Source organism: Streptomyces sp. RKAG290 (assembly GCF_023701695.1).
In the GTDB taxonomy this organism is placed as follows: domain Bacteria; phylum Actinomycetota; class Actinomycetes; order Streptomycetales; family Streptomycetaceae; genus Streptomyces.
On record NZ_JAJOZC010000001.1, the window covers coordinates 917,041 to 1,032,383 of the forward strand.

The following is a 115,343-nucleotide window of genomic DNA, read 5'->3' on the forward strand; positions in this document are numbered from 1 at the left end:
TCGACGGCCTGCGGGGCCGCCGCCACCACCTGGTTGACACCGCCGTCGAGGCTGAAGTTCGGAGCCGTGGCGGTGGTAACGGCGAAGGCGGGAGCAGCCGTTCCGAGAGCAACCACGGAGCCGGCAACGAACGCAGCAGTCTTCGCGTACTTCACTTTCAGGTTCCCTTCTGCGGCGGCAGCCGTCTCGGTCGCGTCCCCGCGCCGCACCAGCCTTCTTTAGCTGTGACTTCTGCCGCTTTCCCTCTGGCTAACGACCCGAATGCGGCCGGGCAACTGGAGCTTCCGGCTTTTCTCGTCACCGCTCGCCCGAACCACGCGATCTATTGCATGACTATTCACTGAATCGGGTACGAGTGCGAGACAGCGGGGCCTTGTCGGTGGTGCACTGTCGTTACTCCGTCCCGCGCGCCCGCCCGGATGTCCGCCCCCAGCCGCCGGCGCTCCGCGCCCCGGGCCGGCGAACAGGCCCCAGGTCTTTTCGCCGCATCCTGGCAGTACCGCGAACTCCCGGGACGGAGAACGCAGGAAAGAGGAAAGCCCCGGATCGCAACAGATGCGATCCGGGGCAGACCCGGTGCCGAGATCCTCGGCGGTACAGCGATCAGACGTTGGCGCAGGTGTTGCCGAAGGCCGGGTTCAGCAGGCCGATCACGTTGATGGTGTTGCCGCACACGTTGACCGGGATGTGGACCGGGACCTGGACGAGGTTGCCCGACAGGACACCCGGGGAGCCCACGGCCGCACCCTCGGCGCCGGAGTCGGCGAACGCCGGGGCGGCTGCACCCATCGCCATGAGGGCTCCGGCGGCAACGGCGGCAATCTTGGTGTACTTCACGTTCAACCCTTTCTTTGACGGAGTCCGGAGCGGACACGAGTTTCGTGCCGCACGAGCGCGGGTTCTCAACACTCGTAACTCCGCCGCTGTGATTCGTAACGATTTAAGTCGGTAAGCGAAACTCTTCGAGATGAAGATTCCCTGAAGTCCGCCCGAATGACGCAGTACCGGTCACGCGACGTCACCGTCGCGCCGCACCGCTCACGGGCCTGGACTCGGAGGGCAGCAGCAGGCCCGGGCCGCGCGCAGGAGGAACGCCGGCGGCCCGGGCCTGTGCACAGGTGGATCAGCTGTTGCCGGCGCCGTTGCCGGAGAGGACCGGGATGTCGTCCAGGATGTGCGACAGCGCCTCGTCGCCCTTGGCCTGGGTGGAGTTCTCGGTGCACTGCTGGTTCTGCGGCGAGGACAGGACGTTGACGTCCTGGACCGCGATCGGGATGAGACCGATCAGCGAACCGACGTTGGCCTTGAGCGGCAGACCGACGCAGGGCTTGTTCAGCGAGCCCTGGACCAGGCCGAACTGCGGGCTTCCGTCGCCGTGGGTCTCGGCGTTGCCGAACGACTGCGAAGCTCCGTTGCCGTTGACCGACGTGGTGCCGCCGTCGTCGCCGATGGCCATCGCCTGCGTGGCGCCGAGACCGAGGATGGAGGCGGCAACGGCACCCGTAGCCAGGACCTTCTTGATCACGATGAACCCTTCTCGTACTGGATGCCCCGTACCGGAGCACACTGCCCAACTCGCTGCGGGACGTTTGGTTATCTCCATTCACCCGAATGCCAGGAGTTCACGGATGCCCGTGCGAAGAAGGACCGGAATCCACAGCACTTTCGAGAAGCGCCCGGTGATTGAGTCCTCAACATTCCTTCACCCGGTTGACGGCGATCGCTGCCGAATGCACCGAATCCCCGAAGCGAACGTCCATTCGTAGTCCGTCCGGGTGGTCGCGCGATTTTCACAAGTTCCACGTTTCTCAGCCACCCGGGCGTCGTTATGGGTGTCGTCAAGCTCGCCCGACGGGACGCTCCCCAGCAGAACTGGCAGGCCCGACGGTTGCTGCGCCGGCTGACGAATGAACTGCGGGCAGTACGCCCGCGCGAAATGTCCTAAGGAAGGGCAATCAATGCGAAAAGCCTTGAGTAAAAGCGTGCTCGTCATGGCGGCCGCGTCAGGAATCCTGACCGCCTCCGGCGGGTACGCCTTCGCGGATGCCTCGGCCGACGGTGCCGCCATCGGCTCGCCCGGGGTTGGTTCGGGCAACGCCGTGCAGGTGCCGGTGCACGTCCCCGTCAACCTCTGCGGCAACACGGTCAACGTGATCGGCGCGCTGAACCCCGCCTTCGGCAACGAGTGCGAGAACGAGGACGGTGACGACGGCGACTGGAACGGCAACGGCGCCGGCGCGGACGCCCAGGGCGTCGCCGCCAACTCCCCCGGCGTGCTGTCGGGCAACCTGATCCAGGCTCCGATCGACATCCCGGTCAACGCCTGTGGCAACACGGTCAACGTGGTCGGCGCGCTCAACCCGGCCTTCGGCAACGAGTGCGAGAACGGCGAGGGCGGCAACGAGACCCCCAAGCCGCCGCACCACCACAAGCCGCCGACGCACCACAAGCCCCCGACCCACCACAAGCCCCCGAAGCCGCCGAAGCCGCCGACGGGTCATCACCACCACCACCACAACGGCGACTGCCCTCCCGGCCACCACCACAACCCGCCGACGCACCCGCCGCACCACAACCCGCCGACCCACCCCCGCACCACAACCCGCCCACCCACAACCCGCCCACCCACACGTGGCACCCGCACACCCCCCCGACCCACACCTGGCACCACACGAAGCACCACAAGCCGCCGCAGATGGCACACACCGGCACCAACGACAACCTGGGCATCGCCGGTGGCGCCAGCGCCGCGATGGTGCTCGGTGGCACTCTGCTGATGCGCCGCAGCCGCGGCTCGCAGAGCTGACGTACCCCACGCGCTGAAGACCCGGTCGGACATCCCAAGCTGTCCGACCGGGTCTTTTCGTCTGCCCGTCCGGGCCGGCCGTGACCGTTGAAGATGAATGGGTGCGACGCGCGGGGCCAAGCATCCGGGAGAAGGCGGTGGCGGACGTGGCAGGAGCGGTCTTACGCATCGGGGTGGTCGGCGGGAGTGTCGCCGGCTGCGCCATGGCCATCGCCGGGGCCAGGGCCGGGGCCGAGGTGACGGTCTACGAGCGCAGCGACGGGGCGCTGGAGGACCGGGGGTTCGGCATCGTCATCCCGCCGGCGCTGCACCAGGAGCTCGTCGCGGCCGGCTATCTGGAGCCCGGCATGCCGACGGCCCCGGTGCCTTCCCGCGTCTGGCTCACCCGGGAGCACGGGCGGCCGGCGGCCCGTGAACTGGCTCGCCAGGAGAGCGCGGTGACGCCCTGTCACTGGGGCCTGCTGTGGCGCACGCTGCGCGCGAACACCGGCGCCGTGCGGTACCACCGGGGGCGGCCCGTCACCGAGGTACTGCGCCGCAGCGCCGGCGGCGCGGTGATCCGTACCGCGGATGCGGAGGATGTGTACGACATCGTCGTCGGGGCGGACGGGCCGCGGTCCGTCACCCGGGAGGCCCTCGCTCCGGGGGTACGGCCCGCCCAGGCGGGATACGCGGTGTGGCGGGGCACCCTTCCGCTCGCCGCGCTCGCCGGTCATCCGCGCCCGCTGGAGCTGCTGCGCGGCGCGTGGATCACACTCGGATTCCGGGGCGGGCACGGGGTGTTCTACCTGATCCCCGGAGCCGCGCCGGGCTCCCGGCTGCTGGCCTACGCCGTCTACGGGCCGCCGCCCCCCGCCTCGTGGGCCGCCGGACGTGAGGCCTACGTACGGCACATCGCCGAGGAGCACTTCCCGGCGGACTGGGCCGACATCGTCGGCCGGGGCGAGCACACGTCCATGGCGTACCACCCGGTCACCGACTTCCACGCGCCACTGGCGGCGGATCCGCCGTTCCTGCTGGCGGGTGACGCGGCGAGCATCACCAGGCCGCACACCGCCAGTGGCGCGACCAAGGCGTTGCAGGACGCGCTCTGTCTGGAGCGAGTCCTGCGCGGGGCGTCCTCGCCCGCCGACGCACTGCGCAGGTACGCGGCCGAGCGGACGCCCGAAGGGGCCCGGCTGGTCGCACTCGGGCGGCGCCTCGGACACGCCATGGTCGAGCGGACGCCGGACTGGGCGGCGATGGGGGCGGCGGAGGTGGAGACGTGGTGCCGCGCCACGCTGGACGGTGCCGACAGCTATCTGTACGGGGCGGCGCAGGGGTTTCGTGCGCGACCCGCGGGCGGGCTCGAAGGGGCCGGGAGGGCCCCGACCGGTAAACCGGTGGACGGCGGCGCCGGGGCGGCCTAACTTCCCCGCCGTGGACCTTCCTCGTACTTTCACCATCCGCGAGAGCACCCATCGCATCCATAACCCGATCACCGAAGAGAACCTGGCCACCCTGGGCCGGGCCCTGCACCTGGCCCCGGGGACGCGGATTCTCGACCTCGCCTGCGGCAGCGGGGAGCTGCTCTGCACCTGGGCGCGCGAGCACGGCGTGACCGGGACCGGGGTCGACATCAGCACCGTCTTCCTCGGCAGGGCCCGGGACCGGGCCATCGAGCTGGCTGTGGCGGACCGGGTCGGCTTCGTGCACGGTGACGCGTCCGGCCATGTCGCGGACGAACCCGTCGACATCGCCGCCTGCGTCGGCGCCACCTGGATCGGCGGCGGTGTGGCCGGCACGGTCGCGCTGTTGCACCGCTCCGTCCGGCCGGGCGGCATGCTGCTGATCGGCGAGCCGTACTGGCGCCTGGAGCCGCCGGACCAGGCGACCGTCGAGGCGTGTCACGCCGACGCCCGCGACGACTTCTTCGCCCTGCCCGAGCTGCTCGAGCACTTCGGTGAACTGGGCTGGGACGTGGTGGAGATGGTGCTGGCCGACCAGCAGGGCTGGGACCGGTACGTCGCGGCGCAGTGGTTCAACATCCGGCGCCACCTCGACGCCTGTCCGGACGACGAACTGGCCGCGCAGCTGCGCGCCGAACTGGCCACCGGCCCCGCGCAGCACGTCCGGTACCAGCGTGAGTACCTCGGGTGGGGCGTCTTCGTCCTCATGCGGCGCTGACCCGTTCCGCGGTGGTCCGTGGGAGGGGTTCATGTGAGGGCGCGAGTGAGAACGGTCCGCGTACGGGTCACGGATAGAAGTGGGTCAGCGACTCGGCCACGCAGGCGGGCTTCCCCGAGCCCTCCAGCTCGAAGGTGAAGGCCCGGGACATCTGCACGCCACCCCTGGCGACCTGGGTGACGCCGGTGACCGCGGCGTGCAGCCGGACCCTGCTGCCGACCGGCACAGGCGCGGGGTAACGGACGCGGTTGACCCCGTAGTTGAGGGCGCGGCCCACTCCCCGTACCTGGAGCAGTTCACCGAACATCGGGATGCCCCAGCTCAGGACCATGTAGCCGTGCGCGATGGTGCGTCCGTACGGGCCGGACGCCGCGCGCTCGACATCGGTGTGGATCCACTGGTGGTCCCCGGAGACGGACGCGTACGCGTCGATGAGCTCCTGGGTGATCTCCTTCCAGTCCGAGTGCCCCAGGTCGTGCCCGCTCAGCGCGAGGATCTCCGGGATGCCGTTCACGGTCAGCGGCACGGGCCGGCCTCCGTTCCTGTCGTGGTGTGGGTGCGGCGGGGTCAGGCGGTGACGGGGACGGTCCTCGGCACGACGGGCCGCTCGCCGGACTGCTCGTCGTGGTTGGGGCGCTTGAGCAGCAGCAGCATGCAGCCCAGCGTCAGCACCACCTGGAAGACGGCATACGCGATGACCGCGGCGACCGAACCCGTCCGGTTCAGCAGGAACTGGCCGATGATCGGGGTCGTACCGCCCAGGAGCGTGCCGCAGAGCTGGTAGCAGAGCGAGATGCCGGTGTAGCGCAGATGGGCGGGGAAGCGGCTGGCGAGCATGCCGGCCAGGGCCGCGTAGTACAGGCAGTGCGGGATGGTGGCGACGGCGACACCGAGCATCGCGAGGCCGTAGTTCTCGGTGCGGATCAGCAGGAACATCACCGGCATCAGGACCAGTTCCGGCAGCAGCATCACGGTCACCGCCCGGGACCAGCTCTTCATCCGGGTGGCCAGGAGTGCGCCGAAGGGCTGCACGACGATCTGGGTGATGTTGGCGACCAGGATGATCGTCAGGAACGAGCTGCGGTCGAAGCTGAGCGAGGACGTGGCCCAGGAGAGCGCGAACGTCGACTTGAAGTACGTGGCCGAGAGGCCGATGGTGCAGGCGCCGATGCCGAGGACGATCAGCATCGGGTGGGTCCGCAGCACCTCGGTGACCGGGAGCTTGGCGACCTTCTTCTTGCTGATCAGGGCGGCCATCGCGGGCGACTCGGCGACCTTCAGCCGGACGAGGAGGCCGACGATGACGAGGGCGGCCGAGAAGAGGAACGGCAGGCGCCACCCCCAGGAGACGAACGCCGCGTCGGGCAGCCGGCTGATCGCGAGGAAGCTCAGGGTGGACAGGGTGTTGCCGACGGGCGAGCCCTGCTGGGCGAACGCCCCGTACAGCACCGACTTGCCCTTGGGGGCGTGCTCCGAGGCGATCAGGACCGAGCCGCCCCACTCACCGCCGAGGCCGATGCCCTGCACCATGCGGATCGCGACCAGCAGGATCGGTGCGGCGACCCCGATCGAGGCGTAGCTCGGCAGCAGGCCGATCGCCGTGGTGGAGAGGCCCATGATCAGAAGGGTGATGACCAGGGTCTTCTTGCGGCCGAGGCGGTCGCCGTAGTGGCCGAAGACGACGCCGCCGATGGGGCGGGCGAGGAAGCCGACCCAGAAGGTCGCGAACGCCACCAGGGTGCCGACGGGCCCTTCGAGTTCCGGGAAGAACACCTTGTCGAAGACGAGCGCGGCCGCTGTGCCGTAGATGTAGAAGTCGAACCACTCGATGGTCGAGCCGATGAAGGCTCCGAACCCGGCGCGGTTGGCGGCCTTGGTGCGCTCTCGTGCGGTGGCGGTGGTCGCACTCATGGGGGCTCCCGTGAACATCGTTGATCAAGAGGATGGCGAGCGACGAGGGTTCCGAGGGGCCTCGCCCGTGACGCCCCGGGCCGCGGGTGAAGAAGGGGGACGGCGGCGGCGGGGAGCCGATGGCGTTACGGTGCCAGCCGAGACCTTGAACGGTCCAATACCGAATTACTGGTGCAGTGAGATGCAGGGCGTCTCAATGATTCGCCGGGCAGCCCGGAGAACGCCCGCGGCGGCGCAGTCGGGTGGGCTGCGCCGCGGGGCGTTCGACTGTGTGGCGGCCGGGCTCAGACCGCGAGGCGCTCGAAGACCGCTGCGAGGCCCTGACCGCCGCCGATGCACATGGTCTCCAGGCCGTACCGCCCCTCGCGGCGGTGCAGTTCCCTGGTCAGCGTCGCGAGGATGCGGGCGCCGGTGGCGCCGACCGGATGGCCGAGGGAGACGCCGGAGCCGTTCACGTTGATCCGCTCCTCGTGGTCCCGCTCGCCGAGCCCCAGCTCCTGGGTGCAGGCGAGTACCTGGGCGGCGAAGGCCTCGTTGAGCTCGATCAGGTCGAGGTCGGCGAGCGTGAGCCCCGCGCGGGCCAGCGCCGTGCGGGTGGCGGGGACGGGGCCGATGCCCATGGTGGCGGCGGACACCCCGGCGCGGGCGAAGGAGACCAGCCGGACCAGCGGGGTGAGGCCGAGGCGTTCGGCGGTGTCCGCGCTGGTCACCAGGCAGGCGGCGGCGGCGTCGTTCTGGCCGCTGGCGTTGCCTGCGGTGACGGTGGCCTCCGGGTCGGACTTGCCCATGACGGGCCGGAGCGCGGCGAGTTGCTCGGCGGTGGTGTCGGGGCGGGGGTGCTCGTCGGCGGTGACCACCGTCTCGCCCTTGCGGGTGCGTACCGTGACGGGAACGGTCTCCGCCTCGTACCGCCCCTCGGCCGCGGCACGGGCTGCCCGCTGCTGCGAGCGCAGGGCCAGGGCGTCCTGGGCGGCGCGGCTGATGCCGTACTCGCGGCGCAGGTTCTCGGCGGTCTCGATCATGCCGCCGGGCACCGGGTGGTTGACGCCGCCCGCGGTGACCCGGCCCCGGGCGAGCGAGTCGTGCAGTTGCAGGCCGGGACCCTTGATGCCCCAGCGGCCGTCGTGCGTGTAGTAGGGGGCCGCGCTCATCACGTCGACGCCGCCGGCGATCACCACGTCGCTGAAGCCGGCCCTGATCTGCATGGCGGCATCGAGGACGGCCTGCAGTCCGGAGCCGCAGCGGCGGTCGATCTGGGCGCCGGTGACGGACACGGGGAGCCCGGCGTCCAGTGCGGCGACGCGGCCGATGGCGGGGGCGTCACAGGACGGGTAGGCGTGCCCCAGGATCACCTCGTCGACCCGGTCGGGGTCGACCCCGGTGCGGGCGACGACCTCGGCGATGACGCGCGCGGCGAGTGCGGCCGGGGTCTGCCCGGCGAAAGCACCGCCGAAGCGGCCGATGGGGGTGCGCAGCGGTTCGCAGATCACGACGTCGTTTCGGTCGGGCACGGCGGGGCCTTCCGGGGCGGGGACAGATGTCGGCAAGGGTGTGGGCCGACCCTCGCACCGTTGACTGAGTCGGTCCAATATCCAGTTCTCCCTGATTCGAGACGCTGGGCGTCTCAATGGGGGCGAGGGGTTACGAGGCAGGCGTCGGCAGGGCGTCCTGTGCCACGGCGAGCACCGCGCCCAGGGCGGCGGACGGATTGTCGGCCCGCCAGGCCAGGGCCGCCTGGCGCCGGATGGGCGGACCGGCGAGCGGGCGGTAGACGAGGCCGTTCTGCTGGATGTGCTGGACGGAGGTGACGGTGAGGGTCACCCCGACGCCCGCGGCGACCAGCGCCAGGATCGTGTACGAGTCCGGGGCCTCCTGCACCACGCGCGGGTTGAACCCGGCGGCCTCGCAGGCCCCGACCATCGCGTCCCGCACGGTGGAGCCGGTGTTGGCGGGGAACGAGACGAACGGTTCCTCGGCCAGGACCTCGATCGGGACGCTGTCGCGGGCGGCGAGCGGATGGTCGAAGGGCAGCGCGCACACCAGCTCCTCCTCGTCGATCACCCGGTACGTCACGCCAGGCTGGGTCACCGGCAGCCGCACGAACCCCAGGTCGAGCGAGCCGTCCGCGACGCGGGCGAGGGCGACGTTGGCGTAGGTCTGGCCGGTCATGACCAGTTCGATGCCGGGGTGGGCGGCGCGCACCGCGCGGGTCAGCAGGGGAAGCGTCTCGTGGCTGGAGGCGCCGGCGAAGCCGATGCTGACCCGCCCGTACTCGCCGCGGCCCGCCGCCTTCGCCGCCCGTACCGCGAGGTCGAGGTCGTCGAGGACGGTCCGCACCGGCTGGAGGAACGACTCCCCGGCGCTGGTGAGCCGCACCGACCGGGTGTTGCGCTCGAAGAGCTGGACGCCCAGCTCCTTCTCCAGCTGCCGGATCTGCTGGCTCAGCGGCGGCTGGGCCATCTGCAGCCGCTTGGCGGCCCGGCCGAAGTGCAGTTCCTCGGCCACGGCGACAAACGCGGACAGATGGCGCAGTTCCATGCCCACCCCTTCCTTCGACAGCAATTGATTAATCCGACGTCTCTATCCGACCTTAATTTGGTATTGGACAGCAATCAATGACCGCTGACACGGTAGGCCGACGCGCACGCACACGCAGAGGAGCACCGTGGCCACGACGGACCGGACAGACGGCACGCAGGCCGGCCGGAAGGACAAGACGATGTCGATGAAGGCGGCGGTCGCCGCCTTCGTCCACGACGGGGACACCGTCTGCCTCGAAGGCTTCACCCATCTCATCCCGACCGCCGCGGGTCACGAGATCATCCGCCAGGGCCGCCGGGACCTCACGGTCGTCCGGATGACCGCGGACATCGTGGTGGACCAGATGATCGCCGCGGGCTGCGTGACGCGCCTGGTCTCCTCGTTCGTCGGCAACTCCTCGGCCGGCTCGCTCGGCGAGCTCCGGCGCCGGGTGGAGAGCGCCGACCCCGAGCCCCTCGCCTTCGAGGAGTACAGCCACTACGGGATGATCTGCCGCTATCTCGCCGGCTCCCAGCGGCTGCCGTTCTATCCGCTGCGCTCCTACGGCGGCAGCGACCTGCCGTCCGTCAACAGCGATCTGCGCAAGGTCACTTCGCCCTACCCGGGCCCGGACGGCGAACCCGAGCAGATCTACGTCGTGCCGCCCGTCAACCCGGACGTGACGATCATCCACGCGCAGCGCGCCGACCGCAGTGGCAACACCCAGATGTGGGGGCTCACCGGCATCCAGGCCGAGGCGGTGTACGCGGCGAGGAAGGCGGTCGTCGTCGTGGAGGAGATCGTCGACGACGAGGTGATCCGCTCGGACCCGAACCGCACCCTGGTCCCCGCCCACGCGGTCGACGCGGTCGTCTGCTGCCCGCGCGGCGCGCATCCGTCCTTCGCGCAGGGGTACTACGACCGGGACAATGCCTTCTACCGGGCCTGGTCGCACATCAGCAAGGACCCGCGGCGGCTGCAGGACTGGCTGGACGAATGGGTGCACGGGACGGCGGACCACGCGGAGTACGTCGACAAGCTCGGCGAGGAGTTCTGGGCGGGGCTGGCGGTGGGCGAGGCGCTCAGCGAACCGGTGAACTACGGGCGCAGGCTGTGAGCGGTTCCGCAGGACTCACCGGCACAGGACCAGGACACACCGGCACAGCGACCGCCCGCACGGGACCGGGCGCCACGGACACGAGAAGGAACGGGTCATGACCACCACCGCACCGGTCGGGATCACCTCGTCCGAACTGCTCTCTGTCGTCGCCTCCCGCGAACTGGCGGCACGCCGCACGGTGTTCGCCGGGATCGGCCTGCCGACGCTCGCCACCGAACTGGCGCATCTGACCGTCGCACCGGACATCGAGGTGGTGTACGAGTCCGGGGTCTGCGGCGCCCACCCCTCGCAACTGCCGGAGACCATCGCCGACGCGGTCCTGATCACGGGGGCGGAGGCGGTGATCTCGATGCCCATGCTGTTCGGCTGTGTGCTGCAGGGCGGCCACATCGACGTGGGCTTCCTGGGCGCCGCGCAGATCGACCGCTGGGGCAGCCTCAACACCTCGGTGATCGGCGACTGGGACAGCCCGTCGGTCCGGCTGCCGGGCTCGGGGGGCGCCGTCGAGGTGATGGCCAACTCCCGGGAGGTGTTCGTCGTGATGCGCCGTCACAATCCGCGCTCCTTCACCGCGGAACTCGACTTCTGCACCACCCCGGGCCCCGACCGCGCGCTGGCCGAGGGCATCCGGCCGCTGGGCGCCGGAGTCACCCGGGTCATCACCGAACTGGGCATCCTGGCCCGCGAGGGCGTCGGCGAGGAGCTTCGGCTGGTCGCCGTCCACCCGGGCGTCACCGTCGAGCAGGTCCGGGCGGCGACCGGCTGGGACCTCCGGGTCGCCGACACGGTCGAGGAGGTCGCGCCCCCGACGGAGGAGGAACTGCGGCTGCTGCGCGAGGATGTCGACCCGGACCGCGTGTATCTCCGCTGAGCCGCAGACCCGCACGTCCGCCACCCCGAGAGGACCCCAACAGCCATGCGTATCAGGATCGTCGGCGCCGGAGCCATGGGCCGCGGCATCGCCCAGTGGGCGGCCGTCGCCGGACACACCGTCGAGCTGTGCGACGTACGGACGGAGGCGGTGACGGAGGCGACCGGTTTCGTGCGGTCCATGCTCGACCGGGCCGTGCAGAAGGGCCGGATGTCCGCGACGGACGCGGCCGCGGCCCTTGACCGGCTGGTCCCGCTGGACGACCCGTGGGCCGAGGGCCCGGACGTCGGGCTGGTGATCGAGGCCGTGCGGGAGGACCTGGCCACCAAGGCGGAGGTCTTCGGCCGGCTGGAGCAGGTGCTGCCCGCCTCGGCGGTGTTCGCGACCAACACCTCCTCGCTGTCGGTGACCCGGATCGCCGCCGCGCTGAAGGACCCGGCCCGGCTGGCCGGGCTGCACTTCTTCAACCCCGTCCCGCTGATGCGGATCGTCGAGGTCGTGCCGGGCGCGGCCACCCGCCCGGACATCCCGCCGCTGCTGACGGACCTCGTGGAGAGCTGCGGACACCGCGCCGTCACGGTCGCCGACACCCCCGGCTTCCTCATCAACCACGCCGGACGCGGACTGGTGACGGAGGCGCTCGCGCTGCTGGAGGAGACGGTCAGCGACCCGGCGGGCATCGACCGGATCGCGCGGGACGTGCTGGGCCTGCGGATGGGCCCCTTCGAGCTGATGGACCTCACCGGACTCGACGTGACCGCCGCGGTGATCGACTCGATCTGGGACGGCTTCCGTCACGAGGACCGGCTGCGCCCCTCCTACCTCACCCCGAACCGGGTGGCGGCCGGGCTGCACGGCCGCAAGACCGGACGCGGCTGGTTCGCGTACGGTCCCGAGGCGCCCGCCCCACAGGCGGAGGCGCCGATCGTGGGTGACGCGAACCGTCCGGTGCACGTGTTCGCCTGCGGCCCGGCCCCGGACGGGGACGCGGCCGCCCTGCGCGAGGCGCTGGCCGCCGCCGGAGCCACGGTCGAGTCCGGTCCGGAGCCGTCCGGCGAGGCCCTGGTGCTGGTCCCGGTCTGGGGCACCACGGTCGCCTCGGCGGTGGCCGCGCACCGGCTGCCCGCCGGGCGCACCTTCGGTGTGGACCCGCTGCCGGCGGCCGGACGCCGCCGGGTGCTGGCCGTGACCCCGGCCGCCGAGCCGGCGGCCGCGCGAGACGCCCGCGCGGTGCTGGCACGCGCGGCGGACGGCGGTGCGCCGTTCGCGGTGTCGGTGGTGAGGGACACGGCGGGCTCGGTCGCCCAGCGGCTGCTCGCCTCGGTCGTGTCGGTCTCGGCCTCGATCGCGGAACGCGCGCTGGCCACCCCCGCCGACATCGATCTGGCCGTCACGACCGGTCTCGGCTACCCGGTCGGCCCACTGGCCTGGGGCGACCGGATCGGCGCGGCCCGGATGCTGGAGCTGCACCGGGCGCTGCACGCGACGACCGGCGACCCGCGTCACCGCCCGACCCGCTGGGTCACCGAACGCGCCTCGCTCGGCCTGGCGCTGACGGACCCGGGCACTTCCCCGGCCGACTGCGTGACGGGTACGACGGCCTGAGGACGCGCGGCGGAGCCGACGGGCGGGGCGGGGACACGACCGATTCGTACAAGACCTCTCGGGGGCGCCCGCCCTACCGTCGGATCATGACTCCACGACTCGACGCGATCGGCATCACCACCGCGGATCTGGCCGCATCGCTCGCCTTCTACCGCCGGCTCGGCCTCGACATCCCCGCCGACGCGGAATCCGCACCCCATGTCGAAGTGACGCTCCCGGGCGGGCAGCGCCTGCTCTGGGACACCGAGGACGTCGTCCGCTCCTTCGACCCCGAGTGGTCGGGGCCGAAGGGCGGTGAGCGCCTCGGGCTCGCCTTCCTCTGCGACAGCCCGGCGGAGGTCGACGCGGTCCACGACGAGCTGACCGGCGCCGGATACCGGAGCCATCTGAAACCGTGGGACGCCGTGTGGGGGCAGCGCTACGCAGTGGTGCTCGACCCGGACGGCTGCGCGGTGTCGCTGTTCGCCGCCGCGGGCTGAGGGGGCTGCGCCCGGATCGGGCCCTGGCCCGACGAGCCCGGCATGATCCGGACGAGAATCCCTAAGGCGCGAAGTACTCGGTCAGGGTGGTGCCGGCCAGTTCACGCATCTCCCGCGCGAGATGCGCCTGGTCGGCACAGCCCGCCGCGAGCGCGGCCTCGGCGTACGGCGTTCCGGCACGTACGAGGGCCAGCGCCCGCTGCAGACGCAGGACCCTGGCGAGCGTCTTGGGCCCGTATCCGAAGGCCGCCAGCGACCGGCGGTGCAGCTGGCGTGCGCCGAGACCCACCGCGTGCGCCGTGTCCGCGACGGACCGGCCGCGGTCCAGCTGTCCGGCGACGAACCGCATCGCCGGGTCCGGCGGCGCGACAGCGGCCGCCCGGGCCAGGGCGATCTCCTCCAGGGCGCCAGCCGGGTCCTCGGCCTCGGCGACCCGCTCGGTGAGCTCCCGGACCTGATCGTCCGGCCACAGCCCGGCCAGCGCGACCCTGCGGTCGCGCATCTCGTGCGCCGGTACGCCGAGGAGGGCGGGCGCCGTGCCGGGGGCGAAGCGGATTCCCGCGCAGCTGCCGCCGTCGCTCGCGGAGGCGGGTTCCGTGCGGGTGTCCGGGCCCGCGACGAGCAGCCGGCCGCCGATCCAGAGCAGGTCCATGCAGCCGTCGGGCAGCACCGGATGGACCGCGCCCCGGGGCACGGTCAGGGTCCAGACCTTCGCGCCGTCCACCCGCGAGGCGCGCTCTTCGTACCTGTCGCCCATGCCACTAGTCTCGTCGACTGACGGAGTACGGGCCGAATCGGCATCCCGGGGGCGGTCATGGCGGCACTGATGGAGTTCACCACCGACAGCGGTGCGACGGTGGTGGTCGAGGTCGACCGGCACGCCCCGGGTGCGCAGCTGGTCGCGCGCGACGGCAATTCCCTGGCCCGGTCGGGGCGCACGTTCGACAGCGCGCTCCAGGGCATCCGGGCCGCGGCGGAATCGGCGCTCGCGGTGTTCCGGGACGGCACGCTGAAGCCGGACGGCGTGGAGATCGAGTTCGGTGTGAAGATCACCACCGAGGCCGGGGCCGTGATCGCGAAAAGCTCGGTGGAGGGCCATCTGACGGTCAAGCTGTCGTGGTCACCCGGTTCGACACCACAGCCGGTTCCGGCAACGTCGGCGCCCCAGGCCGTGCAGACCTCACCGGCCCCGCCGGCCCCGCCGGCACCGCCTGCCCCCGCCGTCGGCTGACCGCCGCGCGGCCGCGCTCACTCGTCGGGCTGGTGCGGTTTTTCCGGCTCCTTCTCGCGGCTCGGCTGCAGCCTGGACTTCACGTCGTCGGGCGGCAGGAACCGCGACCACCGCTCCGGGAACTCGGACGGCATGTAGGGGCTGTCCCCCTCGTCCCCGTAGTCCCCCTCGTCGTCCGCGCCGTCGTCCCAGCCCTCCGCCTGCGTCCGGGCCACGAACTCCGCCGCCTGGACGGCGCGCACCCGCTCGTTGGCCGCACGCGCCGCTGCCGTCGCCACCGAGGGCCACACCCGGTCGATGGCCGCGTTGACCGCGGCTCCCACCAGCACCGCGAACGCGGAGATGCCGATCCACAGCAGAACGGCGATCGGGGCGGCGAGCGAACCGTAGATGGTGGGTCCCTCGACCGTACTGGTGAGGTAGATCCGCAGCACGAAACTGCCGAGCACCCAGATCGCGAGCGCCATCAGGGCGCCCGGGGTGTCCTCGATCCAGGGCGAGCGGACGGGGACGGACACGTGGTAGAGCGTCGTCAGGAAGGAGATGGACAGCAGTATCACGAGCGGCCAGTACAGGACGCTTATGAGCTCGGTGCCCCAGGGGATGAACTCGACGACCCGGTCGGGGCCGACCACCAGCAGCGGCAGCACGACCGCGCCCAGCAGCAGCGCCACCACGTACAGCAGGAAGGCCAGCATCCGGGTCTTGACGATGCCGCGCTGGCCGTCGAGGCCGTACATCACGGTGATGGTGTCGATGAAGACGTTCACCGCGCGGGAACCCGACCAGAGCGCGATCGCGAAACCGATCGAGATGACATCCGGCCTGGCGCCGGTGGTGACGTCCGCCAGGAGGGGCTTGGCGAAGTCGTTGACGCCCCGCTGGGAGAGCACCGTCTGCGCGGCGCTGAGGATGTTGTTCTCGATGGAGGCGACCGTGGTGGTGCTGGTCCACTCGTCGACGTAACCGAGCAGGCCGATCAGGCCGAGCAGCAGCGGCGGCAGGGACAGCAGGGTGAAGAACGCCGCCTCGGCGGCGAGTCCCAGAATGCGGTACTCCATGCACGAGTTGACCGTGTCCTTGAGCAACTGCCAGACCAGCTGCCGCTTGGAGACGTTGCGGTAGAGGACGCGCGCCCGGTGGAGCCGGCCCGGTGGCCGCTCGGGTGTTTCATTTGCTGCCTGCACGTCCTTACCGTATCGGCATGGCAGCCACCACCCACACAGTGTCCAACCAGGCCCTCCCCTCCTCGGCTACGACGTCTTCAGCGCGGACCGGGCGCTCACCGAAGCCGTGGAGCGGCACCTCCCGTCGGAACTGCTCGACGAGGCGCGGGACGGGCTCGTCGAGCTCGGCAGGTCCGCCGGCTCCGCCCAGGCGCAGAAGTGGGGTGCGCAGGCGAACGAGAATCCGCCCAAGCTGCGCACCCACGACCGTTACGGACACCGCGTCGACGAGGTGGAGTTCCATCCGGCCTGGCACCGGCTGCTCGGCCACGCCGTGTCCGCGGGCCTGACCGACGCCTGGGACCGGCCGGGCGGTCATGTGCGGCGGGCGGCCGGCTTCCTGGTCTGGACGCAGGCCGAGGCGGGCCACGGCTGCCCGCTCTCGATGACTCACGCGGCAGTGCCCGCGCTGCGCACCGATCCGGCGGCGGCCGCCGGGTGGGAGCCGCTGCTGGCCTCGCACGTGTACGACGAGGGGCTGCGGCCGGCCACGGAGAAGGCCGGGGTGCTGCTCGGGATGGGCATGACGGAGAAGCAGGGCGGCACGGACGTGCGGTCCAACACGACGCGCGCCGAACCGCTGGCGGGCGAGGGCGAGTATCTGCTCACCGGGCACAAGTGGTTCTGCTCGGCGCCGATGTCCGACGGATTCCTGGTGCTGGCGCAGGCACCCGGCGGACTGACGTGCTTCCTGCTCCCCCGGGTGCTGCCGGACGGCACCCGCAACGCCTTCGCGATCCAGCGCCTCAAGGACAAGCTGGGCAACCGGTCCAACGCCTCGGCCGAGGTCGAGTTCGACGGTACGTGGGCACGCCGGGTCGGCGAGGAGGGGCGCGGGGTGCGCACGATCATCGAGATGGTGGCGGCGACCCGGCTGGACTGCGTGATCGGCTCGGCGGCGCTGATGCGGCAGGCGGTGGCGCAGGCGGTCCACCACGCCACCTACCGCAGCGCGTTCGGCGGGGTGCTGGTCGACAAGCCGCTGATGCGCAACGTGCTGGCCGACCTGGCGCTGGAGTCGGAGGCGGCCACGGTGCTGGCGATGCGGCTGGCGGCCGCGTACGACGCCGGGACCGCGAGTGAGGCGGCGTTCCTGCGGATCGCGGTGCCGGCGGCGAAGTACTGGGTGACCAAGCGGTGCACGCCGTTGGTGGGCGAGGCGCTCGAGTGCCTGGGCGGCAACGGCTACGTGGAGGAGTCGGGGATGCCCAGGCTGTTGCGCGAGGCGCCGCTCAACTCGATCTGGGAGGGATCGGGGAACGTCCAGGCGCTGGACGTGCTGCGGGCGCTGCAGCGGGAGCCGCTGGCGCTCAACGCGTTCCTCTCGGAGGTCGGGAAGGCGCGCGGCGCCGATCACCGGCTGGACCGGGCGATCAAGGACCTGCTGACCGAGCTGGCCGATCTGCAGGGGATCGAGGCGCGGGCCCGCCGGGTCGTGGAGCGGATGGCGCTGGTGCTGCAGGGCTCGCTGCTGGTGCGCTGGGCCACGCCGGAGGTCGCCGACGCCTTCTGCGCCTCACGTCTGGGCGGGGACTGGGGCTCGGCCTTCGGGACGCTGCCGCACAGCCTCGATCTGGCAGCGGTGGTGGAACGGGCGCGTCCGGTGGAGTGCTGACGCCGCCGGGGCCCGCCCACCGCGCGGGGCGCCGGGTAGCAACAGGGGGTGGTGCTGCGCCGACACGGCACCACCCCCCATGCTGTACACACCGGGTCCGCGGGCCGGGGCCCGCCGTCCGGTGTGCGCCACTCTCGTACGGGTCGGGGGGCCGTCGCCAGAGTTGCAGAGGGTTGCAACCATTGTGTGGAGTTGCGATATCAGGGTCCTTGCAACGGCAGGATGGGGGCCCCGTGGCCTTTTGACCGGGGTCCGGCACAGGCAAGAGGGGGAAACCGGCATGGAGACGAGTCCTGTCGACGTGATGCGGCTCGCCGGCCAGGAGGCCCGCCTGGCCGCCCGCCTGGTCCACCGGGCCCGTGAGGCGAGGATGGCGGGCGAGCGGATGCCCGCCGCGCCGCGGGCCGAGATCGGGGCCTCCTGGGACCGGGTGCTGCGCAGCGGGATCGATCCGGAGCAGACCACGCACAGCGTCCTGCTGGAGCTGGACGAGATCGAGCACCGGCGCCGGAGTTCCACGCTGGGTGAGGTGATGCCGCTGCTCGGCGACGGTCTGGCGGACATCGCCGACGCCTCGCAGCAGATCATGGTCGTCACCGACGTGGAGGGCCGGGTGCTGTGGCGCCAGGGCAACGCGGGAGTGCTGCGCCGGGCCGACGACATCTGCCTGGAGGAAGGCGCCGCCTGGTCGGAGGAGATCACGGGCACCAACGCGATCGGGACGGCACTCGCCTCGCGCGCCCCGGTGCAGGTCCATTCCGCGGAGCATTTCGTCCGCACGCTGCACGGCTGGACGTGCGCGGCGGCTCCGGTGCGCGACCCGCGGGACAACCGGCTGATGGGGATCGTCGACATCAGCGGTCCGGCGTCCACCTTCCATCCCATGACGCTGGCCCTGGTCGGTTCGGTGGCCCGGCTGGCCGAGAGCGAGATGAGGACCCGGCACCTGGAGGCGATCGACCGGCTGCGCTCGGTGGCGGCGCCGATGCTGTGCCGGCTGGGCGGGCGGGCGCTCGCCGTGGACAGCCACGGCTGGCTGGCGGCGGTCACCGGGATGCCGCCGGTGGACCGGCTGCCGCTGCCGAAGTCCCTGCAGCCGGGCCGGGTGTGGCTGCCCTCCCTCGGGATGTGCCGGGTGGAGCCGCTGCCGGGCGGCTGGCTGGTGCAGGTGGCGGACGGCGCGATGGACAGCCCGCCGCGCCGGGTCGTGCTCGACCTGAGCCGGCCGCGCAGCCTCGCGGTGAACGTGGTGAGCCCGGTGGGCACCTGGACGCAGCGGCTCTCGCCGCGCCACGCCGAGCTGCTGTACGCGCTCGCGCTGCACCGTGAGGGGCGTTCCGCGTCCGAGCTGGCGCAGGACATCTTCGGCGATCCGACCAGGACCGTGACGGTGCGGGCCGAGATCTCACGGCTGCGCCGCCATCTCGCGGAGGTGCTGGCGCACCGCCCGTACCGCTTCGGCGAGGGGGTCGAGGTGGAGGTGATCCATCCGGAGCACCCGGGCGATCTGCTGCCGCGCTCGAAGGCTCCGGTGGTGGTGGCGGCGCGCAGCACCACCGCCACCTGAGGGGGTTCTCGCAGGTCCGGGGCGTCCGCCCACCGGGACCGGCTTGGGCCGGGGCCGCGGGGCATGGTTCTCTGGCAGTCATGAGCAACCCCGCGCGAGCCGCCGACCCGACCTCCGAGGTGACCGTCTGGTCGCTGGAACAGACCTCACCCGATGATCTGCGGCCCTCGGCCGCACCGGAGGGTGACGTCCGGATCGTCCGGTCCGAGGTGCCGCTGCCCGAGTTCAGCCGCTTCCTCTACACAGCGGTCGGCGGTGACATCCGGTGGACGGACCGGCTCACGATGACGTACGCGCAGTGGCAGGAGGCGCTGGACCGTCCGGGTGCGGAGACCTGGGTGGCCTACGCCAACGGGACACCGGCCGGGTACATCGAGCTGGACCCGCAGGACGACGGCGCGGTCGAGATCATGTACTTCGGCCTCATACCGGCGTTCCGGGGGCGCCGGATCGGCGGCCATCTGCTCTCGTACGGGGCGGCCCGGGCCTGGGACCTGGCGCAGCGGTGGCCGGAGCGGCCCGCGACGAAGCGGGTGTGGCTGCACACGTGCTCCAAGGACGGCCCGCACGCCATGGACAACTACCTGCGCCGCGGCTTCCGGCTCTTCGACACCCGGACCGAGCTGGAGCCCGAGGTCGCCTCGCCGGGCCCCTGGCCCGATTCCGGCCGGACGCTGCTTCCGTAACGAGGCCACTGGTAAGAAATGCACGTGGTTGTCCGGTTTTCCGGACGGCCAGGCGCCCGCCACATCAGTGACGGGCGCCACAGCGTTTCACCTGTCGAGACAGTCTCGTCCACATCGTGGATCGTGGTGGACTGGCCCGAGATTCGCGTGACACGCTTCCGTCATGTCTGGAACTGGAATTGCCTTGGTGAGTCGACGCCACGTCGACCTCGGCCGCATGTCCAGCGCCATCTGTCCGGCAGGCTGAGAGTCACCAGCACCGCCGCGCCCCCTTTCTCTGCAAACCCTGCGCACCGCCGCGCCTCGACGCCAGTGTGCAGTTCAGAGCCGCCCTCCTGCAGTCCCGAAGGACGTACTGTCATGGCCGCTACCCCGGAACAGCCTGCGCCCGCCGCGCCCCGCCGCAAGGCAGGACGCCACCGCGGCGAGGGTCAGTGGGCCCTGGGGCACTACACCCCTCTCAACGGCAATGAGCAGTTCAAGAAGGACGACGACAGTCTCAACGTGCGGACACGCATTGAGACGATCTACTCCAAGCGCGGGTTCGACTCGATCGACCCCAACGACCTTCGCGGACGCATGCGCTGGTGGGGCCTGTACACCCAGCGCAAGCCCGGGATCGACGGCGGCAAGACCGCCGTGCTGGAGCCGGAGGAGCTGGACGACCGGTACTTCATGCTCCGGGTCCGCATCGACGGCGGCCGGCTGACGACGGCGCAGCTGCGGGCGATCGGTGAGGTCTCGCACGAGTACGCGCGGGGCACCGCCGACGTCACCGACCGGCAGAACATCCAGCTGCACTGGATCCGCATCGAGGACGTCCCGGCCATCTGGCAGAAGCTGGAGGCCGTCGGCCTGTCCACCACGGAGGCCTGCGGCGACTGCCCCCGAGTGATCATCGGTTCCCCGGTGGCGGGTATCGCCGCCGACGAGATCATCGACGGGACCCCGGCGGTCGACGAGATCCACGACCGGTACATCGGCAGCAAGGAGTTCTCCAACCTGCCGCGCAAGTTCAAGACCGCGATCTCCGGCTCGCCCGTGCAGGACGTGGTCCACGAGATCAACGACATCGCCTTCGTCGGCGTCGTCCACCCCGAGCACGGCCCCGGCTTCGACCTCTGGGTCGGCGGCGGGCTCTCCACCAACCCCCGGCTGGCCGAACGGCTCGGCGCCTGGGTGCCGTTGGACGAGGTCGCCGACGTCTGGGCCGGAGTCGTCGGGATCTTCCGGGACTACGGCTACCGGCGGCTGCGCACCCGCGCCCGGCTGAAGTTCCTGATGGCCGACTGGGGCCCCGCCAAGTTCCGCCAGGTGCTGGAGGACGAATACCTCAAGCGCCCGCTGCTGGACGGTCCCGCCCCCGCGGAGCCCAGCAGCCGGTGGCGCGACCACATCGGTGTCCACCAGCAGCAGGACGGCCGGTTCTACGTGGGCTTCGCGCCCCGGGTCGGCCGGGTCGACGGCGCCACCCTGGCGAAGATCGCCGATCTCGCCGAGGCACACGGCTCGGGCCGGGTGCGTACCACCGTCGAACAGAAGATGATCATCCTCGACGTGGAGCAGGACCAGGTCGAGTCGCTCTCCGCCGGCCTGGAGGAACTCGGCTTCCAGGTGAAGCCGTCCTCGTTCCGCCGCGGCACGATGGCCTGCACCGGCATCGAGTACTGCAAGCTGGCGATCGTCGAGACGAAGGCGCGCGGCGCCGCGCTCATCGACGAACTGGAGCGCCGCCTGCCGGAGTTCGACGAGCCGCTCACCATCAACATCAACGGCTGCCCCAACGCCTGCGCCCGCATCCAGACCGCGGACATCGGCCTCAAGGGCCAGCTCATGCTGGACGCCGAGGGCAACCAGGTGGAGGGCTACCAGGTGCACCTCGGCGGCGCGCTCGGCCTGGAGGCCGGCTTCGGCCGCAAGGTCCGTGGCCTGAAGGTCACTTCGGCCGAGCTGCCCGACTACGTCGAGCGGGTGCTGGGGAACTTCCAGAAGGAGCGCGAGGACGACGAGCGCTTCGCCACCTGGGCCGCACGGGCCAGTGCGGAGTCGCTGTCATGAGCGAGCGCGCGGCACCGTTCTACTGCCCCTACTGCGGTGACGAGGACCTGCGCCCCCACGAGACCGGGCACGGCGCCTGGGAATGCGCCTCCTGCAACCGGGCGTTCCAGCTGAAGTTCCTGGGTCTGCTGACCCGGGGGCTGCAGCGCAACGACGTGGAAGGGGACGGGATATGACGCACACCCTGCAGACCGAAGAGCTCACCGCGGAAGATCTCAAGGACCTGGCCGAGCGTGCGGGCCGGGAGCTGGAGGACGCCTCCGCCCTGGAGATCCTGCAGTGGGCCACCCGGACCTTCGGCGGGCGCTTCTGTGTCACCTCCTCGATGGAGGACGCGGTCGTCGCCCACCTGGCCTCCCGGGCCCTGCCCGGTGTGGACGCGGTCTTCCTCGACACCGGATACCACTTCCCCGAGACGATCGGCACCCGGGACGCGGTGGAGGCGGTGATGGACGTCAACGTCATCACCCTGACGCCGCGGCAGAGCGTGGCCGAGCAGGACGCCGAGTACGGGCCGAAGCTGCACGACCGCGACCCCGACCTCTGCTGCAAGCTGCGCAAGGTCAATCCGCTGGAGCAGGGCCTGACTTCGTACACGGCCTGGGCGACCGGCCTGCGTCGCGACGAGTCCCCCACCCGGGCGAGCACCCCGGTGGTCGGCTGGGACGAGAAGCGGCAGAAGGTCAAGGTCTCGCCGATCGCCCGCTGGACCCAGGAGGACGTCGACGCGTACGTCGCGGAGCACGGCGTGCTCACCAACCCGCTGCTGATGGACGGTTACGCCTCCGTGGGCTGTGCGCCCTGCACCCGCCGGGTGCTGGAGGGCGAGGACGCCCGGGCCGGCCGCTGGGCCGGGAGCGGCAAGACAGAGTGCGGGCTGCACGGCTGATGACGACTGATCAGGAGACTTCGATGAGCGTGACGGAGACGGGAGCCACGATCTGGCTGACCGGTCTGCCGAGCGCGGGCAAGACCACCATCGCGTACGAACTCGCCGGGCGGCTGCGCGGCGAGGGCCACCGGGTGGAGGTGCTCGACGGCGACGAGATCCGGGAGTTCCTCTCGGCGGGCCTCGGCTTCTCCCGCGAGGACCGGCACACCAACGTCCAGCGGATCGGCTTCGTCGCCGAACTCCTGGCGGCCAACGGCGTGAAGGTGCTCGTCCCGGTCATCGCGCCGTACGCGGACAGCCGGGACGCGGTCCGCAAGCGCCACCAGGCCGAGGGCACCGCGTACCTGGAGGTGCACGTCGCCACTCCGGTCGACGTGTGCTCGGTGCGCGACGTGAAGGGGCTCTACGCCAAGCAGGCGGCGGGCGAGATCAGCGGGCTGACCGGGGTGGACGACCCCTACGAGGCCCCCGAGTCGCCTGATCTGCGGATCGAGTCGCACCGGCAGACCGTGCAGGAGTCCGCGGCGGAGCTGTACGCGCTGCTGAGCGAGAGGGGTGCAGCGTGACCACTGTCGCGACTGTGTCGGAAGGCACCGCCAATCCGTACGCACTCAGCCACCTGGACTCCCTGGAGTCCGAGGCGGTGCACATCTTCCGCGAGGTGGCGGGGGAGTTCGAGCGGCCGGTGATCCTGTTCTCCGGCGGCAAGGACTCGATCCTGATGCTGCACCTGGCGCTCAAGGCGTTCGCGCCCGCGCCGGTGCCGTTCACCCTGCTGCACGTGGACACCGGGCACAACTTCCCCGAGGTCCTGGAGTACCGCGACCGCACGGTCGCCGAGCACGGGCTGCGCCTGCACGTCGCCTCCGTCCAGGAGTACATCGACGCCGGGAAGCTCCGCGAGCGCCCGGACGGCACCCGCAACCCGCTGCAGACCGTGCCGCTGACCGAGGCGATCCAGCAGCACCGCTTCGACGCGGTGTTCGGCGGCGGCCGCCGCGACGAGGAGAAGGCGCGCGCCAAGGAGCGGGTCTTCTCGCTGCGTGACGAGTTCTCCCAGTGGGACCCGCGCCGCCAGCGCCCCGAGCTCTGGCAGCTGTACAACGGCCGGCACGCCGCCGGTGAGCACGTCCGGGTGTTCCCGATCTCCAACTGGACCGAGCTCGATGTCTGGCAGTACATCGAGCGGGAAGGGATCGAGCTCCCGGAGATCTACTTCGCCCACGAGCGCGAGGTCTTCAACCGGGCCGGCATGTGGCTGACCGCGGGCGACTGGGGCGGCCCCAAGGAGCACGAGAAGACCGAGATCCGCCAGGTCCGCTACCGCACGGTCGGCGACATGTCCTGCACCGGCGCCGTCGACTCCGACGCCACCACCCTGGACGCCGTGATCACCGAGATCGCCGCCTCCCGGCTCACCGAGCGGGGTGCGACCCGCGCCGACGACAAGATGTCCGAGGCCGCGATGGAAGACCGCAAGCGCGAGGGGTACTTCTAAGATGACGACACCGACCCAGTTCGCCGAGCAGTTGTCGACCACCACCCTGCTGCGGTTCGCCACCGCGGGGTCCGTCGACGACGGCAAGTCCACCCTCGTGGGACGGCTTCTGCACGACTCCAAGTCGGTCCTCACCGACCAGCTGGAGGCCGTCGAGCACGCGTCCCGCAACCGCGGCCAGGAGGCGCCGGACCTGGCGCTGCTGACCGACGGGCTGCGGGCCGAGCGCGAGCAGGGCATCACCATCGATGTCGCCTACCGCTACTTCGCCACCACCCGGCGCCGGTTCATCCTCGCCGACACCCCGGGCCATGTGCAGTACACCCGCAACATGGTGACGGGCGCCTCCACGGCCGAGCTGGCCGTGGTCCTGGTCGACGCCCGCAACGGTGTCGTCGAGCAGACCCGCCGGCACGCCGCCGTCGCCGCCCTGCTCCGCGTCCCGCACGTGGTGCTGGCCGTCAACAAGATGGACCTGGTCGAGTACGCGGAGCCGGTGTTCGCCGCGATAGCCGAGGAGTTCACCGCCTACGCGGCCTCCCTCGGTGTCCCGGAGATCACCGCGATCCCGATCTCCGCCCTGGCCGGCGACAACGTCGTGGAACCGTCCGCCAACATGGACTGGTACGGCGGCCCGACGGTCCTGGAGCACCTGGAGACGGTCCCGGTCAGCCATGACCTCACCGCCTGCCACGCCCGCTTCCCCGTGCAGTACGTGATCCGCCCGCAGACGGCCGAGCACCCCGACTACCGCGGCTACGCCGGCCAGATCGCCGCCGGTGTGTTCCGGGTCGGCGAGCCCGTCACCGTACTGCCCTCGGGGCGTACGTCGACGATCGCCGGGATCGACCTGCTGGGCGACAGCGTGGACATCGCCTGGGCCCCCCAGTCGGTGACCGTCCGGCTGGCCGACGACATCGACGTCTCGCGCGGCGACCTCATCGCACCCGTGGACGACGCGCCGGCCGTCACCCAGGACGTCGAGGCGACCGTCTGCCACGTCGCGGACCAGCCGCTCACCGTGGGCCAGCGGGTACTGATCAAGCACACCACCCGTACGGTCAAGGCGATCGTCAAGGACATCCCGTCGCGGCTGACCCTGGACGACCTCTCCCAGCACCCGGCACCCGGGCAGCTCGTCGCCAACGACATCGGCCGGGTCGTGGTGCGTACCGCCGAGCCGCTCGCGCTCGACGCGTACTCCGACTCGCGCCGCACCGGTTCCTTCCTCCTGATCGACCCGGCGGACGGCACCACCCTCTCGGCCGGCATGGCGGGCGCCTCGTTCGCCGCCGTGACGCAGGCCGAGGCTCCGGCGGACGACGACGCGGAGTGGGACTTCTGATGAGTATCGACATCTTCTCGACCTTCGCGAAGGAGGGCGGCCGCGTCGGCAGCGGCGCCCTCGGCAGCGGCCAGGGCGGGGTTGCGCGATGTGCGCGATGACGTACGCGCACTGCCTGCGCGCCCGGCAGCACCAACAGCACCGCCTGCACCGCCAGTTCAGACGAAGACCTGCCGACCTCCCGGCCACCTCCCCGGACCACCGAGGGACGTGAGCACCGGGCCTCCGAGAGGAAATCCTCCCGTGCCTGCCCCCAGCACCACGCTTCGCCGCAGCCTCGCCGCTGCCGCCGCTCTGCCGCTGCTCGCCGTGGCGCTCACCGCCTGCGGCTACGGTTCCGACTCGAAGGACGACGACGCCAAGAAGGCGAACGTCTCCTCCGACGGCAAGAAGCTCTCCACGGACACCGTGAAGATCGGCTACTTCCCGAACCTCACGCACGCCACCGCCCTGGTCGGCATCCAGGAAGGCATCATCGCCAAGGAGCTCGGCTCCACCGAGGTCAAGCCCTCGACGTTCAACGCGGGTCCGTCCGAGATCGAGGCGCTCAACGCCGGTTCGATCGACATCGGCTTCATCGGCCCCTCGCCCTCCATCAACGGCTTCACGAAGTCCAAGGGCAAGAGCCTTCGCATCATCGGCGGTTCGGCTTCCGGCGGTGTGAAGCTGGTCGTGAACCCCAAGAAGGTCAAGACCCTGGACGACCTCAAGGGCAAGAAGATCGCGACCCCGCAGCTCGGCAACACCCAGGACGTGGCGTTCCTCAACTGGATCTCCGAAAAGGGCTGGAAGGTCGACGCGCAGAGCGGCAAGGGCGACGTCTCCGTCGTCCGCACGGACAACAAGGTGACCCCGGACGCCTACAAGTCCGGTTCCATCGACGGCGCCTGGGTCCCGGAGCCGACCGCGTCCAAGCTGGTCGCGCAGGGCGCGAAGGTGCTCCTCGACGAGTCGAAGCTCTGGCCGGACAACAAGTTCGTGATCACGAACATCATCGTGTCGCAGAAGTTCCTCACCGAGCACCCCGACGTCGTCGAGGCGGTGCTGCGCGGGTCGGTCAACACCAACACGTGGATCAACGCCAACCCGGACAAGGCGAAGGCGTCCGCCAACACCGCGCTCAAGACGCTGTCCGGCAAGGAACTGCCGGCGGACGTCCTCGACCCGGCGTGGAAGTCGATCCAGTTCACCGATGACCCGCTGGCCGCCACGCTCGACACGGAGGCCAAGCACGCCGTGAAGGCCGGCCTGCTGGACGAGACGGATCTGACGGGCATCTACGACCTGAAGCCGCTGAACAAGATCCTCAAGGCCGCGGGCAAGCCCGAGGTCGCCGACGCCGGTCTCGGCGTCAAGTAACCACCCGACCGTTCCAGGATCTCCCAGGAGGTGACGACCATGGCGACGACCACGCTCACCAAGGCCGCGGACCGTACGGCGGTCGGGCAGGCCGCCCGGATCGACCACGTCTCGAAGTCCTTCGCCGGACCGGAGGGACAGCAGCTCGTCCTGGACGACATCACGCTCGATGTCGCTCCCGGCGAGTTCGTCACCCTCCTGGGAGCTTCCGGGTGCGGTAAATCGACGCTGCTCAATCTGGTGGCCGGGCTCGACCGTCCTTCCGCGGGGTCCATCGAGACCCCCGGCGGGCGGCCGGCCCTGATGTTCCAGGAGCACGCCCTCTTCCCGTGGCTGACCGCGGGCAAGAACATCGAACTGGCGCTGCGGCTGCGCGGCGTACCGAAGTCGGAGCGCCGCACCGAGGCGGAGCGGCTGCTCGAACTCGTCCGGCTGGGCGGGGCGTACGGCAAGCGGGTGCATGAACTCTCGGGCGGTATGCGCCAGCGTGTGGCGATGGCCCGCGCGCTCGCCCAGGACAGCCAACTGCTGCTGATGGACGAGCCGTTCGCCGCGCTCGACGCCATCACCCGGGATGTGCTGCACGACGAGCTGACCCGGATCTGGCGCGAGACGAACGTGTCCGTCCTCTTCGTCACGCACAACGTGCGGGAGGCGGTCCGGCTCGCCGAGCGGGTCGTCCTGCTCTCCTCGCGGCCGGGCCGCATCGCCCGGGAGTGGACGGTCGACATCGAGCAGCCGCGCCGCATCGAGGACACCGCGGTGGCGGAGCTGTCCGTCGAGATCACCGAACAACTGCGTGGGGAGATCCGCCGACATGGCCAGCACTGAGACGACCGTCAAGGACGGCGCGCCGAAGGACGCCGCCCGGGACATGGCCGGCCTCGAAGCGGGGCTCGACGCGCTCGACGCGGTGCGGGTGACCCGGACGCCGGTGCGCCAGGTGCTGGTGCAGAAGGTGCTGCCTCCGGTGGTGGCCGTCGCACTGGTGCTCATCGTCTGGCAGATCCTGATCTGGGCGAAGGTCACCGACGACTACAAACTGCCCTCGCCGTCCCAGGTCTGGGACGAGGTGTCCAACGCCTGGGCGCAGGGCACCCTGCTCGGCTACATCTGGACCAGCGTCTCGCGCGGTCTGCTCGGCTTCCTCCTCGCACTCGTCATCGGCACGCCGCTCGGGCTGCTGGTCTCGCGCGTGAAGGTGATCCGCGCGGCGATCGGCCCGGTGCTCTCCGGTCTCCAGTCGCTGCCGTCGGTGGCGTGGGTGCCGCCCGCGGTCATCTGGCTGGGGCTCGACGACAGGATGATGTACGCGGTGATCCTGCTGGGCGCCGTCCCGTCGATCGCCAACGGCCTGGTCGCCGGCGTCGACCAGATCCCGCCGCTGCACCTGCGGGCCGGCCAGACGCTGGGCGCCACCGGGCTGCGCGGCACCTGGCACATCGTGCTCCCCGCGTCGCTGCCGGGCTATCTGGCGGGGCTGAAGCAGGGCTGGGCGTTCTCCTGGCGCTCGCTGATGGCCGCCGAGATCATCGCCTCGTCGCCCGATCTCGGTGTGGGCCTCGGACAGTTGCTGGAGCAGGGCCGTGAGACCAGCAGCATGTCGATGGTCTTCCTCGCCATCTTCCTGATCCTGATCGTCGGTATCGCCATCGACCTGCTCATCTTCAGTCCGCTGGAGCGGTGGGTGCTGCGCAGCCGCGGTCTCCTCGTCAAGAGCTGAGCCTTGTCATGACTTCTCCGGTGCTCCTCGTCGTCGCCCACGGCAGCCGTGATCCGCGGCACGCCGCGACCGTGCACGCGCTCACCGCGCGGGTGCGGGCGCTGCGGCCCGGGCTGCGGGTGGAAACCGGGTTCCTGGACTTCAACGCACCGTCGGTGCCGCGGGTCCTGGAGCGGCTGGCCGCACAGGGCGCGGGTGACGTGGTGGCTCTTCCGCTGCTGCTCACCCGGGCCTTCCACGCCAAGTCCGACATCCCGGCGGTGCTGCGGGAGGCCCGTACCAGGCTTCCGCGGCTACGCGTGCGGCAGGCGGAGGTGCTCGGCCCCTCGCCGCTGCTGAACTCCGCGCTGGAGCGGCGGCTGCACGAGGCCGGGGTCCGCCCCGGCGACAGAGGCTCGACCGGGCTCGTCCTGGCCTCGGCGGGCTCCACAGACCCGGAGGCGATCGCAGTGATCGCTGAAATCGCGCGGGAGCTGCGGCACACCGGTTGGTGTTCCGTGCGGCCTGCGTTCGCCTCCGCATCCCTTCCCCGTACCGAGGACGCGGTACGGGCCCTGCGGGCCGAGGGCGTGGGCCGCGTGGCGGTCGCCCCCTACGTCATCGCGCCGGGCCGCCTCCCGGACCGCATCGCGGCGGGAGCGGCCGAGTCCGGCGCGGATGTCCTGGCCGGGGTGCTGGGCCCGTCGCCGGAGCTGGCGCGGCTGCTGCTGGACCGGTACGACGGGGCCCGGACGGCGGCCGCCCGGCCGGCGTCGCTCAGCGCGTAGGCCGGCGCCGGGCGCCCAGGCCGTGCTCAGCCCACGTCGAGGCCGCCCGTGCGGGTGCGCTTGAGCTCGAAGAAGTCCTGGTGGCCGGCGAGCACCCGGAAGCTGTCGAACAGCCGCGCCGCCTCCTCGCCGCGCGGCACCGCCCGCAGCACCGGCCCGAACCAGACGGTCCCGTCGACATGGATGGTGGGCGTGCCCACATACCCGTCCGCCTCCGGGTCCTTGCCCGCGTCATGGCTGCGCCGCAGCGCCTCGTCGTACGTCTGCGCGTGCGCGGCGGCGGCCAGCCCGGCCGGCAGACCGAGCTCGTCGAGCGACTGGGCGATCACCTCGTCGAAGTCCTCGTTCTTCTGCCGGTGGATCCGGGTGCCGAAGGCCGTGTAGAGGTCGCGCAGGACGCCGTCGCCGTGCTGTTCGGCCGCGGCGGCAGCGACGCGCACCGGTCCGATCGACTTGTCGACCAGGGTGCGGTACCACTCGGGCAGCTCGTTGCCGATGTTGTGCAGGTGGAGGCTCATCACGTGGAAGCGGAGTTCGATGTCGCGCTGCTGCTCCACCTCCAGCATCCAGCGGGAGGTGATCCAGGCGAACGGGCACGCCGGGTCGAAGAAGAAGTCGACGACGGTCCTGCCGGGTGCCGGGCTGCGGTGAGTGGTCATGACCTGAGCCTAGCCAGCCGGTGGCCCCATTCTGCGGGCCATTGGGCCGCCGCTGGACTGGGCCACTTCATCCGGCGGCCTCCTGCGGATCGCGTCCGCTCAGGGCCTGGGCCCGCGCGAAGCCGGCGGCCGGGCCGTCGGCGGTGACCTCGGCGGGAAAGCTCGGAAGTGCCCGGTCCTCCTGTTTCGCACGCCGGGACCGGCGGCCGCCCCGGTCTTGGGCAACGGAGACGGCGGCCGGAAGGTGTAGGGGGCACCCGGACTACTGTTCCCCTCATGCCTACCGCTCTCCCGTCGCCCGGCCACTCCTTCCTCCTCGGCGGCGAACTCCCCGTGCGCCGCCTCGGCTACGGCACCGCCCAGCTGACCGGCCCGGGGTACTGGGGCCCTCGCGGGGACCGGCAGGATGCGCTGGCCGTGCTCAGGGCAGCGGTCGAGCAGGGCGTCACCCTGATCGACACCGCCGACAACTACGGCCCGGATGTGGCCGAGGAACTGGTCGCCGAGGCGCTGCACCCGTATCGCGAGGATCTGGTGATCGCGACCAAGGGCGGCGTCGTGCGGACAGGTGACAGTGCCTGGCACATCGCGGGGCGGCCCGAGCAGCTGCGGGCGATGTGCGAGGCCAGCCTGCGCCGGCTGCGCACCGACCGGATCGACCTCTACCAGCTGCACCGGCTGGACCCGCAGGTGCCGATGGCCGAACAGCTGGGCACTCTGGATGCGCTGCGGCAGGAGGGTAAGATCCGGCATATCGGCCTGGACACCCTTACCGCCGAGCAGCTGGAGCAGGCGCTCTCCCTGACCGGGATCGCCTCGGTGCAGAATCGTTTCAACCTCCTCGACCGCTCGTCGGACGCGGTACTGAAGGTGTGCGAGACCCACGGCCTGGCCTTCCTGCCCTGGTTCCCGCTGGCCAACGGCGCGCTGACCAGGGAGGGCGCCGCCGCGCTCGCCCTGATCGCGGATCGCCACGGCGCCACCCGCGGGCAGATCGCCCTCGCCTGGCTGCTGCACCACTCCCCCGCACTGTGCCCGACTCCGGGCACCGGTTCGCCCGTCCATCTGACGGAGAACCTCCGGGCCCGGGAAATCCTGCTGTCCACCGAGGACATGAGCCGTCTGGACGCGCTCGCATCCGCATGAAGGAGCACCCGCACGTGACCACCACCGCCGCCCTCGCACCTCCTGTCCCCACCACCTCGGTGCCGGTGATCAGGGCCGACGGCGTCTGTCTCGTACGGGACGGGAAGGTCCTGCTCGACTCCGTCTCGCTGACGGTGCGCGGCGGGGAGCACTGGGCGCTGCTGGGTGCCAACGGGGCTGGCAAGAGCACCCTGCTGGGGCTGCTCGGCGCGAAGACGCATCCGACCCTGGGCTCGGTCGAGGTGCTGGGCCGCACCCTGGGGCGGGTCGATCTGCGGGAGCTGCGGACGCTGCTCGGGCATGTCGATCCGCGCCACCCGCTGCGCTCCCCGCTGACGGTGCACGACGTGGTGCTGACGGGTCTGACCAACTCGGTCGAGCCGGTGCCCCGCTGGTCGGCCCGCCCGGAACAGCGGGAGCGCGCCGAAGGACTGCTGGAGATGCTGGGCATGGGCGGCAAGGCGAAGTCCCGCTGGCCGGCGCTGTCGCAGGGTGAGCGGGGCCGTACGCTCATCGCCCGCGCCCTCATGCCGCAGCCCCGGCTGCTGCTGCTCGACGAGCCGGCCACCGGGCTGGACCTGGCTGCCCGGGAACAACTGCTGGACAGTCTGGACGCGCTGCGGGAGGAGAACCCGGAGCTGGCGACGGTGCTGGTCACGCACCATCTGGAAGAGCTGCCCGCCTCCACCACGCATGCGATGCTGCTGCGCGGCGGACGGTGTGTGGCCTCGGGGGCGGCGGACGAGGTGCTGACCACGAAGCAGGTCAGCGACTGCTTCGGCCATCCGGTGCGGATCGCCCGCACCGACGGCCGGTGGACGGCGCGGGCCCAGCGGGCCGTCCGTCGCTGACGGGGCCGCTCACTCGTCGGCTGCCGGTCCGGTGACGAAGGGCGTGGCCTGGTGGTAGTAGAGCAGCCACCCCGCCGCGGTGAGCCGCCACAGCGAACTGCGGTGGGCGCGCTTCCCCCTGGCCTCGGTGTCGAAGGTGACGTGGACGAGCTCGTCGGCGAGCTGGACCCCGCGCATCAGTGAGGCGGTGAGCGGACCCGGGCGCGGGGCCCTGCCCGAGATCAGCGAGGTGATGACCGTGTCGCGGTCCCAGTGCCGCCCGGCGGTGTCGACCTCATGGAAGTCGGGGTGCAGCACCTGGACGAGGAGTTCGGTGGAGGCCCGGACCAGCGGGTCGAGGAGGCGGAGTTCGCCCTCGACCGCCGCGGCCACGCCCGGCGACGGCTCGCTCACGCGTCGCCTCCGGTCATCTCCGCGAGTCTGGTGACGGTGTTCCAGTTGCGCGAGGTGGCGATGAGGCCCTTGTTGAGGGAGGGCCGGGAGAGCGCCGCGGCCAGCTTGGAGCGGCCCAGTCCGTCGGGTGCGTAGAGATAGAGGGCGCGCTCGCCGACCCGGAACTCCTCGGGGAGGAACGCCGCGGCGTCCAGCGGGGCGAAGCGTGCGGCGTCGACCGGCCGGTCGAAGTAGGTGACGTGCAGTTGCCTGGCTTCGAGCTCGGCGGCGGGGAAGGGGCAGGCGTCGGCCACGGCCGCGAGGTAGCTGCCGTCCCGGACCAGACACGGCACGTCGAAGCCGAACCGCTCCTCGATGGCCCGCTCGAGCTCTGTGGCGAGTGCGTTCTCGTCGTCCGCCGCACTGCTGAAGACCGCGTTGCCGCTCTGCAGGTGGGTGCGGACGTCGCCATGGCCCAGGCCGGTGAGCAGTGCGCGGAGGTCGGCCATCGGGATCTTCTTGTGGCCGCTCACGTTGATCCCGCGCAGCAGCGCCGCGTACATCGTCATGGGCACACCATAGGACGATCGCCCGGAGCCGTGCGGCCGCCGCGCCCCGTGGGGGAGGGCGCGGTGGCCGCCGGTCAGGGGGTGGAGCCGTTACTCGACGATCTTCAGCAGCTTGTTCGCCGTGCCTTCGGTGGCGTTGCTGATGGCGTCCGGGGTGGCTCCGTCGGTCAGCGCCGTGGAGACCTCCGCCGGGGTGGCGTCCGGGTGCCCGGCCAGGTAGACGGCGGCGGCACCGACGACGTGCGGGGTGGCCATGGACGTGCCGGAGATGGTGTTGGAGCCGTCGTCGCTGTCGTTCCAGGACGAGGTGATGTCCGAGCCCGGGGCGTAGATGTCCACGACCGAGCCGTAGTTGGAGAACGAGGACTGCTCGTCGTCCACCGTGGACGAGGCGACCGTGATCGCCTCCGGCACGCGGGACGGGGAGCCCTCGCCCGCGTCGCCCGACTCGTTCCCCGCGGCCACCGCGAAGGTGACACCGGAGGCGATGGCCTTCTTGACCGCGGCGTCGAGCGCTTCGTCCGCGCCGCCGCCGAGGCTCATGTTGGCGACGGAGGGGCCCTGGTGGTTCTCGGTGACCCAGTCGATGCCGGCGACCACCTGCTCGGTGGTGCCCGAGCCGGAGTCGTCCAGGACGCGGACGGCGACGACCTTGGCCTTCTTCGCGACGCCGTACGTCGCACCGGCGATGGTTCCCGCCACATGGGTCCCGTGGCCGTTGCCGTCGTCGGCGCTGTCGTCGTTGTCGATGGCGTCGAAGCCCGAACTGGCCCGGCCCTCGAACTCCTTGTGCGTGGTGCGGACGCCGGTGTCGATGACGTACGCGGTCACGCCCTCACCCGCACTGTCCGGGTAGGTGTACGCGTTGTCGCCCGCGGTCTCCGCCTGGTCGATGCGGTCCAGACCCCAGGAGGGCGGGCTGTCCTGCGTGGCGCTGATGTGGAACTTCTTGTTCTGGACGACCTTGGAGACGGACGGGTCGGCCGCGAGCCGCTTGGCCTCGGTCTGCGAAAGGCCGCTGGCGGAGAAGCCGTTGATGGCGGAGCTGTAGTTGCGCTTGAGCTTGCCGCCGTACTCCTTGGCGAGCTTCGCCTTGTCGGCCTTCTGGTCCAGCATGACTATGTAGCTGCCGGAGACGGCAGTCGCCGCCTCGGCGCCGTAGACCTTCCCCGTCGCGGGGGCGGGCGCCGCGCCGGCGAAGGGGCTGCCCAGCAGGGTGACTCCGGCTGCGGCGGCTACTGCGGTGATCCCGGCAGTGAGCTTGATCCGGCGTGCGCGCTTGTGAATTGCCATGAAGAGGGGTCTCCTCGTCATTCTTTGTGGGGGGATTGGCCCTCGGCCGGAAGATCTCCGGGGGTTGGCTCGAAACCCTCGCCCATTGACGCGCTCAGATCAAGACCTTCATGTGCCTGTGACTTACTCAACAAGGTTTCGTAATAAAAAACCGGCCAGCGGCACCCGAGTCGGGCGCACGGCCCCAACCGCCGTTACGTGTAAGGGGCCTCTGTCATCCGTCCCGGGACCCGACCGGTCCGCAAGGCGGAGACGAGAGCCCGCCCGCTCGGCACGGAGCAGGAGGAGAAGGCTTGATTCCGCCCCTACGTTCGAAGCAGAGACGCCGGCGGTGGGCCGGCGCCGCTCGGAGGGGGCAAGCCCGTCATGGGGAAAGTGGATTCGGTGCGCACGGGGACGCCGCGGGTGAGGGGCATCGCCGCCCGGGCGGGCGGCTGGAGCGCGCGGCACCGCTGGGCGGCGGTGACCGTATGGGTGCTCTTCGTCGTGCTGGCCATGGGGCTCGGCTCCGCGGCGGGGCGGGTCGACGTCAAGGAGAGCGACCAGATGTCCGGCGAGGTGGGCCGGGCCGTGCAGATCACCGAGGACGCGGGGCTGAAGGACCCGGCGGGCGAGAGCGTGCTCATCCGGTCCGACGGGACGGGCGCCACGTCGCTGAAGGCCACCTCACCGCAGTTCCGGTCCGCCGTCGCGGCCGTGATGAAGGCCGTCCAGGCCACCGGCGAAGTGACCGCGGTGACCTCCCCGTACACGACGAAGACCATTTCGGCGGACGGGCACAGCGCGCTGGTCCAGTTCGAGATGCGCGGCGACCCCGAGACGGCGAGCGAGCGCGTCGCACCCGTGCTGAAGGCCGTGGAGCGGGTCGACGGTGAGCAGCAGGGGCTGGCGATCGAGGAGATCGGCGGCGCCAGCATGGGCAAGACCTTCGACGACGCCTTCGGCAACGACTTCCGGCGGGCCGAACTCTCCGCCGTACCGGTCGCGTTCGGCATCCTGCTCATCGCGTTCGGGGCGCTGGTCGCCGCGCTGCTGCCGGTTGCCCTGGCGCTCACCGCCATCGTCGCGACCATGGGCCTGATGGGGGTGGTGAGCCATCTCCAGCCGATGAGCGAGACGGCGAACTCGGTGATGCTGCTGGTCGGTCTGGCCGTCGGAGTCGACTACTGCCTGTTCTACCTGCGCCGCGAGCGCGAGGAGCGGGCCAAGGGGCGCGATGCGCAGACCGCGCTGATGATCGCCGCGGCGACCAGTGGACGCGCGATCATCGTCTCCGGTGTCACGGTCTGTGTCGCGATGGCGGGCATGCTCTTCACCGGACTCGCCGAGTTCGAGGCGATGGGACTGGCCTCGCTCATGGTGGTCGCGGTCGCGATGGTCGGCTCGGTCACGGTGCTGCCCGCCCTGCTCTCACTGCTCGGTGAGCGGGTCGAGAAGGGCCGGGTGCCCTTCCTCCGCCGCCTCAAGCGGTCGCAGGACAACGCCGGCGGGGAGAGCCGGGTGTGGCGGGCCGTCCTCCGTTCGGTGCTGCGGCGCCCGTGGACCGCGCTGGTGCTCGCCGCCGGGGCGCTGGCCGCGATCGCCCTGCCCGCGCTCGGCATGCACACCCAAAACCTCACCCTGGACCAGGAGTTCGGCGACTCGCTGCCGATCGTGCAGACCTACCAGCGGCTCAACGAGGCCTTCCCCGGCGGCGCCGACCCGGCGCGGGTCGTGGTGCGGGCCGAAGACATCAGCGCCGCAGCGGTACGGCAGGCGCTTGCCGAGTTCCGACGGCAGGCCGTCTCCTCGGGCGCCTCGAAGGGCCCGGTCGACATGGTGACGCACGACGCGGAGAACATCGCCGTCATCGACGTCCCGCTGGTCGGCGGATCCGATCAGGACCGGGCCGTGAAGAGCCTGGACCTGCTGCGCGACACGGTGCGTCCGGCGACGCTCGGCAAGGTCGGGGGCATCGAGGCACCGATCACCGGTCAGGTCGCCGGATCGAAGGACTTCAACGACCAGATCGTCGGAGCGGTCGTGCCCGTCTTCGCCTTCGTGGTCGTCTTCGCCTTCCTGCTGATGCTGCTCTGCTTCCGGTCGCTGACGATCGCGATCACCTCCATCGTGCTCAACCTGCTGTCGGTGGGCGCCGCCTACGGCATCCTCACCGCGGTCTTCCAGCACGGTTGGGGGGCTTCACTGGTCGGCGCGGAGGGGGTCGGGGCGATCATCTCCTGGCTGCCGCTGTTCCTCTTCGTGATCCTCTTCGGGCTCTCGATGGACTACCACGTGTTCGTGGTCTCCCGGATCCGCGAGGCGCGGCTGCAGGGCCGGACGACCAGGGACGCCATCGCCCACGGCGTGGTGACGACGGCAGGTGTGGTGACCAGCGCCGCCGTCATCATGGTCGCCGTGTTCGCGATCTTCGGCACGCTGTCGATGCAGTCCATGAAGCAGATGGGTGTGGGCCTGGCGGCCGCCGTGCTGATCGACGCGACGATCATCAGGGGCATCCTGCTGCCGGCCGTCATGGCGCTGCTGGACGAGCGCAACTGGTACTTCCCCAAGTGGCTCCGGTGGCTGCCGGATCTGACCCACGACGAGTCGTTCGCCGACACCCCGCTCACGGCGGCGCCGAAGGACGCCACGGCCGCGGCGCGCGGGGACGAGGAGCCGGAGCGGGCCGGGGTCTGATCCGCAGCACGCCCCGGTCCTCTTCAGCGCTGGTAGCGCGCCAGGACCCGGTTGCCGTCCTCCACCAGGCGCTTGCGCAGTTCGGCCGCGCCGATCGCACCGCTGTAGTACTCCTGCAGCGCCGGGGTGGCGACCTTGTCCTTCCATTCGGGGTAGCCGCGCACGGACTGGGCCGGTGCGGAGCGCAGTGCGCCCGCGAGGGCGGCGCCGGTGGCCCAGCCCTTGTCCGCGGTGTGCAGCGCGGGATCCGCCAGGGCAGCCGTGCCGGTCGGCAGCATCCAGTCCCCCTTGGCCAGCCGCACCATGTTCCCGGGCCGCAGCATGAAGTCGATGAACGCCACGGCCTCCTTCTTGTGCGGGCTGTCCTCGGCGACGGACAGCGTCTGCGGGCTCACCCCTGGGCGAGGCCGGCGCTGCCGGCCGGGGCGGGCAGCACCGTCCACTCGAAACCCTTCGGGGCCTGCTCGACCACCTGCTGACGGTAGGAGAACCCCAGCGGCACCATGGCGTACTTGCCGCCGAAGAGACCGGGGAGCGTGTCGCCGCCGCCCATGCCGAGCGCCGTGCGCGCCGCGCTGTGATCAGTGTTGACCTGGTCGTGGATGGTGCCGGGCACGACCTGGTCGCCCTCGTCCATGGCGACGGTGACCTTTCCGTCGGCGCCGCGGTGGAACAGCTCGCCGCCGGCCGACAGGCCGAGGTTCAGGGTGACGGAGACCGGCTCCTTGAGCGGCCAGGCGACGCCGTAACGGCCCTTGCCCGTCAGCTCCTTGGTGATCTGCCGGAACTCCGCCCAGCTCCAGGGCTTCGCCGGGGTGGGGATGCGGACCCCGGAGGCCTTGAGGATCTTGGTGTTGGCGATCAGGACGCGCGGCTCCTGGAGGAAGGGCACTCCGTAGACGCCCTTGCCGAACGTGGCGCTCTGCCAGCTCCGCCGGGGGATGTCCGAGGTCAGGCGGTCCGGGAGCAGGATGCGCAGATCCGCGAGATAGCCGCCGTACGCGAAGTCCGCGAGGTCGTCGGACGCGTCGTGGATGACGTCCGGTGCCTCGTCCCCTTCGAACGAGGTGAGGAGTTGGTCGTGGACGCTGTCCCAGCTGCCCTGGACGTACTGCACCTGGACGTCGGGATGGCTCGCGTTCCACTCCTTCACCAGTTGCTTGTTGGCGTCGACGGACTCCTTCTGCCAGGCCAGCGACTGGAAGCGGAGCGTGATCCTCCCGTCCGTCCGGCCGTCGCCGCCCCCGCCGCACCCGGTGAGCAGCAGGGCCAGTGCGGTGGCGGCCGCGGCCGCCGTACGTACCACTGCGCGCATCAGCTCTTCACCGCCCCGGCCAGCATGCCGCCCGTGATCCGCCGCTGGATGACCGCGAAGAGGACGAGCGAGGGAAGGGTGGCGAGGAACGCGGCGGCGGCGAGCGGGCCGAGGTCGCTCGCACCCTCCGCGCCGAGGAAGTGGGTCAGTACGACCGGCAAGGTCTGCTTCTCCGGGGTCTTGAGCAGGACGAGCGCGAAGAAGAACTCGTTCCACGCGGTGATGAACGCGAAGAGTGCGGTGGCGACGATCCCGGGGGCCAGCAGCGGGGCGGTGACCGAGACGAGCGTCCGCAGCCGGCTCGCCCCGTCGACGGCGGCGGCCTCCTCCAGTTCGGGCGGGACGGCCCGTACGTATCCGACCAGCATCCACAGCGCGAACGGCAGCGACCAGACGACGTACACCATGATCAGCCCCCACAGGGTGTTGATCAGATGCAGATGCTTGAGGACCAGGAAGAGCGGAATGATCAGCAGGACGAACGGGAAAGCCTGGCTGACCACGACCCAGCCGGTGGCGGCGGCGGAGAGCCACGAGCGGTGGCGCGCCATCACATAGGCCATCGGGGTGGCGATGACGACGGCGATGACCCCGGCCGATACGGCGGCGATCAGCGAGTTGGCGGCGGCCCGGAGCAGCGGCTGTTCGTCGAAGGCCTGCCGGAAGTTGTCCAGCGTCGGATGCTCGGGGATCCAGGTGGGATGCAGGGACCCCAGCTCGGGCGCCGGCTTGAAGGCGGTGGAGATCAGCCACAGGAACGGGAACGCCAGGAAGACCAGATAGCACAGGAGCGCGACGTACTGTCCGGCGCGCGCGGATCTGCGGGTACGCAGACTCATCGGTCCTCCCCTCCCCTGAGCCGCCCGGCGAGGTACACGGCGAGGATCACGGAGATCACCGCGACCATCACACAGCCCATCGCGGCGGCGTAGCCGAACTGTCCGTACCGGAAGGCCTCTTCGTACGCGAAGAGCATCGGCAGCCGGGTGCGGCCGCCGGGACCGCCGTTGGTCAGCACGTAGACCAGGGCGAAGGAGTTGAAGTTCCAGATGAAGTTGAGCGCGGTGATGGAGAGGGCGACCGGCTTGAGCGCGGGCCAGGTGACGGTACGGAAGCGGCGCCAGGCGCCCGCGCCGTCCAGGGCGGCCGCCTCGTGGAGCTCGTGCGGGGTGTTCTGCAGACCGGCCAGCAGGGCGACCGTGGTCTGCGGCATGCCGGCCCAGACCCCGACCAGGATGACCGCGGGCAGCGCGGTGGCGAGGCCGGTCAGCCAGTCCCGGCCGTCACCGAGCCCCAGGTCGCGGATGGTCTCGTTGAGGATGCCGGCGTCCGGGTTGTAGACGAGCCGCCACATGATGCCGACGACCACCTCCGGCATCGCCCACGGGATGATCGCCAGCGCCCGCGCCAGCCAGCGCATCCGCAGGTTCTGGTTGAGCAGCAGGGCGAGGCCGAGGGCCAGCACGAACTGCGGGACGGTGACGCCGACCGCCCACACCAGACCGATCCGGAACGACTCCCAGAACAGGCCGTCGTGGAGCAGGTCCTGGAAGTTCAGCACCCCGACCCACTGGGTGGATCTCGTACGGCCCGACTGCGCGTCGGTGAACGCCAGCGCGATGCCGTAGAGCAGCGGGCCGACGCTCAGGACCAGGATCGGAATGAGGGCGGGCAGCACCAGGAACCACGTACCGGCATTCCTGTCGATCTGCCCGGACCCCTTGCCGCGCGGCCCGCCCGGCGGACCGTGCCGCCCGGACTGCACGGTTGCACTCGCCAATGTCATGAATGCGTCCCCCTTGCGCCATTCGACCGGCTTGATACCGTTCTGGCCGCTCAGGTGGCCTCCGTCATCGTGCTGACGGTCCGCCGGTTCGTCAAGCCAACCTGCACGGATGCGAAAATCGGACCATGAACGAGATGCGAGCGCGCGAGGTACTGACCGCTGCCGGCTTCTCCGGCGGGGCGGAACTCCTCGCGCTGGGCGAGAACGCGGTGTTCGTCGTGGGCGACCTGGTGGTCAAGGTCGGCCGGGACGCCACGCAGAGCCCGGAGCTGCGGGTCCGGGCCGAGCGCGAGGTCGCCGTCGCGCAGTGGCTGGCCGCGTCCGGCGTCCCCGCCGTACGGCCCGCGGAGCCCGAGGCGCGGCTGGTCGAGGGCCACCCGGTGACGCTGTGGCACCGGCTGCCCGACGCGGTGCGGCCCGCCGAGCCGCGGGATCTGGCGCCGCTGCTCACCGCCGTGCACGCACTGCCGGACCCGGAGGGACTCGCGCTCCCCCGCCGCGAGCTGCTGGGCGGGGTCGAGCGCTGGCTGCGCCTGGCGGGCGAGTCGATCGACCCGGCCGACGCCGCGTATCTGCGCGAGCGCCGCGACGGCTTCGCGACGGCGGCCGCCGCGCTGGTCCCGCACCTGACCCCGGGCCCCGTCCACGGCGACGCGCTCGCACGTAACGTCCATGTCGGTCCGGACGGGCCGGTCCTGGTGGACCTGGAGACCTTCTCCTCGGATCTGCGCGAGCACGACCTGGTGGTGCTCGCGCTGTCCAGGGACCGGTACGGGCTGCCTGCCGAGGCCTACTCCGCCTTCACCTCGGCGTACGGGTGGGACGTCCGGGAGTGGGAGGGCTGCGCGGTGTTGCGGGGGGCGCGGGAGACGGCGAGCTGTGCGTGGGTCGCACAGCACGCGCCGGCCAACCCGAAGGCGCTCGCGGAGTTCCGCCGTCGGGTGGCCTCGCTGCGGGACGGCGACGCGGGGGTGCGGTGGTACCCGTTCTGAGGGGCGGCTCACCGGGCGCCGGCTGACGGCGTGTCCTCGATCGCCGCACGGGCCGAAATCGGCTGTCCCCGGTCGCCGGACGTGCCCTAACGTGCGAGCTTCGTCCACCACGGGGAGCAACGTGCCGCAGTTCGTCCACCGGATCACCAAGTACGACCCTGCCGACCGCGACAAGCACGGCCGCTACATCGGCGACGAGGACACGAGCAGCGACCACGGGCCGGTCGAGTCCGCCTATCTGCAGGCGGTCGCCGCCTTCGCCGAGGAGGCCGGCGTCGACCGGCTGACGATACGCGAGCCGGAGATCACCGGGTACGTCAACTTCGGTCTGGAGCCGCCGGTCGAGGGCCCCGGCCTGGCCGGGCTCTTCCCGCCCGGCCTCGCCGGGTACCACGACGGAGCACAGGTGCCCCTCCCCGTCGGCCTGGAGCTCGTCCGGGCCATGCTCCGCGACAACGGTGCCTGGTGCCGGCTGGAAGTGGATGACGTGTTCACCGTGCACGTCGGGTACGACCAGTACGTCTACGTCGGCAGCGACACGCCCTGCGACGGCGCACAGGCCCGCACCCGCGCTCTTGGACTCTTCCCGGAACGGATGGACGCCTCCCCGTGGGCCTTCGACCCCGAAGACGCCGATGAGCCCGGCGAGCAGCGGCCCGCCGACGAGGAGTTCTGGGAACGGCTGCGCTGGTGCGTCATCACCCGGCAGGCGGCGCTGCTGCAGGAGGGTTACGTCGCCAACGCGTCCCGCTGGCACCGCCTCACCGTGGACGGCCTCGACGAGGTACGCGCCCGGCTCACCGCTCGTGCCCGGCTGACCGTCTGGCCGGATCTGTCCACCGACGTCGACGCGGTCCTCGCCGCGCTACCGGACGAGGGCCCGGTCGTGCTCGTCCGGGCGGACGGGCACGGGGTGGTGACGGGCATGATCGCCGACTACACCGACGACCGGGAACGGGCCGCGCTGGTGGCGGATGCCCGCACCGCGTCCGCCCTGTCCCTGCACCTGGACGAGGACCGCCCGCTGTTCGGGGCCGTCCTGCCCGACAGCGACGGAGTGCTGCGGGCCCGGTGGCGGACCGAACCGACCCAGGGCGACCGGGACTGGGCCTTCCTGAAGACTCTCCACCGCGGCCGGATCTGCACCGGCACGGTGACGGCGCTCCCCGATTTCGGCGTCACGTTCGTGGACATAGGCGGCTTCACCGCGATGATCAATATCCCCGAACTGTCGTGGCGCCACGTCGATCACCCCTCCGATGTCGTCGCCGTCGGCCAGCGGATCTCGGCACGGATCCTCGATGTCGACATGTCGCGCGAGCGCGTGTCGATGTCCCTCAAGGCCTTGCAGGAGGACCCGATGCCGGCGTTCGCGCAACAGGTCGGTCGGGTCGTGACGGGCGTCGTGACCAGGCTCGTGCCGTTCGGTGCCCTCGTCCGTGTCGAGGACAGACCGGACGGCCTCGAAGGCCTGGTGCATCTCGCCGGACCGGCTGACGGGGATACCGGCCGGCCCGAGGACGTGGTCCGGGTCGGAGACATCCTCACCGTGAAGGTGGTGGCGGTCGACCTGTCGCCACGTCGGATCTCCCTCTCCCGCGTGCAGGCACCCGCCGGGACGGGGCCGGCCTGAGCGGTCACCTCATCCGGGGGATGAGCGGCCAGGCCGGCTCGACGACCGCCGAGGGATCCGCGGTGCGCCGCAGATACGCCTGCAACGAGACCGACTGCTCGGCGGCCGCGCGCACCTGAAGGTCATGCAGGTCCGCCAGGGGCATCAGCCCGACGGGCTGGTGCTTCTCACCCATGCGCCGCACCACCCGGGCGGCAGCCACGGCGTCCGCCATCGCGTCGTGCGCGTCGTCCAGGGACACCCCGTAATGGGCGCACAGCGCGTGGAGCGCCCGCTTGCCCTTGCGGTACTTGTCGACGTGCTTGTCGAGCACCAGCGGATCGATGACGGGCGAAGGCGCGTCGCCCAGCCGCTCGCTGATCGACGCAACCGCGTGGCGCCGGCACTCACGGTCGAGCAGCGACAGGTCGTAGCGTGCGTTCATCACGACCAGCGGCGTCCCGGAACGCAGCCCGTCGGCGACGGCCCGCGTGATCTCCTCGACGGCGGAAGCAGCCGGCACGCCGTGCGCACGGGCACGCTCCGTCGAGATGCCGTGGATCGCCGACGCCTGTTCAGGTATCGCCACGCCGGGGTCGAGCAGCCAGGTCCGCTCCTGCGAGACCGTCCCGTCGGGGTCCAGCCGCACGACCGCCGCGGTGACGATGCGGTCCGTCTCGACGTCGGTGCCCGTGGTCTCCAGGTCGAAGGCCACCAACGGCCCGCTGATCCAGCCCATCACGCGACCCCCGCTCCGACGTGGCCCGCTGATCGCGGGCCCGTCGCCTCCAGGCCGAAGCCGACCAGCGCGTGCCGGTGCCAGCTCATCCCGTACCTCCTTCGTGGTGCTCCCCCAGGTGACGACCACCCTCGCACGGGCCACTGACAACGAGGCGGGAGCCCGGGCGGAGTCCGTCGGCGCCCCGTGGGGGGACAGCCCCTCAGGAGACCGGCCGGGAGTCCGTCCACACGGACTCGAACTCCTCGCGGTACGTCTCGAACAGCCCGTGCTCACTGTCCTGCCCGGCCCGGACCACCGCACGCCCGCCGCCCCGCAGCACCAGTACCGGCGCCTCCATGCCGCGGGCCCGCCGCAGATAGGTCTGGACGACCCCCACCGCGTCGGCCCCGTCGCCGTCCACCAGGTAGGCGGTGAAGCGCGGTGTCTCGTCGAAGACGTGGATCTCGAAGGCGCCCGGGTCACGGAGCTTGGAGCGGACCCGGCGCATGTGGAGGATGTTCATCTCCACCGACCGGCTCAGCTCACCCTTCTTGAGACCCAGCTCCCGCTCCCGGCGCTTGACCGCGCTGCTGGCCGGGTTGATGAAGAGCAGCCGGATCCGGCAGCCCGACTCCGCGAGCCGGATGAGTCTGCGGCCGGAGAAGTTCTGCACCAGGAGGTTGAGGCCGATGCCGATCGCGTCGAGGCGGCGCGAGCCGCCGAAGAGGTCCTCGGCCGGCAGCTGGCGCTGGAGCCGCACCCGGTCGGAGTGGACGGAGACCACGTCCGCGTACCGGTCGCCGACGAGTTCCTCGACGGCGTCGACCGGGAGCCGGTCGGCGGACGGGACCGCGGCGCCGCTGCCGAGGATCTCCAGCAGCCGCGCGGAGGCCCGCTCGGCCTGGGCCAGCACCGCCTCGTTGAGGGCCCGGTTGCGGGAGACCACGTTACGGGCGACCTCCAGCTCGTCCAGCGCGAGCTCCACGTCCCGGCGGTCGTCGAAGTAGGGCTCGAAGCAGGGCCAGTGCTGGACCATCAGCTCACGCAGCTGGGGCAGCGTGAGGAAGCTCAGGACGTTGTCGTCGGCCGGGTCGAGGAGATAGCCCTTGCGGCGGGAGACCTCGCGCACGGCGACGGCCCGCTGCACCCACTCCTGGCCGGCGGGACCCGCCGCGGCCACCACCCAGTCCTCACCGTGCACCGGTTCGTAGATCGGCCGGAGCACGGCGGCGACCACGGCGCGCAGCCGCTGCTCCACGAGATTCAGCCAGATGTAGGCGCGCCCTGCCCGCTGGGCACGGGTGCGCACCTCGCTCCAGGCATCCGCTCCCCAGTCCAGTTCCGCGCCGATCTCCAGGGGCTGAGCGAGCGTGACAGCCCCGGGCGGCACATCGGTGGAGTCCCCCTCGTGACCAGGGTCACCTGGGGGCAGCTCGAACCCTCCCGAGCTCACCCGCGCACCGCCTTCCACTCCCCCACCAACGATCAAGGAAGGGTACTCCGGGAGCGGGAGCCGGTGCAGCCGGATGCGTAGGCTCCTTTCCCAACTCCCCTATGGGAAAAGCCCGTTCCGTGCGGCGAGATCTGCCGTAGTGAGCGGATTCATAGTGATTAAACACCCCACGGCAAGCCGCATACCGGACAGTCGGCCGGGTAAGCCTGCCGAATTGCGGTTCCGGGCGACACGGAGAGGCCCGATGTTGACCGGACCGCGCGACCTCCTAGGTAAGGACGGCCCTTTCGGGGAAGATCTGCCAGAGGGAGCCCGCATTCCCCAGGCAACCGCATCAGAGTGGAAGAGTCGAATCTATGCAGGTCTGGCCGGGACAGGCGTACCCCCTCGGTGCCACGTACGACGGCGCCGGGACCAACTTCGCGGTCTTCTCCGAAGCCGCCCACCGAATCGAGTTGTGCTTACTGCACGACGACGGCTCCGAGACGGCTGTCGAGCTGAGGGAGACCGACGCGTTCGTCCGTCACGCGTACCTGCCCGGGGTGATGCCCGGACAGCGGTACGGATTCAGGGTGCACGGGCCGTACGAGCCGGAGCGCGGCGCCCGCTGCAACTCCGCCAAACTGCTCCTGGACCCCTACGCACGGGCGGTCGCCGGGCAGATCCAGTGGGGCGAGGCGGTGTACGGCTACCCGTTCGGGCGGCCCGACGCGCGCAACGACCTGGACTCGGCGCCGCACACCATGACGTCGGTCGTGGTCAACCCGTACTTCGACTGGGGCGACGACCGGCGGCCCCGTACGGACTACCACCGCACGGTGATCTACGAGGCCCATGTGAAGGGCCTGACGATGCTCCACCCGGGGCTGCCGAAGGAGCTGCGCGGTACGTACGCGGGGCTGGCCCATCCGGAGGTCATCGCGCATCTGACGGAGCTCGGGGTCACGGCGATCGAGTTGATGCCGGTGCACCAGTTCGTCCAGGACCACCGGCTGGCCGACGCGGGGCTCGCCAACTACTGGGGCTACAACACCATCGGCTTCTTCGCCCCGCACAACGCCTACGCCTCCTGGGGCGACCGGGGCGAGCAGGTGCTCGAGTTCAAGCAGGCCGTACGGGCGCTGCACCAGGCGGGCATCGAGGTGATCCTCGACGTCGTCTACAACCACACGGCGGAGGGCAACCACCTGGGTCCGACGCTCTCCTTCCGGGGCCTGGACAACGCCTCGTACTACCGGCTCGCCGACGACCAGCGCTATTACATGGACACGACGGGGACCGGGAACTCCCTGCTGATGCGCTCGCCGCACGTGCTCCAGCTGATCATGGACTCGCTGCGGTACTGGGTGACCGAGATGCACGTGGACGGCTTCCGCTTCGACCTGGCGGCCACGCTGGCCCGCCAGTTCCACGAGGTGGACCGGCTGTCGTCGTTCTTCGACCTGGTGCAGCAGGACCCGGTGGTCAGCCAGGTGAAGCTGATCGCCGAGCCGTGGGACGTCGGCGAGGGCGGCTACCAGGTGGGGAACTTCCCGCCGCTGTGGACCGAGTGGAACGGGAAGTACCGGGACACGGTGCGGGACCTCTGGCGCGGTGAGCCCCGGACCCTGGCCGAGTTCGCCGGGAGGCTGACCGGGTCATCCGACCTGTACCAGGACGACGGCCGGCGTCCGCTCGCCTCGATCAACTTCACCACCTGCCACGACGGTTTCACCCTGCACGACCTGGTCTCGTACAACGACAAGCACAACGACGCGAACGGCGAGGGCAACCGGGACGGCGAGAGCCACAACCGGTCCTGGAACTGCGGGGTGGAGGGCGAGACCGACCGGCCCGAGGTGCTGGAGCTGCGCGAGCGTCAGATGCGCAACTTCATCGCCACCCTGATGCTGTCGCAGGGTGTGCCGATGCTGAGCCACGGCGACGAGTTCGGCCGTACCCAGCTCGGCAACAACAACGGGTACTGCCAGGACAGCGAACTGTCGTGGGTGCACTGGCCGGATCCGGCCGAGAACGCCGAGGACGACGGCGAGGGGGCGGACCCGCAGGAGGGCGAAGCGCTCGGCAGCAGTCTGCTGGAGTTCACCCGGGCCATGGTCTGGCTGCGCCGCGACCATCCGGTCTTCCGGCGCCGCCGGTTCTTCCACGGGCGGCCGGTGGAGGGCACGCACGACGAGCTGTCGGACATCGCCTGGTTCACTCCCGAGGGCGAGGAGATGACCCAGCGGGACTGGCAGGCGGCGCACGCCAAGGCCCTGACGGTCTTCCTGAACGGGCACGCCATCTCGGAGCCGGGTCCGCGCGGCGAGCGGATCTCCGACGACTCGTTCCTGCTGATGTTCAATGCGAGCGCCGAGACGCTGGAGTTCGCCGTCCCGGTGAACCACGGGCGCCAGTGGCATGTGGTGGTCGACACGGCACGTCCGGCCGGGGTGCTGACCGGTGCGGGGCCGAAGGTGGCGGCGGGCGATCGGGTGACGCTGGTAGGACGGAGCATGGCGGTGCTGCAGCGGCCGGCGTAGGTCTTTCATCCGGATCGGGCCTGGTCGGGCCTGATCCGGCCCGGTCAGGGAGCGGGATCCGGTGCCGCCCGCGCGGAGCGCGTGGGCGACCGCTGAAACGCCGCGCGGTACGGCGCCGGGGCACGCGAGCCAGGCGTGATCCAACCGGGAGGCCGAAGGCGGACGGAAGGGGCGGGCCCGGCCGCCGGTCGGGGTCTTGTCCGTAACCGGGTGACACAGAAGGCCCGAATCTGGGTACGAACGCCTGCATGACGCCTACCGCCACGTACCGGCTTCAGCTCCAGCCGGACTTCCCGTTCTCGGCCGCCGAGGACGCCGTGCCGTACCTCGCCACGCTCGGCGTCTCCCATCTGCATCTGTCCCCGGTCCTCGAAGCCGTACCGGGTTCGGGGCACGGCTACGACGTCGTCGACCACAGCCGGGTGCGGGCCGAGCTGGGCGGCGAGGAGGGGCTGCGGCAGCTGGCGCGCACCGCGCGGGAGCACGGGCTCGGGCTGGTCCTGGACATCGTGCCGAACCACATGGCGGCCGACCCCCGCCACAATCACGCCCTGCGGGAGGTCCTGCGGGAGGGGCCCGGCTCCCCGTACGCCCGCTGGTTCGACATCGACTGGGCGGCGGGCGACGGCAGGATCCTGCTGCCCGTGCTCGGCGGCCGGCTCGGCGACGAGATGGACGGGTTCCGGATCGACGGGGACGTGCTGCGCCACGGCGAGCTGGAGTTCCCGCTCCGCGACGGCACCGCCGGCCTCGACCTGCCGGAGCTGCTGGACGCCCAGCACTACCGGCTCGGCTGGTGGCGGCTGGCCAGGACCGAGCTCAACTACCGCCGGTTCTTCACCATCTCGGAGCTGATCGGGGTGCGGGTGGAGGACCCCGAGGTCTTCGCCGCCACCCACGCCAAGATCCTCGAACTGGTCCGGGACGGAGTCGTCGAGGGCCTGCGGATCGACCACCCGGACGGACTCGCCGACCCGGCCGCCTACCTGGAGCGGCTCTCCGAAGCGAGCGGCGGTGCGTGGACGGTGGTGGAGAAGATCCTGACCGGGTCCGAGCCGCTGCCGGCCGGCTGGGCGGTGGCCGGGACGACCGGGTACGACGCGCTGCACCGGATCGACGGTCTCTTCGTCGACCCGGCGGGCGCCGCCGAACTGCTCGGCCGGTACCGGGAGTACGCCACCCCGGCCGGTGACCGTGGCGGTTACTGGACGTCGACCGTGCGCCGGGCCGCGTACCGCGTCGTCACGCATGAGCTGGCCGCCGAGACCGCCGTGCTGACCCGGCTGGCGTCACGCATCTGCGCCGAGGACCCCGCGCTGCGCGACCACGCCCCGTGGGCGCTGCACACCGCGGTGCGCGAACTGCTGGTCCGGGTGCCGGTCTACCGCCCGTACGTGACGGCCGGCGGCCCCTGGACCGAGGTCGCCGGGGCGGCGCTGGACGCGGTGGCGGTGAGCGATGCCAAGGCGGCTTTCGCGGTGCGGGAGGAGGCGTCGGCCGTGGACGTGGTGCGGGAGCTGGCGCTCGGGCGGCTCGGCGCGGGCGAGGACCGGGCGGCGTTCTGCGCCCGGTTCGCCCAGACGGCGTCCGCGCTGCGGGCCAAGTCCGTCGAGGACACCGCGTACTACCGGTACGTGCCGCTGATCTCGGCCAACGAGGTGGGCGGTGACCCCGGGCAGCCTGCGGTGGCACCTGAGGAGTTCCATGCCTTCTGCACCCGGCTCGCCCGGGACTGGCCCGCCACCGGCACGGCGCTGACCACGCACGACACCAAGCGCAGCGCGGATGTCCGTGCCGCCGTCGCGGTGCTCTCGGAGTGTCCGCAGCAGTGGTCCGCACTGGTCGGGGAGCTGGCCCGGACGGCCCCGGCGGCCGCCCCCGATCCGCAGCTGGCCTGGCAGGCGTGGGAGACCGCGTTCGGCTGCGTGGGGTTCCCCGACGGGGAGCAGGCCGCACGGCTGGAGCCCGCACTGCTCAAGGCGGTGCGCGAGTCCGGGCTGTTCACCAGCTGGACCGAGGCCGATCCGGTGTACGAGCGGGCGATGACGGAATTCGTCACCGCCGGCCCGGCCGCCGAGACCGGTCCGGTGCGGGCGCTGCTGCGGCGGTTCGCCGGGACGCTCGCCCCGCACGTACGGGCCAATGCGCTCGGCGCGGCGCTGGTGCACCTGACCATGCCGGGGGTGCCGGACCTCTACCAGGGCACCGAGCGCGAGTACCTGGCACTGGTCGACCCGGACAACCGGCGGCCCTTCCGCCGGCCTTCCGCCGACGCCTCCGGCACGCCCGCCGGCCCGTCCGCGGGCTCGCCCGCCGACTCGGCCGCCGACGGGAAGGGGGCGCTCACGGTTGCGGCGCTGCGGCTCCGGCGGGAGCGGCCCGGCGTGTTCGGCGAGTCGGGTACGTACACCCCGCTGACCGCCACCGGTCCGGCGGCCGGGCACTGTCTGGCCTTCTGCCGTTCGGGCGAGGTCGTCACCGCGGTGACCCGGCTGTCGCTGCGGCTGGCCGAGGCGGGCGGCTGGCGCGGGACGGAGCTGGCACTGCCGGACGACGGGGTGTGGCGGGATCTGCTGACGCCCGGCCGGGAGTTCACGGGCGGCACGGTGCCGGTGGCCGAGCTGTTCGCCGAGCGCCCGGTGGCGCTGCTCAGCCGGGCCGCACGAGAAGGGAGCGCGGACCGCGGGTGAGCAGGCCGGTGGCGGCCGGCCTGAACCCGTCCGCCCAGCGCAGCCGGGGCATCGCGTCGAGCAGTGCGCGCGTGCCCTGCTCGGCCTCCAGGCGTCCGAGCACCACGGCCGGGCAGCCCGCCGGGCCGGTGGTCGTGCGGTCCTGGTCGCGGCGGAAGGGGTCGAACAGGTCCGGTGCGCAGAACCGTTCCGGATCTCGGCCGGCCGCGCCGATCAGGCAGGCGACGGGCGTCCGTGCCGGCAGGGTGCCGCCGCTGAGGGTGACCTCGGCGACGGTGCGCCGCAGCACGACCTGGACGGGCGGGTCGCGGCGCAGCGACTCCGTCCAGGCCCGGCCGGCGAGTGCGGGTTCGATGCGCAGGGCCGCCATCAGGTCCGGCGCGTCCAGCAGGTTGGCGAGGAACGAGGCGAGCGCCGTCTCACGCAGCCCGGTCTGCCGGGTGCAGGGCCCTTCGCCGGAGAGTGGGTCGCCGCCGGTCCGGGGCGGGGCCCCGAAGGGCCCGGCACCCGCGGGCAGCCAGCGGCAGAACTCCTCGACGAGATCGGCCTGGCGGCGTCCGGCGATCCGCCGGGCCAGCACGTACGCGGTCCGCTCGACACGTTCGGCCTGGTGCCGGGGCACCGAGCCGGTCACCACGGTGTACCGGTCGCGCGGCAGGCAGCGGGGGCTGCCGTGGCAGAGGCCGAGAGGTGCCGGGCCGCCCCGGGGTGCCCCGTCGTGCGGGAAGCCGGTGAACCGGGGGTCGGTGAGGGCGGTGGCCACATCGTCGTACCGGCTGATCAGCCAGGCGCCCAGCGGAGCGTCGTAGCTGAGCGGGTACTCCTCGCGCAGCACCCGGTAGAGCCGGTACGGGTCGCGGGCCGCGCCGGGGGCGAGGAGGCTCGGGCCACCGCCTGGGCGGGCCGTGCGGCGGTACCGCGTGGACCGGACGGCGGTGCGGCCGTCGGGTGAGGGCGTCGGGGCGGGGATGTCCGCGGGTATGTCTCCTGGGGCGTCGGCCTGCATCCGTACCCCCGGGCGGTCGGTGCGCCGGTGCGCGGCGCGCTCCCCTCAGGGGATCACCCGTCCGGTCCCACCGCAGTCGGCGTGCGGCCGTCCGGGTGACGCGGCGCCCGGCGCCCGGGACGCGACGGCGAGGCTGCGCGGGGTGGCCTGGGGGACGATTGCGTGGCCACGCGGGCAGCCCGAGGGACGGCCGCGTTCTCAGCAGGGCGGCCTGAGGGACGGTTGCGTGACTACGCGGGCAGCCCGAGGAACGGCCGGGTACTCAGGCAGGGCGGTCTGAGGGCCGGCGGCGTGGCTACGCGGGCGGCCTGAGGGCCGGTGCGGAGAGCCGGAAGGTCATCCGGCCGAAGCTGACCTGGTCCCCCTCGCGCACGGATACCGTTCCGGTGACGCGCTGTCCGTTGACGCAGGTGCCGTTGGTCGAGCCGAGGTCGCGCAGCAGCCACCGGCCGCTGTGCACGGTGAGTTCGGCGTGCGTCCGGGACACGGTCTCGTGGCTCAGGCGCAGCCCGTTGCCCGGGTCCCGGCCGATGAGCAGCGGGTGCGGGCTCGGCGCCGGCAGCAGCAGCTTGGGCAGCCGCTCGGCCCGCCAGGCCCTGCGCACCCGCTCGGGGAATCCGGAGACCCCGGCCACGACCCGGAACAGCTGCCGCGACAGGCGGCCGCCGCTCTCCAGATCGGCGGTGAGCGCCTCCAGCTCCTCGGAGCGGCTCGCGGTCAGCGCCAGCTCCATGCGCCGCATGAAGGTGTCTTGGGAGAGCCTGCCCTGCGCCGCACCTTCTCTGAGCACGCCGAGAACACGGTCGCGCTGGGCGTCGGACAGCCGCGCGGGATACGTGTGGGGCTCGAAGGAGGACGTCACACCGCCAATTGTCGGGCCGACCGCCCCGGAGTGTCCAGAACAACCCCGCTTTCCGCCCTCCTGACCTGGGTGGGGCGGCAGCCGACTGCCCCGCGCAGGGCCCTCGGTGGGATATTCCAGGGCGCCGGCGAGGAGACGTTGCTAATGTCTGCGGCCCTGCTGCCCCGGAAATCAACGGGGCGAACGCACCTGCCACATGGTGTGGGACTGACGGAGCCGGCCCGGCCTCCGCCCGGGTGCGTACCGGGAGGAGTCGGGGCGGGCAGCGGGGCGTACGGATCAGTGCTCCCTCCCCGAGATCAGCGCTCTCCCACCGGATCGGTACTCTCCCGCCGGGATCAGCGCTCTGCCTCCGGGATCAGCGCTCTCCCGCCGGATCGGCGCTCTGCCGCTTCTGTTCGCCGATCATGTCGCGGTACCAGGCGTACGACTCCTTGGGGGTGCGGCGCAGCGTCTCGTAGTCGATGTGGACCAGGCCGAACCGCTTACTGACGCCCTCCGTCCACTCGATGTTGTCGGTGAGCGACCAGGTGAAGTAGCCGCGTACGTCGATCCCCGCGTCGACGGCCTGGCGCAGGGACTTCAGGTGTGCGTCGAGGAAGGCGATCCGGCGGGTGTCGGCGACGGGTTCGTCCACGGCACAGCCGTTCTCGGTGATGTAGAGCGGCGGGAGCCGGTCACCGTAGCGGTCGTGCAGCTGGACGAGCATCTCGCGCAGCCCGTCGGGGACGACGGGCCAGCCGAAGTCGGTCTTCTCGTATCCCTCGATCTCCCTTATTCCGAAGGGGAGACCGGCGGGCATGCCGAAGCCCGCGAAACTGTCGAGGGCCTCTGCCGTGGGCGCGCCGACGAGCGTGGGGTTGTAGTAGTTGACCCCGTACCAGTCGAGCGGGGCGGCGATGGTCCGCAGGTCGTCCTCGACCGGGCCCGGCATCAGTGCGGCGAAGTTCTCGTCGGGGTAGCGGCCGGTGAGGAGGGGATCGGCGAACAGCCGGTTGGTGAGTGTGTCGTACAGCTCGGCGCCGAAACGGTCCTCATCGGACTCCCCCGCGGTCCAGACCGGGGTGTGCGAGACGGCGATGCCGATGTTGCCGGCCCCCGCGGCGCGGAGCGCGCGTACGGCCAGGCCGTGGGCGAGCAGCTGGTGGTGGGCGGCGGGCAGCGCGTCGAAGAGGAGGGTGCGGCCGGGGGCGTGCTCGCCGAGTGCGTAGCCGAGCATGGTGACTTCGGCGGGTTCGTTGAGGGTGATCCACATGGGTACGCGGTCGGCGAGGCGTTCGGCGACGATGCCCGCGTACTCGGCGAAGCGGTAGGCCGTGTCCCGGTTGAGCCAGCCGCCGGCCTCGTCCAGCGGGAGCGGGGTGTCCCAGTGGTAGAGGGTGGGGGCCGGGGTGATGCCGCGGGCGCAGAGTTCGTCGACCAGACGGTCGTAGAAGTCGAGCCCCTGCGGGTTGACCGGGCCGCTGCCGCCGGGGACGACGCGCGGCCAGCTCACCGAGAACCGGAAGGCGTCGGCGCCCAGGCCGGCCAGCAGGGCGACGTCCTCGCGGTAGTGCCGGTGGAAGCCCGTGCCGCGCGTCGTGTCGGTGCCGTCCTTGATCCGTCCGGGCTGCGCGGCGAAGGCGTCCCAGCCGGAGGGTCCCTTGCCGTCGGCGTCGGCCGCACCCTCGGTCTGGAAGGCGGAGGCGGAGGCTCCCCAGAGGAAACCGGGCGGGAACGGCGGCACGGTCATCTCGGCCTCCACAGCCGTAAGAGGGAGTGCGTATGGCAGAACCTGGCAGGGCAATGATCAGAACCAGACCTTAATCGCCAGTAACGGGCTCGATCCAGTGCCGTAGGTCGGTGACCGCGACTTCCGCCGACCATGGTCCGGGACGAGGAGACGAGGAGCGTTGCATGCTGTTCGACGTATGGGCACCGGATGCGGAATCGGCCGGTCTGCGGCTGGCGGGTGAACTGCGGTCCATGGAGCGTGACCCCGTACGGCCGGGTTGGTGGACGGCCGATGCGCAGGCCGCCGACGGCGACCGCTACGGCTTCGTCCTGGACGGCGGCCCGGTGCTCCCCGACCCCCGCTCGCGGCGCCAGCCGGGCGGGCCGGACGGCGAGAGCGCCGTCGTCGACCACTCCGCGTACGCATGGCGCAACGAGTGGACCGGACGGGGGCTGCCGGGCGCGGTGCTGTACGAGCTGCACATCGGTACGTACACCGCCGAGGGCACCTTCGACGCGGCGGCCGCACGGCTCGGGCATCTCGCCGAACTGGGCATCACCCATGTCTCCCTGATGCCGGTCTGCCCGTTCCCCGGCGTCCACGGCTGGGGGTACGAGGGGGTGTCGCTGTGGGCGGTGCACGAGCCGTACGGCGGCCCGGAGGGGCTGAAGCGCTTTGTCGACACGGCGCACGGCCTCGGTCTCGCCGTCGTCCTGGACGTGGTCCACAACCACCTGGGCCCCTCCGGGAACTACCTCCCCGCCTTCGGCCCGTACTTCACCGAGACGCACCACACGCCATGGGGCGCGGCGGTCAATCTGGACGCCCCCGGCTCCGACGAGGTGCGCGCGTTCCTGCTGGGCAGCGCGCTCGCCTGGCTGCGCGACTACCGCCTGGACGGTCTGCGGCTCGACGCGGTCCACGCCCTGGCCGACACCCGGGCGCTGACCTTCCTGGAGGAACTCTCCGCGGCCACCGACACGCTCTCGGCCGAACTGGGCCGTCCGCTCTCGCTGATCGCGGAGTCCGACCTCTGCGATCCGCGGACCACGACACCCCGCGATTCGGGCGGCACCGGCCTGCACGCACAGTGGAACGACGACTTCCACCACTGCCTGCACACCGCCCTCACCGGCGAGGCCCAGGGCTACTACGCGGACTTCGCCGCCGCCCCGCTGGCCTCGCTCGCCAAGACGGTGACGCGTGCCTTCTTCCATGACGGCACGTACTCCGCCTTCCGCGGCCGCACGCACGGGCGCCCCGTCGACGTCACCCGCAGCGCCGCCCACCGCTTCGTCGGCTATGCGCAGACCCACGACCAGATCGGCAACCGGGCGCTCGGCGACCGGCTCGCCTCATCGCTCTCCCCCGGCCTGCTGGCGTGCGCGGCGGTGCTCGTGCTGACCGGGCCGTTCACGCCGATGCTGTTCATGGGCGAGGAGTGGGGGGCCCGTACGCCCTGGCAGTTCTTCACCGACCACACCGATCCGGAACTCGCCGACGCGGTACGCAGCGGCAGACGGCGGGAGTTCGGCGCGCACGGCTGGGCCGAGGAGGACATCCCCGACCCGCAGGACCCGGCCACCCGCGACCGCTCCTGCCTGGACTGGAGCGAACCGGAGCGTGAGCCGCACGCCCGGCTGCACGCCTGGTACCGGGAGCTGATCGCGCTGCGCCGTGCCATGCCCGACCTCAGCGACCCGGACCTGGCGACGGTGAAGCCCGCGTACGACGACGACGCGCGCTGGCTGGCCTTCCGCAGGGGCGATCTGCGGATCGCGGTCAACCTCGACGAGAAGCCGGCCACGATCCCGCTGGGCGGCGGCCGGCACCGGAGCGGCGGGGGCCGGGTACTGGCCGCCTGGCAGCCGGTCGACGCCCCCGGCGCGGACGGGCAGCTGCATCTTCCCGCGGAGTCGTGCGTCGTGCTGGCCGACGACTGACCCGCCGCCACCGGCGGCGGGTCCGGCCGGCGCTACTCGACGATCGCCAGCTCGCGGGCGGTCGCGTTCAGGCGCCGCCCGCCGTCCTCGGTGACGGTCACGATGTCCTCGATCCGGACACCGAACCGGCCCGGCAGATAGACCCCGGGCTCCACCGAGAAGCACATGCCGGGGACGAGCTGCTGCTCCTCGCCCTCGATCATGTACGGCGGCTCGTGGGTGGTGACGCCGATGCCGTGGCCGGTGCGGTGGATGAACCGTTCGCCGTAGCCGAACTCGGTGATGACGGCGCGGGCGGCCCGGTCGATCTCCTGGCAGGCGACACCGGGCCGGACCGCCTTGCAGCCGGCCTCCTGAGCCTCCCGCACGATGTCGTGGACCCGCTGCTCCTCGGCGGTGGGTTCGCCGACGTGGACCGTGCGGGAGGTGTCGGAGCCGTAGCCGAGCTTGAGGCCGCCGAAGTCGAGCACGACCATGTCGCCATGCTCGATGGTCCGGTCGCCCGCCTCGTGGTGCGGGTTGGCGCCGTTCGGTCCGGAGCCGACCACGGTGAAGTCGACCTGGGAGTGTCCGAACTCCGTGAGCAGCCGGGCCAGGTCGGCGGCCACGTCGGTCTCCTTGCGGCCGGCGAACCGGACCTTGAGGATCTGCTCGTACGTGGCGTCGGCGGCGGCCCCCGCCGCGGCGAGCCGCTCCAGCTCATGGGCGTCCTTCACGGCGCGCAGCATCGGCAGCGCCTCGGTGAGGGAGGCGTACGAGGTCCCGGGCAGCTGCTGCTGCAGGCCGAGCAGATGCATCGCCCAGGTGTTGTCGCTGATCCCGAACCGGCCCTTCGCGTCGAGCAGCGGCGCGGTGACGGCGTACGGGTCCTTGCCGTCCGTCCAGTCGCGCAGGGTCAGCGCGGGGGCGCCGACGGCCTTCTCCGCGTCCGGCGCCTCCAGCGTCGGTACGACCAGGACGGGGTCCTGGCCGGCGACGAGGACGAGGGCGGTGAGGCGCTCCGTGGCCGCTGGGGGCTGATATCCCGTCAGGTAGACCATGTCGGGTCCCGGCGCGACCAGCACGCCCGCGAGTCCGGCCGCGGCGGCGCTCTCGGCGGCGCGCATCATCCGGGCCCGGTAGTCGTCGGCGGTGAAGGGCACGGGCTGGTTCGGGCTGGGCATACGGGACCTCCTGGCGGCACGGAACGGCTCACTGCATCCTGCCCGCACGGGCGACCTTGTGCGAACAATCAAGGCCGCGCGCCGCCCCCGGTCCGTACCACGAGGTCGGCGCGGTCGCGGCCCAGGGCGACGAGGCGTGCGTTGGCCTCGTCGGATCCGGCGACCCAGCGCTCCGCGAAGTCCCGCGGCTTGCCGAACCGCACATGCCGCTCGACGAGCCGGCGGACGCGTACGTCCTGTTCGAGGTCCAGGAACCACGCCTCGTCGAGCAGCCCGCGCACCGACGCCCACGCGCCCTCGTCGTGCAGCAGGTAGTTGCCTTCGGTGACGACCAGCGGAACCTCCGGATACACCGCGACGGATCCGGCGACCGGCTGCTCCAGGGCCCGGTCGAACTCGGGGGCGTACACGATCGTCCCCGCTTCCGGCGCCCTGAGCCGCCGGAGCAGGGCGGCGTACCCGGCGGCGTCGAAGGTGTCGGGCGCGCCCTTGCGCGCGGCGCGGCCCAGCCGTTCCAACTCGCCCTGGGCAAGGTGGAAGCCGTCCATGGGCACCAGGACGGCGAGCGGACCGAGGGCGTCGACGAGCTGTCCGGCCAGGGTGGACTTCCCGGCACCGGGCGGCCCCGCGATTCCGAGGATGCGGCGCCCCCGGGCCAGGGCGAGCCGGCGGGCGCGGGCCGTCAGCCCGGTGAGGTCGCTGGTCTCCATGCCGGTATTGTCCCGCCAGGCGCGGCACTCCCGGGCCGCACCCCCGCCCGCCCCGAGCACCGAGGACCCCATGCCGCACATCGCCCTGGTCACCCTGGTCGTCCGCGACTACGACGAGGCACTTGCCTTCTACACCGACGCCCTCGGCTTCGAGCTGGTGGAGGACACCGACCGGGGCGGCGGGACACGCTGGGTGGTGGTGCGGCCGCGTGGCACGCAGGGAACGGGGATGCTCCTGGCCCGGGCCAAGGACGAGGAGCAGGGGGCGAGTGTCGGGGCGCAGACCGGCGGGCGGGTCGGCTTCTTCCTGCACACCGAGGACTTCGCGGGCGACCACGCGCGGATGGTGGCGGCCGGGGTGCGGTTCCTGGAGGAGCCGCGGCACGAGGTCTACGGCTCGGTCGCGGTCTTCGAGGACCTGTACGGCAACCGCTGGGACCTGCTCCAGCCGGCGTAGGCGCCGGGGCCGCTGCCGGCGCTCGGGGCGTCCCGTTTTTCGACGACAACCCTCGGACGCGAGGCACGAGCGCTGCCAGCTGCCCCGGAGGTGCTTTGCCCCTGGCCGAGGCCGATCCCGTCGTTCGGCTCTCGTGCCGCACGCTCCGGGGGCTCGGTCCGGCCCCACGCGCCCTCTCGTCACCGTCCGAGGCTTCCGTCCACGCCCTGATCAGCGGATGTTTTATGGGGCCCATCCGCGACCCGGCATTGTGGCAGTTCCCCCTACGCGCCACCCCACACGGCTTCAATCTCCTGGCAATGAACGACGATCGACGCGTCCGTCAGTGCAATTTCATGGAGACAGCCATCCTGCCGAGGAAGGATCTCGTCGAGCAGCACCGTATCGACCTGCATCCAGTCGATTGACTGGTCGTAGTCGATCGCGAAGTGCGAGACGCCGGAGTACCGAATCCGAAGACCGGATTCGTGCTTCCACTGGTTGGCAGCGAAGTCGATGGTCAGGAATCCGCGCTTGTCCGTCGGCACGGAGATCTCCGCCAGCTCGAGGTCCTTCACGCAACGGCTGCTGCGCATGCTGTAGTGCTCCGTGTCGGAGGCAAAGGCCCAGGCACCGGCCGGCAACGCGTCCCGCATCTTCGGAAGCTCGGCGAGATAGGCACTCGGGTCCAAGTCGAACCCGTGCATCTCAGGATCCCAGTCCGCTTTGACAAATTTCATTTACAACCTTCCGATGCGAGGCGGGGGCGCTGCCATTTGTCCCCGGAGATATCCTCGGTCCCCCTCGGACCGATTCGTCCGCCCCGCCGCATTATATCGACGGCTCTGCCCTTCAGGGCATTCTCAACGCTTGGCGGCACTTCGACATCTGCGCCTACTGTCTTGTGCTTGTTGAACCAGCCGTCACTGCCGAAAATGCCTACCTCGCGACCAGACTTGTCGTAGACGTGGATCTCGAAGTCCGTGCCCTTCGTCCCTTCCTTCCAGGTATCCAGTCGCCCTCGATAACCCTGGCTGAGGTCCAGCGGGTCCTTCGGCCCTCGTGCCGCAAGCCCCAGCGGGTCGGACCAGCCCAACGCGTTCACAGCGTAGGCGTGGTGGTTGGGCGCCGGTTCCAGTCCCAGCGAGTCCGGGGTGATGTACCGGGCGGTCTCCGGGTCGTAGTAGCGGAAGTAGTTGTAGTTCAGGCCGGTTTCAGGGTCGGCGTACTGGCCGGGAAAGCGGAGTGGGCAGTCCGCGGACGTGGTGTCCGTCGCAGTCGGCTGGCTCGTGCCCCACAGAGTGGTGCGGCGTTGCCAGGCGAGTTCCCCGTCGGGTGTGACCAGTTCGGCCGGTGTGCCGAGGCTGTCCGTGATGACGGCGTGAAAACGGGTGCTGAAGTCGGCGGCTGTGTCCTGGGCCAGTTTGGCCAGCAGTGACGCGCCTTGTTCCCGGGGCAGCGGCCTGTGGTCGGTCTGGGTGAGGGGCGGTGGGTGCCGGGGGCGTAGTCCCAGGTGGTGACCTGGCCGTCGGACGTCGTCTGTTCGGCCAGACGTACGTCGTCCCAGCTGAATTCCGTGCGGTCGGCGGTCGAGCCGTCTTCCGCCAGCCGGTGCTTGGATATTCGGCGGCCCAGCGGGTCGTACGCGTACCCCCAGCGGTCGCCGTCCGGTGTCACCGCCTCGGTCAGGCGGTCTTCCGCGTTCCAGGCGTAAGTCCACAGGAGCTGCTGCCCGTTGAGGAGCTTGCGGGTCTTGCGGATCAGGCGGCCCTGGGCGTCGTGTTCGTACGAGGTGCGGCCGGCGCTGCGGATGAGGGTTCCGGTGAAGTCGCGGTCGCCGGCGGACTCGTGGGCCGGGGCGGTGGCGTGAGTGAGGTTACCCGCCGTGTCGTAGGCGTACGTCTCGGTCCAGCCGTGGGCTCGGATGCCCGTGACGCGCCCGGTGCTGTCGAGGTCGAACCGGCGGGTGCCCGAGCTCAGTTCGCGGATCTCGGTGAGGTAGCCGTCCTCACGGTAGGCGTAGGTGCGGTGCTGAAGAAGACGGTCTGCCTCGTTCACGCCGCCCGAGAGGGTCTGCTCGGTGAGGTGGTGGGCGGCGTCCCAGTTCTGGGTGAGCATGATTCCGTCGCCAAGGCGGCGCTCGGTCTCGCGGCCCGCCGCGTCGTACGTGAACGTCAGCGAGCCGGCGTCGGTGCCCAGTCGAGCGGGGTGGCCTGCCGGATCGTAGGTCCAGTGCGAGTGCAGCCCGGACGGGGTGGTGCGCTCTATGACACGGCCGAGCGCGTCGTATGTGTAGGCGGTCGTGCGGCCGTTGACAATTTCCGCGAGCGTACGGCCCAGCGCATCCCGCTCGATGGCGACCTCTGCGTCCGCGTTGGCCGCGTGGACCAGATCGCCCGATCCACCGTAGGTGTACGTGGTGGCGTCGCCCGCGTCGGTGCGCTGTTCGGTGATGCGGCCGAGCGCGTCCCTGGTGAAGTGCAGCGTTTCGCCGGCGCCGTTCGTGCGGGATGTCAGGCCGCCCGACGCGTTGTGGGTGTAGGTCAGCGCCCGGCCGTTGAAGTCGGTCTCTGTGACCAGCCGCCCTGCCTCGTCGTAGGTGTACGACCAGGTCAGTCCCTGCGGGTTGGTGACTTCGGTAAGCCGGAGTTCGGTGTCGTAGGCGAAGGCGTACGCCGTGCCGTCCGGGGCTGTGCGGGTGGCGGGGACGTCGAAGTGCGTGGCGGTGTGATGGGTGAGGTTGCCCGCGGGGTCGGTGTGGGTGAGCGGATTACCCTCGCCGTCCCAGGTCCAGGATTCGCGTGTGCCGTCCGCGTACGCACGCCACGTCGGCTTGCCTTCGATGCTCCAGCCCATGCAGGTGGTCCGGCCGAGCTGGTCGATGATTTCGACGACGCGCCCGAAGGCGTCGCGACGCGCGACCGTGGTGTGTCCAAGCTCGTCGGTGACCTCGACGGGCAGCCCGGCCGCGTTGGAAGTGACCCTGCGGGTGTGGCCCAGGGCGTCGGTGACGGTGGACAGGTGGCCCGACTCGTCATAGGCGCAGTGCGTTTCGGCGCCGAGAGGGTCGACCGTGGTGATCAGGTTGCCCAGCTCGTCGTAGGTGTGCCGCCAGGTCGAACCGCCGGGTTCGACGACGGCGACCGGCTGGCCGAGCGCGTTGTACGTGGCCCGGGCGGCGGATTCGTCGGGCAGGGTCACCGCCGTGAGGTTGCCGGCCTCGTCGTACGTGTAACGCGTCGTACGGCCCAGCGGGTCGGTGACCGAGAGGCGCTTGTCGCCTCTTTCCGCCCACTGCGTGCGGGTGGTGTGGCCGAGGGGATCGGTCTCCTCGACGACCATGCCCGCGGAGTTGTACCGGTGCGTGGACCGCCGGCCGAGGGAGTCGGTGTACGTGGTGGTGCGCGCCTCGCCGTCGTAGGCGAGGGCCCCGGAGAGGAAACCGTCGCTTCCTTCGGTGCGCTCCACACGGCCGCGGGCGTCGTAGAAGTACGCGAAGGAGGTGCCGTTGCGGTCGGTCCAGGAGGTGACCCGTCCCTCGGCGTCGTACGTGAAAAGCAGTGGTTCCCCGCTGGAGTTGATGACCTCGGTGAGGTTTCCCGCCGCGTCGTATCCGTACCGCATGACGACCGTGCCGCTGCCCGCGGCGTCGGGCCGCACCGGCTCGTACCGCGAAGGCGCCCGGTCCAGCAGGCGCAGGGCGGTGATGCGCGGCCCTTCGGTGTCGACGGCGAGGTAGTAGCCGCCGGAGTGGCGAAGGGCGGTGGGGATGCCCTCGGCCGTGCGCTCGACGTCGATCTGGGCGCCGTTGCGGTCGTGCCAGCTTTCCAGGGGGAGGTGGAAGACACCGTGGGTGCCCGAGGGCAGGGGGGTGCTGAAGGTGCGGACGACTCCGGTGGCCGGGTCGGTGACGGTCATCACGCCGTCGGGCTTGCCGTCCCATTCGAGCGGCCAGCGGGCGCCCTTGACGGGCAGGACGGGCCCGCCCGGCTGCGGAACGGGGTAGACCAGACGCATCCCGTCGGAGGCGGCGAACACCACCCCCTCACCGTCGATCTGCAGGCACTCGTCCAGGGTGGAGACCCAGGTGGGACCGAAGCAGACTCCGCCACGGTACGAAGACAGATGGGTGCGCTCGAAGACCAGCGGGAGACCGGCCGGGAGGGTGAGGTCGGTCTGTGTCATCAGCATGGCGCCCGTCGCCACGTCGATCGGCTCTCCCACGCACGGAGTGCTCTTGCACGGCCGGGCCGCCGGCCCGATTTCCACCAGGTCGGGGCGGAGCGCCGGAGGCCGCAGCATCAGCGGCACGCCGTCCGTCCTGAAGAACAGGTTCCCCTCCACACCGGCTTTCGCCACACCGCCGGCGGCACCGAACACCCCGCCGTAGATCATGCCGTCCTTGGCCGCGGCATTGATCTCATCCAGGCTGAAACCCTTCTGCATGCCGGTGGCGATCTTCAGGGGCTGGGCGACCGCGAGGTCGATGGTCACCGACTCCATGCTCCCGAAGGCCGCCGCGACCAGTGCGCCGGCGGCGATCTCGGCGACGGTGGTGGAGACGGCGACGCCCACGGTGACGCCGAACTCGATCAGCGCCTCGGTCGCCAGAGCGGCGGCACCCGCAGCAATACCGGCAGTGAAGAAGGCCAGCGCGATGCCACCCACGATGACCGCGGCATCTATCCCTATCTGTGTCCACAGTCTGCTGATGGCGTCATCGATGGCCTCGGCGAACTTGTCCAGCGCCTTCGCCATTTCCCGCGACGAAGCCGACAGGTCGCTGAGCCAGCCCGCGTCGCCGCCCTTGGCGTAGCGTCCCCAGAACTTCTCGAACGCCTCGATCGCCTCACCGGTGTTGTTGCTGATCAGCGAGGAGGCCGCGTTGTTGACCGGCGTACGGACATCGTCGACCGAGTCCGCGAAGGCCCGCCACGCGTCGGCGGCGCTGCGCAACGTACCGGAGTTGGCATCCGGCCACCACAGGCCCACCTTGAGCAGAAGATCCTTGGCCTCGTCCTCGATGCTCACTTGGCACCCTCGTCGTGGCCATCGCCACCCGCCGACGGTGCCTTCTTGAACATTCCGCCGATCAGCTCGTCGTTGTCCACGTGCCCGTCCGCCATGTCGGCCATCGCTTCGTGAATGCTGACCAGCCCGAGGACGAGGGTGCCGGCGGCCCTCTCGATGGTCTTCTGCTGGGGACGGTAGGCGTCACCGAACTTCTTGCCCTGCTCGTCATCGCCCCACGGCGCACCCAGCCCGTCCAAGGTGGTGACGAGCGTCGTGAGCGCCGTGCTCAGATTCTTGCCCTGCGTGTGGAAGACCGGCGCCGTCGCCTTGATGTCCGCCGTCTTGATGTCCAGGACCTTGCCGCTGTCCTTGCCGTCACCCATGTGTGATGTCCCCCGATAACAACTGCGGCTCACAACCCTAGCCTTGGTGATCGTTCATGAGTTCTAGCGGGTTCGCTGCCGCGGTCCGCGGTCGTGGTGGAGCGGGGATTTTCCGCGCCGGGCCGGGTCGATGGCCCCGTCTGTCGCCACGCCGTCACGTTTGCTGCGGGTCCGCTCGCAGGAGCCGGCCCGCACCGCCGGTGAACTCGATGCCGTCCCCGCCACCCCCGCGGAGGCCGGAGCATGCCGTACGGCCGGGCGCGCCAGGCAGGCAGGCGGCGAACCGCGCCTCCATCCCTGCCATGCGTCCGCTGCCCGTCAGACGTGCCTTCGCCCCGCCACGCCCCCCGCCGCCCCTGCCAGCGCGTCCAGCACCGGCGCGATCAGCGGATGCGCCTCCGCTCCCCGGCGTACCGCCGCGAACACCCGGCGCGTCGGCGCGCTGCCCTGCACCGGGCGGACCACCACGCCCGTCAGCGCCATCCCGCGCAGAGCCGAGCGCGGCACCAGGGCCACCCCCGCACCCGCGCCCGCCAGGGCGACCACCGCGTGGAAGTCGTCCGACGAGTGTTCGAGACCGGGCTCGAAGCCGGCGTACTCGCAGGCCAGGACCACCACGTCATGGCACGGGTTGCCCGGGTAGGGGCCGATCCACGCGTCCTTCGCCAGGTCGGCGACCGCCACCTGCTCCTGGTCCGCCAGCCGGTGCCCGACCGGGAGCACCGCGTCGAACGGCTCCGAGTACAGCGGCACCCGGGTCAGCCGGCGGTCGTCCTCCCCGGGCGCGCCCCGGTACTCGACGGCGACGGCCACATCGACCTGCCGGTCCAGCACCATCGGGACGCTGGCGTCGCCCTCCGCGTCCTGCACCCGGACCCGGATGCCGGGGGCGCTGGTGCCCAGAGCGGCGATCGCGGGGGCGAGGACCAGGCCGATGCCGGTCGCGAACGCGGCGACCGTGACCGTCCCGGCGTCACCCGCGCCGTAGGCGGCCAGCTCGGCCTCCGCCCGCTCCAGCTGGGCCAGGACCGCGTTGGTGTGGGTCAGCAGGATCTCGCCGGCGGCGGTGAGCCTGGCGCCGCGCGCGTTGCGCTCGACCAGCCGGTGCCCGGTCTCCTGCTCCAGCGCGGCCAGCTGCTGGGAGACCGCGGACGGCGTCAGATACAGCGCGGCGGCCGCAGCGGTCACCGTGCGGTGGTCCGCCACCGCACGCAGAATACGCAGCCGCCGTGCATCGATCATGTGCCCTATTGTCCCAGGTCGCGGCGGGCGTCCGGGACGCCCGCCGCGACGGGGGCTACGCGCCGAGTGCCGCCCGCGCGTCGACGAACGCGTCGACCGCGCGGTTCACGTCCGCCGTGGAGTGCGCGGCGGACAGCTGAACGCGGATACGGGCCGCGCCCTGCGGGACGACCGGGTACGAGAACCCGATCACGTACACACCGCGCTCCAGGAGCAGCTCCGCCATCCGGCCTGCCTTCGCCGCGTCCCCGATCATCACGGGGGCGATGGCGTGGTCGCCGGGCAGGACGTCGAAGCCTTCCTCGGTCATCCGGGTACGGAAGAGCGCGGTGTTGGCATTGAGCTGGTCGCGCAGGTCACCGGCGGACTCCAGCAGGTCGATGACCTTCAGCGAGGCCGCCGCGATGACCGGGGCCAGCGAGTTGGAGAACAGGTACGGGCGCGAGCGCTGGCGCAGCAGCGCGACGATCTCGGCGCGGGCGGCCACGTAACCGCCGGACGCACCGCCGAGCGCCTTGCCGAGCGTGCCGGTGATGATGTCGACGCGGTCCATCACGTCATGGAGCTCGGGCGTTCCGCGCCCGCCAGGGCCGACGAAGCCCACCGCGTGCGAGTCGTCGACCATGACCATGGCGTCGTAGCGCTCGGCCAGGTCGCAGATCTCGCGCAGCGGTGCGACGTAGCCGTCCATGGAGAAGACGCCGTCGGTGACGACGAGGCGGCGGCGGGCGCCGGACGCCTCCTTGAGCTGCTGCTCCAGATCGGCCATGTCGCGGTTGGCGTAGCGGAAGCGCTTGGCCTTGCACAGGCGGATGCCGTCGATGATCGAGGCGTGGTTGAGGGCGTCGGAGATGACCGCGTCCTCCGGGCCGAGGACCGTCTCGAAGACTCCGCCGTTGGCGTCGAAGCAGGAGGAGTAGAGGATCGTGTCCTCCTGGCCCAGGAAGGAGGAGAGCCGCTGCTCCAGCTCCTTGTGGACCTCCTGGGTGCCGCAGATGAAGCGGACGGAGGCCATCCCGTAGCCCCAGCGGTCCAGTGCCTCGTGCGCGGCGGCGATCACGTCGGGGTGGTCGGCGAGGCCCAGGTAGTTGTTGGCGCAGAAGTTGAGCACCTCGCCGGGGCGGCCTCCCGCAGTGACGGCGACGGTCGCGGACTGCGGGGTGCCGATCACCCGCTCGGGCTTGTGCAGCCCGGCGGCCTCGATCTCCTCGAGGGTGGTGCGCATGTCGTCGCGAACGGAGTCGAACATGAAGGGTGTCTCCCAGCTGAGTACGGAAGCGGCCGGACGGAGGCGGTCAGGCGCGGACGGTCAGGCGCGGACGGTCAGGCAGCGGCGGTCGGACGCAGGCCGTCAGACGGTCCAGTCGAGGATGACCTTGCCGCCGAGTCCGCTTGCCGCGTCGTCGAAGGCGGCCTCGAAGTCGCGGTAGTCGTACCGGCCCGTGATCACGGGGGCGAGGTCGAGGCCACCCTCCAGCAGCACGGACATTGCGTACCAGGTCTCGTACATCTCGCGGCCGTAGATGCCCTTGACCGTGATCATGGAGGTGACGATCCGGGACCAGTCGACGGCGAAGTCCTCGGACGGCAGTCCGAGCATCGCGATCCGGCCGCCGTGCGTCATGTTCGCGATCATTTCGCGCATCGCCTCGGGGCGGCCGGACATCTCCAGGCCGATGTCGAAGCCCTCGCGCAGCCCCAGCTCCCGCTGCCCGTCCGCGATGGTCTGCTCGCCGACGTTGAGCGCGAGGCTGACGCCGACCTTGCGGGCCAGCTCCAGGCGGGCCTCACTGACGTCGGTGATGACGACGTTGCGGGCGCCGGCGTGTTTGGCGACGGCCGCGGACATGATGCCGATCGGGCCGGCGCCGGTGATGAGCACGTCCTCGCCGACCAGCGGGAAGGAGAGCGCGGTGTGCACGGCGTTGCCGAACGGGTCGAAGATCGCGGCGATGTCCAGGTCGACGGGGACCCGGTGCACCCACACGTTGGAGGCGGGCAGCGCGACGTACTCGGCGAACGCCCCGTCGCGGCCAACGCCGAGGCCCAGCGTGGAGCGGCAGAGGTGGCGGCGGCCGGCCAGACAGTTGCGGCACTTGCCGCACACCAGGTGGCCCTCGCCGCTGACCAGGTCGCCGACGGCGATGTCCACGACGTCGGCGCCGATCGCGGCGACCTCGCCGACGAACTCGTGGCCGAGGACGAGCGGCGTCTTCACGGCCTGCTGCGCCCAGCCGTCGTAGTTGCGGATGTGCAGGTCGGTACCGCAGATGCCGGTACGGAGCACCTTGATGAGCACGTCCGAGGGGCCGGTCTCCGGCTCAGGAACGTCCATCAGCCAGAGTCCCGGCTCGGCCTTCTGCTTCACGAGTGCCTTCACGGCTGCGGCTCCCTGTACCTGGTACGGCGTTGATCTCCCCGGGCCGGGGGCATGGGTGGGAAAGCCTGCGGCCCGGGGAAGAATGAGGGGACGGCGTGGCAGCGCGTTTCGACCGGCTGCCGCGCACCATCCTCCGCCGTCACGGAGAAATCTGCCGCACCGCGCGCCCCAGGTCCATCGAGGTTTTCTTAAGCACGGCCGCAGCTCCGCTTCACGCCCTCCGCCGCACGGACGGTGCCGGCAGCCCGCCGGCTGCCGGGTTCCGGCTGCCGTCCCGTGGCGCGCGGCCTGCTCCATCCGGCGGAGGCCTCGCCGCTGTGGGGTGACGTCGAGAAGGTGCGGCCGGTGAGCGGGGCCGGTGGGTCAGTGCTAAGACTCCGAATGGGGTCAAAACGTGTCCGCTGCAGGTCAGTCCGGATCACTGACGACTGGAAGGCGAGAATTCATGTGTACGCGAGCACTCTGGGCCGGTGCGGGCGGGTCAGTTCTTGCCGGGCGCAACATGGACTGGATGGAGGAGATGAGGACGAACCTCTGGGCCTTCCCGCGCGGCATGGCCCGCGATGACGGGCTCGGCGGGGCGCTGACCTGGACATCCACCTACGGGAGCCTGGTCGCCGGCGCACATGATCTGATGACCGTCGACGGGATCAACGAAGCCGGTCTTGGGGCACACCAGCTCTTTCTCCCCGAGTCCGACTACGGCGAGCGGGACGAGAGCCGCTCGGCGCTGAGTGTGGCGGTTTGGATGCAGTACGTCCTCGACAACTTCGCCACCGTCGCCGAGGCGGTGGAGTGGACCGAGAGCGCTCAGCTCCAAGTGGTGGCGCAGAGCGACCCGTCGAGCGGCAAGTCGGTCACCCTGCACATGGCGCTGGAGGACCGGTCAGGTGACTCGGCAATCGTGGAGTATCTGGACGGAACACCGCGGGTGCACCATGACCGGACCTACACGGTGGTGACCAACTCGCCTCCGTTCGACGAGCAGCTCGCCCGCCTGCGGACCATCGAGGGCCTGGGTGGCAGCGAGCCGCTGCCGGGCGGGACCGACCCCTCGGACCGTTTCGCACGCGCGGCGTACTACTTGACCAGGCTTCCGCAGCCCGGTGGCACCACCGAGGCGGTCGCCTCACTACTGAGCGTGATGCGCAACGCCGCCCAGCCGTTCCGCGTGGCCGACCCGGACAAGCCCTACGCCTCGCAGACCATCTGGCGCACGCTCGCGGACCTGAGCAACGGCATCTACGTCTATGAGTCGACGTCACGGCCCAACATCGTCTGGGCTCACATGTCCGGACTCGATCTCTCCGAAGGCGCACCTGCGCTGAAACTCGACCTGGCCAACGACACCGGCCTGGAAGGCGGACTTGTCGGAGACGTCACCGACCGCTTCACCGAGGCGCCGCCGATGCGCTTTCTGGCGGCACGGTAGGACCACGCGCAGAGATACCCGCCGCACCGCAGGCGGCCACCGAGCCGGCCCCGCTGCGGGTGCCGGTTCGGGGCAGGTGGCCCGGCCGGGCCGTCGTTCAGTCCCGCGGCCAGGGCCGGCCGTCGAGGCGTTCGATGTCGCGGTTGAGGCGGGCGAGGCCGTCCGCGAGCTGGGCGGCCTCCTCCGGGCTCCAGTCGGCGAGCACGAGCCCCAGGCCGTCGCGGTTCTCGGCGCGGTCCTTGTCCAGGCGGTGTGCACCCTCGTCCGTGATGACGAACTTCCGGGCGATCCCGCCGTCCGGATCGGGGATCCGCTCGACGACACCGGAGCGGAGCATCGCGGCGGTCTGCCGGTTGAGCGTGGAGGTGTCCAGGCCGAACGCGTCGTGCAACTGGCCGATGGACATGGGGCCCTGGGCCCGGATGCGGCTGAGGAGGATGTAGGCGCTCCGGTCGAGCCGGCCGCCTCCGCGCGAGGTGAGCAGGCTCATGTGCCGGCCGAGCAGCATGGTCTCGAACTCGATCCGGTCCACAGGCATGTCCACGCGACGCTTCTTTCCGTGCCGGGCTCGCCTCCTCACGGGACGGCGGCCGTTCTGTTCTGTACAGATATACCACAGATTGTATGCATGATGCATTTCATGTGTATGACACACCCCGCATGTAGAGTACATATCGAATGCATGGTGCATCCCGCCGTGGCCCGGCGGAGCGATCAGGAGTACCCGTGGAAAGAACCCAGCCCGCAGCCCGCCCAGGCGTCGTTGTCGGCATCCTCGCCTTCGCCGGCATCGTGGCCGCGCTCACGCAGACCCTGGTGGTGCCGCTGATCGGGGAACTCCCGAAGATGTTCGGCACCTCCCCGTCGAACGCCTCCTGGGTGATCACCGCCACCCTGCTGGCCGCCGCCGTCGCCACCCCGGTGGCCGGGCGTCTCGGGGACATGTTCGGCAAGCGCCGCATGCTGATGGCCTCGCTGGTCCCGCTCGTCCTGGGCTCGGTGATCTGCGCCCTGTCCTCCTCCGTGGTCCCGATGATCGCCGGACGCGGTCTGCAGGGGCTCGGCATGGGCGTGGTCCCCCTCGGCATCAGCCTGCTGCGGGATGTGATGCCGGCCGAGAAGCTCGGTTCCTCCATCGCGATCATGAGCGCCTCGATGGGCGTCGGAGGCGCCCTCGGGCTCCCGTTCGCCGCCGGCATCGCCGAGAACTCCAGCTGGCGGGTGCTGTTCTGGGTCATCGCCGCGCTCGCGCTGGGCGTCGGCGCGCTGATCTGGCTGCGGGTGCCCGCGGACCACTCCGCCGCCACCGCCTCCCGCAGCTTCGACTTCCTCGGCGCGATCGGCCTGGGCATCGGCCTGGTCTGTCTGCTGCTCGGTGTGTCGAAGGGCGCCGACTGGGGCTGGGGCAGCGGCACCACCCTCGGCCTGCTGATCGCCTCCGCCGTCGTCCTGCTGGTCTGGGGCCGGTGGGAGCTGCGCGTCAGTGACCCGCTGGTCGACCTGCGGGTCACCGCCCGCCCCCAGGTCCTCATGACGAACGCGGCCTCCGTCCTGGTCGGCTTCGCGATGTACGCCCAGTCCCTGGTCGTGCCTCAGCTGCTCCAGCTGCCGGTGGCCACCGGCTACGGCCTGGGCCAGTCGATGCTGGCCATGGGTCTGTGGATGGCGCCCGCCGGTCTGATGATGATGATCATGTCGCCGCTCGGCGCGAAGCTCTCGGCCGCCAAGGGCCCGAAGGTGACGCTGGCCGTCGGTGCGCTGATCATCTCGATCGGCTACGGCCTGGGGGTGCCGTTCGTCGACTCCGGCTCCACCTGGACGCTGCTGGTGGTCACGCTCGTCTGCAACACCGGTGTCGGCTTCGCGTACGGAGCCATGCCCGCGCTCATCATGTCGGCCGTGCCGCAGTCCGAGACCGCCTCCGCGAACAGCTTCAACTCGCTGATGCGGTCGATCGGCACCTCCGTCTCCGCCGCCGTCATCGCCGTCGTCATGGCGCAGATGACCACCGACTTCGGCGGCTACGCGCTGCCGTCGGAGAGCGGCTTCCGTGCTGCCATGCTGATCGGCTGCGGCGTCGGCCTCGCCGCTGCGATCCTCGCCGCCCTCATCCCCGTACGGGCATCGGCGAAGCCGGACCTGCTCGTCGCACGGCCCGCGGCGCCCGAGGTCACCGAGGCCAAGGCCTGACAAGGCCCGACAAGGTTTGAACGGCTCCGGCCACCCGATCAGGTTGTCCTGTCTCCCCCGGGACAGGACAACCTGCCGTTGCGCCGAACCGCCCTTGGCGCCGGCCGTAGACTCGCCGGATGGCGAAGTATTTCGACGTACACCCCGAAAATCCCCAGCGGCGCACCATCACCAACGTGGTCGACAGCATCCGTTCCGGATCGCTCGTCGCCTATCCGACGGACTCCTGTTACGCGCTGGGCTGTCAGCTCGGCAGCCGTGACGGCATCTCCCGCATCCGTACGATCCGCAACCTCGACGACCGCCATCACTTCACGCTCATGTGCCAGAACTTCGCCCAGCTCGGGCAGTTCGTGCAGATCGACAACGACGTGTTCCGCGCGATCAAGGCCGCGACGCCCGGCCAGTACACGTTCATCCTGCCGGCGACGAAGGAGGTGCCGCGTCAGCTGCTGCACCCGAAGAAGAAGACCGTCGGTGTCCGCATCCCCGACCACGCCGTCGTCCAGGCCCTGCTGTCCGAACTCGGCGAGCCGTTGCTCTCCAGCACCCTGCTCCTGCCCGACGAGGAGGAGCCGATGACCCAGGGCTGGGAGATCAAGGAACGCCTCGACCACGAGGTGGACGTCGTCGTCGACTCCGGCGACTGCGGTACGGAGCCGACCACCGTCCTCGACTTCTCCAGCGGCGAGCTGGAGATCGTACGACGGGGCGCCGGCGACACCGCCCGCTTCGAGTAACCGGGCGCGGGGCACGGCCGGGCTCCCCGGCCTACCCCCTCCCGCCCTCTCGTCTCCGTCAACCGTTCAGGGCCGTTCGTCCGCCTGCCACTTGTCGAACCCCCAGGCCGGATGGGCAGCGCTCAGGTAGGGCACATGCCCGTCCCAGTCCGCGGTGGTCAGGGCGGTCGCGGGCCTGACGGTGATGCCGCCTGCTGCATCCATGTCGAATCCCCAGGAGAAGCCGGCCAGCGGCAGTACGCGCCGCTCGGCGCCGTCCAGCGGGGTGTGCGCCAGGAAGCTGTGCGCGAGCCAGGCCATGGACCGGCGTTCGGCCCGCGACGGGGCGTCGAACAGGGTCGGCGCGAGGCCGAAGAAGGCGTACGGGGAAGGCGCGTCCTCGAACAGCACGAACGGGTCCATCTCGAAGTCGGCGCCGCCACTCGCGTTGTCCGTCGACCGGACGAACTGGACCCAGCCGAACATGGCCCGGTACCCCCTGCCGGGATACTCCACCGTGGTCGTGCAGCACGGAAACCCCTGCGTGGCCGGGTGCTTGCCGATCGTCAGCGGATCATCGACCTGTTCGAGTTCCACGGTCACGTGGCCGGTCTCACCGTCGTGGGCGAAGGGCAGGATCATGCCCCCACCCTCCTGGAGCGCGCCCCAGGCCACAAGGTCCGGAATCAGCCGCCGTGGTCCTCGGCCGGGTCCGGGCGCGCCGGACGTCCACGGAGCGCCCCTCGCGAGGGCGGGCAGCGGCTCGAAGTCCTGGGCCGTAGCGCGGTCCAGGACGGACCGCGCCCCTGGGCGCGGGGTCGCGGCGCACCCCACGGCCGCCCCGCGCCCCCGCGCGGGACACCGGCCGGGTCCTACCAGCAGGCCCGGTCCCTGATCCCGCCGAGCACGGTGTCGAGCATCCGGTCGAACTCCGCCAGGGATCCGAAGTCGGCCATGAGCGGGGCGATCGCGGCCATGGCCGGGTACGCGGTGGAGTCGAACGCGGGCACTGCGGCGGGCTCTTCGGGTCCGTCCCCGGTGCGTGCCAGCAGGTGTCCGTTGAGGAAGCTGAACAGCACCATGGGCGCGTCCGCGGCCGTCCGGTCGGGCAGGCCTGCCTCGCGCATCGCGGTGACCAGCCGCTCCAGGGCGGAGACGGCCACCGGCGAGGTCTGCGCGCGCGTCACCAGCAGCGGGAACACCCGCGGGTGCCGGTAGGCCATCTCGCGGTAGCCGTGCGCCGTCCGGCGGGCGATCTCCTCCCAGTCGCTGGACGTGTCCTCGTCCGCGGCGACCGCCATCTCGGTGAGCACCGCCTCGGACAGCGCGTCCAGCAGTGCGGCCTTGCCCTTGATGTGGTGGTAGATCGACATCGGGTCGACGCCGAGCTCCTGCGCGAGTCGCCGCACCCCGAAGCGCTCCAGACCGTCGCGGTCGACCATGGCGACAGCGGCGGCGGCGATGCGCTCGCGGCCGAGCCCAGCCGAGGTGCCCTGGTTGCGTCTGGCCATGTGCGACCCCCTTCCCTTGCCAAACCTACACCGTAGAAATTATCGTGCGGAACGCGAACCTACGACGTAGGTTTCGGACCATCGGGCCACAGGCCGCGCGGGCCTGCCAAGGAGGAGACATGGGCGAAGTCACCGAGGTGACACGGCCGCCGGAGCCGGACTGGGCGGCGGTGACGGCCGGGGAACTGGTCACCTACCGCGAAGCGGAGAACCGCTTCCGGGCATCCAGCGGAGCGCGGGCGATGCTGGGGCACCCGGATCCGGGTGCCGTGATCGAGTGGCAGGAGGTGCCGCTCGCCGGCCGCGGCCTCCCGGTCCGGGTGTACCGGCCGGTGCCCGGGCCCGGCGACACGAGTGCCGCCCGGACCCGGTTACCCCTCGTGCTGCATGTGCACGGCGGCAGCTTCGTGGGCACGGCGGTGCAGTGCGACTGGGGCAACAGCCACGTCGCCGCCCGGCTGCCCGCAGTCGTCGTCTCGGTCGAGCACCGCCTCCTCGACCCGGAAACCCCGCTCTCGGCGGCCCTCGCCGACGCCTGGGAAGTGCTCCAGTACCTGGTGCTGCACGCCTCCGAGTGGGGCATCGACCCGGCGCGGACCGCTGTGTTCGGCGAGAGCTGCGGCGCGCTGATCAGTGCCCTGGCAGCGATCCGGGCCCGGGAGACCGGCCTGCTGCTCAAGGCCCAGGTACTGGTCAACCCAGCAGTCGACATGACCGAGGCGATGTTCGACCACCCTCGTTCGACGAGTTCGGGTACAGCCCGACGCGCGCCGTGCCGCTGCTGCGCTTCTTCCGGCAACTCGCCGTTCCGCCGGGAACCGACGCCCGCGCGCTCTCGCCGCTCCATGCCGACAGCCTGGACGATCTGGCCCCGGCGCTCCTGGTGGTGCCGACCCACGATGCGCTGGCCGATCACGGCCGCCTCTACGCCGAGCGGCTGCGGGCGGCCGGGACCTCCGCGCGGCTCACCGAATACCCGGGAGCGAGGCACGCGTTCCTCACGCTGCCGGGCATCGAGCCGCAGGCCGAGGCCGCCCGGGAGGAAATCGTCGAGTTCCTCCGCGTCGCCCTCGGCGCGTGAGCGAAGGGAAAGCACTCACATGACGAAGACACCTCATGACCGGTGGGCCATCGCGGCGATGTGCGCCGGCCTCGGACTCACCGTCATCGCGATGGTCATCCCGTACGTCGACCGTGCCACCACCCAGCTGCTGGCCGACCACATCCGGGCCGGCTATCCCGCGTACACCCGGACGCGGGTCGACTCGGCCGTCAGCACCTACCTGGTCCTGCTGTCCGTCATCGGGGCGCTCGGCGTCGCCGCCTGGCTCTGGACGGCCTGGGCCGTCCACGCGGGCAAGCGGTGGGCCCGGCCGGCCGCGACCGCCATGTTCGTGCTCGGCGCGGGCGTGGCACTGACCGGGCTGCTCACCAGGGACAGTTCCGGTGACACCGGACTGCCGGCGTCACTGGGCTGGGCCGGGACGGCCCCCTGTCTGGCAGGCGGTCTGGCGGTCACAATGCTGTGGCGAAGGCCGCGACGGGCCTGACCGCCGCTCCGGAAGCGCACTCCGTCGGTTCGGGCCCGACGCCACGGACCTGGACGGTCCCGGCTCATGACAACCACTCACCATGGAGGTGGGCGCTTTGAAGCGCATCGGCATCATCGGCGTCGGCGAGATCGGCCGGGCCCTCGTGACGGGCCTGCGTGCCGGGGGCGGCAGGTCGCCGGAGGTGTTCCTCTCCCCCGGGGAGCCCGCACCGCCGCGGAGCTGGCCGGCCGCTACGAGGGCGTTCGGGTGTGCGCCGGCAATCAGGAGGTGGTGGACCGCTCCGAGTTGGTGATCGTCGCCGTACGCCGCCAGGACCGGCACGAGGCCCTCGCCGGTCTGAGGGTGGACAGCGACAAGGTGGTGGTCAACGTGATGGCCGGCGTCGGCAACGACGACCTGCGACAGACCCTCGCCACCGACGCCCCGCTGGTCCGCGCCATCCCCCTGCCGTCCGTACGCGAACGCCGCTCCGTCACGGTGGTCTGCCCCTCGCACCCGGAGGTGGACTCCCTCTTCGAACAGCTGGGTGGCGCGCTCCCCGTCGCGGACGAGGCGGCCTTCGACGTGTTCTCCGCGGTGACGGGCACGCTGACCGCCCACTACGCGTACCTCGACACGCTCACCTCGTGGGCCGCCGGCCACGGCATCGACCACGACGACGCCGACCGCTACGTCCGCGGCCTCTTCCAGGGCGTCGGCCGCGCCTTGGCTGACGGGAGCCGCTCCCTGCGGCAGCTGGCAGCCGACCACGAGACGCCGGGCGGAAACAACGAACGCATCCGCACCACCTGGTTCGGACCGGCCAACTCCGAAGCCCTGGGGAAGGCCCTCGACGGCCTTCTCGCCGATCTGAAGTAGCCCCCGGCAAAGGCCCGTCGCCACCCTTAGGACGCGTCGTACGCTCCAGCCGGCGCCCCGTGCCGGGGTTCTCTCCGCGAGGGTGCGCGGGTCCTTGATAGCGTCGCCCCAGCGACTGCGGAACACTCCCCGCCGGGGTCGTCGCTCTGCCGGGACGGCGCTGCCAGCACGGGACGGCGGGTGCGGTGGCACGGGGACGGTCATGGCAGGGACGAAGAGAGCCGACGCATGAGCCTCGCGCAGTTGCACTACACCTCCGCAACGGACGCGGACGGGTCCGGAGCCGGCGAGGAAGGTCCGATACCGGGCCGTTTCCACGCTGTTGACGCCGCGATACCCGCGGCCGTACTCGCCGAGGCCGGGCCGCTCCTGCAGTACGAGCCGCCGGCCGGCACCCCGCGGCTGGTCTCGGACGCCGCACTGCGCGCACTGCCCGAAGCACTGAGTTTCAGCGTGCTGTCCGACGGCAGCCATCTGCTGGCCCGGACCGTGGCGGTCCGTCCCGCGCAGCAGTCCGCCGTGGGCTTCCACGCGCACGCGGTCCATCTCCCCGCCGGCGCCCGGCTGCCGGGCGGGATGGCCCCGATCACCGCCTGCCGTGCGGCCCGCTGGGCCACCGCCGCGCCGGACCGTGCGCCGCTCGATCCGGTCAGTGCGCTTGCCCCCGCCACGGGTCACGCCCGCGAACGCGAGGGGCTCAACGACTTCGCCGTCTCCCGCGGCCCCTGGCTCGCGGGCGTGCTGGCAGATCTGCGCCGGCTGAGCGGACCGGCCGATCCCTCGCGGGTCGTGCTCGTCGAACGGCAGAGCGCGGACGTGGCCCGCTGGATCGCGCTGGCCGCGGCCACCCTGCCGCCGGAGAGCGCCGAGCGGCTGACCTTCACCACGTACGCCCGCCACCCGGAGCGCGCCCCGCAGCAGGTCGTCGGCGTGCTGCCGCAGGACGCGCACGAGCTGCCGGGCCCCGGGTTCCGTGTGCACGTCTGCACCGGTCCGCGCCCGGAAGGGACGGTGCAGGACGCCTGGGCCGAGACGGCGGCCCGGATCTGGCGGAGCCGCGCGCCGGAACTGTTCCGGGAGGCGGCCGAACTGCCCGGGGAGCCGTTCGCCGCCGGTCCGGTGGCGGTGACGGCCCTGTGCGCGGGTATCGCGCTGGGCCCGAACGAGCGTGCCGCCGCAGCAGGTTGGGCCGCCGAGCGGCCCTACGCACTGGACGCCAAGCGGACCGGGCAGCTGGTCGACGCCCTGACGGCGCCCGGCGTCGACGACCGCACCGGGCCCGAATTCGACGCCGCGGGGCGGCTGTTCGCCGCCCTCGACGGCCGCTCCCCCGCGACCACCACGGCTCCGCTGGCGGCGATGCTGGTCACGGAGGCAGTGCGCGGCGGCAACGGCTCCCTGGAACTTCCCGGCCGCACGGCCTTCAGCGGCCCGGAGGGCGCGGCGGTCGCCACCGTGCTCGGACCCGAGATCCTGACCGAGCTGAGCGGCTCGGCGGCCGGGCTGGACGTGGCCAGGACGGTGCAGCTGCTTCGCGTCGCCCGGCTGCTCGGTGTGGACTGCGCCGAGCTGCTGCCCGACGTCGTACGGCAGCTGGCGCCCGCCCTGCTCGAAGACGCGGACGAGACACCGGGCTGGGCGCCCGCGCTGCTGGAGCTGATGGACGAGCAGTTCGACGTCCGTACGGCGCTGCTCGGCGCCCTGGACCGGATCGCGCCGGAGAACCCGGCCGGTGCGGAGCGGCTGCTGGGCCGGGTGCCGCTGCCGTTCACCGGCACGCAGCTGCTGCCGCACCTGCGGATGTGCGCGGAGGCACCTGAGGCCAAGGCGGGCTTCGGCGCCGACCGGGTGGGCGCGGTGCACCGGGTGCTGCGGGCCGCCGGGATGTCGCCGTTCGCGGAGCCCCTGGTCCTGCGGACGGCCGTGGGCCTGGTGTGGGAGGAGGGTGCTCCGTCCGCGGGCGAGGCCCGGCTGCTGCTGGACGCCGCGACGTCGGACGCGCACCGGACGGCCGGCACCTGGTCGCATCTGGTCGCCGCGGCGCTGGGCGCCGCCGCCGACGACGAGGCGGCACCCGAGCTCGCCCATGACCTGCTGCGCGGCTTCCCGCAGGAGATCGGGGGCCGGACGCGCGGTGCGCTGCTGCTCCTGGAGTTCGCCCGCGAGGTCCGCTCGGGGTCGGCGGCGCCCGGCTGGGCGGAACGGGCCCGCGCGCTGCGCTCGGACGCCGAGCCGGTGGAGCCGGGGGTGCTCGACCACGCGTTCGGCGCCCTGGCCGGGCGGCTGCTCGCGCCGGACAGCCCGGAGGAGGAGCTGTACGCCCTCGTGCACAGCGGCGACGCGGATCTCATCGCCGCGTACGACCGGGCCGCCCGCGGGGCCGAAGTCCGGACCCGGCTGAAGGCCGAGCCCGAATACGCCGCCGGCTGCTTCACCGTGTGGACCGCCCACCCGCACGCCGGGGCGGAGTGGAGCGGGACCGCGGCCGCCCTGCTGGAGGAGGTGCTGCGCCCTGCGGTGCGGGCGCTCGGGCCCGAGCGGGTCGCGGCCGTGGAGGAGGCCGTGGGGCGTTCGGGCAGCAGCGGCCGGGCGGAGGCCTTCCGCGACTGGAACCGCCGGGGACAGGGCACTCTGGGCCGGCTGGGCAGGCGGCTCGCGGGCCGCGTCCGGCGCGGCTGACCCGGCACCCGGCCGTCCCGGGCCGGTCCCGCTCCGCGCCCGCGCGTGTCGCGGGGGCTGCGCGCCGCCGGGTACCTTGGTGCTTACCGATCTCGTGGGCCTCCTGGCGGGCTGCGTGAAACCCAGGAGGAACAGATGACGACGAACCGTGGGCGCAAGGACGTGATCCGGGACCGGATGGCCGCGACCGGTGAGTCGTACAACGTGGCCGCCCGCAACCTCAAGGCGATGAAGGACATGGGCGCCACGCGGGAGGCCGTCCTCACCCAGCGCTGGCGTCCGGCCGACTCCCTCGACGTGCCGTGCCCGTGCGGCGGTACCTGCGAGCCCGGCGAGACGTGCGAGCGCTGCCATGCCCGGCACCGGCACGTGGCCCGGTACCCGGGCAGCGCCACGGAGGTGGAGACCTGGGTCGACCGGTACGAGTGCACCGGCTGCCCGGCGTCGTACACGCTGATCGTCGAGCTGCCGGGCCGGCCCTGGGGTGTGGCGGAGACGGTGATCCAGGGCGGTTCGGCCGAGGAGGTCGTGCGGGCCCGGGTCTTCCCCGGTGTGGTGCACCCGCTGCTGAAGCCCGAGGCGCCGGAGACGCCGGAGGAGGACTGACGCGGGCGTCAGTCCTCCTCGTACCGGCTCAGGCCTCGGGCGTCAGCCGCAGCGAGATCGAGTTGATGCAGTACCGCTGGTCCGTCGGGGTGGGGTAGCCCTCGCCCTCGAACACGTGGCCCAGGTGCGAGCCGCAGCGGGCGCAGCGCACCTCGGTGCGGACCATGCCGTGGCTGCGGTCCTGGATCAGTTCGACCGCGTCGGAGTCCTTCGGGTCGAAGAAGGACGGCCAGCCGCAGTGCGACTCGAATTTGGTGTCGGAGCGGAACAGCTCCGCGTCACAGGCGCGGCAGGAGTAGACGCCCGTCGTCTTGGTGTCGGTGTATTCGCCGACGAAGGCGGGCTCGGTGCCGGCCTGGCGCAGCACCGCGTACTCGGCGGGGGACAGCTCCGCCCGCCACTCCTCGTCCGGCTTGTCGATGTCGTACGGCACGGTGGCTCCCTCAGCTCGACAGGTGTTCCAGGATCTGCGGGCCGAGGTCCGTGACGTCGCCCGCCCCCATGGTGAGAACGAGATCGCCGGGCTTCGCCATTCCCGCGATCACGCCGGGAACCGTCGTCTTGTCGTGGACGGCGGTGACGTCGGCGCCGGCCGTCTGCGCGGCGTCGATGATCAGGGTGCTGGTGATGCCGGGGATCGGGTCCTCGCGGCCGGGTAGATGTCCAGCACCACGGAGGCGTCGGCCAGCGCGAGGGCCTGGCCCATCTCGGTGCCGAGCTCCTGGGTGCGGGAGAAGAGGTGGGGCTGGAAGACGACCAGGAGGCGGGCGTCGGAGGCGGCGCCGCGCATCGCTTCGAGGTCTGCGGTCATCTCGGTGGGGTGGTGCGCGTAGCTGTCGATGACCTGGACGCCGGCTGCCTCGCCCTTGAGCTGGAGGCGGCGCTTGACTCCGGTGTACTTGCCGAGGGCCGAGGCGAGGTTGTGCGCCGGGATGCCGAGGGCGACGCCCGCGGCAAGGGCGGCGACCGCGTTCAGGGCGTAGTGGCGGCCGGGGACGGAGACGGTGAAGGTGAGGTACTTCCCGTTCAGGACGACCGTGACCTCGCTGGTCAGACCGCGCTGGGTGATCTTGTGGACGCGTACGTCCGCGGTCGCGGCCTCGCCGTAGGTGACGACCTTGAGCGCGGACTGGTCCCGCACCCGGCGGGTCAGCTCGACGGCGCCGGACTGGTCGGCGGAGACGACGAGGGTGCCGTCGGGGACGATCTTGCCGACGAAGGTCTCGAAGGAGTCGTAGATCTCGTCCATCGAGGCGTAGTTCGCATGGTGGTCCAGCTCGACGTTGAGGACGATCGCGACCTCGGGGTCGTACTTCTGGAAGCTCCGGTCGCTCTCGTCCGCCTCGGCGACGAAGATCGCGCCCTCGCCGTGCGTGGCGTTGGTGCCGGGGCCCGCGAGGTCGCCGCCGATCGCGTACGAGGGGTCGAGGCCCAGCTCGGTCAGGGCGACGGCCAGCATCGAGGTGGTGGTCGTCTTGCCGTGGGTGCCCGCGACGGCGATGGCCCGCAGCCCCTCCATCAGCGAGGCGAGTGCGTCGGAGCGGTGCACGACGGGGATCGAGAGCTCGCCGGCGCGCACCAGCTCCGGGTTGTCGCCGCGGATGGCGCTGGAGACGACCACGCACGTGGCGTCTTCCGCCAGGTGTCCGGCGGCGTGCCCGATGTGGACCGTCGCCCCCAGCGCGCGCAGCGCCTCGGCCGTGGCGGACTCCTTGGAGTCGCTGCCGGCGACCTTCGCGCCGCGCCGGGTGAGGATCTTCGCGATGCCCGACATTCCGGCGCCGCCGATGCCGATGAAGTGCGGCCGTTCCATGGCGGCAGGAATACCGGGTGCCATGCGTCTGTCTCCCAGGGTGGGTGCGGGTGGGGCCTCCCAGCCTATTCGCTGTGCGCGAAGAGCTTGAGCACCGGTACGCCGACCTTGTGCCGGGCGCGGGACGCCCAGTCGCGGTGGAAGAACTCCTCCACGTAGTGCGGCGCGGTCAGCACGATGACCTCGTCGGCCCCCGCGTCCTCGACCACGGACGTGAGCTTGTCCAGAGGGTGCGCCTCGATCACCTGTCCGACGGCTTCGGAGCCCGACTGCCGCAGGGCCTCCAGGGACACTTCGAGCGCGAGTTCGGCGGACTGTCTGGCGTTCTTGCCCTCCGGTTCCTCGCTCTCCCGGGCCGCTTCCTTCAGTTCGCCCATCGCCAGGTCGTCGATGGCCCGCAACAGCACATCCGCCTGGTCGCCACGCGGCTGCATGAGCACGACGAAGGAGACCTGCTCCTCCCCGTGCAGGGTGGTGACGAACTCGACGTCCTCGGAAGTGAGGGGCTTCTCGATCATCAAAACGCTGGTGAACACCACAGGCGCCCTTCTGCTTCAGTGACCGTCGCCGGTCGCTGCCGAAACCATCCTTCCCCGCGCTCGCACGGGGTCTGCGAGATCCATTCTGCCCACCGAACGCTAACCGGAACGGGATATTCCGCCGATTGTCAGATCCGACGGTATCGAGAGAAGAGGAACCCGGCCTCTTCCAGCAGCGATGCCAGGGCGAATCGTTCCGGCACGGCCACCGACGGGCCGCCGGCGATCCGCTGCGCGTCCCCGGCGGTCAGCATCGGCGCCACGGTCAGGCACAGCTCGTCCAGCACGCCCTCCGCCACGAACTGGCCGAGCAGCCGGGGCCCGCCCTCCGTGAGCATCCGCCTGAAACCGCGGTCGGCCAGCTCCCGCACCGCCCGGGCGGGATCCACCCGGGACCCCTCCCCCGCGATCACCACCTCGGCGCCCGCCTTCCGGGCCGCCGCGATCCGGTCCGGGGGCGCGCCCGCGCCGGTCAGCAAGAGGGTGGGGACCAGGGGTGACACGAAGAGCGGAAGCGAGAAGTCCAGGTCCAGGCTGCCGCTCACCACGGCGACGGCCGGCGCGGGTCCCTGTCCGGCCGCCGCCCGCCGGGCCGCGAAGGCCTCCCGGGCCCGGGCCGGCCGGTACCCCTCCAGGCGCACGGTCTCCGCGCCCGCCACGACCACATCGGCCAGGGCGCGCAGGGTGCCGAAGATCCGCATGTCGCTCTCGCAGGAGATCGGCTGCGAGCGGCCGTCGTGCTGGGCGGCCCCGTCGAGCGTCGACACCATGTTGGCGCGCAGCCAGGGGCCGTCCGTGTCGGGGTAGGCGTAGGCGTCGGCGAGGGTGTCCAGGCTCCACTCGCCTCCGTCGTCGGCCGCTGTCAGGTCGGTCACAGGGAACAGGCGTCGCATGTTCCGCAGTCTGGCACGGCCTAAGCTGGGGAGTTGTGTCGTCCTCCCACGCCGTGCCGGGGCAGAGCCCCATAGCCGAAACGGCCCCGCTGTCCCTGTGCGCCCTCGAGCCGCGCGTCCCTGCCGACCGGCTGGTCGCCGAGATGGTGCCGCCGCCGCGCTTCGACTCGGTGCGCTTCGATACGTACGTGCCCGACCCCGACCAGCCGAGCCAGACCGAGGCGGTCCAGGTCCTCGGCGACTTCGCGGCCGGGCTCGGCGGGGCGCACGCGACGGGCGCGGGCAAGCGCAAGTGGTTCGGCGGCAGGAAGACCGCGGCGCCCAGCGGCCCGCGCGGGGTGTACCTCGACGGCGGCTACGGCGTCGGCAAGACCCACCTGCTGGCCTCGCTCTGGCACGCCACGCCCGCCGCGCCCTCCCTGAAGGCCTTCGGCACCTTCGTCGAGCTGACCAACCTGGTGGGCGCGCTCGGCTTCCAGCAGACGGTGCAGACGCTGAGCGGGCACCGGCTGCTGTGCATCGACGAGTTCGAGCTCGACGACCCCGGTGACACGGTCCTGGTGTCCTCGCTGCTGAGCCGGCTCGTCGAGGCGGGGGTCGCGCTCGCCGCGACCTCCAACACGCTGCCGGGCAAGCTCGGCGAGGGCCGGTTCGCCGCGGCCGACTTCCTGCGGGAGATCCAGGGGCTGTCCGCGCACTTCCGCCCGCTACGCATCGACGGGGAGGACTACCGTCACCGCGGGCTGCCCGATGCCCCGCCCCCGTACTCCGAGGAGCAGGTCACCAGGGCGGCGTACTCCACCGAGGGCGCCAGCCTGGACGACTTCCCCTCGCTGCTCGACCACCTGGCCCGCGTCCACCCGAGCCGGTACGGCGCGCTGACGGACGACGTCCGGGCGGTGTGCCTGACCGAGGTGCAGCCGGTGGCCGACCAGTCGACCGCGCTGCGGCTCGTGGTGCTCGCGGACCGGCTGTACGACCGGGAGGTGCCGGTGCTCGCCTCCGGGCTGCCGTTCGACCGGCTGTTCAGTGAGGAAATGCTGAACGGCGGGTACCGGAAGAAGTACTTCCGGGCAATCTCCCGGCTGACGGCGCTGGCGCGCGACGCAAAGACACTGGTGGCGCAGTAGGTTCGGGGGCGTACCACCGGCGGGACACGACGAAGTGGCCCGCCGCTCCCGTACAACCGCGCATTCCGTTTGAAGGGATCCAGCATGGCTACCACGCGTCAGGCGCACACGGTCTGGGAAGGCAACCTGATCGAGGGCAAGGGCGTCGTCACCCTCGATTCCTCAGGGATCGGGGAGTACCCGGTCTCCTGGCCGTCCCGCGCGGAGAAGGCGAACGGCAAGACCAGCCCGGAGGAGCTCATCGCCGCGGCCCACTCCAGCTGCTTCTCGATGGCGCTCTCCAACGGTCTGGCCACGGCCGGCACCCCGCCCACCCGGCTGAACACCCAGGCCGAGGTCACCTTCCAGCCGGGCACCGGCATCACCGGGATCCACCTCACCGTCGAGGGCGAGGTGCCCGGTCTCGACGAGGCGGGCTTCGTCAAGGCGGCCGAGGACGCGAAGGCGAACTGCCCGGTCAGCCAGGCGCTGACGGGCACGACGATCACGCTCACCGCGTCGCTCGCCTGAGTTCCCCGGCGGCCGCCGAAGGCGGCCGGGACGCTAGACACGTATGAGGCCGGTGGCCCGCATGGTTCCCGCGCGCGGATACGCGTGGTACACACATGCGGGTCACTGTTCCTGTCCCCAACAGGAAGTTGCCTCATGTCATCCGCAGCAGCACGACAGCCCGCAACACGACGTCAGGTCCTGGCCGGTACCGGTGCGGCCGTGGCCACCGTCGCCTTCGCCGGGGCCTTCACCGAACTCTTCGCGGGTTCCGCGGCCGCCCACGGGCACGGCGGTTACGGCCCCTTGGTGCCCGACCCCGACGGACTGCTCGACCTGCCGAAGGGTTTCCGCTACCGGGTGCTGTCCCGGGAGGGCGACCCGCTCCGCTCAGGCGAGGGCCCCGTCCCCAGCCACTGCGACGGAATGGCCGCGTTCGCGGGCCGGCGCGGTCACGTCCGGCTGGTGCGCAACCACGAGAACCGCGTCGACGCGGCGATCGCCGTCCCGACCGTCGAGGGGATCACCTACGACCCGATGGGCAAGGGCGGTTGCACGGCCCTCGAACTCGACAGCGACAACCACGTCCTGGGCGAACGCGTCGCCATCGCCGGTACGGCGGTGAACTGCGCGGGCGGGCGCACTCCTTGGGACACCTGGCTGACCTGCGAGGAGACCGAGGACAAGGCCGGCACCAACGGCTACACCAAGGACCACGGCTACATCTTCGAGGTGGACGGCGCCGACCCGCGCCGCACCGGCGCCGTGCCGCTGACCGCGATGGGCCGCTTCCAGCACGAGGCCATCGCGATCGATCCGCACAACGGCGTCGTCTACGAGACCGAGGACGCGTTCGAGAAGCCGTTCGGACTCTTCTACCGCTTCCTGCCCGAAAAGCCGCTGGGCGGCACGGGCTCGCTCCGGGCCGGCGGGCAGCTGGAGGCCATGCGGGTGCCGGGCGTCCCCGACCTCTCCGCGGTCCAGGAGACCGGGACGACGTTCGAGGGCATCGAGTGGGTCCCCGTACCGGATCCGCTGGCCGCCGAGACCCCCATCCGCTTCCAGGACTTCGGGCCGAAGGGCATCACCCACGGCCAGAAGCTGGAGGGCTGCTACTGGGGCGGGTCGTCGGTCTACTTCGTCTCCAGCTTCGCCCACAGCGCCGAGGGATCGGCGGCGGACCACTTCGGACAGGTCTGGCGCTACGAGCCGAAGCGGCGCCGTCTCACCCTGGTCATCGTCTTCGGGCCGGGCACGGACATCCAGCTGCCGGGCGAGTCCCCGGACAACATCTGTCTGGCCTCCGACGGCGGCCTGATGGTGTGCGAGGACGGCGGCGGCGCCCAGCACGTGTTCGGTCTGACCAGGCGCGGTGAGGTGTACGCGATGGCGCGCGGCCGGCAGAACATCGGGACGCCCGAGGAGCCGGAGTGGGGCGAGTTCGCCGGGGTCACCTTCGCCCCGGACAACGGGACGATGTTCGTGAACTGCTACACGCCGGGGACGACGTTCGCGGTGACGGGACCCTGGCGCTGACCGGCTGACCGGCTGACCGGCTGAGCACGGAGGCAGGGGGTGGGGGACGGGCTTCGGCCGCCCCGCCCCTGCCTCCGTGGCGCCGGTGCGCGGCGGCCCTTCGGCCTCACGGCGGAGCACCTGCTCGACGACTGAGTGAATCCCGGGGCCGCTTCACGGCACAGGAGCGCCGCAGGCGGGTCCCTGTCGATCGATCAGTTACTTTCCGGAAGTGACCAACTCTGCACTTAAGTGGACGACGATGACCGTTCTGGGGGCGGTGCTCGGAGGCGGCCTCGTCGGCTGCGGAAGCGCCGGAGGCTCCCGCGGCGAGATCTCCGCAGCCGCGGGCCGTACCCCGGCCGCCGCGCACTCCCCGGCCCACGCCCCGTCAGCGGGTGCCCCGGCAGCGAGGAAGCCGCCCACCCTGGCGCCGGGCCCGGCCGGTCTCACCCCGGTCTTCAAGCGCGGTACGAAGAGTGCCGGCAAGGTCGTGGCGCTCACCTTCGACGCCGACATGACGGCCGACGAGGGGCCGCGCGCGGCGGAGGGCGAGCAGTTCGACAACCCGGAGCTGATCTCCCTGCTGCGCCGGCTGAAGGTCCCGGCCACGGTGTTCATGACCGGCCGGTGGGCCGAGCAGTATCCGGAGCAGGCCCGCTCCATCGGCACGGACCCGCTCTTCGAGATCGCCAACCACTCCTACAGCCACTACGCCTTCACGTCGCCCTGCTACGGGCTGCCGACCGTGGAGAAGGACGCGATGCGCGAAGAGGTGGAACGGGCCTTCGGTGCGATCCGCCGGACCGGCGCCCGCAACGTCGTGCCGTACTTCCGCTTCCCCGGCGGCTGCTACGACGACGCCTCGCTGCGCACGCTCGCCGCGGAGAAGGTCACGGCCGTGCAGTGGGACGTCGTCAGCGGTGACGCCTTCGCCACGGACGCGGACGCGGTGGCGGAGCAGGTGCTGGACGGGGTGCGGCCCGGTTCACTGGTCGTCATGCACTGCACCCGCAGCGCCGCACCGGTCACTGACCGGGCGGTCGGCCAGGTGGTCCCGGAACTGCGCAGGCGTGGCTACCGCTTCGTGAAGGTGTCCGAGCTGATGCGCGGCTGACCCGCCTCAGCCCGAGCACGCCGAGCGCTGGGCCTCCTGCCATTCGCAGACCGGGCAGAGCGTGATCCCCTTCACCGACTCGGGATACTCGGTCGGCTTCCGGCAGAGCACGCACTCCGCGTACGGCGGCCCGCCGGCCACCCCCGGGGAAGCGGCCGGCGCCTCGCAGTACGACTCTTCCGCGCGCCCCTGCATGCCCTCATTCATGTGTACGAGCCTACTCATCCGCGTACCGAAGTGAGCCTGCAGGCGAGCGCGCCCGCCGCGGCCGCCACGACGACTGCCAGGAACAGCGGGAGCAGCGGCACCCGGACCGTGCCGGTGAGCGAACCGGTGACCAGACCCGTCACCGCTTCGTTCGCGGGCGAACCGGTGGTGACCAGGGCGAGGAGCACGGCGAGCACGGTCGCCGCCATGGACCAGCCGCGCCGGTGCAGCAGCGGACGGGTGCACAGCGCGCCGGCCGCCGCGCCCAGCAGGACGCAGCAGGCGGTGGCGAGGAGGCCGGCGGCCCCGGCGGACGGGAGCGGGACCTTCACCCGGTGGTCGGTGGAGGCCGGTTCGCTGATCAGCAGCACGGTCGCGGTGGTGGCCGCGCCCAGCAGCCCGGCGCAGCCCAGTGCGGCGAGCAGCGACGCCAGATGGGCCCGCGGCTGTCCGCCGGCCGCCGCGGCGACGACGGTCCGGGCCGCGGGCGGTTCCTGGTTGACGCAGACGTGCACCAGCCAGGCGGTGACGGGCAGCAGGCCGGCAGCGGCGTAGCCGAGCGAGTCCAGCACGGGCTGTCCCGAGCGGACGCCGACGGCCAGGAAGGCCAGGTACAGGAACACCGGCGCGAGCCAGCGCTGGGAGCGGACCAGCAGGGCGGTCTGGTAGCGGAGCAGGGCGGTCATGGTGCCTCGTCGCGGTCGAGGGGGGCCGCTCCGGCCGTGCGGGCCGCGGAGTCGCCGGGCACGGTCGAGAGGTGCCGGATGTGCCAGGGCGGGCGGGCCGCGAGCAGGGCGCTCAGCAGCGCGTCGGAGTACGGGGCCGCGACGGTCAGCCGCAGCGCGCCGTCCTCGCCCGGGGTCTGTGCGGGGTCGCCCGGCAGGCCGGTGGGCGGCGGTGTGCCCGGCGGGCCCGCCACCTCGATCCGCACCCGGGGCCCGGCACCCGCCCCGGCCCGCGCGAGGGGGCCGGGACGAGCCCGTGGCCCTCGACGCGGAACGCGGCGTCGACCGCGCCGGCGAGCCGGCGCGGGTCGTGATCGACGAAGACGACGGTGGCGCCCGCGGCGACGCGCTCGGCGACGGCCCGGTCCAGTTCGTCACGGGCAGCGGTGTCCAGACCGGTCCAGGCCTCGTCCAGCACCAGCAGCTCCGGTTCGGCGAGCAGCGCCTGGGCGACGGCGACCTTCTGGCTGGTGCCCTTGGAGAGCTCCGGCAGCGGCGTCCGGGCGTGCCCGGCTGCGCCGAAGCGGGTCAGCCACGCCTCCGCGCGCCCGGCCGCTTCGGCCGTGCCCAGCCCGTGGATCCTGCCGAGGTGGACGAGATATCCGGCGGCGGTGAACGGCAGCTCCGCGGGGAACCGCTCGGGCACGTACGCCGTGCGCGGCCTGGCACCGGAGATCCGGCCCTCGGTGGGGGCGTCGATGCCGGCGAGGAGCCGCAACAGGGTGGACTTGCCCGTGCCGTTGGCCCCTTCGATCCGGACGAGGGCGCGCTCGGGCAGGCCGAGGTCGACCCCGCGCAGCACCCAGGGTCCGGCGAGGCCGTACCGCCGGCCCACGCCCTGCAGGCGGAGCGGTCCGGTTCTCAGTTGGCCGACGCCTTCTCGGTCTTGAGCTCGCTGGGACGTACGATCACGAACCCCTCGCCGTCCAGACGCAGCTGAACGGCCTCGCCCGAGCCACCGCGCAGCATCGAGCCGACGCTCTGGGAGCGGTGCAGCGAGGTGTTCAGGTGGGCGCTCCAGCCGACGACCGCGTCCGTGTCGACGCACACCGGCTGCTGAGGCGTGACGGGGATCACTATGGGGTGCCCCTCACACATCAGGCCGAGCTTGCCGTAGCCGCTGAAGACGCTGTTGAAGAGTCCGCCGCCGGTCATCCCGGCGCCCTTCACGGTCTTTATCTCGTAGGCGAGGGTGGCGTCGAAACAGAGGACGTTGCGGCCGTTGATGGTGAGGACGTCGCCCTGCTCCATCTCCACGATGAAGCAGTTGGCCGCCTCGTGCGCGAACCACGCCTCGCCCTGGCCCCGCACCGCCATCAGCGGCAGGCCCTCGCCGGTGACGGCGCGCTTGAGCATGCCGCCGAGCCCCTGGCCCTTGCGCTCGAACTGGAGATCACCACGGAAGGCGACCATCGATCCCTGGCGGGCGTGCATTTCGCCGCTGACCGCGTACTTGATGGATTTGGCGTTCTGCAAGGTCATTCCGGGGGCGGTGGCCTGCTGTGCCATGTGCTCGCTGGAGAAAAGATCGCTCTTCATGCGGTGCATCCTCACCCGGAGCGGTTCATTCCGCCAAGAACGTTCTTCCGGGCGGCTGGCAGACTGGTCGGGTGAGCAGCGACGACACCCCCGAAACCCCGTCCGAGCCCGCCGGTCTGCCGGCGGACAGCCCCTTCCGTAACGAGCGGACCGACCGGGACGAGGCGCAGCAGTACGTGCTCCCGCTGGTGGTGCACATCGAGAAGACGGCTCCCCCGGCCCGGACCGATGCGCTCCGCACAGCCGCCCGTGCGGTGCTGGTGATGCTCTCCGACGAGCGGTCGGCGGGCGAGGGCGAGTGGGCGCAGGTGATGCGGGACTGGCAGGACGCCCGGATCCGCAAGGTGGTGCGACGGGCGCGCGGCGCGGAGTGGCGCAAGGCATGCGCGCTGCCCGGCATCACGGTCACCGGCGAGAGCGCCGAGGTGCGGGTCTTCCCGCCGGTGCCGCTGGACGGCTGGCCGAAGGAGCTCGCGAAGCTCCAGGTCTCCGGGACGGACCTGGACGATCCCGAGCCGCCCGCCGCGCCCGACCTCGCCGGGCCGGTCCTCTGGCTGAACCCGGACCTCGACATGTCGGCCGGCAAGGAGATGGCACAGGCCGGGCACGGAGCCCAGCTCGCCTGGTGGGAGCTGTCGGAGACGGAGCGCAAGACGTGGCGCGAGGCGGGCTTCCCCCTCTCGGTCTCCACTCCGCAGGCGGGCCGCTGGCAGGAACTCACGGTGAGCGGACTGCCGGTGGTGCAGGATGCCGGATTCACCGAGATCGCCCCGGGGTCCTGCACGGTGGTCGCCGATCACCCGGCGCTGCGCCGCTGATCCGTCCGCGACCTTTCACAGATTTCTGCCCGATCCGTTGAATGGTCCGTTCCGTCGATACGTATCCCCTGACATCGCCGCACTGGCAATACTGCCCGGTAGGTTGAACGGCCGGTCAGTCCACGGCCGTTGCGACCGGCGGTTGATTGGACGCCGTCACGCCTCGGCCCGGGAGAGACCTCTGTGCGACGCATCAACGGAACGGCCCTCATCATCGCGGCACTCGTCGCCACGCTCGGCGCGCTCGCCTACCCGGTCTGGTCGTACGCCGACCGCTCCGGCACGGGTCAGGCCAATCTCGACGCGTCGACCACCGCCACCCAGTGGGGCCCGCTCTCCGCGACCGACCGGGACTTCCTGGTCAAGGTCCGCCTGGCGGGGCTCTGGGAGCTGCCCGCCGGGCAGCAGGCCATCCAACGGGCGCCGACCGCGGCGATCACGGCGGCCGGGGACCACCTGGTGGTCGGCCACACCGAACTGGACCGCCGGTCACGGGACGTGGCCGCCAAACTCGGCGTGGAGCTGCCCAACCAGCCGAACGAGCAGCAGCAGGGCTGGCTGCGCGAGCTGACCGCGGCGAGCGGCCAGGAGTACGAGCGGAAGTTCGCCAATCTGCTGCGGAACGCGCACGGCAAGGTCTTCGCGCTGATCGCCCTGGTCCGCCACACCACCCGCAACACGCTGATCCGACAGCTGGCGACTGACGCCAACCAGACCGTGCTCGACCACATCACCATGCTGGAGGGCACGGGCTTCGTCGACTTCGACGGGATCGCCCGCGAGGCGGCCGGGGCGGCGACGGCCAGCCCGACCGGGCCGCCGGCGGCTCCGAGCGGAGCGGTCCTGCCGCTGCCGGTTCCGGCATCCCCGACCGGGGACCAGTCGTTCACCTCGCGGCCCTCCATGGCACCGATGCCCTGAGCCACGACCCGGACCACGGAACAGGTTCCGGGCCGCGGCGGGCGGCCCGGAACCTCAAATCGAGCTCTGAACGTCCCCCTCTTCGGATTCGCCGCCGTGCGCCGGGGTCATTACCCCTGCACGGAGCGGAGTAGGGGGACACCATGAAGCTGGGAATCGGTATCGGCTGGCGGCCGGAGATCGCCGACGCGGTGGAGGCACTGCCGGGGATCGACTGGGTGGAAGCGGTCGCGGAGAACCTCTGCGCCGACCACCTGCCCGCCTCCCTGGCGCGGCTGAGGGAGCGCGGTGTCACGGTGGTGCCGCACGGGGTCTCGCTCGGTCTCGGCGGCGCCGACCGCCCCGACCCCGGCCGGCTCGCCGACCTCGCGGCACGCGCCGCGCTGCTGGGCACGCCGCTGGTGACCGAGCACATCGCGTTCGTACGGGCGGGCGGACCGCGCACCGCGTCGCCGGTGTTGGAAGCGGGGCACCTGCTCCCCGTGCCGCGCACCTGGGCCGCGCTGGACGTGCTGTGCGAGAACGTGCGGATCGCGCAGGACTCGCTGCCGGTGCCGCTGGCCCTGGAGAACATCGCGGCATTGATCTCCTGGCCTGACGAGGAGTTGACCGAGGGGCAGTTCCTGGCGGAGCTGGTCGAGCGCACTGGGGTGCGGCTGCTCATCGACGTGGCCAATCTGCACATCAACCACGTCAACCGGGGCGAGGACCCGGCCAGGGCGCTCGACGAGCTGCCGGTGGAGGCCATCGCGTACGTGCACGTGGCGGGCGGCATCGAGCGGGACGGCGTCTGGCACGACACGCACGCCCACCCGGTCACCGCACCCGTTCTCGGCATCCTCGCCGAACTGCGCTCCCGGGTCACGCCGCCCGGCGTCCTGCTGGAGCGCGACGACGACTTCCCGCCGGCCGCTGAGCTGGCGGGCGAACTGGACGCGATCCGCGCCACGCTGGACGCCGGCCGGGGCGAGGTACGGCCGGCGTCCAGCGTGGCCGCGCGCCCCGGCTCACCGGCCGCGACCGCCCGCGCGGACGGCGACGGGGGCCGCGCGCCTCACGGCGACACCGCCGCCGTAACCGAGCAGACGACCGAAGCCGTACGGGACGCCGAGGCCGCACCCGAGCAGACAACCGACGCCGTAGGTGAAGCCGCCGTACCCAACCGGATGACCGACGTCGCACGTGAAGCCGCCGTGCCCGGACGGGACGGGCAGGCGGACGCCGACGCCGCGCGGGACCGGGTCGCGGTCGCGCAGGCCTCGCTGCTCTCCGCCCTGGTCGCCGGCACCCCGGCCCCTGAGGGCTTCGACCACCGCAGGCTCGGCATCCAGAGCCGGGCGCTGGCCGCCAAGCGCGCCGATGTCGTCGCCAAGGTGGCGCCCGAGCTCCCGGAGATCCTGGGGCAGGCCTACCGGGGCGAGTTCCTCGCGTACGCCAGGACCCGGCCGATGGCCGCCGGATACCGGCGCGACGCACTGGACTTCGCCGAGCAACTGCTCATCGCCGGCCGCCCCGGGGAGGACGACGTCCGCCGGCGGCTGACCTACTGGTGGCAGGACCGTGCGGCTCCACGGCCGCCCCGCCGCGCCACCCGGCTGGCCCGGGCCGCCCGTTCCGTACTCGTGGGAAGGTGACCGCGATGAACACCTCGGCCCTGATCCTGACGCTCGCCGTGGCGGTCTCCTCGACGCTGCTGATCAGGGGGCTCGTCCGCGCCCGGCGCGGGCCCGGCGGCCCCGTCCACGACCTCTTCGAGGTGGCCTTCCTGAACGGCGGGCCCGGCCGGGTGGTGGACACCGCGCTCGCCGCGATGCAGGCGGACGGCCGGCTGGTCATCGGCGGGCCGGGCATCGTCGCGGTGCAACGGCCCATCGCCCACGACCCGGTGGAGCGGGCCGTGCTCCAGGAGCAGGCCGCGGCCCCGAGCGGGGCGCTGCACACGCTGCGGGCCGCGGCGATGCGCCATGCCGCGGTGCAGGAGGTCGGCGACGGGCTGGCGGCGCGCGGTCTGCTGGCCTCACCCGCGGCGACCCGGACGTGGCGCCGCTGGGGTTCGGTCCAGGGGCTGCTCTGCCTGCTCGGTTTCCCGGCCGCCTTCGTCCTCACCATCACGCAGCTCAACGCGGCGGACGGCTACCCGGAATCAACTTTCCCGTTCTTCCTCAAGGTGTTCCCGGCACTCGTCGCCGGGACCGTCATCGGCTTCGCCTGTGCGACCGCCACCCGGTCCCGGATCACCGCAGCGGGCCGCCGGGCCGCCGCGGAGTACCGCGCCGCCCAGGCCTACCGGACGGATCCGGCGCACCTGGTGGCGACGGCCGGGCCGCTGGCCCTGGCCGATCCCGTATTGCGGACGCACCTCATGACGGCGGCGCGCATGCGGTCCGCCGTGCCGTTCAGGCCGTCGCAGCACTCCTCCGACTCCACCGGGCTCCTGCTCGCGCCGGCGGTGTGGTGTGCCGGTGCGAGCCCCGGGAGCGGCGGGTGCGGCAGCTCCTCCGGAGGCACCGGCGGCGGTTCCGGATCGAGCTGCGGTTCCGGATCAAGCTGCGGCTCGGGATCGAGTTGCGGATCCGGATCGAGTTGCAGCTCGGGCTCCAGCTGCGGAGGCGGGGGCGGCGGGTCGAGCTGCGGGGGTGGCGGAGGCGGCGGGTCGAGCTGCGGCAGCAGCTCCTGAGCGGTCACCGGGCCGACGCCGTCACCCAGCCGTCACTGCGCCGTCACTGTCCGCATGATGAACAGCCCATGGCGCTCCGCACCGGTCTCGCATAGAAATCCGAGCATGCTCTGGGTTCTGTTTCTGCTGGTCGCATGGGGTGCGGCGGCCATTTCCTGTGTTCGGCTCTGCCTCGCGTCCGCTCACCTGGCCCAGCTGCCGGGCACCTCGTCCGAAGGCGCGCGACGCACCGCGGACGAGCATGAACTCACCTTGTACGAGACCGCGTTCCTGTCCGGCGGCCCGCACCGGGTCGCCGACCTGGCACTCGTCTCCATGCACCTGCGCCGACGGCTGCTGCTCGCCCACACCGGCTGGGCGACGGTCGTCGACCCGGACGGCCGCGACGAGGTGGAGCGCACGGTGATCCGCGCCATCGGGCCACAGGGCCAGTCACCGATACCGCCGGTGCGGTCGGCGGCCGCCGCCGCCGACGCCGTGCGCGTCCTCTCGGAGCGGCTCGTCACCGCGGGGCTCGCGCTGCCCGGCGGGGCGAGGACGGACCTCGCGACGGCGGTACGGGCGGTGCGTGGGGCGGCGCTGCTGGTGGTCGCGATGGGCGCGGCAGCACTGCTCACGCCCGGTCAGGAACAGCGTGCCGACAGCTCGGTGGGCTCCCGGCTCATCTGGTTCGGGCTGCCGCTCGTCCTGACGCTCGGCTGTCTGGCCATCGCCCGGCTGGAGGCGCACCCCTACAGCTCCTGGGCCTCCCCGGCCGGGCAGCGGCTGCTCGACGCGTGTGCGGTGCCGACGGGCGGCGCGGAGCGTGACGTGCTGGCGGCGGTCGCCGCGCAGGGGGTGCGCGCGGTGGACGACCCGGCGCTGCGGGCGGCTCTCACGGAACGTGGACCCGGCCCGATCCGGACGAGAGACCTGAGAACCCCCTGAAACGACGCCGGTGCGGCGCGCAGGACGCGCGCCGCACCAGGGGCCGAACCCGGTGTCGCTGGAACGGCGGGCGGCACACAGTGCCGCGATGTCCGCCGTCTGATCTTCCGGGTTGGGGTGATCGGAACCCGCTCGCTACGCGAGCCCCGCCACCAGGTCTGCGACCGACTTGCGCCGGCCGGTGAAGAAGGGGACCTCCTCGCGGACGTGCATCCGCGCCTCGGAGGCCCGCAGGTGACGCATGAGGTCGACGATGCGGTGCAGCTCGTCGGCCTCGAACGCCAGCACCCACTCGTAGTCGCCGAGGGAGAAGGAGGCGACGGTGTTGGCGCGCACGTCCGGGAAGCCACGGGCCATCTTGCCGTGGTCGGCGAGCATGCGGCGCCGGTCCTCGTCGGGCAGCAGGTACCAGTCGTAGGAGCGCACGAAGGGATACACGCTGATGTGGTCGCGCGGCGTCTCGTCGGCGAGGAACGCCGGGACGTGCGACTTGTTGAACTCGGCGGGACGGTGCAGCGCCATGTTCGACCAGACCGGGTCCAGGTTCTTGCCCAGCCGGGTGCGCCGGAAGAGGTTGTACGCCTCCTGGAGGGCCTCCGAGGTCTCGGCGTGCCACCAGACCATGACGTCGGCGTCGGCGCGCAGGCCGGACACGTCATAGGTACCGCGGACGGTGACGTCCTTGGCCGCGAGCTGGTCGAACAGCTCCTGGACCTCACCGGAGAAGGCCGCGCGGTCCGTGTCTGCGGGCAGCACGTCGCGGAGCTTGAAGACGGACCACAGCGTGTAGCGGACGACGTCGTTGAGGTCCTTCGCCTTCTTGCCGGCGTTGGGGCCCTTGCTTGATGTCACAGTCTCAGGAGCACTCATACGGCTATTGTCCCGCCTCGCTCCCTGTGCCCTGAACCAGGGTGGGAGTGGCGATGATCTCTCCCGCTTCCGCGCCGCTCTCCCCCATGACGTCGCGGGCGATCTCGTCTGCGGCACGGTGCGCGCTCGCGATGCAGGCCGGGATGCCGACCCCGTCGTAGACCGCGCCGCAGACGCGCAGCGCGGGCAGCTTGGCGACCTCGTCCCGGATCCGGGCGACCCGGCCGAGGTGGCCCACGGGGTACTGGGGCAGCCCGCCGATCCACCGGGTGACCTCGGTGGCCACGGGCCTGGCGGCCAGTCCGGTCGCCGCGGCGAGATCGCTCAGTGACACATCGACGAGCTCACCGTCCTCGCGGTGCAGATGGTCCTCGTCGCCGTACCGGCCGACCGAGGTCCGCAGGACGAACAGGTCGGGGGCGGCATCGGCGACCCACTGCCACTTGTGGGTGGAGAAGGTGGCGGCCTTGATGGTGTGGCCGTCGACCGGCGGCACCAGGAAGCCGGACCGCCCTTCCAGCGTTCCGGCGGCGGTGACGTCGGAGCGCCGGAACGCCATGGTGATCAGGGCCATCGACGCGTACTCGACGCCCGCCAGCTCCGCGGAGGCGGCCGGTGACTCGGCGGCGAGCAGGGTGGAGGCGGACCAGGCGGGGGCGGCGAGCACGATCCCGTCGGCGGTGATCACCCGGGTGTCGGTGCGGACGTCCCAGCCGGAGGCGGTACGGGTCAGTCCGAGCACCGGGGTCTCGGTGAGGATCTCGCCGCCTCCGGCGCGTACCGCGTCGGCGACCGCGTCCGGGAGGGTGCCGATGCCGCCGGCGATGCCCTGGAACACGGGTCCGTCCTGCTGCCGGGCCGCGGCCCGCTCCTGGATGCCGGAGACGCCGTCGAGCAGCGAGCCGCCCTGCCGGGCGACCTCGAAGAGCTGCGGCACGGCGGCGCGCATCGAGATCCGGTAGGCGTCGCCCGCGTACACCCCGCCGAGCAGGGGCTCCACCAGCCGGTCGACGACCTCGCGGCCCAGCCGGTCGGCCACGTACGCGCCGACCGCGACGTCGTCGCCGACGGTGGTCGGGGTGAGGTCGCGCTCCTGCGCGATCCGGGCGAGGCCCTCGGCCGAGAGCACCTCGCCGAGTACCGCCGGGTCGCCCGGTACGCCCATCACATGCCCCTTGGGCATGGGGCGCAGCGCGTCGCGCGTCCACAGGGACGCGGAGGCGGTGGCGGGCGGCTGGAGACGGTCACCGAGGCCGACGGCTCGCGCCAGGGCGACCGCTTCCGGGCGGCGGGCCAGCATCGACTCGGCGCCGAGGTCGACCTGGACGCCCGCGATCTCACCGGTTCTGAGCTTGCCGCCGAGCCGGTCGGTCGCCTCCAGGAGCGTGACCCGCAGCCCGGTGCCGAGGAGCCGGTGGGCGGCCGCGAGCCCCGCGATGCCGCCGCCGATGACGACGACGTGTCCTTCGGCCCTGTCCGCACGGTTTGTTGAACGCTGCATGCCCCCACTCTCTCAAACCTCTTCCGAGTCCTGAACGTGACCGCTTCGAAACCGGTACCGGCAAACCCGACCGGTCCCCCGTACGTCGAAGCTGTGTCATCAATCACCCGTCCTGGGGGGACAGTTATGCAGGCAGCAGTACCCACTCGTACCGGCAGACGTCCGGGCCGTCCGGCAGTCCGGCGCACCCACACCGCCCTCGCCGCCGGACTGCTCACCGCCGTACTGGCGTTGAGCGGCTGCGGCGCGTCGGCCGACGGGGACGCCGCGTCGTCCTCGGACAAAAAGGCGGCCGCCCCCGCCCAGCAGGACAAGGCCGCCGGGGAGGCCGCCGCGGACGGCAAGCAGCGTGCGGCGGGTTCGGGGGCGGCGAAGAAGCAGAATCCGCTGACCGTCGCCCATGTCATCCGTACCGCGTCGCTCTCCGTGGAGGTGAAGAGCGCGCCGAGGGCCTCCGCCGCCGCCCGTGCGACGGTGGAGGCGGCCGGGGGTCTGGTCGCGAGCGAGAACACCGAACAGGTCGACGACACGCACGACTCCTCGCACCTCGTGCTGCGCGTCCCGCAGGGCGAGTACGACAGCGTGCTGCGGGAGCTCTCGGGGGCGGGCAAGCTGCTCTCCCGCACGTCGGCCGCCAAGGACGTCACCGACCAGGTCGTCGACGTGGAGAGCAGGATCGCCACGCAGCGGGCGAGTGTGAAGCGGGTGCGGGGGCTCATGGACCAGGCCGACAAGCTCGCCGACGTGGTGACGCTGGAGGGCGAACTGAGCAGCCGTCAGGCCTCCCTCGAGTCGCTGCTCGCCCAGCAGGCCTCGCTGAAGGACCGCACCACACTGGCCACGATCACGCTCGACCTCTCGGAACCCGAGACGGAGGCCGCGGACGACAACGACGATCCCGGGTTCCTGGACGCCCTCGGCGGCGGCTGGCACGCGTTCGTGACGACGGTGCGGTGGTTCGCGATGGCGGTGGGCGCCGCAGCCCCGTTCCTGGCGGCGGCGGCCGTCCTGCTGGTCCTGTGGCGGCTGCTGCGGCGCCGCCGGAAGGCGGCGGCCGGCAAGTGAGCGCGGCCCGAGGGCGCCATGGCGTCCTCGGGCCCCGGGCGCCGTAGCGTGGGCCTTCGGACGGGGTATCGAAGGGACAGGCATGACGGCGGAACGACTGGTGGTCATCGGTGGGGATGCGGCGGGCATGTCGGCCGCATCCCAGGCGCGCCGGCTCAAGGGCCCGGACGAACTGAGCATCACCGCCTTCGAGCGGGGCCACTTCACCTCGTACTCCGCATGCGGCATCCCGTACTGGGTCAGCGGGGACGTCGGGCAGCGGGACGACCTGATCGCACGCCACCCGCAGGAGCACCGGGCCCGCGACATCGATCTGCGGATGCGCACCGAGGTCACGGAGATCGATGTCGCGGGGCAGCGGGTGCGCGGCCTGGACCGGGACTCCGGCGAGACGTCCTGGACCGGTTTCGACAAGCTGGTGATCGCGACAGGGGCCCGGCCCGTGCGGCCGGCGCTGCCCGGCATGGACGCGGCCGGGGTGCACGGTGTGCAGACCCTGGACGACGGGCAGGCGCTGCTGGACTCCCTGGACCGGGCGACGGGCAGGCGCGCGGTCGTGATCGGCGCCGGCTACATCGGGGTCGAGATGGCGGAGGCGATGCTGAAGCGCGGCTTCGAGGTGACCGTGCTCAACCGGGGCGAGCAGCCGATGGCGACGCTCGACCCCGACATGGGGCGCCTGGTCCACGACGCCATGGACGGGCTCGGCATCACCACCGTGAACCGGGCCGGGGTCACCGCGATCCGTACCGGGCCGGACGGCCGGGTCAGCGCCGTGGAGACGGCCGACGCGTCGTACCCGGCGGATGTGGTGGTGCTCGGTATCGGCGTCGAGCCGGAGACGGCGCTGGCCCGCGCCGTCGGCCTGCCGGTCGGTCCGCACGGCGGGCTGCTCACCGATCTGTCGATGCGGGTCGTCGGCCACGACAACATCTGGGCGGGCGGCGACTGCGTCGAGGTGCTCGACCTGGTGGCGGGCCGCACCCGCCACATCGCCCTGGGCACGCACGCCAACAAGCACGGCCAGGTCATCGGGTCGAATGTCGGCGGCGGTTACGGGACGTTCCCCGGGGTGGTCGGCACCGCGGTGAGCAAGGTCTGCGACCTGGAGATCGCCCGCACCGGGCTGCGCGAGAAGGACGCCCGTGCGGTGGGACTGCGGTTCGTCACGGCGACGATCGAGTCGACGGGCCGGGCCGGTTACTACCCGGGGGCACAGCCCATGACGGTGAAGATGCTGGCGGAGTACCGCACGGGGCGGCTGCTCGGCGTGCAGATCGTGGGACGGGACGGGGCGGCGAAGCGGGTGGACGTCGCGGCGGTGGCGCTCACCGCCGGGATGACCGTCGAGCAGATGACGGCCCTGGACCTGGGCTACGCCCCGCCGTTCTCCCCGGTGTGGGACCCGGTCCTGGTGGCGGCCCGCAAGACGGTGACGGCGCTGCGGAAGGCCGGCACCGCCTGAGAGGCTGCCGGGCGACGTCCGCCTGCTCGCGGGTCGCCCGGCAGCCTCTCAGAGGCCTCTCAGGCCCGTGGGGTCCGCATCAGCGGGCGGTGCTCGTGTGCACGTACTCGACGAGGCGGGTCAGGGCGTCCGGCTCCATCGACGGCATCACGCCGTGGCCCAGGTTGAAGATGTGGCCCTCCAGACCGGCGGCCGCGTCCAGGACCTCCTGGGTCTTGGCCTCCACCGCGGCCGTCGGGGCGAACAGCACGGCGGGGTCGAGGTTGCCCTGGAGCGCCTTGCCGGGGCCGACGCGGCGCGCGGCCTCGTCCATCGGGACCCGCCAGTCGACGCCGACGACGTCCGCGCCGGCCTCGCCCATCAGGCCGAGGAGTTCGCCGGTGCCGACGCCGAAGTGGATGCGGGGCACCCCGTAGGAGGCGACGGCGTCGAAGACCTTCGCCGACGCGGGCAGCACCGAGCGGCGGTAGTCGGCGGGGGCGAGCGCGCCCACCCAGGAGTCGAAGAGCTGCACGGCGGAGGCGCCGGCCTCGATCTGGACCTTGAGGAAGGCACCGGTGATCTCGGCGAGGCGGTCGAGCAGATCGGCCCAGAGCTCCGGGTCGCCGTACATCAGGGCCTTGGTGTGCTCGTGGTTGCGGGACGGGCCGCCCTCCACGAGGTAGCTCGCGAGGGTGAACGGTGCGCCCGCGAAGCCGATCAGCGGGGTGGACCCCAGCTCGGCGGTGAGCAGGCCGATGGCCTCGGTCACGTAGCGGACGTCGTCGGGCGTGAGGTCGCGCAGCCGGGCCAGGTCGGCGCGGGTACGGATCGGATCGGCGATCACCGGTCCGACGCCGGGCTTGATGTCGAGGTCGATGCCGATCGCCTTGAGGGGCACGACGATGTCGCTGAAGTAGATCGCGGCGTCGACCTTGTGGCGGCGGACGGGCTGCATGGTGATCTCGGCGACGAGCTCCGGCATCATGCAGGAGTCGAGCATCGGGATGCCCTCGCGCACCTTCAGGTACTCGGGCAGCGAGCGCCCCGCCTGGCGCATGAACCAGACCGGTGTGTGCGGCACGGGCTCGCGCCGGCACGCCTTCAGGAACACCGACTCGTGGGCGGCGGAGGTCTTCGTCTGGTGGCCCGGGGGGCGTTCGTTGGCACTCACACACAGAATCTTCGCACGCACACGGAAGGAGCCCGGCCCCGCACGGGTGTCCCTCCCTGCGCGAGGCTCCGGTTCCGCCTACTCTTCCCCGCATGGCTCCGGCTCAGGGACACTTCTCCGATCAATCCGATGGTGCTGACAGCACGGACAGTGCGGAGGGTGGTTCCGTCCCGCCCGCGTTCCGTTCGGCGGTGGACGCATTGCGCTCGGCGCGGCTACGGCCCGAACTGGAGGTGGAGCCGACGCGGCCGCCCAAGCGGCTGGCTCCGCACGCGTACGCGCTGGAGGCGGCCGTCGTGGACGGCGAGGACGATCTCGCCGACGGGCGGCTCGTCCTGCTCCACGATCCGGACGGGCACGAGGCCTGGCAGGGCAGTTTCCGGCTGGTGACCCTCGTCCGCGCGGAGCTGGAGCCGGAGATGGCATCCGATCCGTTGCTGCCGGAGGTGTGCTGGTCATGGCTGACCGGCGCGCTGGACGCGCGCGGCCTCTCGTACGGGGAGGCGGGGGGCACGGTCACCCGGGCGAGTTCGCACTACTTCGGCGCGCTGGGGGAACGGCGCCCGGCGACGCAGATCGAGATCCGGGCGTCCTGGACGCCGCGCGAGGGACGTGGCGGGGTGCCGGACACGGCCGGGCACCTGGTGGCGTGGGGCGACCTGCTGTGCCAGATCGCCGGCCTGCCCCCTTCGAGCGCCGCCGACGCGACGGTGGTGACGCTGCCGCAGCGGCGCGGACCGCAGGTTTCGTAGCGGCGAATCCCGCGTCCCACGTTTTTGTGACACTGCGTCACAAACCTCGCACAGACACCGGCTCTCTTTTCGTACAATCGATAGCATGTCCTATTTGCCCGAATTGTTACTCACCAAATCGTGATCTTCCTCTAAAGGAGCAGGCGTCTGCTGCCGAAGAGGTCAATGACCCTTCAAGCACGGTTCGCCCCGGCTTCATCCCCGAGCCGGCCCGTCCCGCCACTCCCCAGGAGGCCTGGTGTCCGTTCTCCTCGAGCAGCCCGCAAGCCTGGTCGCCTACCGCCCGAACAAGCCGACGGCCATGGTCGTCGTGGCCGACCCGCGCGTCCGTTCCACCGTCACCCGCCATCTGTGGGCACTCGGAGTACGTGACGTCATCGAGGCGTCGTCCATCGCGGAGGCCCGTCCCCGCGTCGGCAACCCGCGCGACATCTGCGTAGCCGACGTCCACCTGCCCGACGGTTCCGGGCTGACCCTGCTGTCCGAAACCCGAGCCGCCGGCTGGCCGAACGGCCTCGCCCTCTCCGCCGCCGATGACATCGGCGCGGTGCGCAACGCCCTCGCGGGCGGCGTCAAGGGTTATGTCGTCACCGGCACCCGTACCAACATCGGCCACCCCACCCGTCCCGGCGTCGCTCCGATCGGCGCCAATGCCGCCCGTATGCACCGCCGGCCCCCCGGCACCCCGAGCCACCCGGGCGGCTACCGCGAACTGTCAGGCCGCGAGGTGGAGGTCCTGCGGCTCGTCGCCGAAGGGCAGTCCAACAAGGCCATCGGCGTCTCCATGGGGCTGTCCGCCCTGACCGTCAAGAGCCACCTCGCCCGAATCGCCCGCAAGCTCGGCACCGGAGACCGCGCAGGAATGGTCGCCGTGGCCCTGCGAACGGGCATCATCCACTGATTCGACACCCTCGCCGGTGTGCAGAAATGCAGAACCGGCTGGTTTACGTGCATCGGCGCCCGTCGACGGAACGTTCCGTCGACGGGCGCCGTACATACACAGATACCCTTGACACGTGACCGACGCCCAAGAGACCGCAGCAGACACTTCACTGCGAACCACCGGGGGCGCCCCCCCGGACGACGTCGCCCCGGCGCCGATCCCCTTGCTCGAACCTCGCGAGGGCATTCCACCGGTGGTGGCCTCCGACGATGCCCTGGCCGGGGTGATCGCCGCCTTCGCCGCGGGCTCCGGCCCGGTGGCCGTCGACGCCGAGCGCGCTTCGGGCTACCGCTACGGGCAGCGCGCATATCTCGTGCAGCTGCGCCGTGAGGGCGCGGGCAGCGCCCTCATCGACCCGGTCGGCTGTCCCGACCTGTCCGGGCTCGGCGAGGCGCTGCACGGCGCGGAGTGGATCCTGCATGCCGCGACCCAGGACCTGCCCTGTCTGCGCGAAATAGGAATGACCCCGACCGGGCTCTTCGACACCGAGCTGGCCGGGCGGCTGGCCGGCTTCCCGCGGGTCGGCCTCGGCGCCATGGTCGAGAGCGTGCTCGGGTACTCGCTGGAGAAGGGCCACTCCGCCGTCGACTGGTCCACCCGCCCGCTGCCCGACCCCTGGCTGCGCTACGCGGCGCTCGACGTCGAGCTGCTGATCGACCTGCGCAACGCCCTGGAGGAGGAGCTCGACCAGCAGGGCAAGCTGGAGTGGGCGCGGGAGGAGTTCGCCGCCATCGCCGCGGCGCCGCCCGCGCCCCCGCGCCAGGACCCGTGGCGCCGCACCTCCGGCATGCACAAGGTCCGCCGCCGCCGCCAGATGGCGGTGGTACGGGAGCTGTGGAACACCCGCGACCAGGTCGCCCGGCGCCGTGACATCTCGCCCGGCAAGGTGCTCGGGGACGCCGCGATCGTCGAGGCCGCCCTGGCCCTCCCGGTGAACATCCAGGCGCTCACCGCGCTGCCCGGCTTCGGCCACCGCATGGGCCGCCGGCAGCTGGAGCAGTGGCAGGCCGCCGTCGACCGGGCGAAGGAGCTGCCCGACGCGGAGCTCCCGCAGCCCGGCCAGCCGCTCACGGGCCCGCCGCCGCCGCGCGCCTGGGCGGACAAGGACCCGGCAGCGGCAGCACGCCTTTCGGCCGCCCGCTCCGCGGTGTCCGAGCTCGCCGAGCGGCTGCACATGCCGCAGGAGAACCTGATCACGCCGGACACGGTGCGCCGGGTGTGCTGGGAACCGCCGCACGATCCGACGCCGGACGCGGTGGAGAGCGCACTCGCCGGATACGGGGCACGGCACTGGCAGATCGGTCTGGTGGCCCCCCTGCTGGTCAAGGCGCTGACTCCGGAGGCCTGAGCGCGCCTGGGACAGGGTCGTATTCACGCCAGGTTGCGCGGCCCGCGGCTGCTCAGCCTGTGCTCCCTGGCTCGGACGGACCTCTTTTCGAGGCCGTCCGGGCCATTTTGCATGTGTGACCTTCGCCGCTCCCGACGCAAGGACTGGGCAGTCTGGTTACCCGCAAGTAGCATGTGGGTGGCGGCACGCTCCTGGGCGTGCCCCGCAGCAGTGCCATCCCGCACCCTGGAGGAGAGCCACCGTGCCTCGTACCATCCGGGACGTCGTCTTCGTCGACGGCGTCCGCACCCCGTTCGGCAAAGCGGGCCCGAAGGGCATCTACCACGAGACCCGCGCCGACGATCTCGTCGTGAAGGCCATCCGGGAGCTGCTGCGCCGCAACCCGGACCTGGACCCCGCCAAGATCGACGAGGTCGCCATCGCCGCGACCACGCAGATCGGCGACCAGGGCCTCACGCTCGGCCGCACCGCCGGAATCCTGGCCGGTCTGCCGCAGTCCGTCCCCGGTTACTCCATCGACCGCATGTGCGCGGGCGCCCTGACCGCCGTCACCGCGACGGCCGGCTCCATCGCCTTCGGCGCGTACGACGTCGTCGTCGCCGGTGGCGTCGAGCACATGGGCCGCCACCCGATGGGCGAGGGCGTGGACCCGAACCCGCGGTTCGTGTCGGAGAAGCTGGTCGACGAGTCCGCCCTGTTCATGGGCATGACCGCGGAGAACCTGCACGACCGGTACCCCACGATCACCAAGCAGCGCGCCGACGAGTACGCCGTGCGTTCGCAGGAGAAGGCCGCCAAGGCGTACGCCAACGGCAAGATCCAGCAGGACCTGGTGCCGGTCTCCGTGCGCCGCACCAACGCCGAAGCCGGTGAGACGGGCTGGGGCCTGGTCACCGCCGACGAGCCGATGCGTCCGGGCACCACGATGGAGTCCCTGGCCGGTCTGAAGACCCCCTTCCGCGCCCACGGCCGGGTGACGGCCGGTAACGCCGCAGGTCTCAACGACGGCGCCACCGCCTCGCTGCTCGCCGCCGAGGACGTGGCCCGCGAGCTGGGCCTCCCGGTGAAGATGCGCCTCGTCTCGTACGCCTTCGCGGGCGTCGAGCCGGAGGTCATGGGCTACGGCCCGATCCCGGCGACGGAGAAGGCTCTCTCGAAGGCGGGCCTGTCCATCTCGGACATCGGTCTCTTCGAGATCAACGAGGCCTTCGCCGTGCAGGTGCTCGCCTTCCTGGAGCACTACGGCATCGCCGACGACGACGCGCGCGTCAACCAGTACGGCGGCGCGATCGCCTACGGCCACCCGCTGGCCTCCTCCGGCGTCCGGCTGATGACTCAGCTGGCCCGCCAGTTCGAGGAGCACCCCGAGGTCCGCTACGGCCTGACCACCATGTGCGTCGGCTTCGGCATGGGCGCGACGGTCGTCTGGGAGAACCCGCACTTCAACACCGCCGGAGGCGACAAGTGAGCTCCACCACTGAGCTTCTGAAGGGTGCAGCGGAGCTGTTCCCCGGCGAGGTCGTCACGCAGGCGCACGTACGCCACCTCGACCTGCCGGGCGGTGCGGGCAACTTCGCTCTCATCACCCTGGACAACGGCCTGGACCACACCAAGCCGACCACCTTCGGACCGCAGTCGCTGGCGAACCTGAACGCCGCCATCGACCAGGTCGAGAAGGAGGCCGCCGAGGGCACGATCACCGGCATCGGCATCACCGGCAAGCCGTTCATCTTCGCGGTCGGCGCCGACCTCAAGGGCGTCGAGCTGCTCAAGGAGCACAAGGACGCGCTGGCCATCGGCAAGGGCGGCCACGACGTCTTCCGCCGGCTGTCCGGGCTCGCGGTCCCGACGTTCGCGTACTACAACGGCGCGGCCATGGGCGGCGGTGTCGAGGTCGGTCTGCACTGCTCGTACCGCACCGTCTCCAAGGCGCTGCCCGCGTTCTCGCTGCCCGAGGTCTTCCTCGGCCTGGTCCCCGGCTGGGGCGGCTGCGCACTGCTCCCCAACCTGATCGGCGCGGACCGCGCGGTCACGGTGATCATCGAGAACTCGCTCAACCAGAACCGCCAGCTCAAGGGCAAGCAGGTCTTCGAGCTCGGGATCGCCGACGCGCTCTTCGAGGGCGCGGACTTCCTGGAGCAGTCGCTGATCTGGACCGGGAACGTGCTGAACGGCACGGTCGCGGTGGAGCGCGCCGAGGTCGACCGCGGTGACGCCTGGGACCAGGCCGTCGCCCGCGGCAAGGCCATTGCCGACTCCAAGGTGCACGGCGCCGCCCCGGCCGCGTACCGCGCGCTGGACATCATCGCCGCGGCCAAGGACGGCGACCTGAGCGCCGGCTTCGACGCCGAGGACCAGGCCCTCGCGGACCTGATCATGGGCGGCGAGCTGCGCTCGGGCATCTACTCGTTCAACCTGGTCCAGAAGCGCGCCAAGCGCCCGGCCGGTGCCCCGGACAAGGCCCTGGCCCGTCCGGTCACCAAGGTCGGCGTGGTGGGCGCGGGCCTGATGGCCTCGCAGCTCGCCCTGCTCTTCCTGCGCCGCCTCGAGGTCCCGGTCGTACTGACCGACATCGACCAGGCACGCGTCGACAAGGGTGTGGGCTACGTCCACGCCGAGATCGAGAAGCTGCTCGGCAAGGGCCGCATCAACCAGGACAAGGCCAACCGCCTGAAGGCCCTGGTCTCCGGTGTGCTGGACAAGGCGGAGGGCTTCTCCGACGCCGACTTCATCATCGAGGCCGTCTTCGAGGAGATCGGCGTCAAGCAGCAGGTGTTCGCGGAGGTCGAGGCGGTCGCCCCGGCGCACGCGATCCTCGCTACCAACACCTCGTCCCTCTCGGTCACCGAGATGGCGTCGAAGCTGAAGAACCCCGAGCGGGTCGTCGGCTTCCACTTCTTCAACCCGGTCGCGATCCTCCCGCTCCTGGAGATCGTCCGCGGTGAGCAGACGGACGACGCCTCCCTCGCCACGGCGTTCGGTGTCGCCCGCAAGCTGAAGAAGACCGCGGTCCTGGTGAAGGACGCCCCGGCGTTCGTCGTCAACCGCATCCTCACCCGCTTCATGGGCGAGATCCAGAACGTCATCGACGAGGGCACCCCGGTCGAGGTCGCGGAGAAGGCCATCGAGCCGCTCGGCCTGCCGATGTCCCCGCTGGTGCTCCTGGAGCTGGTCGGCCCGGCGATCGGCCTGCACGTCTCCGAGACCCTGAACCGCGCCTTCCCGGAGCGCTTCACCGTCTCCGAGAACCTGGCGGCCGTCGTGAAGGCCGGCAAGCGCGGCTTCTACGTGTACGACTCCGGCAAGCCGGAGCTGGACCCGGAGGTCGCCGCACTCCTGAAGCAGGGCGACTTGGTCCTGTCCGAGGAGCAGGTCCGTGACCGCGTCCTGGACGCGGTGGCGCAGGAGATCGGCCTGATGCTGGACGAGGACGTCGTCGCCGAGGCCCAGGACATCGACCTCTGCCTGATCACCGGCGCGGGCTGGCCCTTCCACCTGGGCGGCATCACGCCGTACCTGGACCGCGAAGGCGTCTCCGAGCGGGTGAACGGGAAGAAGTTCCTGGCGCAGGGCGTGGCGAGCGTCCCGGCGTAACGTCGTTCACTGATACGCGCAAGGGCCGCACCGGGTGATCTGCCGGTGCGGCCCTTGCGCATGCTTCGGAGGCTCAGCGGCCTCGGAGCGGCTCAGCGGCCTCGGCGCGGGACGACCACGACAGCGTTGGAGACCTTGCGCTGCCGGGCGTCGTTGGTCCTCCCCGGGTCCGAGGTGCTGTTGCGGACCCGGTCCCGCACCACCATCGTGCTCGACCCGCCGCCGTCGAGGTTCATCGCGTCCTCGGCCCCCAGCGAGACCAGAATCCCCGCCGCCTCCGCGAGGCTCGCGCCCTCGCTGACGCCGGGGCGATCACCGTCGATCACGACGAGTAGCAGCGCTCCGTCCCGGCGAACCCCGGCGGCGGTACGGGGGGACCGCGTCCGAACCGCCGCCTTCGAGACCCCGTTCGTGGTGGCGTTGATCCACGTGCCCCCGGCGCGGACCAGTGCGGGCCCCGCTCCGAGGAACGAGGCGTGGGCGAGGTCCGCCCGCTGCCCTTCGGCGTCCGTCACGCGCGATGCCACGGTGAGGGTCCGGCCGGGCGCTCCGTGTTCGCGCAGCCATGCCGCACCGGTGCCCGTCGCCAAGAGTGCCCGTCCCCCGCGCGGCACCATGCCCCCGAGGGGCTCCGGACCCCGGTGACCCTGGCGCTCCACTGTCGGACTACTCGGCACAGGTCCGATCGAATTCGGCTCCTCGCCGACACCGCGTGTGGTTCTGCGGCCAGTCCCCCACCACCGGCGGCCGACTACTCGCCCGACGGCTCAGAGGACGCGCCACTCGTCCAGGCTCAGCCCCGGACCGCCGGTCTGACGTGCCACCCGCGGGGCCCCGTCCTCGCCGACCACCGCCATCACCACACGGCCCTGCACGTCGTGCGTCAGGACCGGTGTGTGCACGCAGGGCATGCCGGTGTCGGACCACCACACGCCGTTGGACTCGTTCTCCGTCATCCCCACGCCGACCGCCGCCGCGCCGTTCGCCCCTCGGTGAGCGAAGACGGTGCAGTCGAAACCGTCCAGGACCGTGCGGATCACGGCATGCGCTCCCTTGCCCGGAACACCGCCGAGGGGCATGGGTGTGCCGCCGGCCCGGTAGGCGACGACACCGCTACCAGGGTCCGTCCAGTAGTACGTGGCGCGGCCGGCCGACGTCTCGAGGACGGCCAGGGAGCCCGGCCTCACCACGACCGGCGAGCGCCGGACGTCGCCCCAGCCGCCACTTGGCTTCTCCTGCTCCCAGTGCAGCGTCTCCTTGTTCGTCGCCGCGAAGATCTCGAGGCAGCCGGTGCTGAGCGCCGCCACGGCGGGGACCTCCTTGATGCGCGTACAGCGCAGGTCCTCCCAGCCGCGCCATTTGCCGTCCTTCCGCTCGCGCCGCACCATCATGCCGCCGCGACCGTTACGGACGACGACGTTCACCTCGCCCGACTCGTTCACCACGACGACGGGGTCACCGAACCTGCTGCCCACGTCGGGTTCCTTGTGCGGGTTGCCCAGGGAGTTCCAGGCCGAGAGCGGACGCCCCGTCTGGTACTGGATCGCGTGCACGATGTCGACGGTGACGCCGTCCCCGTCGGCCGCGGGCCGTTCACGCCGGCCGGCGAAGTGGACGTACGCCTCGGCGTTCTGTGCCACAGACAGATACGTCAGCTCCGGGAGCGGGACCAGATCGGGGGCATCCCATTCCGGGCCGCCCGGGAGCGTCTCCGTCCAGCGGCGCAGGCCACCCCTGCCGGGGACATAGACGGTGATTCGGCCGTCCTTGCCGCGGGTGAGCCAGATGCCGCGTAGCGCTTGGGCCTCAGAGGCAACCTTCGAGGTCGCGCGGGCATCCTGTCCGACCATGATTCTGCGATTACCTTTCCAGAACTGACATCCGACAACTCGCGCAGCTTTTCGAATCCGTTACATCTTAAGCCCCTGTACGGAAGCGTATTCCGGGGCCGACCGGCCTACGATTCGCGGCCGGTCCCGGCTCCGGCCCATGCCCGAAGTGTCACAGTCCCGCCAGGCTTCATCCGTACACCAGATCGACTGTCTATAGTGCTCATCCCAGGACGACGCGGACCGGCTCCACCCCCCACCCGAGTCCCACCCCCATCACCTACGCCTTGACCGGGCCATAAGTCGTGAGGACTCACTCAGGATGAGCCAAGACGCGATCACCCCTGACCACCCCAGTTCCCCGGACAGCCCCGCCGCGGGCGCAAGCGCGTGCGGACACGGGGCCAGCGAATACGGCGGGCCGTGCTGCTGTCGGTCCTGGTACTCGTCATTGCCGCGGGCGGAACAGCCTACTGGCTCTACAGCCGGCTCGACGGGAACATCAAGGGCGTCGACATCAACAAGGCGCTCGGCGACGACCGTCCCGAGAAGCTCCCCACCAGTGGACAGAACATCCTCGTCATCGGCTCCGACTCCCGCGAAGGCGCGGAGAACAAGGAACTGGGTGGTGGCGGTAACGTCAGCGGAGCACGCTCCGACACCACGATGGTCGTGCACATACCCGAGGGCCGCAGCAAGGCCGTCGCGGTGTCCATACCGCGCGACACGCTGCTGACCCGGCCCGAGTGCACCACCAACAGCGGCGACAAGGTGGCCGCCCAGAACCGCGCCATGATCAACGGCGTCTACTCGCAGTTCGGACCCGCCTGTGTCGTCAAGACGGTGGAGAAGCTGTCCGGCATCCGGATCGACCACTACGTCGAGATCAACTTCGCCGGGTTCAAGGACCTCGTCGACGCCATCGGCGGCGTCACCGTCGACGTCCCCCAGGACATCCACGACAAGTCCTCCGGGCTCGACCTCACCGCCGGTCCCCACAAGCTCAACGGCACCGAGTCCCTCTCCTACGTACGCACCCGCCACGGCATCGGCGACGGCAGCGACCTCGGCCGCATCGGGCTCCAGCAGCAGTTCATGCTCGCTCTGCTCAGCGAGATCAAGTCGCAGAACCTGCTGGGCAGTCCGACCAGCGCGTTCAAGGTCGCCAACTCCGCCACCAAGTCCCTCACCACCGATGAGGGCCTCGCCTCGCTCAAGTCGCTGACGGAGTTCGCCCGCTCGATGAACGGCGTCGACCCGGGCTCGATGGAGACCATCATGCTCCCGGTGGCCTATGACAAGATCGACCCCGCCCGCGTCGTGTCGGCGCAGCCGCAGGCCAACACGCTCTGGAAGGCACTCCGCACGGACTCCACCATTCCGGAGTCCGCCAAGAAGTCCCCTGCCACCGGCGGCTGACCCGCACGTCCGCTCGCGGGCACAGCCTTCGAGCGACCCGCGATCACGGCTGCGGTCTGTGGTGTACGAGAAACCGGTATCCGGTCCGCGTAGGCCACGGCCCGCAGCCGTGATCGCCCTTCTCATTCGACGGTCTCATTCACCGACTACTGCGGCGGCGTTCCTGAACGCGACGTCGATTCCCTTCCGGACCCTCGCCATGCGCTTCGCCTTCGCCTTGATGTCCGCCCGCTGGTACGAGGACTCGACGGAGAACCAGACACCTACGACGTCGTATCGCTGCTTGCACTCGACCTCCGCGACCGCCGTGGCGATTTCGGGAACGGACGGCTCGTCGGTTCTCCAGCGTTGGTCATTGATCGCTTCCAGGGGTGTCGCATAGGAGAACTTCTTCTCCTTCATGCAGGTCGACCATTCAGCGAAGACCTTCTTGACCCGAGGGTCGGCCGCGGACTTCTCGAAGCTCTCGAAATTCACCGCAATGGCAGCCGCGTCATCCTGGATCAGGCCTCCGCCTGCAGTAAGTCTGCGGTCCGAATCGCCCGAACAGCCATCCTTCGGTATGCGAATCCCCCGGTAGCTCTCCTTGGTTCGGGGCGACGCCTTCCCCGAAGAATCGACACTGCCGCCCAGGACGCGCTTCATATCCTTCGACAGAGCTTTCTGGGCGTCCGCTTCTCTCGCTCCCATCCGTGGCTGATCCGGGTGGTATCCGTGCGCGGCGGCGGTCTTCGTATCGGTGGGGCCGTATCGGTTGCTTACCTGACCCGACATCTTCTTGTAGTCCGGGGTGTTCGGCGTGAAGTCGAATCCGAAGCGCTTCATGCACGTGCCGATCAATGCTGAACGAGCACGTTCGACCCGGTCGTTCTCGGTCGGGCTCAGCAAGTAGTCCTCCACCGGAAGTCTGCGGTGGGTGACGTCGCCATCGGCCGATGCGCCGGACGCCCGCGGGGATTCCGCGACGCGTACCGGAACCTCGTGCGCCGACTCTGCGCAGCCGGTGGTGAGCCCCACTACCAGCGCGCACACGAGCGCGGCGGACAGCCGGGCCGATCTGACCGGAACCATGTCCGTCTCCCTTCTCCGAACACAAAGGCAGCGATGCCTCCGCGCCTGTCGGCGCGGAGGCATCGCTGCCATGGGTACCCCGCCAGGGATTTCGGGACAGCCCTTAGTTGACCGGGCAGACGTTGAAGGTGTCGAAGCACTGCGAGGCGTTGTTGTTCTTCAGCGTCGCGTTCAGGTTCGCGCTGGTGTCCCGCTTGATGAGCTGGCTCGGACCACCGAAGTTCGAGTTGTAGTAGATTCTGACGTTGTAGTTGAAGTTGAGGTTCTTCACCGAGGCCGCGTTGTTCTTGACGGCGTATCCATTGCTGAAGGTTCCGCTGTAGTTGTGCACGGAGCTCGTGCTGCCTCTGCTGTCCCCGTACTTGGGTCCGGCGTAGTTGGAGTTGTAGTACAGGCAGGCGTCGACCGTGTCATCACAGGAGCCCTGCCCCGTAGCCGACGCCGGCGAGGCGCCGAGGACTGCACAGGCAATCGCTGCCACGGATATCGCCCCGGCGGTGAGCTTACGCTGGATGTTCATTCCTGCTCCTCAATCGCACTGCATGACGGCGCTCGTGGAGACCGTTTTGCGCGCGCCAAAGAGCGCACGCCCAGTCAAGGACTGCACCAGAAGGCTGATTTGCGGACCAGCGCCCGAAGCTCGGAAAGAGCCGAACGAAGAACAATGGCGAACCCTCCCCCAACGGGCCGCCTTTGGCGAGTGAACGTCTCCACGAGTCGAACGATATTGATCGTTGAAGAATATTATTGACCGGTGCAACCATGCCGTCAAGCATGATTCACTCTTCACAACCCCCTTGCCCCGGTGGCCTGTTGGCCGGCCCCGCGCCCACCGAATGCGGCGGCAGGACCGGCTCTGCCGGTTACTTCGTCGTGCGGTTCACCCGGCTGTGCTTGCGGCCGTAGGCGAAGTAGATGACCACGCCGATGACCATCCAGATGCCGAACCGCAGCCAGGTCTCCGCGGGCAGATTGAGCATCAGCCAGACCGAAGCGGCCACCGAGACGATCGGCAGCAGCGGGACCCACGGCGTGCGGAACGCCCGGTGCAGGTCGGGGCGGGTGCGGCGCAGGACGATGACGCCCAGGGCGACGACCACGAAGGCGAAGAGCGTGCCGATGTTCACCAGCGTCGCGAGCTCGTTGATGCTGGTGACGCCGGCGACGATCGCGATGATCACGCCGAGCAGGATGGTCGGGCGGTACGGGGTGTGGAACCGCGGGTGCGTCTTCGAGAAGAACCGCGGGAGCAGGCCGTCACGGCTCATCGCGAAGAACACCCGGGTCTGGCCGAGCAGCAGGATCATGCAGACCACGGTGAGCCCGACCGCGGCGCCGAAGCTGATGATCCCCGCGTAGAAGGGGTGCCCGACGGCCTTGAACGCGTCGGCGAGCGGGGCGCTCACGGACAGCTCGGTGTAGTGCTGCATGCCGGTGACCACGACCGATACGGCGACGTACAGCACCGTGCAGATCAGGAGCGAGGCCATGATGCCGCGCGGCATGTCGCGCTGCGGGAGCTTGGTCTCCTCGGCGGCCGTGGCCACGACGTCGAAGCCGATGAAGGCGAAGAAGACGACCGAGGCGGCGGTGAAGATGCCCATGACGCCGAAGTTGGTGGGGGCGTAGCCGAAGATCAGCTGGACGAGCGGGGCGTCCAGGCCGGAGCCGGAGGGCTGTGGCTGGGCCTCGGGGATGAAGGGCGAGTAGTTCGCGGTGTCGATGAAGAAGAGCCCCGCGATGATCACGATCAGCACCACGGCGACCTTGATGAAGACCACCACCGTCGTGACCCGTGCGGAGAGCTTCATGCCGAGCACCAGGATGACGGTCAGCACGAGGACCAGGGCGAAGGCCAGGATGTCGAAGCCGAATCCGTCCGCCACATCGGGTCCGGAGAGCACGTCCGGCAGGGCCCAGCCGGCGTTGTCCATCAGCGAGCGGACGTAGCCGGACCAGCCGACCGCCACCACCGCCGTGCCCAGCGCGAACTCCAGCACCAGGTCCCAGCCGATGATCCAGGCGATCAGTTCGCCGAGCGAGGCGTACGAGAACGTGTACGCCGAGCCGGCCACCGGGACGGTGGAGGCGAACTCCGCGTAACAGAGCGCGGCCAGCGCGCAGACGACGCCCGCGACCACGAAGGCGATCGCGGTGGCGGGCCCGGCGGTCTCCTTGGCCACCTTTCCGGTGAGCACGAAGATGCCGGTGCCGATGATGACACCCACGCCGAAGACCGTGAGGTCCATGGCGGAGAGGGACTTCTTGAGGCCGTGCTCCGGCTCCTCGGTGTCACGGATGGACTGTTCGACCGTCTTGGTCCTGAACAGCCCGTCCCGGCTGGGGGGCAGGTCCTGCTGCGTGCTCACCGGCGTACCTCCACGCACTCGTCGTGCACGCCATGATTCGGACCCTGCTCCCCGCAGCACGCGCCGCCGGGCGGGATTTCACGCGAATGGGCCGGTCGGACCACCCGTACAGGGTGGGCGACCGGCCCAATCGGCGTACCCTCGCGTCCCGTCGGTCCGACGGGACGGCTCCGGGATCAGTCAGTCCCTTGCGGGCTCGACCACGGAGCGGCTCTCCGCGTCCGTCTCGTAGCGGCCGTCGAGCTTGGCGACCAGACCGGTGACCTGGCGGGCGATGTCCGGTGCGGTCAGCCCGATCTCGGCCATCACCTCCTTGCGGGAGGCGTGGTCCAGGAAGACCGGCGGGATGCCGAAGTCGCGCAGCGGTACGTCGACGTCGGCGTCGCGCAGCGCCTGGGCGACCGCGGAGCCGACGCCGCCGGCCCGGCTGTTGTCCTCGACGGTGACGACGACGCGGTGCTGCGCGGCGAGCGGGGCCATGGCCTCGTCGACGGGCTTGACCCAGCGCGGGTCCACGACCGTGGTCGAGATGCCCTGCGCGTCGAGCAGGTCGGCGATCTCCAGGCACATCGGGGCGAGTGCGCCGATGGAGACGAGCAGGACGTCGGGCCGGGAGGTGCCGGGCTCGCGGAGCACGTCCATGCCGCCGACCGTGGCGACGGCCTTGACCGACGGGCCGACCGCGCCCTTGGAGAAGCGGACGACCGTCGGGGCGTCGTCGACCGCGACGGCCTCGCGCAGCTGGGCGCGGACCTGGTCGGCGTCGCGCGGGGCGGCGATCCGGAGCGTCGGTACGCACTGCAGGATCGACATGTCCCACATGCCGTTGTGCGAGGCGCCGTCCGTACCGGTGACCCCGGCCCGGTCCAGGACGAAGGTCACGCCGCACTTGTGCAGGGCGACGTCCATCAGGACCTGGTCGAAGGCGCGGTTGAGGAAGGTGGCGTACACCGCGAAGACGGGGTGCAGCCCGCCGGTGGCCAGCCCGGCCGCGGAGACCGCGGCGTGCTGTTCGGCGATACCCACGTCGTAGATCCGGTCCGGGAACGCCTTCTCGAACTTGGTCAGGCCGACCGGCTGGAGCATGGCCGCGGTGATCGCGACGATGTCCTTGCGCTCCTTGCCGAGCTTGACCATCTCCTCGCCGAAGACGGAGGTCCAGTCGAGGCCGGAGGTGGCGACGGGCAGCCCGGTGTCGGGGTGGATCTTGCCGACGGCGTGGAAGCGGTCGGCCTCGTCGAGCAGCGCCGGGGTGTAACCGCGGCCCTTCTCGGTGAGGCAGTGCACGATGACGGGGCCGCCGAAGCGCTTGGCGCGCTGGAGCGCGGACTCCAGTGCCTCCAGGTCGTGGCCGTCGATCGGGCCGACGTACTTCAGGCCGAGGTCCTCGAACATGCCCTGCGGGGCGATGAAGTCCTTCAGGCCCTTCTTGGCGCCGTGCAGCGTCTCGTACAACGGCCTGCCGACGACGGGGGTGCGCTCCAGGATGTCCTTGCCGCGGGCGAGGAAGCGCTCGTAGCCGTCGGTCGTCCGGAGCGTGGCGAGGTGGTTGGCCAGGCCGCCGATCGTCGGGGCGTAGGAGCGCTCGTTGTCGTTGACGACGATGACGAGCGGGCGGTCCTTGGCGGCTGCGATGTTGTTCAGCGCCTCCCAGGCCATGCCGCCGGTCAGCGCGCCGTCACCGATGACCGCGACGACGTGGTCGGGGCGGCCGAGCACCTCGTTGGCCTTGGCGAGGCCGTCGGCCCAGCCGAGCACCGTGGAGGCGTGCGAGTTCTCGATGATGTCGTGCTCGGACTCGGCACGTGAGGGGTAGCCGGAGAGGCCGCCCTTGCTCTTGAGCTTCGAGAAGTCCTGGCGGCCGGTGAGGAGCTTGTGCACATAGCTCTGATGGCCGGTGTCGAAGAGGACCTTGTCCTTCGGCGAGTCGAAGACCCGGTGCAGGGCGATGGTCAGCTCGACCACGCCCAGGTTGGGTCCGAGGTGTCCGCCGGTCTTGGAGACGGCGTCGACGAGGAAGGTCCGGATCTCTTCGGCGAGCTGCTCCAGCTGCTCGGGGGTGAGCCGGTCCAGGTCACGCGGTCCGCCGATGCGGGTCAGCAGATCCCATCCGTCGCCCACCACCGCCCGTGCATGACGCGCTTCGCGC

The 115,343-nt window shown here is 71.3% G+C and carries 98 protein-coding genes and 7 pseudogenes (2 of these 105 only partly in view); 56 read left to right on the top strand and 49 right to left on the bottom strand.

Annotation, left to right across the window (positions count from 1 at the left end):
- The 3 genes from LNW71_RS03895 to LNW71_RS03905 all read right to left on the bottom strand — a co-directional run.
- Window positions 1–155 carry the 5' portion of a hypothetical protein gene (locus LNW71_RS03895; RefSeq protein ID WP_250966933.1) on the bottom strand. 136 nt of this gene lie to the left of the window's left edge, so only the first 155 of its 291 coding nucleotides appear in the window; it begins with the start codon at window positions 153–155; the stop codon falls past the left edge of the window.
- Window positions 156–603: 448 nt separating this feature from the next.
- Window positions 604–837: a chaplin gene (locus LNW71_RS03900; protein WP_250966934.1), complete on the bottom strand. Its 234-nt coding sequence runs from the start codon at window positions 835–837 to the stop codon at window positions 604–606.
- A 286-nt stretch (window positions 838–1,123) separates the two neighbouring features.
- On the bottom strand, window positions 1,124–1,525 hold the full coding sequence (locus tag LNW71_RS03905; protein WP_250966935.1) for a rodlin: 402 nt from the start codon (window positions 1,523–1,525) through the stop codon (window positions 1,124–1,126).
- 433 nt (window positions 1,526–1,958) lie between these two features.
- On the opposite strand from LNW71_RS03905, the pseudogene LNW71_RS03910 reads away from it, so the two are divergent.
- From LNW71_RS03910 to LNW71_RS03920, 3 genes and pseudogenes are all read left to right on the top strand, one after another.
- Window positions 1,959–2,806: pseudogene (locus LNW71_RS03910) on the top strand (chaplin).
- A 137-nt stretch (window positions 2,807–2,943) separates the two neighbouring features.
- The gene (locus tag LNW71_RS03915) at window positions 2,944–4,215 is read left to right on the top strand and encodes an FAD-dependent monooxygenase (RefSeq protein WP_250966936.1); all 1,272 of its coding nucleotides are present in this window, start codon (window positions 2,944–2,946) and stop codon (window positions 4,213–4,215) included.
- A gap of 10 nt (window positions 4,216–4,225) precedes the next feature.
- The gene (locus tag LNW71_RS03920) at window positions 4,226–4,972 is read left to right on the top strand and encodes a methyltransferase domain-containing protein (RefSeq protein ID WP_250966937.1); all 747 of its coding nucleotides are present in this window, start codon (window positions 4,226–4,228) and stop codon (window positions 4,970–4,972) included.
- Window positions 4,973–5,039: 67 nt separating this feature from the next.
- Here the strand turns inward: LNW71_RS03920 and LNW71_RS03925 are convergent, their stop codons facing one another.
- From LNW71_RS03925 to LNW71_RS03940, 4 genes are all read right to left on the bottom strand, one after another.
- Entirely contained in the window at window positions 5,040–5,498 is a 459-nt protein-coding gene (locus LNW71_RS03925) for a MaoC family dehydratase (RefSeq protein WP_250966938.1), read from the bottom strand.
- Between the two features lie 41 nt (window positions 5,499–5,539).
- The gene (locus tag LNW71_RS03930; protein ID WP_250966939.1) at window positions 5,540–6,883 is read right to left on the bottom strand and encodes an MFS transporter; all 1,344 of its coding nucleotides are present in this window, start codon (window positions 6,881–6,883) and stop codon (window positions 5,540–5,542) included.
- A gap of 284 nt (window positions 6,884–7,167) precedes the next feature.
- On the bottom strand, window positions 7,168–8,394 hold the full coding sequence (locus LNW71_RS03935; RefSeq protein ID WP_250966940.1) for an acetyl-CoA C-acetyltransferase: 1,227 nt from the start codon (window positions 8,392–8,394) through the stop codon (window positions 7,168–7,170).
- 130 nt (window positions 8,395–8,524) lie between these two features.
- Window positions 8,525–9,421: a LysR family transcriptional regulator gene (locus tag LNW71_RS03940; RefSeq protein WP_250966941.1), complete on the bottom strand. Its 897-nt coding sequence runs from the start codon at window positions 9,419–9,421 to the stop codon at window positions 8,525–8,527.
- Between the two features lie 181 nt (window positions 9,422–9,602).
- Between LNW71_RS03940 and LNW71_RS03945 the strand changes: the two genes are divergently transcribed.
- The 4 genes from LNW71_RS03945 to LNW71_RS03960 all read left to right on the top strand — a co-directional run bounded on the left by LNW71_RS03945 (window position 9,603) and on the right by LNW71_RS03960 (window position 13,478).
- Window positions 9,603–10,520: a CoA-transferase gene (locus LNW71_RS03945; protein WP_250971892.1), complete on the top strand. Its 918-nt coding sequence runs from the start codon at window positions 9,603–9,605 to the stop codon at window positions 10,518–10,520.
- 97 nt (window positions 10,521–10,617) lie between these two features.
- Complete coding sequence (locus LNW71_RS03950) at window positions 10,618–11,394, top strand: CoA-transferase (protein WP_250966942.1); 777 nt, start codon at window positions 10,618–10,620, stop codon at window positions 11,392–11,394.
- A 45-nt stretch (window positions 11,395–11,439) separates the two neighbouring features.
- Window positions 11,440–12,999: a 3-hydroxyacyl-CoA dehydrogenase gene (locus tag LNW71_RS03955; RefSeq protein WP_250966943.1), complete on the top strand. Its 1,560-nt coding sequence runs from the start codon at window positions 11,440–11,442 to the stop codon at window positions 12,997–12,999.
- 86 nt (window positions 13,000–13,085) lie between these two features.
- Window positions 13,086–13,478: a VOC family protein gene (locus LNW71_RS03960; protein ID WP_250966944.1), complete on the top strand. Its 393-nt coding sequence runs from the start codon at window positions 13,086–13,088 to the stop codon at window positions 13,476–13,478.
- A gap of 61 nt (window positions 13,479–13,539) precedes the next feature.
- Here the strand turns inward: LNW71_RS03960 and LNW71_RS03965 are convergent, their stop codons facing one another.
- Window positions 13,540–14,235: a DUF6597 domain-containing transcriptional factor gene (locus LNW71_RS03965; protein WP_250966945.1), complete on the bottom strand. Its 696-nt coding sequence runs from the start codon at window positions 14,233–14,235 to the stop codon at window positions 13,540–13,542.
- Window positions 14,236–14,292: 57 nt separating this feature from the next.
- Between LNW71_RS03965 and LNW71_RS03970 the strand changes: the two genes are divergently transcribed.
- Window positions 14,293–14,709, top strand: coding sequence for a CU044_2847 family protein (locus tag LNW71_RS03970; RefSeq protein WP_250966946.1), 417 nt, complete (start codon window positions 14,293–14,295; stop codon window positions 14,707–14,709).
- A gap of 17 nt (window positions 14,710–14,726) precedes the next feature.
- Here LNW71_RS03970 and LNW71_RS03975 read toward each other — a convergent pair whose 3' ends face one another.
- Complete coding sequence (locus LNW71_RS03975; RefSeq protein ID WP_250966947.1) at window positions 14,727–15,896, bottom strand: YihY/virulence factor BrkB family protein; 1,170 nt, start codon at window positions 15,894–15,896, stop codon at window positions 14,727–14,729.
- A 17-nt stretch (window positions 15,897–15,913) separates the two neighbouring features.
- On the opposite strand from LNW71_RS03975, the pseudogene LNW71_RS03980 reads away from it, so the two are divergent.
- From LNW71_RS03980 to LNW71_RS04040, 14 genes and pseudogenes are all read left to right on the top strand, one after another.
- Window positions 15,914–17,550, top strand: a pseudogene (locus tag LNW71_RS03980) (acyl-CoA dehydrogenase family protein).
- A gap of 280 nt (window positions 17,551–17,830) precedes the next feature.
- Complete coding sequence (locus tag LNW71_RS03985) at window positions 17,831–19,117, top strand: helix-turn-helix domain-containing protein (protein WP_250966948.1); 1,287 nt, start codon at window positions 17,831–17,833, stop codon at window positions 19,115–19,117.
- An 80-nt stretch (window positions 19,118–19,197) separates the two neighbouring features.
- The gene (locus LNW71_RS03990) at window positions 19,198–19,803 is read left to right on the top strand and encodes a GNAT family N-acetyltransferase (RefSeq protein WP_250966949.1); all 606 of its coding nucleotides are present in this window, start codon (window positions 19,198–19,200) and stop codon (window positions 19,801–19,803) included.
- A 163-nt stretch (window positions 19,804–19,966) separates the two neighbouring features.
- Entirely contained in the window at window positions 19,967–20,050 is an 84-nt protein-coding gene (locus LNW71_RS36820) for a putative leader peptide (RefSeq protein WP_309500612.1), read from the top strand.
- Window positions 20,051–20,163: 113 nt separating this feature from the next.
- On the top strand, window positions 20,164–21,861 hold the full coding sequence (locus LNW71_RS03995; protein WP_250966950.1) for a nitrite/sulfite reductase: 1,698 nt from the start codon (window positions 20,164–20,166) through the stop codon (window positions 21,859–21,861).
- On the top strand, window positions 21,858–22,037 hold the full coding sequence (locus LNW71_RS04000; protein ID WP_250966951.1) for a hypothetical protein: 180 nt from the start codon (window positions 21,858–21,860) through the stop codon (window positions 22,035–22,037). The genes LNW71_RS03995 and LNW71_RS04000 overlap by 4 nt, the downstream gene beginning before the upstream one ends.
- A complete protein-coding gene (locus LNW71_RS04005; RefSeq protein ID WP_250966952.1) occupies window positions 22,034–22,750 on the top strand; it encodes a phosphoadenylyl-sulfate reductase in 717 nt (238 codons plus the stop codon). The genes LNW71_RS04000 and LNW71_RS04005 overlap by 4 nt, the downstream gene beginning before the upstream one ends.
- Entirely contained in the window at window positions 22,750–23,319 is a 570-nt protein-coding gene (cysC, locus tag LNW71_RS04010; protein ID WP_285802038.1) for an adenylyl-sulfate kinase, read from the top strand. The genes LNW71_RS04005 and cysC overlap by 1 nt, the downstream gene beginning before the upstream one ends.
- Window positions 23,316–24,251 (top strand): sulfate adenylyltransferase subunit CysD, encoded by a 936-nt coding sequence (gene cysD / locus LNW71_RS04015; protein WP_250966954.1) that lies wholly within the window; start codon window positions 23,316–23,318, stop codon window positions 24,249–24,251. Before cysC ends, cysD begins: the two co-directional genes overlap by 4 nt.
- 1 nt (window position 24,252) lies before the next feature.
- Window positions 24,253–25,596 (top strand): sulfate adenylyltransferase subunit 1, encoded by a 1,344-nt coding sequence (locus LNW71_RS04020; protein WP_250966955.1) that lies wholly within the window; start codon window positions 24,253–24,255, stop codon window positions 25,594–25,596.
- A 243-nt stretch (window positions 25,597–25,839) separates the two neighbouring features.
- On the top strand, window positions 25,840–26,955 hold the full coding sequence (locus LNW71_RS04025) for an aliphatic sulfonate ABC transporter substrate-binding protein (RefSeq protein ID WP_250966956.1): 1,116 nt from the start codon (window positions 25,840–25,842) through the stop codon (window positions 26,953–26,955).
- A gap of 39 nt (window positions 26,956–26,994) precedes the next feature.
- A complete protein-coding gene (locus LNW71_RS04030; RefSeq protein WP_250966957.1) occupies window positions 26,995–27,786 on the top strand; it encodes an ABC transporter ATP-binding protein in 792 nt (263 codons plus the stop codon).
- The gene (locus LNW71_RS04035) at window positions 27,773–28,678 is read left to right on the top strand and encodes an ABC transporter permease (RefSeq protein ID WP_250966958.1); all 906 of its coding nucleotides are present in this window, start codon (window positions 27,773–27,775) and stop codon (window positions 28,676–28,678) included. Before LNW71_RS04030 ends, LNW71_RS04035 begins: the two co-directional genes overlap by 14 nt.
- Before the next feature lie 8 nt (window positions 28,679–28,686).
- The gene (locus LNW71_RS04040; protein ID WP_250966959.1) at window positions 28,687–29,445 is read left to right on the top strand and encodes a sirohydrochlorin chelatase; all 759 of its coding nucleotides are present in this window, start codon (window positions 28,687–28,689) and stop codon (window positions 29,443–29,445) included.
- A gap of 26 nt (window positions 29,446–29,471) precedes the next feature.
- On the opposite strand, the gene LNW71_RS04045 is transcribed toward LNW71_RS04040, so the two are convergent.
- Entirely contained in the window at window positions 29,472–30,104 is a 633-nt protein-coding gene (locus LNW71_RS04045) for a DsbA family protein (protein WP_250966960.1), read from the bottom strand.
- Window positions 30,105–30,380: 276 nt separating this feature from the next.
- Here LNW71_RS04045 and LNW71_RS04050 point away from each other — a divergent pair, with 276 nt between their 5' ends.
- Together LNW71_RS04050 and LNW71_RS04055 are read left to right on the top strand one after the other, a co-directional pair.
- Window positions 30,381–31,250 carry an aldo/keto reductase gene (locus LNW71_RS04050; RefSeq protein WP_250966961.1) on the top strand — a complete coding sequence of 290 codons (870 nt, stop codon included), beginning with the start codon at window positions 30,381–30,383 and terminating at the stop codon, window positions 31,248–31,250.
- A gap of 14 nt (window positions 31,251–31,264) precedes the next feature.
- Window positions 31,265–32,101: an ABC transporter ATP-binding protein gene (locus LNW71_RS04055; RefSeq protein WP_250966962.1), complete on the top strand. Its 837-nt coding sequence runs from the start codon at window positions 31,265–31,267 to the stop codon at window positions 32,099–32,101.
- Window positions 32,102–32,110: 9 nt separating this feature from the next.
- Here LNW71_RS04055 and LNW71_RS04060 read toward each other — a convergent pair whose 3' ends face one another.
- The 3 genes from LNW71_RS04060 to LNW71_RS04070 form a co-directional block, all read right to left on the bottom strand.
- A complete protein-coding gene (locus tag LNW71_RS04060) occupies window positions 32,111–32,494 on the bottom strand; it encodes a nuclear transport factor 2 family protein (protein ID WP_250966963.1) in 384 nt (127 codons plus the stop codon).
- Complete coding sequence (locus tag LNW71_RS04065) at window positions 32,491–33,042, bottom strand: DUF1697 domain-containing protein (RefSeq protein WP_250966964.1); 552 nt, start codon at window positions 33,040–33,042, stop codon at window positions 32,491–32,493. Before LNW71_RS04065 ends, LNW71_RS04060 begins: the two co-directional genes overlap by 4 nt.
- Window positions 33,043–33,132: 90 nt before the next feature.
- Window positions 33,133–34,335 carry a S8 family peptidase gene (locus LNW71_RS04070; protein WP_250966965.1) on the bottom strand — a complete coding sequence of 401 codons (1,203 nt, stop codon included), beginning with the start codon at window positions 34,333–34,335 and terminating at the stop codon, window positions 33,133–33,135.
- A gap of 366 nt (window positions 34,336–34,701) precedes the next feature.
- On the opposite strand from LNW71_RS04070, the gene LNW71_RS04075 reads away from it, so the two are divergent.
- Window positions 34,702–37,014 carry an MMPL family transporter gene (locus tag LNW71_RS04075; RefSeq protein ID WP_250966966.1) on the top strand — a complete coding sequence of 771 codons (2,313 nt, stop codon included), beginning with the start codon at window positions 34,702–34,704 and terminating at the stop codon, window positions 37,012–37,014.
- 23 nt (window positions 37,015–37,037) lie between these two features.
- Here the strand turns inward: LNW71_RS04075 and LNW71_RS04080 are convergent.
- The 3 genes and pseudogenes from LNW71_RS04080 to LNW71_RS04090 form a co-directional block, all read right to left on the bottom strand.
- Window positions 37,038–38,329, bottom strand: a pseudogene (locus LNW71_RS04080) (extracellular solute-binding protein).
- Entirely contained in the window at window positions 38,329–39,168 is an 840-nt protein-coding gene (locus LNW71_RS04085; protein WP_250966967.1) for a carbohydrate ABC transporter permease, read from the bottom strand. The pseudogene LNW71_RS04080 and the gene LNW71_RS04085 overlap by 1 nt, the downstream one beginning before the upstream one ends.
- Window positions 39,165–40,115, bottom strand: a complete 951-nt coding sequence (locus LNW71_RS04090) for a carbohydrate ABC transporter permease (protein ID WP_250966968.1) — start codon at window positions 40,113–40,115, stop codon at window positions 39,165–39,167. The genes LNW71_RS04085 and LNW71_RS04090 overlap by 4 nt, the downstream gene beginning before the upstream one ends.
- Window positions 40,116–40,240: 125 nt before the next feature.
- On the opposite strand from LNW71_RS04090, the gene LNW71_RS04095 reads away from it, so the two are divergent.
- Entirely contained in the window at window positions 40,241–41,107 is an 867-nt protein-coding gene (locus LNW71_RS04095) for an aminoglycoside phosphotransferase family protein (RefSeq protein ID WP_250966969.1), read from the top strand.
- 121 nt (window positions 41,108–41,228) lie between these two features.
- Window positions 41,229–42,740 (top strand): S1 RNA-binding domain-containing protein, encoded by a 1,512-nt coding sequence (locus tag LNW71_RS36385; RefSeq protein ID WP_250966970.1) that lies wholly within the window; start codon window positions 41,229–41,231, stop codon window positions 42,738–42,740.
- 4 nt (window positions 42,741–42,744) lie between these two features.
- On the opposite strand, the gene LNW71_RS04105 is transcribed toward LNW71_RS36385, so the two are convergent.
- Both LNW71_RS04105 and LNW71_RS04110 read right to left on the bottom strand, forming a co-directional pair.
- Window positions 42,745–43,458, bottom strand: a complete 714-nt coding sequence (locus tag LNW71_RS04105; protein ID WP_250966971.1) for a 3'-5' exonuclease — start codon at window positions 43,456–43,458, stop codon at window positions 42,745–42,747.
- Window positions 43,459–43,660: 202 nt separating this feature from the next.
- The gene (locus LNW71_RS04110; protein WP_250966972.1) at window positions 43,661–44,893 is read right to left on the bottom strand and encodes an SAV2148 family HEPN domain-containing protein; all 1,233 of its coding nucleotides are present in this window, start codon (window positions 44,891–44,893) and stop codon (window positions 43,661–43,663) included.
- 356 nt (window positions 44,894–45,249) lie between these two features.
- Between LNW71_RS04110 and glgX the strand changes: the two genes are divergently transcribed.
- Window positions 45,250–47,415, top strand: a complete 2,166-nt coding sequence (glgX, locus tag LNW71_RS04115; protein WP_250966973.1) for a glycogen debranching protein GlgX — start codon at window positions 45,250–45,252, stop codon at window positions 47,413–47,415.
- Between the two features lie 248 nt (window positions 47,416–47,663).
- Window positions 47,664–50,105, top strand: coding sequence for a malto-oligosyltrehalose synthase (gene treY / locus LNW71_RS04120; RefSeq protein ID WP_250966974.1), 2,442 nt, complete (start codon window positions 47,664–47,666; stop codon window positions 50,103–50,105).
- On the opposite strand, the gene LNW71_RS04125 is transcribed toward treY, so the two are convergent.
- From LNW71_RS04125 to LNW71_RS04135, 3 genes are all read right to left on the bottom strand, one after another.
- A complete protein-coding gene (locus LNW71_RS04125) occupies window positions 50,065–51,111 on the bottom strand; it encodes a cytochrome P450 (RefSeq protein ID WP_250966975.1) in 1,047 nt (348 codons plus the stop codon). The two genes, treY and LNW71_RS04125, sit on opposite strands and share 41 nt — an antisense overlap.
- A gap of 295 nt (window positions 51,112–51,406) precedes the next feature.
- Window positions 51,407–51,973 (bottom strand): DUF1707 and FHA domain-containing protein, encoded by a 567-nt coding sequence (locus tag LNW71_RS04130; protein WP_250966976.1) that lies wholly within the window; start codon window positions 51,971–51,973, stop codon window positions 51,407–51,409.
- A 358-nt stretch (window positions 51,974–52,331) separates the two neighbouring features.
- Complete coding sequence (locus LNW71_RS04135; RefSeq protein WP_250966977.1) at window positions 52,332–53,705, bottom strand: GH1 family beta-glucosidase; 1,374 nt, start codon at window positions 53,703–53,705, stop codon at window positions 52,332–52,334.
- 164 nt (window positions 53,706–53,869) lie between these two features.
- On the opposite strand from LNW71_RS04135, the gene treZ reads away from it, so the two are divergent.
- Complete coding sequence (gene treZ, locus LNW71_RS04140) at window positions 53,870–55,630, top strand: malto-oligosyltrehalose trehalohydrolase (protein ID WP_250966978.1); 1,761 nt, start codon at window positions 53,870–53,872, stop codon at window positions 55,628–55,630.
- Window positions 55,631–55,662: 32 nt separating this feature from the next.
- Here the strand turns inward: treZ and LNW71_RS04145 are convergent, their stop codons facing one another.
- Window positions 55,663–56,793, bottom strand: coding sequence for an aminopeptidase P family protein (locus LNW71_RS04145; protein ID WP_250966979.1), 1,131 nt, complete (start codon window positions 56,791–56,793; stop codon window positions 55,663–55,665).
- 68 nt (window positions 56,794–56,861) lie between these two features.
- Entirely contained in the window at window positions 56,862–57,503 is a 642-nt protein-coding gene (locus LNW71_RS04150; protein WP_250966980.1) for a nucleoside/nucleotide kinase family protein, read from the bottom strand.
- A gap of 70 nt (window positions 57,504–57,573) precedes the next feature.
- Between LNW71_RS04150 and LNW71_RS04155 the strand changes: the two genes are divergently transcribed.
- Window positions 57,574–57,960, top strand: a complete 387-nt coding sequence (locus LNW71_RS04155) for a VOC family protein (protein WP_250971893.1) — start codon at window positions 57,574–57,576, stop codon at window positions 57,958–57,960.
- 263 nt (window positions 57,961–58,223) lie between these two features.
- Here LNW71_RS04155 and LNW71_RS04160 read toward each other — a convergent pair whose 3' ends face one another.
- The 6 genes and pseudogenes from LNW71_RS04160 to tdh all read right to left on the bottom strand — a co-directional run bounded on the left by LNW71_RS04160 (window position 58,224) and on the right by tdh (window position 66,957).
- Entirely contained in the window at window positions 58,224–58,679 is a 456-nt protein-coding gene (locus LNW71_RS04160; RefSeq protein WP_250966981.1) for a hypothetical protein, read from the bottom strand.
- A 323-nt stretch (window positions 58,680–59,002) separates the two neighbouring features.
- A pseudogene (locus LNW71_RS04165) lies at window positions 59,003–62,970 on the bottom strand (DUF6531 domain-containing protein); the annotation flags it as partial.
- Window positions 62,967–63,335: a hypothetical protein gene (locus LNW71_RS04170; protein WP_250966982.1), complete on the bottom strand. Its 369-nt coding sequence runs from the start codon at window positions 63,333–63,335 to the stop codon at window positions 62,967–62,969. The gene LNW71_RS04170 and the pseudogene LNW71_RS04165, both read right to left, overlap by 4 nt.
- Before the next feature lie 318 nt (window positions 63,336–63,653).
- On the bottom strand, window positions 63,654–64,577 hold the full coding sequence (locus LNW71_RS04175; protein ID WP_250966983.1) for a LysR family transcriptional regulator: 924 nt from the start codon (window positions 64,575–64,577) through the stop codon (window positions 63,654–63,656).
- Window positions 64,578–64,632: 55 nt separating this feature from the next.
- Window positions 64,633–65,826 carry a glycine C-acetyltransferase gene (locus LNW71_RS04180; protein WP_250966984.1) on the bottom strand — a complete coding sequence of 398 codons (1,194 nt, stop codon included), beginning with the start codon at window positions 65,824–65,826 and terminating at the stop codon, window positions 64,633–64,635.
- Between the two features lie 102 nt (window positions 65,827–65,928).
- A complete protein-coding gene (gene tdh / locus LNW71_RS04185) occupies window positions 65,929–66,957 on the bottom strand; it encodes an L-threonine 3-dehydrogenase (protein WP_250966985.1) in 1,029 nt (342 codons plus the stop codon).
- 445 nt (window positions 66,958–67,402) lie between these two features.
- On the opposite strand from tdh, the gene LNW71_RS04190 reads away from it, so the two are divergent.
- A complete protein-coding gene (locus LNW71_RS04190; RefSeq protein ID WP_285802040.1) occupies window positions 67,403–68,389 on the top strand; it encodes a linear amide C-N hydrolase in 987 nt (328 codons plus the stop codon).
- Between the two features lie 97 nt (window positions 68,390–68,486).
- Here LNW71_RS04190 and LNW71_RS04195 read toward each other — a convergent pair whose 3' ends face one another.
- A complete protein-coding gene (locus LNW71_RS04195) occupies window positions 68,487–68,933 on the bottom strand; it encodes a MarR family transcriptional regulator (RefSeq protein WP_250966986.1) in 447 nt (148 codons plus the stop codon).
- Window positions 68,934–69,115: 182 nt separating this feature from the next.
- Between LNW71_RS04195 and LNW71_RS04200 the strand changes: the two genes are divergently transcribed.
- Together LNW71_RS04200 and LNW71_RS04205 are read left to right on the top strand one after the other, a co-directional pair.
- Window positions 69,116–70,579 carry an MFS transporter gene (locus LNW71_RS04200; protein ID WP_250966987.1) on the top strand — a complete coding sequence of 488 codons (1,464 nt, stop codon included), beginning with the start codon at window positions 69,116–69,118 and terminating at the stop codon, window positions 70,577–70,579.
- Window positions 70,580–70,698: 119 nt separating this feature from the next.
- Window positions 70,699–71,319, top strand: coding sequence for an L-threonylcarbamoyladenylate synthase (locus LNW71_RS04205; RefSeq protein ID WP_250966988.1), 621 nt, complete (start codon window positions 70,699–70,701; stop codon window positions 71,317–71,319).
- A gap of 66 nt (window positions 71,320–71,385) precedes the next feature.
- Here the strand turns inward: LNW71_RS04205 and LNW71_RS04210 are convergent, their stop codons facing one another.
- On the bottom strand, window positions 71,386–71,940 hold the full coding sequence (locus LNW71_RS04210; protein WP_250966989.1) for a hypothetical protein: 555 nt from the start codon (window positions 71,938–71,940) through the stop codon (window positions 71,386–71,388).
- Between the two features lie 230 nt (window positions 71,941–72,170).
- Window positions 72,171–72,809, bottom strand: coding sequence for a TetR/AcrR family transcriptional regulator (locus tag LNW71_RS04215; RefSeq protein WP_250966990.1), 639 nt, complete (start codon window positions 72,807–72,809; stop codon window positions 72,171–72,173).
- A gap of 119 nt (window positions 72,810–72,928) precedes the next feature.
- Here LNW71_RS04215 and LNW71_RS04220 point away from each other — a divergent pair.
- The 5 genes and pseudogenes from LNW71_RS04220 (at window position 72,929) to LNW71_RS04240 (ending at window position 78,505) form a co-directional block, all read left to right on the top strand.
- Window positions 72,929–73,890: pseudogene (locus LNW71_RS04220) on the top strand (alpha/beta hydrolase).
- 19 nt (window positions 73,891–73,909) lie between these two features.
- Window positions 73,910–74,359 carry a hypothetical protein gene (locus LNW71_RS04225; RefSeq protein ID WP_250966991.1) on the top strand — a complete coding sequence of 150 codons (450 nt, stop codon included), beginning with the start codon at window positions 73,910–73,912 and terminating at the stop codon, window positions 74,357–74,359.
- Between the two features lie 66 nt (window positions 74,360–74,425).
- Window positions 74,426–75,220 carry an NAD(P)-binding domain-containing protein gene (locus tag LNW71_RS04230; RefSeq protein WP_250966992.1) on the top strand — a complete coding sequence of 265 codons (795 nt, stop codon included), beginning with the start codon at window positions 74,426–74,428 and terminating at the stop codon, window positions 75,218–75,220.
- Window positions 75,221–75,448: 228 nt separating this feature from the next.
- Complete coding sequence (locus tag LNW71_RS04235) at window positions 75,449–77,899, top strand: GTPase-associated protein 1-related protein (RefSeq protein ID WP_250966993.1); 2,451 nt, start codon at window positions 75,449–75,451, stop codon at window positions 77,897–77,899.
- Between the two features lie 135 nt (window positions 77,900–78,034).
- A complete protein-coding gene (locus tag LNW71_RS04240; RefSeq protein ID WP_250966994.1) occupies window positions 78,035–78,505 on the top strand; it encodes a hypothetical protein in 471 nt (156 codons plus the stop codon).
- 28 nt (window positions 78,506–78,533) lie between these two features.
- Here the strand turns inward: LNW71_RS04240 and msrB are convergent, their stop codons facing one another.
- From msrB to LNW71_RS04260, 4 genes and pseudogenes are all read right to left on the bottom strand, one after another.
- Complete coding sequence (msrB, locus tag LNW71_RS04245; protein ID WP_250966995.1) at window positions 78,534–78,938, bottom strand: peptide-methionine (R)-S-oxide reductase MsrB; 405 nt, start codon at window positions 78,936–78,938, stop codon at window positions 78,534–78,536.
- Between the two features lie 10 nt (window positions 78,939–78,948).
- Window positions 78,949–80,342: pseudogene (gene murC, locus LNW71_RS04250) on the bottom strand (UDP-N-acetylmuramate--L-alanine ligase).
- A gap of 41 nt (window positions 80,343–80,383) precedes the next feature.
- Window positions 80,384–80,836, bottom strand: a complete 453-nt coding sequence (locus LNW71_RS04255) for an indole-3-glycerol phosphate synthase (protein ID WP_250966996.1) — start codon at window positions 80,834–80,836, stop codon at window positions 80,384–80,386.
- A gap of 149 nt (window positions 80,837–80,985) precedes the next feature.
- Entirely contained in the window at window positions 80,986–81,750 is a 765-nt protein-coding gene (locus LNW71_RS04260; protein WP_250966997.1) for a pyrimidine reductase family protein, read from the bottom strand.
- Window positions 81,751–81,785: 35 nt separating this feature from the next.
- On the opposite strand from LNW71_RS04260, the gene zapE reads away from it, so the two are divergent.
- From zapE to LNW71_RS04280, 4 genes are all read left to right on the top strand, one after another.
- A complete protein-coding gene (gene zapE / locus LNW71_RS04265) occupies window positions 81,786–82,880 on the top strand; it encodes a cell division protein ZapE (protein WP_250966998.1) in 1,095 nt (364 codons plus the stop codon).
- An 84-nt stretch (window positions 82,881–82,964) separates the two neighbouring features.
- Window positions 82,965–83,390, top strand: a complete 426-nt coding sequence (locus LNW71_RS04270; protein ID WP_124285482.1) for an OsmC family protein — start codon at window positions 82,965–82,967, stop codon at window positions 83,388–83,390.
- Window positions 83,391–83,525: 135 nt separating this feature from the next.
- Window positions 83,526–84,905: an alkaline phosphatase PhoX gene (locus tag LNW71_RS04275; RefSeq protein ID WP_250966999.1), complete on the top strand. Its 1,380-nt coding sequence runs from the start codon at window positions 83,526–83,528 to the stop codon at window positions 84,903–84,905.
- A 241-nt stretch (window positions 84,906–85,146) separates the two neighbouring features.
- On the top strand, window positions 85,147–86,001 hold the full coding sequence (locus LNW71_RS04280) for a polysaccharide deacetylase family protein (protein ID WP_250971895.1): 855 nt from the start codon (window positions 85,147–85,149) through the stop codon (window positions 85,999–86,001).
- A gap of 6 nt (window positions 86,002–86,007) precedes the next feature.
- Here LNW71_RS04280 and LNW71_RS04285 read toward each other — a convergent pair whose 3' ends face one another.
- The 4 genes and pseudogenes from LNW71_RS04285 to LNW71_RS04300 form a co-directional block, all read right to left on the bottom strand.
- Window positions 86,008–86,196, bottom strand: coding sequence for a hypothetical protein (locus LNW71_RS04285; protein ID WP_250971896.1), 189 nt, complete (start codon window positions 86,194–86,196; stop codon window positions 86,008–86,010).
- 26 nt (window positions 86,197–86,222) lie between these two features.
- A complete protein-coding gene (locus LNW71_RS04290; RefSeq protein ID WP_250967000.1) occupies window positions 86,223–86,894 on the bottom strand; it encodes an ABC transporter in 672 nt (223 codons plus the stop codon).
- Window positions 86,891–87,735 (bottom strand): annotated as a pseudogene (locus LNW71_RS04295) (ATP-binding cassette domain-containing protein). The gene LNW71_RS04290 and the pseudogene LNW71_RS04295 overlap by 4 nt, the downstream one beginning before the upstream one ends.
- A 59-nt stretch (window positions 87,736–87,794) precedes the next feature.
- Window positions 87,795–88,472, bottom strand: coding sequence for an AIM24 family protein (locus tag LNW71_RS04300; RefSeq protein ID WP_250967002.1), 678 nt, complete (start codon window positions 88,470–88,472; stop codon window positions 87,795–87,797).
- A gap of 71 nt (window positions 88,473–88,543) precedes the next feature.
- Between LNW71_RS04300 and LNW71_RS04305 the strand changes: the two genes are divergently transcribed.
- The 5 genes from LNW71_RS04305 (at window position 88,544) to LNW71_RS04325 (ending at window position 93,815) form a co-directional block, all read left to right on the top strand.
- A complete protein-coding gene (locus LNW71_RS04305) occupies window positions 88,544–89,290 on the top strand; it encodes a peptidyl-tRNA hydrolase (RefSeq protein WP_250967003.1) in 747 nt (248 codons plus the stop codon).
- 183 nt (window positions 89,291–89,473) lie between these two features.
- Entirely contained in the window at window positions 89,474–90,211 is a 738-nt protein-coding gene (locus LNW71_RS04310) for a DUF4142 domain-containing protein (RefSeq protein WP_250967004.1), read from the top strand.
- Between the two features lie 143 nt (window positions 90,212–90,354).
- Entirely contained in the window at window positions 90,355–91,845 is a 1,491-nt protein-coding gene (locus LNW71_RS04315) for a DUF692 domain-containing protein (RefSeq protein ID WP_250967005.1), read from the top strand.
- Window positions 91,846–91,850: 5 nt separating this feature from the next.
- A complete protein-coding gene (locus tag LNW71_RS04320; protein ID WP_250967006.1) occupies window positions 91,851–92,888 on the top strand; it encodes a TIGR04222 domain-containing membrane protein in 1,038 nt (345 codons plus the stop codon).
- Window positions 92,889–92,993: 105 nt separating this feature from the next.
- Window positions 92,994–93,815 carry a TIGR04222 domain-containing membrane protein gene (locus tag LNW71_RS04325; protein WP_250967007.1) on the top strand — a complete coding sequence of 274 codons (822 nt, stop codon included), beginning with the start codon at window positions 92,994–92,996 and terminating at the stop codon, window positions 93,813–93,815.
- A 135-nt stretch (window positions 93,816–93,950) separates the two neighbouring features.
- On the opposite strand, the gene hemQ is transcribed toward LNW71_RS04325, so the two are convergent.
- Both hemQ and hemG read right to left on the bottom strand, forming a co-directional pair.
- A complete protein-coding gene (gene hemQ, locus LNW71_RS04330) occupies window positions 93,951–94,685 on the bottom strand; it encodes a hydrogen peroxide-dependent heme synthase (protein WP_250967008.1) in 735 nt (244 codons plus the stop codon).
- Between the two features lie 4 nt (window positions 94,686–94,689).
- On the bottom strand, window positions 94,690–96,186 hold the full coding sequence (hemG, locus tag LNW71_RS04335; RefSeq protein ID WP_250967009.1) for a protoporphyrinogen oxidase: 1,497 nt from the start codon (window positions 96,184–96,186) through the stop codon (window positions 94,690–94,692).
- A gap of 126 nt (window positions 96,187–96,312) precedes the next feature.
- Between hemG and LNW71_RS04340 the strand changes: the two genes are divergently transcribed.
- Window positions 96,313–97,251: a DUF4349 domain-containing protein gene (locus LNW71_RS04340; RefSeq protein WP_250967010.1), complete on the top strand. Its 939-nt coding sequence runs from the start codon at window positions 96,313–96,315 to the stop codon at window positions 97,249–97,251.
- Window positions 97,252–97,333: 82 nt separating this feature from the next.
- Window positions 97,334–98,716 (top strand): FAD-dependent oxidoreductase, encoded by a 1,383-nt coding sequence (locus LNW71_RS04345; RefSeq protein WP_250967011.1) that lies wholly within the window; start codon window positions 97,334–97,336, stop codon window positions 98,714–98,716.
- A 79-nt stretch (window positions 98,717–98,795) separates the two neighbouring features.
- On the opposite strand, the gene hemE is transcribed toward LNW71_RS04345, so the two are convergent.
- Window positions 98,796–99,869, bottom strand: coding sequence for a uroporphyrinogen decarboxylase (gene hemE / locus LNW71_RS04350; protein WP_250967012.1), 1,074 nt, complete (start codon window positions 99,867–99,869; stop codon window positions 98,796–98,798).
- A 92-nt stretch (window positions 99,870–99,961) separates the two neighbouring features.
- On the opposite strand from hemE, the gene LNW71_RS04355 reads away from it, so the two are divergent.
- The 5 genes from LNW71_RS04355 (at window position 99,962) to LNW71_RS04375 (ending at window position 106,506) form a co-directional block, all read left to right on the top strand.
- Window positions 99,962–100,621, top strand: coding sequence for a DUF3000 domain-containing protein (locus LNW71_RS04355; RefSeq protein WP_250967013.1), 660 nt, complete (start codon window positions 99,962–99,964; stop codon window positions 100,619–100,621).
- Between the two features lie 238 nt (window positions 100,622–100,859).
- Window positions 100,860–101,522: a response regulator transcription factor gene (locus tag LNW71_RS04360; RefSeq protein ID WP_024488613.1), complete on the top strand. Its 663-nt coding sequence runs from the start codon at window positions 100,860–100,862 to the stop codon at window positions 101,520–101,522.
- 115 nt (window positions 101,523–101,637) lie between these two features.
- Window positions 101,638–102,912 carry a ribonuclease D gene (locus LNW71_RS04365; protein ID WP_250967014.1) on the top strand — a complete coding sequence of 425 codons (1,275 nt, stop codon included), beginning with the start codon at window positions 101,638–101,640 and terminating at the stop codon, window positions 102,910–102,912.
- A gap of 241 nt (window positions 102,913–103,153) precedes the next feature.
- Window positions 103,154–104,380 carry an acetyl-CoA C-acyltransferase gene (locus LNW71_RS04370; protein WP_250967015.1) on the top strand — a complete coding sequence of 409 codons (1,227 nt, stop codon included), beginning with the start codon at window positions 103,154–103,156 and terminating at the stop codon, window positions 104,378–104,380.
- Window positions 104,377–106,506: a 3-hydroxyacyl-CoA dehydrogenase NAD-binding domain-containing protein gene (locus tag LNW71_RS04375; protein WP_250967016.1), complete on the top strand. Its 2,130-nt coding sequence runs from the start codon at window positions 104,377–104,379 to the stop codon at window positions 106,504–106,506. The genes LNW71_RS04370 and LNW71_RS04375 overlap by 4 nt, the downstream gene beginning before the upstream one ends.
- Before the next feature lie 92 nt (window positions 106,507–106,598).
- Here LNW71_RS04375 and LNW71_RS04380 read toward each other — a convergent pair whose 3' ends face one another.
- Both LNW71_RS04380 and LNW71_RS04385 read right to left on the bottom strand, forming a co-directional pair.
- Window positions 106,599–107,183 (bottom strand): phosphodiester glycosidase family protein, encoded by a 585-nt coding sequence (locus LNW71_RS04380; RefSeq protein ID WP_308294455.1) that lies wholly within the window; start codon window positions 107,181–107,183, stop codon window positions 106,599–106,601.
- A gap of 90 nt (window positions 107,184–107,273) precedes the next feature.
- Window positions 107,274–108,356: a hypothetical protein gene (locus LNW71_RS04385; protein WP_250967018.1), complete on the bottom strand. Its 1,083-nt coding sequence runs from the start codon at window positions 108,354–108,356 to the stop codon at window positions 107,274–107,276.
- Window positions 108,357–108,725: 369 nt separating this feature from the next.
- On the opposite strand from LNW71_RS04385, the gene LNW71_RS04390 reads away from it, so the two are divergent.
- On the top strand, window positions 108,726–109,754 hold the full coding sequence (locus LNW71_RS04390) for an LCP family protein (protein WP_374119338.1): 1,029 nt from the start codon (window positions 108,726–108,728) through the stop codon (window positions 109,752–109,754).
- Window positions 109,755–109,889: 135 nt separating this feature from the next.
- Here LNW71_RS04390 and LNW71_RS04395 read toward each other — a convergent pair whose 3' ends face one another.
- The 4 genes from LNW71_RS04395 to dxs form a co-directional block, all read right to left on the bottom strand.
- A complete protein-coding gene (locus LNW71_RS04395; RefSeq protein WP_250967020.1) occupies window positions 109,890–110,825 on the bottom strand; it encodes a hypothetical protein in 936 nt (311 codons plus the stop codon).
- 103 nt (window positions 110,826–110,928) lie between these two features.
- A complete protein-coding gene (locus LNW71_RS04400) occupies window positions 110,929–111,345 on the bottom strand; it encodes a peptidase inhibitor family I36 protein (protein WP_250967021.1) in 417 nt (138 codons plus the stop codon).
- Window positions 111,346–111,688: 343 nt separating this feature from the next.
- Window positions 111,689–113,194 (bottom strand): amino acid permease, encoded by a 1,506-nt coding sequence (locus LNW71_RS04405; protein ID WP_250967022.1) that lies wholly within the window; start codon window positions 113,192–113,194, stop codon window positions 111,689–111,691.
- A 180-nt stretch (window positions 113,195–113,374) separates the two neighbouring features.
- Window positions 113,375–115,343 carry the 3' portion of a 1-deoxy-D-xylulose-5-phosphate synthase gene (gene dxs, locus LNW71_RS04410; protein WP_374119339.1) on the bottom strand. Its footprint extends 11 nt past the window's final position, so 1,969 of the gene's 1,980 nt are visible here — the last part of the coding sequence; its start codon lies off the right edge, out of view — the gene reads right to left on this strand; the stop codon is at window positions 113,375–113,377.

Coding starts and splice junctions, on each gene's coding strand:
- LNW71_RS03940 (WP_250966941.1), bottom strand. CDS start 9,421: ATGGAACTGCGCCATCTGTCCGCGTTTGTCGCCGTGGCCGAGGAACTG.
- LNW71_RS04385 (WP_250967018.1), bottom strand. CDS start 108,356: ATGGTCGGACAGGATGCCCGCGCGACCTCGAAGGTTGCCTCTGAGGCC.
- LNW71_RS04240 (WP_250966994.1), top strand. CDS start 78,035: ATGACGACGAACCGTGGGCGCAAGGACGTGATCCGGGACCGGATGGCC.
- LNW71_RS04300 (WP_250967002.1), bottom strand. CDS start 88,472: ATGAAGAGCGATCTTTTCTCCAGCGAGCACATGGCACAGCAGGCCACC.
- LNW71_RS04000 (WP_250966951.1), top strand. CDS start 21,858: ATGAGCGAGCGCGCGGCACCGTTCTACTGCCCCTACTGCGGTGACGAG.
- LNW71_RS04225 (WP_250966991.1), top strand. CDS start 73,910: ATGACGAAGACACCTCATGACCGGTGGGCCATCGCGGCGATGTGCGCC.
- LNW71_RS03945 (WP_250971892.1), top strand. CDS start 9,603: ATGTCGATGAAGGCGGCGGTCGCCGCCTTCGTCCACGACGGGGACACC.
- LNW71_RS04105 (WP_250966971.1), bottom strand. CDS start 43,458: ATGGGCTGGATCAGCGGGCCGTTGGTGGCCTTCGACCTGGAGACCACG.
- LNW71_RS04230 (WP_250966992.1), top strand. CDS start 74,426: ATGACAACCACTCACCATGGAGGTGGGCGCTTTGAAGCGCATCGGCAT.
- LNW71_RS04320 (WP_250967006.1), top strand. CDS start 91,851: ATGAACACCTCGGCCCTGATCCTGACGCTCGCCGTGGCGGTCTCCTCG.
- LNW71_RS03985 (WP_250966948.1), top strand. CDS start 17,831: ATGGAGACGAGTCCTGTCGACGTGATGCGGCTCGCCGGCCAGGAGGCC.
- LNW71_RS04085 (WP_250966967.1), bottom strand. CDS start 39,168: ATGAGTCTGCGTACCCGCAGATCCGCGCGCGCCGGACAGTACGTCGCG.
- LNW71_RS36820 (WP_309500612.1), top strand. CDS start 19,967: ATGTCTGGAACTGGAATTGCCTTGGTGAGTCGACGCCACGTCGACCTC.
- cysC (WP_285802038.1), top strand. CDS start 22,750: ATGACGACTGATCAGGAGACTTCGATGAGCGTGACGGAGACGGGAGCC.
- LNW71_RS04345 (WP_250967011.1), top strand. CDS start 97,334: ATGACGGCGGAACGACTGGTGGTCATCGGTGGGGATGCGGCGGGCATG.
- LNW71_RS04070 (WP_250966965.1), bottom strand. CDS start 34,335: ATGGCAATTCACAAGCGCGCACGCCGGATCAAGCTCACTGCCGGGATC.
- LNW71_RS03950 (WP_250966942.1), top strand. CDS start 10,618: ATGACCACCACCGCACCGGTCGGGATCACCTCGTCCGAACTGCTCTCT.
- LNW71_RS04210 (WP_250966989.1), bottom strand. CDS start 71,940: ATGATCCTGCCCTTCGCCCACGACGGTGAGACCGGCCACGTGACCGTG.
- LNW71_RS03960 (WP_250966944.1), top strand. CDS start 13,086: ATGACTCCACGACTCGACGCGATCGGCATCACCACCGCGGATCTGGCC.
- LNW71_RS04005 (WP_250966952.1), top strand. CDS start 22,034: ATGACGCACACCCTGCAGACCGAAGAGCTCACCGCGGAAGATCTCAAG.
- LNW71_RS03955 (WP_250966943.1), top strand. CDS start 11,440: ATGCGTATCAGGATCGTCGGCGCCGGAGCCATGGGCCGCGGCATCGCC.
- treZ (WP_250966978.1), top strand. CDS start 53,870: ATGCTGTTCGACGTATGGGCACCGGATGCGGAATCGGCCGGTCTGCGG.
- LNW71_RS04145 (WP_250966979.1), bottom strand. CDS start 56,793: ATGCCCAGCCCGAACCAGCCCGTGCCCTTCACCGCCGACGACTACCGG.
- LNW71_RS04235 (WP_250966993.1), top strand. CDS start 75,449: ATGAGCCTCGCGCAGTTGCACTACACCTCCGCAACGGACGCGGACGGG.
- LNW71_RS04255 (WP_250966996.1), bottom strand. CDS start 80,836: ATGATCGAGAAGCCCCTCACTTCCGAGGACGTCGAGTTCGTCACCACC.
- LNW71_RS04205 (WP_250966988.1), top strand. CDS start 70,699: ATGGCGAAGTATTTCGACGTACACCCCGAAAATCCCCAGCGGCGCACC.
- LNW71_RS04395 (WP_250967020.1), bottom strand. CDS start 110,825: ATGGTTCCGGTCAGATCGGCCCGGCTGTCCGCCGCGCTCGTGTGCGCG.
- glgX (WP_250966973.1), top strand. CDS start 45,250: ATGCAGGTCTGGCCGGGACAGGCGTACCCCCTCGGTGCCACGTACGAC.
- LNW71_RS04095 (WP_250966969.1), top strand. CDS start 40,241: ATGAACGAGATGCGAGCGCGCGAGGTACTGACCGCTGCCGGCTTCTCC.
- LNW71_RS04075 (WP_250966966.1), top strand. CDS start 34,702: ATGGGGAAAGTGGATTCGGTGCGCACGGGGACGCCGCGGGTGAGGGGC.
- LNW71_RS04270 (WP_124285482.1), top strand. CDS start 82,965: ATGGCTACCACGCGTCAGGCGCACACGGTCTGGGAAGGCAACCTGATC.
- LNW71_RS04135 (WP_250966977.1), bottom strand. CDS start 53,705: ATGACCGTGCCGCCGTTCCCGCCCGGTTTCCTCTGGGGAGCCTCCGCC.
- LNW71_RS04325 (WP_250967007.1), top strand. CDS start 92,994: ATGCTCTGGGTTCTGTTTCTGCTGGTCGCATGGGGTGCGGCGGCCATT.
- LNW71_RS04400 (WP_250967021.1), bottom strand. CDS start 111,345: ATGAACATCCAGCGTAAGCTCACCGCCGGGGCGATATCCGTGGCAGCG.
- LNW71_RS04260 (WP_250966997.1), bottom strand. CDS start 81,750: ATGCGACGCCTGTTCCCTGTGACCGACCTGACAGCGGCCGACGACGGA.
- LNW71_RS04090 (WP_250966968.1), bottom strand. CDS start 40,115: ATGACATTGGCGAGTGCAACCGTGCAGTCCGGGCGGCACGGTCCGCCG.
- LNW71_RS04030 (WP_250966957.1), top strand. CDS start 26,995: ATGGCGACGACCACGCTCACCAAGGCCGCGGACCGTACGGCGGTCGGG.
- LNW71_RS03965 (WP_250966945.1), bottom strand. CDS start 14,235: ATGGGCGACAGGTACGAAGAGCGCGCCTCGCGGGTGGACGGCGCGAAG.
- LNW71_RS03990 (WP_250966949.1), top strand. CDS start 19,198: ATGAGCAACCCCGCGCGAGCCGCCGACCCGACCTCCGAGGTGACCGTC.
- LNW71_RS04340 (WP_250967010.1), top strand. CDS start 96,313: ATGCAGGCAGCAGTACCCACTCGTACCGGCAGACGTCCGGGCCGTCCG.
- LNW71_RS04045 (WP_250966960.1), bottom strand. CDS start 30,104: ATGACCACTCACCGCAGCCCGGCACCCGGCAGGACCGTCGTCGACTTC.
- LNW71_RS04065 (WP_250966964.1), bottom strand. CDS start 33,042: ATGACGATGTACGCGGCGCTGCTGCGCGGGATCAACGTGAGCGGCCAC.
- LNW71_RS04275 (WP_250966999.1), top strand. CDS start 83,526: ATGTCATCCGCAGCAGCACGACAGCCCGCAACACGACGTCAGGTCCTG.
- LNW71_RS03995 (WP_250966950.1), top strand. CDS start 20,164: ATGGCCGCTACCCCGGAACAGCCTGCGCCCGCCGCGCCCCGCCGCAAG.
- LNW71_RS03930 (WP_250966939.1), bottom strand. CDS start 6,883: ATGAGTGCGACCACCGCCACCGCACGAGAGCGCACCAAGGCCGCCAAC.
- LNW71_RS04190 (WP_285802040.1), top strand. CDS start 67,403: ATGTGTACGCGAGCACTCTGGGCCGGTGCGGGCGGGTCAGTTCTTGCC.
- LNW71_RS04035 (WP_250966958.1), top strand. CDS start 27,773: ATGGCCAGCACTGAGACGACCGTCAAGGACGGCGCGCCGAAGGACGCC.
- LNW71_RS04155 (WP_250971893.1), top strand. CDS start 57,574: ATGCCGCACATCGCCCTGGTCACCCTGGTCGTCCGCGACTACGACGAG.
- LNW71_RS04125 (WP_250966975.1), bottom strand. CDS start 51,111: ATGCAGGCCGACGCCCCAGGAGACATACCCGCGGACATCCCCGCCCCG.
- LNW71_RS04280 (WP_250971895.1), top strand. CDS start 85,147: ATGACCGTTCTGGGGGCGGTGCTCGGAGGCGGCCTCGTCGGCTGCGGA.
- LNW71_RS04020 (WP_250966955.1), top strand. CDS start 24,253: ATGACGACACCGACCCAGTTCGCCGAGCAGTTGTCGACCACCACCCTG.
- LNW71_RS04150 (WP_250966980.1), bottom strand. CDS start 57,503: ATGGAGACCAGCGACCTCACCGGGCTGACGGCCCGCGCCCGCCGGCTC.
- LNW71_RS04170 (WP_250966982.1), bottom strand. CDS start 63,335: ATGGGTGACGGCAAGGACAGCGGCAAGGTCCTGGACATCAAGACGGCG.
- LNW71_RS03970 (WP_250966946.1), top strand. CDS start 14,293: ATGGCGGCACTGATGGAGTTCACCACCGACAGCGGTGCGACGGTGGTG.
- LNW71_RS04050 (WP_250966961.1), top strand. CDS start 30,381: ATGCCTACCGCTCTCCCGTCGCCCGGCCACTCCTTCCTCCTCGGCGGC.
- LNW71_RS04175 (WP_250966983.1), bottom strand. CDS start 64,577: ATGATCGATGCACGGCGGCTGCGTATTCTGCGTGCGGTGGCGGACCAC.
- LNW71_RS04215 (WP_250966990.1), bottom strand. CDS start 72,809: ATGGCCAGACGCAACCAGGGCACCTCGGCTGGGCTCGGCCGCGAGCGC.
- LNW71_RS04040 (WP_250966959.1), top strand. CDS start 28,687: ATGACTTCTCCGGTGCTCCTCGTCGTCGCCCACGGCAGCCGTGATCCG.
- LNW71_RS04290 (WP_250967000.1), bottom strand. CDS start 86,894: ATGACCGCCCTGCTCCGCTACCAGACCGCCCTGCTGGTCCGCTCCCAG.
- LNW71_RS04355 (WP_250967013.1), top strand. CDS start 99,962: ATGGCTCCGGCTCAGGGACACTTCTCCGATCAATCCGATGGTGCTGAC.
- LNW71_RS04180 (WP_250966984.1), bottom strand. CDS start 65,826: ATGTTCGACTCCGTTCGCGACGACATGCGCACCACCCTCGAGGAGATC.
- hemG (WP_250967009.1), bottom strand. CDS start 96,186: ATGCAGCGTTCAACAAACCGTGCGGACAGGGCCGAAGGACACGTCGTC.
- hemQ (WP_250967008.1), bottom strand. CDS start 94,685: ATGAGTGCTCCTGAGACTGTGACATCAAGCAAGGGCCCCAACGCCGGC.
- treY (WP_250966974.1), top strand. CDS start 47,664: ATGACGCCTACCGCCACGTACCGGCTTCAGCTCCAGCCGGACTTCCCG.
- LNW71_RS04285 (WP_250971896.1), bottom strand. CDS start 86,196: ATGCAGGGGCGCGCGGAAGAGTCGTACTGCGAGGCGCCGGCCGCTTCC.
- LNW71_RS04315 (WP_250967005.1), top strand. CDS start 90,355: ATGAAGCTGGGAATCGGTATCGGCTGGCGGCCGGAGATCGCCGACGCG.
- LNW71_RS04160 (WP_250966981.1), bottom strand. CDS start 58,679: ATGAAATTTGTCAAAGCGGACTGGGATCCTGAGATGCACGGGTTCGAC.